Annotated in this window: 106 protein-coding genes (1 of these 106 only partly in view); 53 read left to right on the top strand and 53 right to left on the bottom strand. The window is 72.2% G+C overall.

Going from position 1 to position 115,343, the window contains the following annotated elements; genetic code table 11:
• The 4 genes in view from ISP_RS14175 to ISP_RS14160 are tightly spaced (at most 20 nt apart) and all read right to left on the bottom strand, a layout consistent with a single transcriptional unit that may run on beyond the window.
• On the bottom strand, positions 1-176 hold the 5' end (the start) of the coding sequence (locus ISP_RS14175) for a S9 family peptidase (RefSeq protein ID WP_013224556.1). 1,924 nt of this gene lie to the left of the window's left edge; 176 of the gene's 2,100 nt are visible here — the first part of the coding sequence; the start codon lies at positions 174-176; the stop codon falls past the left edge of the window.
• A gap of 20 nt (positions 177-196) precedes the next feature.
• On the bottom strand, positions 197-1,048 hold the full coding sequence (locus ISP_RS14170; RefSeq protein ID WP_013224555.1) for a PPK2 family polyphosphate kinase: 852 nt from the start codon (positions 1,046-1,048) through the stop codon (positions 197-199).
• 17 nt (positions 1,049-1,065) lie between these two features.
• Positions 1,066-1,533, bottom strand: coding sequence for an SRPBCC family protein (locus ISP_RS14165; protein ID WP_013224554.1), 468 nt, complete (start codon positions 1,531-1,533; stop codon positions 1,066-1,068).
• Positions 1,530-1,850 (bottom strand): ArsR/SmtB family transcription factor, encoded by a 321-nt coding sequence (locus ISP_RS14160; RefSeq protein WP_013224553.1) that lies wholly within the window; start codon positions 1,848-1,850, stop codon positions 1,530-1,532. Before ISP_RS14160 ends, ISP_RS14165 begins: the two co-directional genes overlap by 4 nt.
• 144 nt (positions 1,851-1,994) lie before the next feature.
• Between ISP_RS14160 and rocD the strand changes: the two genes are divergently transcribed.
• From rocD to ISP_RS14145, 3 genes are all read left to right on the top strand, one after another.
• Positions 1,995-3,227, top strand: coding sequence for an ornithine--oxo-acid transaminase (gene rocD / locus ISP_RS14155; protein WP_013224552.1), 1,233 nt, complete (start codon positions 1,995-1,997; stop codon positions 3,225-3,227).
• Positions 3,228-3,433: 206 nt separating this feature from the next.
• Positions 3,434-4,792, top strand: a complete 1,359-nt coding sequence (locus ISP_RS14150) for a DUF2252 domain-containing protein (protein WP_013224551.1) — start codon at positions 3,434-3,436, stop codon at positions 4,790-4,792.
• A gap of 84 nt (positions 4,793-4,876) precedes the next feature.
• Entirely contained in the window at positions 4,877-6,175 is a 1,299-nt protein-coding gene (locus tag ISP_RS14145) for a glycoside hydrolase 5 family protein (protein ID WP_013224550.1), read from the top strand.
• Here ISP_RS14145 and ISP_RS14140 read toward each other — a convergent pair.
• Entirely contained in the window at positions 6,162-7,046 is an 885-nt protein-coding gene (locus ISP_RS14140; RefSeq protein WP_013224549.1) for an NAD(P)/FAD-dependent oxidoreductase, read from the bottom strand. The two genes, ISP_RS14145 and ISP_RS14140, sit on opposite strands and share 14 nt — an antisense overlap.
• Before the next feature lie 78 nt (positions 7,047-7,124).
• On the opposite strand from ISP_RS14140, the gene ISP_RS14135 reads away from it, so the two are divergent.
• Positions 7,125-7,676, top strand: coding sequence for a phosphatase PAP2 family protein (locus ISP_RS14135; protein ID WP_013224548.1), 552 nt, complete (start codon positions 7,125-7,127; stop codon positions 7,674-7,676).
• Here ISP_RS14135 and zapE read toward each other — a convergent pair.
• Complete coding sequence (gene zapE / locus ISP_RS14130; RefSeq protein WP_013224547.1) at positions 7,630-8,649, bottom strand: cell division protein ZapE; 1,020 nt, start codon at positions 8,647-8,649, stop codon at positions 7,630-7,632. The two genes, ISP_RS14135 and zapE, sit on opposite strands and share 47 nt — an antisense overlap.
• A 139-nt stretch (positions 8,650-8,788) precedes the next feature.
• Here zapE and ISP_RS14125 point away from each other — a divergent pair, with 139 nt between their 5' ends.
• The 10 genes from ISP_RS14125 (at position 8,789) to ISP_RS14080 (ending at position 15,507) form a co-directional block, all read left to right on the top strand.
• On the top strand, positions 8,789-9,529 hold the full coding sequence (locus ISP_RS14125; protein WP_013224546.1) for a pyrimidine reductase family protein: 741 nt from the start codon (positions 8,789-8,791) through the stop codon (positions 9,527-9,529).
• Positions 9,526-10,080: an RNA polymerase sigma factor gene (locus ISP_RS14120; protein WP_013224545.1), complete on the top strand. Its 555-nt coding sequence runs from the start codon at positions 9,526-9,528 to the stop codon at positions 10,078-10,080. The genes ISP_RS14125 and ISP_RS14120 overlap by 4 nt, the downstream gene beginning before the upstream one ends.
• Positions 10,080-10,493, top strand: a complete 414-nt coding sequence (locus ISP_RS14115) for a hypothetical protein (RefSeq protein WP_013224544.1) — start codon at positions 10,080-10,082, stop codon at positions 10,491-10,493. Before ISP_RS14120 ends, ISP_RS14115 begins: the two co-directional genes overlap by 1 nt.
• An 87-nt stretch (positions 10,494-10,580) precedes the next feature.
• Complete coding sequence (locus ISP_RS14110; RefSeq protein WP_013224543.1) at positions 10,581-11,018, top strand: Asp23/Gls24 family envelope stress response protein; 438 nt, start codon at positions 10,581-10,583, stop codon at positions 11,016-11,018.
• Positions 11,019-11,131: 113 nt separating this feature from the next.
• The gene (locus ISP_RS14105; protein WP_013224542.1) at positions 11,132-11,308 is read left to right on the top strand and encodes a hypothetical protein; all 177 of its coding nucleotides are present in this window, start codon (positions 11,132-11,134) and stop codon (positions 11,306-11,308) included.
• Positions 11,305-11,649, top strand: a complete 345-nt coding sequence (locus ISP_RS14100; protein ID WP_013224541.1) for an Asp23/Gls24 family envelope stress response protein — start codon at positions 11,305-11,307, stop codon at positions 11,647-11,649. Before ISP_RS14105 ends, ISP_RS14100 begins: the two co-directional genes overlap by 4 nt.
• Before the next feature lie 2 nt (positions 11,650-11,651).
• The gene (locus tag ISP_RS14095) at positions 11,652-12,188 is read left to right on the top strand and encodes a DUF6286 domain-containing protein (RefSeq protein WP_013224540.1); all 537 of its coding nucleotides are present in this window, start codon (positions 11,652-11,654) and stop codon (positions 12,186-12,188) included.
• Positions 12,185-12,784, top strand: a complete 600-nt coding sequence (locus tag ISP_RS14090) for a hypothetical protein (RefSeq protein WP_013224539.1) — start codon at positions 12,185-12,187, stop codon at positions 12,782-12,784. The genes ISP_RS14095 and ISP_RS14090 overlap by 4 nt, the downstream gene beginning before the upstream one ends.
• A gap of 26 nt (positions 12,785-12,810) precedes the next feature.
• Positions 12,811-13,890, top strand: a complete 1,080-nt coding sequence (locus tag ISP_RS14085; protein ID WP_013224538.1) for an ATP-dependent DNA ligase — start codon at positions 12,811-12,813, stop codon at positions 13,888-13,890.
• 69 nt (positions 13,891-13,959) lie between these two features.
• On the top strand, positions 13,960-15,507 hold the full coding sequence (locus tag ISP_RS14080; RefSeq protein ID WP_013224537.1) for an alpha/beta hydrolase: 1,548 nt from the start codon (positions 13,960-13,962) through the stop codon (positions 15,505-15,507).
• Positions 15,508-15,651: 144 nt separating this feature from the next.
• On the opposite strand, the gene ISP_RS14075 is transcribed toward ISP_RS14080, so the two are convergent.
• From ISP_RS14075 to ISP_RS14060, 4 genes are all read right to left on the bottom strand, one after another.
• Complete coding sequence (locus ISP_RS14075) at positions 15,652-16,794, bottom strand: RNA polymerase sigma factor (RefSeq protein ID WP_013224536.1); 1,143 nt, start codon at positions 16,792-16,794, stop codon at positions 15,652-15,654.
• A 3-nt stretch (positions 16,795-16,797) separates the two neighbouring features.
• A complete protein-coding gene (locus ISP_RS14070; RefSeq protein WP_013224535.1) occupies positions 16,798-17,235 on the bottom strand; it encodes a VOC family protein in 438 nt (145 codons plus the stop codon).
• Between the two features lie 11 nt (positions 17,236-17,246).
• On the bottom strand, positions 17,247-17,657 hold the full coding sequence (locus ISP_RS14065; RefSeq protein ID WP_013224534.1) for a YciI family protein: 411 nt from the start codon (positions 17,655-17,657) through the stop codon (positions 17,247-17,249).
• A gap of 130 nt (positions 17,658-17,787) precedes the next feature.
• Positions 17,788-18,030, bottom strand: a complete 243-nt coding sequence (locus tag ISP_RS14060; protein WP_013224533.1) for a DUF2630 family protein — start codon at positions 18,028-18,030, stop codon at positions 17,788-17,790.
• 84 nt (positions 18,031-18,114) lie between these two features.
• On the opposite strand from ISP_RS14060, the gene trxA reads away from it, so the two are divergent.
• On the top strand, positions 18,115-18,486 hold the full coding sequence (gene trxA, locus ISP_RS14055) for a thioredoxin (RefSeq protein WP_013224532.1): 372 nt from the start codon (positions 18,115-18,117) through the stop codon (positions 18,484-18,486).
• A gap of 48 nt (positions 18,487-18,534) precedes the next feature.
• Here trxA and ISP_RS14050 read toward each other — a convergent pair whose 3' ends face one another.
• Both ISP_RS14050 and pruA read right to left on the bottom strand, forming a co-directional pair.
• Positions 18,535-19,464 carry a proline dehydrogenase family protein gene (locus ISP_RS14050; RefSeq protein ID WP_013224531.1) on the bottom strand — a complete coding sequence of 310 codons (930 nt, stop codon included), beginning with the start codon at positions 19,462-19,464 and terminating at the stop codon, positions 18,535-18,537.
• A 13-nt stretch (positions 19,465-19,477) separates the two neighbouring features.
• Positions 19,478-21,106, bottom strand: coding sequence for an L-glutamate gamma-semialdehyde dehydrogenase (gene pruA / locus ISP_RS14045; RefSeq protein WP_013224530.1), 1,629 nt, complete (start codon positions 21,104-21,106; stop codon positions 19,478-19,480).
• Positions 21,107-21,223: 117 nt separating this feature from the next.
• Between pruA and ISP_RS14040 the strand changes: the two genes are divergently transcribed.
• Positions 21,224-22,777 (top strand): PucR family transcriptional regulator, encoded by a 1,554-nt coding sequence (locus tag ISP_RS14040; protein WP_013224529.1) that lies wholly within the window; start codon positions 21,224-21,226, stop codon positions 22,775-22,777.
• Between the two features lie 19 nt (positions 22,778-22,796).
• The gene (locus ISP_RS14035; protein ID WP_014466853.1) at positions 22,797-23,453 is read left to right on the top strand and encodes a maleylpyruvate isomerase N-terminal domain-containing protein; all 657 of its coding nucleotides are present in this window, start codon (positions 22,797-22,799) and stop codon (positions 23,451-23,453) included.
• 30 nt (positions 23,454-23,483) lie between these two features.
• On the opposite strand, the gene ISP_RS14030 is transcribed toward ISP_RS14035, so the two are convergent.
• From ISP_RS14030 to ISP_RS14015, 4 genes are all read right to left on the bottom strand, one after another.
• Positions 23,484-23,702 (bottom strand): S1 RNA-binding domain-containing protein, encoded by a 219-nt coding sequence (locus ISP_RS14030; protein WP_013224527.1) that lies wholly within the window; start codon positions 23,700-23,702, stop codon positions 23,484-23,486.
• A gap of 195 nt (positions 23,703-23,897) precedes the next feature.
• Positions 23,898-24,896, bottom strand: coding sequence for an LLM class flavin-dependent oxidoreductase (locus ISP_RS14025; protein WP_013224526.1), 999 nt, complete (start codon positions 24,894-24,896; stop codon positions 23,898-23,900).
• A 36-nt stretch (positions 24,897-24,932) separates the two neighbouring features.
• Positions 24,933-25,325 (bottom strand): DUF6221 family protein, encoded by a 393-nt coding sequence (locus ISP_RS14020; RefSeq protein ID WP_013224525.1) that lies wholly within the window; start codon positions 25,323-25,325, stop codon positions 24,933-24,935.
• A gap of 252 nt (positions 25,326-25,577) precedes the next feature.
• Positions 25,578-26,594 carry a DNA polymerase domain-containing protein gene (locus ISP_RS14015; protein ID WP_013224524.1) on the bottom strand — a complete coding sequence of 339 codons (1,017 nt, stop codon included), beginning with the start codon at positions 26,592-26,594 and terminating at the stop codon, positions 25,578-25,580.
• Positions 26,595-26,713: 119 nt separating this feature from the next.
• Between ISP_RS14015 and ISP_RS14010 the strand changes: the two genes are divergently transcribed.
• The 8 genes from ISP_RS14010 to ISP_RS13975 all read left to right on the top strand — a co-directional run bounded on the left by ISP_RS14010 (position 26,714) and on the right by ISP_RS13975 (position 33,083).
• On the top strand, positions 26,714-27,376 hold the full coding sequence (locus ISP_RS14010; RefSeq protein WP_013224523.1) for a TVP38/TMEM64 family protein: 663 nt from the start codon (positions 26,714-26,716) through the stop codon (positions 27,374-27,376).
• A gap of 119 nt (positions 27,377-27,495) precedes the next feature.
• Positions 27,496-29,166: a serine/threonine-protein kinase gene (locus ISP_RS14005; RefSeq protein WP_265049916.1), complete on the top strand. Its 1,671-nt coding sequence runs from the start codon at positions 27,496-27,498 to the stop codon at positions 29,164-29,166.
• Positions 29,167-29,219: 53 nt separating this feature from the next.
• Entirely contained in the window at positions 29,220-29,525 is a 306-nt protein-coding gene (locus ISP_RS14000; protein WP_034284340.1) for a hypothetical protein, read from the top strand.
• A gap of 19 nt (positions 29,526-29,544) precedes the next feature.
• Positions 29,545-29,982: a peptide-methionine (R)-S-oxide reductase MsrB gene (gene msrB, locus ISP_RS13995; RefSeq protein ID WP_013224520.1), complete on the top strand. Its 438-nt coding sequence runs from the start codon at positions 29,545-29,547 to the stop codon at positions 29,980-29,982.
• A 74-nt stretch (positions 29,983-30,056) separates the two neighbouring features.
• Positions 30,057-30,971 (top strand): TIGR04222 domain-containing membrane protein, encoded by a 915-nt coding sequence (locus ISP_RS13990; protein WP_013224519.1) that lies wholly within the window; start codon positions 30,057-30,059, stop codon positions 30,969-30,971.
• 66 nt (positions 30,972-31,037) lie between these two features.
• A complete protein-coding gene (locus tag ISP_RS13985; RefSeq protein ID WP_013224518.1) occupies positions 31,038-31,955 on the top strand; it encodes a TIGR04222 domain-containing membrane protein in 918 nt (305 codons plus the stop codon).
• A complete protein-coding gene (locus ISP_RS13980; RefSeq protein WP_013224517.1) occupies positions 31,948-32,748 on the top strand; it encodes an MbnB/TglH/ChrH family RiPP precursor modification enzyme in 801 nt (266 codons plus the stop codon). The genes ISP_RS13985 and ISP_RS13980 overlap by 8 nt, the downstream gene beginning before the upstream one ends.
• On the top strand, positions 32,745-33,083 hold the full coding sequence (locus tag ISP_RS13975) for a hypothetical protein (protein WP_013224516.1): 339 nt from the start codon (positions 32,745-32,747) through the stop codon (positions 33,081-33,083). Before ISP_RS13980 ends, ISP_RS13975 begins: the two co-directional genes overlap by 4 nt.
• 143 nt (positions 33,084-33,226) lie before the next feature.
• Here the strand turns inward: ISP_RS13975 and ISP_RS13970 are convergent, their stop codons facing one another.
• The 4 genes from ISP_RS13970 to hemE are packed head-to-tail and all read right to left on the bottom strand — an operon-like array spanning position 33,227 to position 37,781.
• Positions 33,227-34,564 (bottom strand): CoA transferase, encoded by a 1,338-nt coding sequence (locus tag ISP_RS13970; protein ID WP_013224515.1) that lies wholly within the window; start codon positions 34,562-34,564, stop codon positions 33,227-33,229.
• Positions 34,564-35,256 (bottom strand): hydrogen peroxide-dependent heme synthase, encoded by a 693-nt coding sequence (hemQ, locus tag ISP_RS13965; protein ID WP_013224514.1) that lies wholly within the window; start codon positions 35,254-35,256, stop codon positions 34,564-34,566. Before hemQ ends, ISP_RS13970 begins: the two co-directional genes overlap by 1 nt.
• A 57-nt stretch (positions 35,257-35,313) precedes the next feature.
• Entirely contained in the window at positions 35,314-36,714 is a 1,401-nt protein-coding gene (gene hemG / locus ISP_RS13960; protein WP_013224513.1) for a protoporphyrinogen oxidase, read from the bottom strand.
• The gene (gene hemE, locus ISP_RS13955; protein WP_013224512.1) at positions 36,711-37,781 is read right to left on the bottom strand and encodes a uroporphyrinogen decarboxylase; all 1,071 of its coding nucleotides are present in this window, start codon (positions 37,779-37,781) and stop codon (positions 36,711-36,713) included. The genes hemG and hemE overlap by 4 nt, the downstream gene beginning before the upstream one ends.
• Positions 37,782-37,869: 88 nt before the next feature.
• On the opposite strand from hemE, the gene ISP_RS13950 reads away from it, so the two are divergent.
• The 3 genes from ISP_RS13950 (at position 37,870) to ISP_RS13940 (ending at position 41,193) form a co-directional block, all read left to right on the top strand.
• Positions 37,870-38,433, top strand: coding sequence for a DUF3000 domain-containing protein (locus ISP_RS13950; protein ID WP_034284339.1), 564 nt, complete (start codon positions 37,870-37,872; stop codon positions 38,431-38,433).
• A 721-nt stretch (positions 38,434-39,154) separates the two neighbouring features.
• Positions 39,155-39,871: a response regulator gene (locus ISP_RS13945; protein WP_033261886.1), complete on the top strand. Its 717-nt coding sequence runs from the start codon at positions 39,155-39,157 to the stop codon at positions 39,869-39,871.
• Between the two features lie 98 nt (positions 39,872-39,969).
• Entirely contained in the window at positions 39,970-41,193 is a 1,224-nt protein-coding gene (locus ISP_RS13940; protein WP_013224510.1) for a ribonuclease D, read from the top strand.
• A 25-nt stretch (positions 41,194-41,218) separates the two neighbouring features.
• Here the strand turns inward: ISP_RS13940 and ISP_RS13935 are convergent, their stop codons facing one another.
• Entirely contained in the window at positions 41,219-41,884 is a 666-nt protein-coding gene (locus tag ISP_RS13935) for a TetR/AcrR family transcriptional regulator (protein WP_013224509.1), read from the bottom strand.
• Positions 41,885-42,060: 176 nt separating this feature from the next.
• On the opposite strand from ISP_RS13935, the gene ISP_RS13930 reads away from it, so the two are divergent.
• The 9 genes from ISP_RS13930 to ISP_RS13890 all read left to right on the top strand — a co-directional run bounded on the left by ISP_RS13930 (position 42,061) and on the right by ISP_RS13890 (position 55,150).
• On the top strand, positions 42,061-43,530 hold the full coding sequence (locus tag ISP_RS13930; protein WP_013224508.1) for an amino acid permease: 1,470 nt from the start codon (positions 42,061-42,063) through the stop codon (positions 43,528-43,530).
• A gap of 12 nt (positions 43,531-43,542) precedes the next feature.
• Positions 43,543-44,376 (top strand): urea amidolyase associated protein UAAP1, encoded by an 834-nt coding sequence (locus ISP_RS13925; protein WP_013224507.1) that lies wholly within the window; start codon positions 43,543-43,545, stop codon positions 44,374-44,376.
• Positions 44,373-45,008, top strand: a complete 636-nt coding sequence (locus ISP_RS13920; RefSeq protein WP_013224506.1) for an urea amidolyase associated protein UAAP2 — start codon at positions 44,373-44,375, stop codon at positions 45,006-45,008. Before ISP_RS13925 ends, ISP_RS13920 begins: the two co-directional genes overlap by 4 nt.
• Positions 45,005-48,553, top strand: a complete 3,549-nt coding sequence (gene uca / locus ISP_RS13915; protein ID WP_013224505.1) for an urea carboxylase — start codon at positions 45,005-45,007, stop codon at positions 48,551-48,553. The genes ISP_RS13920 and uca overlap by 4 nt, the downstream gene beginning before the upstream one ends.
• Positions 48,550-50,151: an allophanate hydrolase gene (locus ISP_RS13910; RefSeq protein ID WP_013224504.1), complete on the top strand. Its 1,602-nt coding sequence runs from the start codon at positions 48,550-48,552 to the stop codon at positions 50,149-50,151. Before uca ends, ISP_RS13910 begins: the two co-directional genes overlap by 4 nt.
• Before the next feature lie 31 nt (positions 50,152-50,182).
• Entirely contained in the window at positions 50,183-50,974 is a 792-nt protein-coding gene (locus tag ISP_RS13905) for a hypothetical protein (RefSeq protein ID WP_013224503.1), read from the top strand.
• A gap of 59 nt (positions 50,975-51,033) precedes the next feature.
• Entirely contained in the window at positions 51,034-51,663 is a 630-nt protein-coding gene (locus ISP_RS13900; RefSeq protein WP_013224502.1) for a DUF998 domain-containing protein, read from the top strand.
• 185 nt (positions 51,664-51,848) lie between these two features.
• A complete protein-coding gene (locus ISP_RS13895) occupies positions 51,849-53,039 on the top strand; it encodes a thiolase family protein (RefSeq protein ID WP_013224501.1) in 1,191 nt (396 codons plus the stop codon).
• Positions 53,039-55,150 carry a 3-hydroxyacyl-CoA dehydrogenase NAD-binding domain-containing protein gene (locus ISP_RS13890; RefSeq protein ID WP_013224500.1) on the top strand — a complete coding sequence of 704 codons (2,112 nt, stop codon included), beginning with the start codon at positions 53,039-53,041 and terminating at the stop codon, positions 55,148-55,150. The genes ISP_RS13895 and ISP_RS13890 overlap by 1 nt, the downstream gene beginning before the upstream one ends.
• On the opposite strand, the gene ISP_RS13885 is transcribed toward ISP_RS13890, so the two are convergent.
• Positions 55,147-55,575 (bottom strand): hypothetical protein, encoded by a 429-nt coding sequence (locus ISP_RS13885; RefSeq protein ID WP_230468777.1) that lies wholly within the window; start codon positions 55,573-55,575, stop codon positions 55,147-55,149. The two genes, ISP_RS13890 and ISP_RS13885, sit on opposite strands and share 4 nt — an antisense overlap.
• A 70-nt stretch (positions 55,576-55,645) precedes the next feature.
• Between ISP_RS13885 and ISP_RS13880 the strand changes: the two genes are divergently transcribed.
• Both ISP_RS13880 and ISP_RS13875 read left to right on the top strand, forming a co-directional pair.
• A complete protein-coding gene (locus ISP_RS13880; protein WP_013224498.1) occupies positions 55,646-57,181 on the top strand; it encodes a twin-arginine translocation signal domain-containing protein in 1,536 nt (511 codons plus the stop codon).
• Positions 57,175-58,275, top strand: coding sequence for an alpha/beta hydrolase (locus ISP_RS13875; protein WP_013224497.1), 1,101 nt, complete (start codon positions 57,175-57,177; stop codon positions 58,273-58,275). Before ISP_RS13880 ends, ISP_RS13875 begins: the two co-directional genes overlap by 7 nt.
• Before the next feature lie 118 nt (positions 58,276-58,393).
• Here the strand turns inward: ISP_RS13875 and ISP_RS13870 are convergent, their stop codons facing one another.
• Genes ISP_RS13870 through ISP_RS13860 form a run of 3 tightly spaced genes read right to left on the bottom strand, consistent with a single transcriptional unit; the run spans position 58,394 to position 61,697 of the window.
• A complete protein-coding gene (locus ISP_RS13870) occupies positions 58,394-59,518 on the bottom strand; it encodes a sensor histidine kinase (RefSeq protein WP_013224496.1) in 1,125 nt (374 codons plus the stop codon).
• Positions 59,515-60,192, bottom strand: a complete 678-nt coding sequence (locus ISP_RS13865; protein WP_034284338.1) for a response regulator transcription factor — start codon at positions 60,190-60,192, stop codon at positions 59,515-59,517. The genes ISP_RS13870 and ISP_RS13865 overlap by 4 nt, the downstream gene beginning before the upstream one ends.
• A gap of 35 nt (positions 60,193-60,227) precedes the next feature.
• Positions 60,228-61,697 (bottom strand): PucR family transcriptional regulator, encoded by a 1,470-nt coding sequence (locus ISP_RS13860; RefSeq protein ID WP_265049904.1) that lies wholly within the window; start codon positions 61,695-61,697, stop codon positions 60,228-60,230.
• A gap of 131 nt (positions 61,698-61,828) precedes the next feature.
• Here ISP_RS13860 and ISP_RS13855 point away from each other — a divergent pair, with 131 nt between their 5' ends.
• From ISP_RS13855 to ISP_RS13840, 4 genes are read left to right on the top strand one after another with little or no spacing between them, the layout of a single operon-like run.
• Positions 61,829-63,274: a sodium:solute symporter family protein gene (locus tag ISP_RS13855; protein WP_013224493.1), complete on the top strand. Its 1,446-nt coding sequence runs from the start codon at positions 61,829-61,831 to the stop codon at positions 63,272-63,274.
• Positions 63,267-64,211, top strand: coding sequence for an agmatinase (speB, locus tag ISP_RS13850; RefSeq protein ID WP_013224492.1), 945 nt, complete (start codon positions 63,267-63,269; stop codon positions 64,209-64,211). Before ISP_RS13855 ends, speB begins: the two co-directional genes overlap by 8 nt.
• A complete protein-coding gene (locus ISP_RS13845; protein ID WP_013224491.1) occupies positions 64,208-65,851 on the top strand; it encodes a thiamine pyrophosphate-binding protein in 1,644 nt (547 codons plus the stop codon). The genes speB and ISP_RS13845 overlap by 4 nt, the downstream gene beginning before the upstream one ends.
• On the top strand, positions 65,848-67,206 hold the full coding sequence (locus ISP_RS13840) for a gamma-aminobutyraldehyde dehydrogenase (RefSeq protein ID WP_013224490.1): 1,359 nt from the start codon (positions 65,848-65,850) through the stop codon (positions 67,204-67,206). Before ISP_RS13845 ends, ISP_RS13840 begins: the two co-directional genes overlap by 4 nt.
• A 239-nt stretch (positions 67,207-67,445) precedes the next feature.
• On the opposite strand, the gene ISP_RS13835 is transcribed toward ISP_RS13840, so the two are convergent.
• The 3 genes from ISP_RS13835 to dxs form a co-directional block, all read right to left on the bottom strand.
• The gene (locus ISP_RS13835) at positions 67,446-67,751 is read right to left on the bottom strand and encodes a hypothetical protein (RefSeq protein WP_014466848.1); all 306 of its coding nucleotides are present in this window, start codon (positions 67,749-67,751) and stop codon (positions 67,446-67,448) included.
• A gap of 121 nt (positions 67,752-67,872) precedes the next feature.
• Positions 67,873-68,883 (bottom strand): LacI family DNA-binding transcriptional regulator, encoded by a 1,011-nt coding sequence (locus ISP_RS13830; RefSeq protein ID WP_014466847.1) that lies wholly within the window; start codon positions 68,881-68,883, stop codon positions 67,873-67,875.
• A gap of 115 nt (positions 68,884-68,998) precedes the next feature.
• Positions 68,999-70,912 carry a 1-deoxy-D-xylulose-5-phosphate synthase gene (dxs, locus tag ISP_RS13825; protein ID WP_013224488.1) on the bottom strand — a complete coding sequence of 638 codons (1,914 nt, stop codon included), beginning with the start codon at positions 70,910-70,912 and terminating at the stop codon, positions 68,999-69,001.
• Between the two features lie 175 nt (positions 70,913-71,087).
• Here dxs and ISP_RS13820 point away from each other — a divergent pair, with 175 nt between their 5' ends.
• Complete coding sequence (locus ISP_RS13820; RefSeq protein WP_013224487.1) at positions 71,088-72,557, top strand: aldehyde dehydrogenase family protein; 1,470 nt, start codon at positions 71,088-71,090, stop codon at positions 72,555-72,557.
• Positions 72,558-72,984: 427 nt separating this feature from the next.
• Here the strand turns inward: ISP_RS13820 and ISP_RS13815 are convergent, their stop codons facing one another.
• The 3 genes from ISP_RS13815 to ISP_RS13805 are packed head-to-tail and all read right to left on the bottom strand — an operon-like array spanning position 72,985 to position 76,798.
• Entirely contained in the window at positions 72,985-73,548 is a 564-nt protein-coding gene (locus ISP_RS13815) for a TIGR03086 family metal-binding protein (RefSeq protein ID WP_013224486.1), read from the bottom strand.
• A 32-nt stretch (positions 73,549-73,580) separates the two neighbouring features.
• Entirely contained in the window at positions 73,581-74,768 is a 1,188-nt protein-coding gene (locus ISP_RS13810) for a class I SAM-dependent RNA methyltransferase (RefSeq protein WP_013224485.1), read from the bottom strand.
• Positions 74,765-76,798, bottom strand: coding sequence for an APC family permease (locus tag ISP_RS13805; RefSeq protein ID WP_176742167.1), 2,034 nt, complete (start codon positions 76,796-76,798; stop codon positions 74,765-74,767). The genes ISP_RS13810 and ISP_RS13805 overlap by 4 nt, the downstream gene beginning before the upstream one ends.
• A 92-nt stretch (positions 76,799-76,890) precedes the next feature.
• On the opposite strand from ISP_RS13805, the gene ISP_RS13800 reads away from it, so the two are divergent.
• Together ISP_RS13800 and ISP_RS13795 are read left to right on the top strand one after the other, a co-directional pair.
• Positions 76,891-77,556, top strand: coding sequence for a potassium channel family protein (locus ISP_RS13800; protein ID WP_013224483.1), 666 nt, complete (start codon positions 76,891-76,893; stop codon positions 77,554-77,556).
• Positions 77,553-78,209: a potassium channel family protein gene (locus ISP_RS13795; RefSeq protein WP_003067924.1), complete on the top strand. Its 657-nt coding sequence runs from the start codon at positions 77,553-77,555 to the stop codon at positions 78,207-78,209. Before ISP_RS13800 ends, ISP_RS13795 begins: the two co-directional genes overlap by 4 nt.
• Positions 78,210-78,388: 179 nt before the next feature.
• On the opposite strand, the gene ISP_RS13790 is transcribed toward ISP_RS13795, so the two are convergent.
• Complete coding sequence (locus tag ISP_RS13790; RefSeq protein ID WP_013224482.1) at positions 78,389-79,111, bottom strand: DUF3159 domain-containing protein; 723 nt, start codon at positions 79,109-79,111, stop codon at positions 78,389-78,391.
• Between the two features lie 9 nt (positions 79,112-79,120).
• On the bottom strand, positions 79,121-79,501 hold the full coding sequence (locus tag ISP_RS13785) for an OB-fold nucleic acid binding domain-containing protein (protein WP_013224481.1): 381 nt from the start codon (positions 79,499-79,501) through the stop codon (positions 79,121-79,123).
• Positions 79,502-79,636: 135 nt separating this feature from the next.
• Here ISP_RS13785 and ISP_RS13780 point away from each other — a divergent pair, with 135 nt between their 5' ends.
• The gene (locus ISP_RS13780; RefSeq protein ID WP_013224480.1) at positions 79,637-80,320 is read left to right on the top strand and encodes an alpha/beta fold hydrolase; all 684 of its coding nucleotides are present in this window, start codon (positions 79,637-79,639) and stop codon (positions 80,318-80,320) included.
• Positions 80,321-80,364: 44 nt separating this feature from the next.
• Here the strand turns inward: ISP_RS13780 and ISP_RS13775 are convergent, their stop codons facing one another.
• Together ISP_RS13775 and dut are read right to left on the bottom strand one after the other, a co-directional pair.
• Positions 80,365-81,030 carry a DUF3710 domain-containing protein gene (locus ISP_RS13775; RefSeq protein ID WP_013224479.1) on the bottom strand — a complete coding sequence of 222 codons (666 nt, stop codon included), beginning with the start codon at positions 81,028-81,030 and terminating at the stop codon, positions 80,365-80,367.
• Positions 81,030-81,533 (bottom strand): dUTP diphosphatase, encoded by a 504-nt coding sequence (gene dut, locus ISP_RS13770; RefSeq protein ID WP_013224478.1) that lies wholly within the window; start codon positions 81,531-81,533, stop codon positions 81,030-81,032. The genes ISP_RS13775 and dut overlap by 1 nt, the downstream gene beginning before the upstream one ends.
• Positions 81,534-81,557: 24 nt before the next feature.
• Between dut and ISP_RS13765 the strand changes: the two genes are divergently transcribed.
• The gene (locus tag ISP_RS13765) at positions 81,558-82,040 is read left to right on the top strand and encodes a DUF3093 domain-containing protein (protein WP_013224477.1); all 483 of its coding nucleotides are present in this window, start codon (positions 81,558-81,560) and stop codon (positions 82,038-82,040) included.
• 151 nt (positions 82,041-82,191) lie between these two features.
• On the opposite strand, the gene ISP_RS13760 is transcribed toward ISP_RS13765, so the two are convergent.
• On the bottom strand, positions 82,192-82,500 hold the full coding sequence (locus ISP_RS13760) for a DUF4193 domain-containing protein (protein WP_013224476.1): 309 nt from the start codon (positions 82,498-82,500) through the stop codon (positions 82,192-82,194).
• A 515-nt stretch (positions 82,501-83,015) separates the two neighbouring features.
• Here ISP_RS13760 and cei point away from each other — a divergent pair.
• Complete coding sequence (gene cei / locus ISP_RS13755; RefSeq protein ID WP_013224475.1) at positions 83,016-83,699, top strand: envelope integrity protein Cei; 684 nt, start codon at positions 83,016-83,018, stop codon at positions 83,697-83,699.
• A 280-nt stretch (positions 83,700-83,979) separates the two neighbouring features.
• Here the strand turns inward: cei and ISP_RS13750 are convergent, their stop codons facing one another.
• Positions 83,980-84,798 carry an inositol monophosphatase family protein gene (locus tag ISP_RS13750; protein ID WP_013224474.1) on the bottom strand — a complete coding sequence of 273 codons (819 nt, stop codon included), beginning with the start codon at positions 84,796-84,798 and terminating at the stop codon, positions 83,980-83,982.
• Positions 84,799-84,862: 64 nt separating this feature from the next.
• Between ISP_RS13750 and ppgK the strand changes: the two genes are divergently transcribed.
• Together ppgK and ISP_RS13740 are read left to right on the top strand one after the other, a co-directional pair.
• On the top strand, positions 84,863-85,630 hold the full coding sequence (gene ppgK / locus ISP_RS13745; protein WP_013224473.1) for a polyphosphate--glucose phosphotransferase: 768 nt from the start codon (positions 84,863-84,865) through the stop codon (positions 85,628-85,630).
• 172 nt (positions 85,631-85,802) lie between these two features.
• On the top strand, positions 85,803-87,206 hold the full coding sequence (locus ISP_RS13740; protein ID WP_013224472.1) for an RNA polymerase sigma factor: 1,404 nt from the start codon (positions 85,803-85,805) through the stop codon (positions 87,204-87,206).
• Positions 87,207-87,282: 76 nt separating this feature from the next.
• Here ISP_RS13740 and ISP_RS13735 read toward each other — a convergent pair whose 3' ends face one another.
• The 10 genes from ISP_RS13735 to malQ form a co-directional block, all read right to left on the bottom strand.
• On the bottom strand, positions 87,283-87,675 hold the full coding sequence (locus ISP_RS13735; RefSeq protein ID WP_013224471.1) for a hypothetical protein: 393 nt from the start codon (positions 87,673-87,675) through the stop codon (positions 87,283-87,285).
• A 177-nt stretch (positions 87,676-87,852) separates the two neighbouring features.
• The gene (gene glgB, locus ISP_RS13730) at positions 87,853-90,060 is read right to left on the bottom strand and encodes a 1,4-alpha-glucan branching protein GlgB (RefSeq protein WP_013224470.1); all 2,208 of its coding nucleotides are present in this window, start codon (positions 90,058-90,060) and stop codon (positions 87,853-87,855) included.
• Entirely contained in the window at positions 90,057-91,436 is a 1,380-nt protein-coding gene (locus tag ISP_RS13725) for a maltokinase N-terminal cap-like domain-containing protein (RefSeq protein WP_013224469.1), read from the bottom strand. Before ISP_RS13725 ends, glgB begins: the two co-directional genes overlap by 4 nt.
• Before the next feature lie 5 nt (positions 91,437-91,441).
• A complete protein-coding gene (gene treS, locus ISP_RS13720; RefSeq protein ID WP_013224468.1) occupies positions 91,442-93,250 on the bottom strand; it encodes a maltose alpha-D-glucosyltransferase in 1,809 nt (602 codons plus the stop codon).
• Positions 93,251-93,288: 38 nt separating this feature from the next.
• Positions 93,289-95,271, bottom strand: coding sequence for a maltotransferase domain-containing protein (locus tag ISP_RS13715; protein ID WP_013224467.1), 1,983 nt, complete (start codon positions 95,269-95,271; stop codon positions 93,289-93,291).
• 361 nt (positions 95,272-95,632) lie between these two features.
• Entirely contained in the window at positions 95,633-97,780 is a 2,148-nt protein-coding gene (glgX, locus tag ISP_RS13710) for a glycogen debranching protein GlgX (protein ID WP_013224466.1), read from the bottom strand.
• Between the two features lie 71 nt (positions 97,781-97,851).
• Complete coding sequence (gene treZ / locus ISP_RS13705; RefSeq protein ID WP_013224465.1) at positions 97,852-99,564, bottom strand: malto-oligosyltrehalose trehalohydrolase; 1,713 nt, start codon at positions 99,562-99,564, stop codon at positions 97,852-97,854.
• Positions 99,561-101,837, bottom strand: coding sequence for a malto-oligosyltrehalose synthase (gene treY, locus ISP_RS13700; RefSeq protein ID WP_013224464.1), 2,277 nt, complete (start codon positions 101,835-101,837; stop codon positions 99,561-99,563). Before treY ends, treZ begins: the two co-directional genes overlap by 4 nt.
• Entirely contained in the window at positions 101,834-103,960 is a 2,127-nt protein-coding gene (gene glgX, locus ISP_RS13695) for a glycogen debranching protein GlgX (RefSeq protein WP_013224463.1), read from the bottom strand. The genes treY and glgX (ISP_RS13695) overlap by 4 nt, the downstream gene beginning before the upstream one ends.
• Positions 103,961-104,035: 75 nt before the next feature.
• Complete coding sequence (gene malQ / locus ISP_RS13690) at positions 104,036-105,991, bottom strand: 4-alpha-glucanotransferase (protein ID WP_013224462.1); 1,956 nt, start codon at positions 105,989-105,991, stop codon at positions 104,036-104,038.
• A 171-nt stretch (positions 105,992-106,162) separates the two neighbouring features.
• Here malQ and ISP_RS13685 point away from each other — a divergent pair, with 171 nt between their 5' ends.
• A complete protein-coding gene (locus ISP_RS13685; RefSeq protein WP_013224461.1) occupies positions 106,163-107,602 on the top strand; it encodes an amino acid permease in 1,440 nt (479 codons plus the stop codon).
• Here ISP_RS13685 and ISP_RS13680 read toward each other — a convergent pair.
• The 3 genes from ISP_RS13680 to ISP_RS13670 form a co-directional block, all read right to left on the bottom strand.
• Positions 107,580-108,362, bottom strand: a complete 783-nt coding sequence (locus ISP_RS13680; protein WP_013224460.1) for a DUF6885 family protein — start codon at positions 108,360-108,362, stop codon at positions 107,580-107,582. The two genes, ISP_RS13685 and ISP_RS13680, sit on opposite strands and share 23 nt — an antisense overlap.
• Before the next feature lie 8 nt (positions 108,363-108,370).
• A complete protein-coding gene (locus tag ISP_RS13675) occupies positions 108,371-109,729 on the bottom strand; it encodes a type I glutamate--ammonia ligase (RefSeq protein WP_014466845.1) in 1,359 nt (452 codons plus the stop codon).
• 561 nt (positions 109,730-110,290) lie between these two features.
• Positions 110,291-111,118, bottom strand: a complete 828-nt coding sequence (locus ISP_RS13670; RefSeq protein ID WP_434088699.1) for an EamA family transporter — start codon at positions 111,116-111,118, stop codon at positions 110,291-110,293.
• 318 nt (positions 111,119-111,436) lie between these two features.
• On the opposite strand from ISP_RS13670, the gene ISP_RS13665 reads away from it, so the two are divergent.
• Positions 111,437-111,616, top strand: coding sequence for a DUF7455 domain-containing protein (locus ISP_RS13665; RefSeq protein ID WP_013224457.1), 180 nt, complete (start codon positions 111,437-111,439; stop codon positions 111,614-111,616).
• A gap of 155 nt (positions 111,617-111,771) precedes the next feature.
• On the opposite strand, the gene ISP_RS13660 is transcribed toward ISP_RS13665, so the two are convergent.
• The 3 genes from ISP_RS13660 to ISP_RS13650 are packed head-to-tail and all read right to left on the bottom strand — an operon-like array spanning position 111,772 to position 115,222.
• Positions 111,772-112,953, bottom strand: a complete 1,182-nt coding sequence (locus ISP_RS13660) for an ROK family transcriptional regulator (protein ID WP_013224456.1) — start codon at positions 112,951-112,953, stop codon at positions 111,772-111,774.
• 11 nt (positions 112,954-112,964) lie between these two features.
• Positions 112,965-114,428 carry a sugar ABC transporter permease gene (locus ISP_RS13655; protein WP_013224455.1) on the bottom strand — a complete coding sequence of 488 codons (1,464 nt, stop codon included), beginning with the start codon at positions 114,426-114,428 and terminating at the stop codon, positions 112,965-112,967.
• A gap of 20 nt (positions 114,429-114,448) precedes the next feature.
• Positions 114,449-115,222 carry an ATP-binding cassette domain-containing protein gene (locus tag ISP_RS13650; protein WP_013224454.1) on the bottom strand — a complete coding sequence of 258 codons (774 nt, stop codon included), beginning with the start codon at positions 115,220-115,222 and terminating at the stop codon, positions 114,449-114,451.
• Positions 115,223-115,343: the final 121 nt, after the last annotated feature.

Genomic DNA, 115,343 nt, shown 5'->3' with positions numbered 1-115,343 from the left:
CCGGTCGCCAGGTCGGCCGACCAGAGGCTGTGCCGGGGGTCGGTGCCCGACTCCGCGCGCAGGAACAGCACGCGGGAGCCGTCCGGGGCGACCCGGAACTCCTTCGGCGCGCCGAGGGTGAAGCGCTGGGTCCGGGCCTGCTTGCGGAGGAACGGGAGGTCGTCGACATCGGTCACGCCCGCACTCTTTCAGACGATCACGCGGATACGCCAACGCCCTTCAGCTTCGCCAGCTCGGCGTCGACGTCGTAGTCCGGCTCGGGGAACCGCGGCTTCAGGCCGGCCAGCGTCTCGATGAGCAGTTCGGCGACGGCCCAGTTCCGGTACCACTTGTGGTCGGCGGGCACCGCGTACCAGGGCGCCCGATCGGTGGACGTCTTCTCGAAGATGTCGGCGTAGGCGTCCTGGTAGGCCGGCCAGTGCGAACGCGCCTCGAGGTCGCCGGGGTTGTACTTCCAGCGCTTCTCGGGCGTGACGAGCCGGGCCTTGAGCCGCTTGAGCTGCTCTTCCGGCGAGATGTGCAGGAACACCTTCACGACGGTGGTCCCGGCGTCGGCCAGTTCCTGCTCGAACGCGTTGATCTCGGCGTAGCGGCGCTGCCGTTCGTCCGCGGTGAGCAGGCCGGACACGCGCGGGACCAGGATGTCCTCGTAGTGCGAGCGGTCGAAGACGCCGAGCTGCCCGGCCGCGGGCAGCTGCTTGCGGATCCGCCACAGGTATTCGTGGCGCCGCTCGGCCGCGGTCGGCTTCTTGAACGCCGCGTACCGGACACCCATCGGGTTCACCAGGCCGAGCACGTGCGAGACCGTGCCGCCCTTGCCGGAGGTGTCCATGCCCTGCAGCACGAGCAGCACCCGGCGGGTGCCCCCGCCGACGCCCTCGGCGAAGAGCGCCTCCTGCAGCGCCGACAGCCGCTCCCCCGCGCTCTCGAGCCCATCGAGGGCCTTGGCTTTCTTGCCGGGCCCGACCGGGGCCGAACCCGGGTCCGGCAGCTCGTCACCGACGCGCAGCGCGTTCCGGACCCGGCTTCCGTCATCGTTCTTGGCCATCCGCCGAAACTACTCGTTCAGGCGGCGGCTTTCTCGGCGAAGAGTTTCAGCAGGGCACCGTGCCCGCCCTCACCGGAGACGCCTTCGCGGACCTTCGGACCGGTCTCGCCGTGTCGTTCGAAGTTCCGGTGCTCCAGCTCGACGCGGGTGCTGCGCGGCCCCTCCTCGATGAATCTGACCTCGATCTCGCTGGCGTTCGCCGGGTCCGGGTCGATCCGCCAATCGCCGTCGATCCGCCAGGACAGGACCACCCGGGCAGGGGGCTCCCAGACGAGCACCTCGCCCCACTCGCACTCGGCGCCGTCGACCGTGCGCTCGTACCAGCGCCCGCCTTCCTTCGGCTCGAGGACGGCCTCGGCGAGCTCGCCGGCCCCGATGTGGTGCTGCCGCGGCCACCAGCTGTCGAACGCTGCGGTGTAGGTCTTGAACGCGTGCTCGCGCGAACACGCGACGGTGATGCTCTTGCGGATCGGTTCCAAAGTCATGACTGCTCCTCTTCGGTTTGTTCCGCCAGCTCGGCGAAGGCCTTCAGCGCGTCCGACCACATCCCGTCGAGGTAGGCGCGCAGGGCGGCGATCCCGGCCGGTTCCAGCCGATAGAGCCGCTTGGTGCCGACCGCCCGGTCGGTGACCAGGCCGGCCTCTTTGAGCACCTTGAGGTGCTGGGAGACGGCCGGCCGACTGATCGGCAGGTCCGCGGCCAGCTCGCCGACGGCGCGCGGCCCGTCACGCAGCGCTTCGAAGATGGCGCGGCGCGAAGGGTCGGCGAGGGCGGCCAGCTGATCGCTTCCGTAAGTCGCCACGAACGGTAAGTTACGACTTACCAAGCAGGCCGTCAATCGGCACGCACTGTTTCGGGGGTGTAACGTGCATATTGCGCAACGAACACCGGGTGAAAGCAACGATTCCCGGCTGAAGTCTGCGTGTTCTGCCTCTAACCTGAACACATGACGACGTTCGCCGGCCGGGAGACCGCCGCCCCCTCTGCCGCGAGCTTCATCGAGCTCGACGAGCGGTGGAGCACGCACAACTACCACCCGCTGCCCGTCGTGATCGCCGAAGCCGCCGGCGCCTCGGTGACCGACGTCGAGGGCAAGTCCTACCTCGACTTCCTCTCCGGGTACTCGGCCCTGAACTTCGGCCACCGCCACCCCGACCTGGTCGCCGCCGCCGTCGAGCAGCTCGGGCGCGTCACGCTGACGTCGCGGGCGTTCCACCACGACCAGCTGGGGTTGTTCTGCCGCGAGCTGGCCGAGCTGACCGGCACCGAGCTGGTGCTGCCGATGAACTCCGGCGCCGAAGCCGTCGAGTCCGCGGTCAAGATCGCCCGCAAGTGGGCGCACCGGGTCAAGGGCGTGCCGGACGGCACCGCCGAGATCATCGTCGCCGATTCGAACTTCCACGGCCGGACCACCACGATCGTGTCGTTCTCCACCGACGAGACCGCCCGCGCCGACTTCGGCCCGTTCACCCCGGGCTTCGTCACGGTGAAGTACGGCGACGCGGCCGCGCTGCGCGACGCGATCACCCCCCGCACCGCCGCGGTGCTGCTGGAGCCGGTGCAGGGCGAGGCCGGTGTCATCGTGCCGCCGGAGGGCTACTTCGCCGACGTCCGCGCCGCCTGTGACGAGCACGGCGTGCTGCTGATCGCCGACGAGATCCAGTCCGGGCTGGCGCGCACGGGCACCGTGCTGGCGCTGGACCACGAGGGCGTCCGCGCGGACGTCTACACCCTCGGCAAGGCCCTCGGCGGCGGCATCCTGCCGGTGTCCGCGGTGGCCGGGCGCCGGGACGTCCTCGGCGTGCTGAAGCCGGGCGAGCACGGCTCGACCTTCGGCGGCAACCCGCTGGCCTGCGCGGTCGGGCGCGCGGTCGTCAAGCTGCTGAACACCGGCGAGTTCCAGCAGCGCGCCGCCGAACTGGGCGCCCACCTGCACGACCGGCTGAACGCGCTGATCGGGCACGGGCTCTCGGAGGTCCGCGGCCGCGGGCTGTGGGCCGGTATCGACATCGCCCCGGGCGGTCCTTCGGGCCGGGCGGCGTCGGAAGCGCTGATCGCGCGGGGCGTGCTGTGCAAGGAGACGCACGAGCGCACGCTGCGCGTCGCCCCGCCGCTGGTGATCACCCGCGAGGAGCTGGACCGCGGCATCGACGCGATCGCCGAGGTCATCCGCCCCTGAAACCACCCGGACGCCGCCGGGTGAGCCTCCCGCCCCGGCGGCGTCCGGGAGCACAACGTCCGGCACCCGATCGAGCAGCCGACCCGGCTCGGCCGATCGGCCACCCCTCGGCCCCGCCGAGGAGCGCCCACCTCGCCGGACTGACCGTCGCCCCCCGTCGGCGCGCGTCCGGGAGCACAACGTCCCTTTCGGACGTTGTGCCCGGTATGGGATCAGGGGACTGGGCAGAACGGCCGCTGGTCGGCACCGACAGCGTGACGCCGGCCGAGCTGTACGAACAGGGGAAGCGGCTCCGCGCAAAGACGCCGGCCGCGGCGCACGACCACCCGGCGGCCGCCGACGACCGGCCGTCGCCGCGCGAGTACTTCGAAGCCACCAACGCCGGGCGGCTGCCGGAACTCGTGGAGCTGCGGCGGGAGCGGATGCTGGCCTCGCCGTTCACGTTCTTCCGCGGCGCGGCCGGGCTGATGGGCGCCGACCTCGCCGGCACGCCGTCGTCCGGGGTCGGCGCGCAGCTCTGCGGCGACGCGCACGCGGCGAACTTCGGGCTCTACGGCACGCCCGAGGGCAAGATCGTGATGGACATCAACGACTTCGACGAGACCGTGCCGGGCCCGTGGGAGTGGGACCTCAAGCGGCTCGCCGCCGGCCTCGTGCTCGCCGGCCGCGAAGGCGGCATCCGCGAATCGGGCTGCCGCCAGGCCGCCGAAGACGCCGTGAAATCCTACCGCCGGACGATCCGCGCACTGGCCGAGCTGCCGTTCTTGCGAAGCTGGAACGCGCTGCCGGACTCGTCGGTGCTGTCGAAGGCGCGCGCCGACGAGCTGATCGACGACTTCGCCGACGCGGCCGAGAAGGCCCGCAAGAACGATCACGCGAGGGTGGCGGCGCGGTGGACCGAGCGCGTCGACGACCACGAGACCGGCCTGGCCCGCCACCGGTTCGTCGCGGACCCGCCGGTGCTGACCCACGTCGACGAGCGGACGGCCGAGGCCGTCGCGGCCGGCCTCGCGTCCTATGTGGACACCCTGCGGGAATCCCGGCGCACGCTCATCGCGCGCTACCGGCTCGCCGACGTCGCCTTCCGGGTGGTCGGCACGGGCAGCGTCGGGCTGCGCAGCTACGTCGCCCTATTGCACGGCAACGACGACGAAGACCTGGTGCTGCAGGTGAAACAGGCCCAGCGGCCCGCACTGGCGCCGTACCTGGACCTGCCGGAGGCGGCGCACGAAGGCCGCCGGATCGTCGACGGCGCCCGGCTGGTGCAGGCCGAGACCGACATCCTCCTCGGCTGGACCACGATCGACGGCCTCCCGTACATCGTCCGGCAGTTCCGCAACCTCAAGGGCGACATCGACCCGGCGGCGCTGGAGAAGGACCACCTCGACGACTACGGCCGGCTGGCCGGAGCGCTGCTCGCCCGCGCCCACACGCGATCGCTGCACCCCAAGCTGCTTTCGGGCTACTTCGCCGACGACTCGGAGCTCGACGAGGCGATGGGCGCGTACGCCGTGCGGTACGCCGACCGGACGGAGGCCGACCACGCCGCCTTCTCGGGGACCTGACCGGACAGGTTGCCGGTCAAGCCTGGAGAACGAATTCCCCGCCGTGCTAGATGTTCGTGAACGGGTGACGGCGAGGGAGGCGGCGTGACGGATCTCAAGCGGCGGTCGGTGCTCACCGGAGCGGTCGCGACGGCGCTGGCCGCCACGGCGGCGCCCGCGTTCGCCTCTCCCCGGCGCCGCGCGTTCCGGCTGGGCGTCAACTACACGCCGCCGACCCGCTGGTTCCACCTGTGGGAGGACTGGCGCGAGGCCGACCTCCGCCGCGACCTCGGCGACATCGCCGCGCTCGGGCTCGACCACATCCGGATCATGCTGCTGTGGCCGGCCTTCCAGCCGGAACCGCACCTGGTGAGCGGCGAACAGCTCGACCGCCTGCACCGGCTCCTCGACCTGGCGGGCGCGGCCGGGCTGGACGTCGAGGTCACCGTGTTCAACGGCCACATCTCGGCCCGCTACTGGACACCGAACTGGCTGCAGACGACGCCGAAGCCGGTCAACTGGTTCACCGACCCCGCGGCCCTCGACGCGCAGCGCGCGCTGCTGACGGCCCTCGCCGAGCGAATCGGCCGGCACCCGCGGTTCCTGGGCTTCGACCTGTCGAACGAGCCGTACTACTACTGGGACTCCTACGCCGGGCTTCCGGTGACACCGCAGCAGGCCGACGCCTGGGCTCGCACGCTGTGCGCGACCGCCGAGGAGGTTGCGCCCGGCAAGGCGCACACGGTCGGCTGCGACCGGGCACCGTGGGACAACGGCCGCTACTTCACCCGCACCGGGCTGGCGGACGCGGGCAACGTGGTGGCCATCCACCCGTGGACGTCGTTCTTCGGCACGCTGAAGACGGACCCGCTGGCCGCGTTCGCCACGCACAACGCGGAGCGCCTGATCCAGGTGGCCCAGGCGTACGCGACGGACCCAGCGCGCCAGGTCTGGATCCAGGAGGACGGCGCGGCCCCCTCGATCCACTTCAGCGACGCAACCCGCCCGCAGTACGGCGAGTGGCTGTCCCGGTCGATCCGCAACGCCGCCTCCTGCGCCCGCACACTGGGCTTCACCTGGTGGTGCTCGCACGACGTGAACCCGGCCCTGGTCCCGAACCTGAACCCGCTGGAGTACGACCTGGGGCTGTACACGAACGACCGCCGCCTGAAGCCCGCGGGCCAGGCGCTGAAGAACCTGGCGGCGGAGTTCGACCGGACCCCGCCGGCCCCCGAGCCGCGCACGACGGCGATCGTGGTGCCGGACGCGGATCCGACCCGCGGCAACGACCGGTTCTTCAAGCTGGCTTCGGAAGGCAAGCGGGTGGCGTTCGTGGTGCAGAGCCGCGCTTCGGACGCGGCCCACCTCCGCGCCCGCGGCATCACCGAGCTCATCCAGCCGTGACCAGCTCGGCGACGTCCGCCGCACAACCCCAGGCCAGGGTGATCCCCGCTCCCCCGTGGCCGTAGCAGTGCACGACGTCGCCGTCGCGCTCCAGCCGCACCTCGCGCCGGAACGGGCGCAACCCCACCAGCGACCGCAGCACCTCCGCGCCCGCCAAGCGCGGTTCCAGCTCGCGGCAGCGGCGCAGGATGTCCGCCGTCACGGCCGGGTTCGGGTCGGTGTCGGCGCGGCCCGGCTCCTCCGTTCCGCCGCACACCACGTGGCCTCCGTGTGGGATCACGTACGTGATGCCCGGGCCCGTCCCGTCGACCACGAACTCCGCCAGGCCCGGATCGGTCACGTGCACAACCTGGCCGCCGACCGGGACCATCGAACGGTCGCCCGCCAGCGCACCCGCGCCGAGGCCCGCCGCGTTGACCACGACGTCCGCAGCCAGGCTCGAGAGTGCCGTCAGGGTCCGGTACTCCACCCGCACGCCCAGCCCGGCCACCCGCTCGCGCAGCCACTCCAGGTACACCGGCGTGTCGACCACCGCCGTCGTGAATTCGACGCGGTCGCCGTCGCGGACCGCGGCCTCCACCGCCGGGAGCCACTGCGGGTCCGGCGTGCCCGCCGGCAGCAGGACCCGGCCGCGGCGGAACCGCACGCCCGGGGCGTCCTGCCCGCGGAACACCGCGAGGCTCGCCGCGGTCCACCGCACGATCCGCTCGTCCGAACCACGGCCCGGCGGGTACACCACCCCGCCCGCGACGGCCGACGTCGACTCCGCCGGCGGGGCCGCCGCCACGACCGTGACGTCGTGCCCCGCCTCCGCCAGCCGGTACGCACTGCTCAGCCCGACGATCCCGGCCCCGGCGACTGTCACCCGCATCCCCGCATCGTGACGCACCCGCGGCCACCGGCGGGTCCCGGGGGCCCGGCTACCCTCGCGCGGGTGAGGACGATCCGGGTGCCGGCCGCCGTGTGCGGCCTGCTCGCACTGCTGCTGGGCCTGCCGTTCGCCGGCGGGACGGCCCCCGGCGCGGTCGACGACGCCGCCGCGCGGGCCGTCGCGCACCTGAGCCCCGGCGTGCTGCGGGCGCTGGTGTTCCCGACCGAGCCGTACGTCGTGCTCGCGCTGGGCCTGCTCGCGGTCGTCCTGTGCCTGCGCGCGGGACGGCGGCGGGAGGCCGCGCTCGCGCTCGCCGTGCCGGTGCTGGCCATCCTGCTGACGACCTTGGTGCTGAAACCCCTGTACGACCGGTGGAAGAACGACACCCTGGTCTACCCGAGCGGCCACACGGTGAGCCTGGTGGCGGTGCTGACGGTGCTCGTCGTGGTCACCCGCCGGGCCGTCGTGGCCGTGCTGTCCGCGGTGACGCTGCTCGCCGCCGCGGCGGGGCTCGTCGGCATGGGCTACCACTACCTCACCGACGTCGCCGGCGGCACGCTCTTCGCCGTCGCGGTGGTGCTGTTCAGCTGGCCGGCACGGCGTCCCGAGCCAGCGCCGTCAACCGGCTGACCGCGCGCAGGTACTTCTTGCGGTAGCCGCCGTTCACCATCTCCTCGGTGAACAGCGACCGCAGCGGCTCGCCCGACACGACCAGCGGGATGGCCCGGTCGTAGAGCCGGTCGGCGAAGGCGACCAGCCGCAGCGCCACGTTCTGGTCCGGCGCCGGGTGGACGTCGCGCAGGTGCACGCGGGTGACGTCGTCGAGCAGCCGCCCGTAGCGGGAGGGGTGCAGCGAAGCCAGGTGCTCGCACAGCGCGTCGAAGTCGTCCACAGTGGACCCGTCGTGCGCGGCGGCCGACGACTCCAGCTCCTCCGGCGAGACCGGCGGCGGCGCGTCCGGCAGGCCGCGGTGCCGGTAGTCCGGCCCGTCGACGCGCACCACGCCGAAGCGGGCCGACAGCGTCTGGATCTCCCGCAGGAAGTCTTCGGCGGCGAACCGGCCTTCGCCGAGCTTCTCCGGCAGGGTGTTCGACGTCGCCGCGACGAACACCCCGGCGTCCATCAGCTCCTGCAGCAGCCGGGTGACCAGCGTGGTGTCGCCCGGGTCGTCCAGCTCGAACTCGTCGATGGCCAGGATCCGGTGCTCCGACAACCGCCGCACGGCCTCGGCGAAGCCCAGCGCGCCGACGAGGTGGGTCAGCTCGACGAACGTGCCGTACGCCTTGGGCGACGGCGCGGCGTGCCACGTCGAGGCGAGCAGGTGGGTCTTGCCGACGCCGAACCCGCCGTCGAGGTAGAGCCCCATCGGCCCGGCCGGCTCCGGAGACCCGCCGAAGAGCCTGAACCGCTTCTTCTCACGGCGCACCCCCACCTTCGCGGCGAACGCCGAGCAGGCCTCGACCGCGGCGGCCTGGCTGGGCTCGTCGGGATCGGGCAGGTAGGTGTCGAACCGCACGGCGTCGAAGCGCGGCGGCGGCACCAGCGCGCCGATCAGCTCGTCGGCGGACAGCTCGGGACGGCGGCCGGTCAGGTGCGCGGGCATGACCAAGGAGCCTATGGCCTGCCAACGAAACCACACGCGGGGGTCCGGGGGCTTGCCACCGGCGGGGGCCTGGGGGCTCGGCCCCAGAAGACGCAGTCCCCGGTAGAGACGTGTTTCACGGCCGTGCTGGGATGATCGGGTGCAGCGTGTGTGGCCCGATCGGACGGGCGAACTGACCGGTTCGGACCTGGAGGAGAGCTACGCCTACCCGGCCGGCCTGTCGAGACCCTGGGTGCAGGTCAACTTCGTCGCGTCCGCGGACGGCGCCGTCGAGATCGACACCACCTCGGCGCGACTCTCGCACGCTGCCGACCGCAAGGTCTTCCTGCTCGGCCGCGACCTCGCCGACGTCATCCTGGTCGGCGCCGGGACCGCCCGCGCCGAGAACTACCGCGGGGTCGTCGCGGGCCCGAAACGCCTGGAGCGCAGACGCCGTCTCGGGTTCACCGGCGTCCCGCCGATCGCCGTCGTCACGCGCACCGCGGACCTCGACCCGGCTTCCCGGCTGTTCACCGAAACCGCCGTCCCCCCGATCGTGGTCACCACGGACACCGCCGACACGCGCGCCCTCGAAGCCGCCGGGGCCGAGGTCCTGCGGGCGGGCACCGAAGACGTCGACCTCCCCCGCGCCCTCGACCTGCTGGCCGCCCGCGGCCTGCGCCGGGTCGACTGCGAAGGCGGGCCCGGTCTGTTCGCCCGGCTCGTCGCCGCCGATCTCGTCGACCAGCTGTGCCTGACCGTCGCGCCGCTGCTGGTGGCCGGGACCGCGGGCCGGATCGCCGCGGGGGCCGCGCCCGCCGCGGCGCGCCGGCTCGCGCTGGCGTCGATCCTGGTCGAGGACGGCTTCACGTTCCTGCGCTACCGCCGGGACGCCGGGTGATCGACGACGCCGAACTGCTCGCCCGGGCCGCGGGCGGCGACCACACCGCGTTCGGCGCGCTGGTGCGGGAACACACGCCCCGGATGTACCGGGTCGCGCTGCGGATCACCGGCAGCGCGGCCGAGGCCGAGGACGTCGTGCAGGAGGCGTGGCTGGCCGCGTGGCGGTCACTGGCCGGGTTCCGGCAGGAGTCGGCGGTGTCGACCTGGCTCTACCGCGTCGTCACCAACAGCGCGCTCGCCGTGCTGCGCCGCCGCCGTCCGACGGTCTCGCTCGACGACCCCGATCCGCAGTCCACTGTGGACAGCGCACTGTTCGCCGCGGCGGTGCCCGGCCCCGAAGGCCGCGTCGTGCGCGCCGAAGAGGTGGACGCGGTGCTGCGGGCGGTCGGCAGGCTCGAGGTGTCCCAGCGCGTCCCGCTCGTGCTGCGCGAACTGGAGGGGCTGAGCTACGAAGAGGTCGCCGACGTGCTCGACGTGAACGTCGGCGCCTTGCGTTCCCGGCTGCACCGGGCCAGGGTGGCGCTGCTCGCCGAGTTGAGGGAGCGGTGATGACCGAAGCCGAGGACCCCGAGTCCGACCCCCGCTGGGACGCCGTGCGCGCCGCGGCCCGGCGCCGGGTGCCGACCCCGCCCGGCCTGGTCGAACGGGTGCTGCGAGCCGTCGCCCGCGGCCGGCGGACGGCGGTGGAGGTCCCCGGCGAGAGCGGCCGGCTGCGGGTCACCGAGGGCGTCGTCGACCGGCTGGCCCGGACGATCGCCGCCGACCGGGCCCCGTTCGGCGTGCGGATCTCGGCCGTCGCCGTCGAGGACGGCGTCGTGCAGGTGCTGGTGTCGGTCCGGTTCGGCCTCATCGCCGGCGCGGCCGCCGAAGCGCTCCGGCGGGAGATCAGCGCCGGGCTGTCCCGGCAGCTGGGGGTCGCCTCGGTGGTGAACGTGCACGTCGTGGACGTCCACCCGGGGTGAGATTAACCCGATCGGGGGACCTTGCGTGAGGGTTTCGCGCCGCCGGGCATCGTAAGGGCGAGAACCCGCCGAGAGGAGCCCGTACGCATGCACCCGGAACGGACCGAAAGCCCTGGCACGGTCACCCCGCTCAACGAAGAGGGCACCGCCGGCCGCACCACGATCTCGTCGCTGGTGGTGCAGAAGATCGCCGGCCTGGCCGCCCGCGAAATCGCCGGCGTGCACACGCTGGGCGGCGGCGGGGTGTCCCGCGCGATCGGCGCGCTGCGGGAGCGGATCCCCGGCTCCGGCACGGTCACCACGACCGGCGTGTCGGTGGAGGTCGGCGAGAAGCAGACCGCGATCGACCTCGACGTGGTCGTCGAGTACGGCGCGCGCATCACCGACGTCGCCCGCGCGGTGCGGCGCAACGTGATCACCGCGGTCGAGCAGATCACCGGCCTCGAGGTGATCGAGGTGAACATCGCGGTCAACGACATCTTCCTGCCGGGCGAGGAAGAACCCGAATCTACGCGGGTGGAATGACCACGCGACGCGGGTTCGCCCCCGCTGCGGCGCCATGAATGACTCATTCATGACGTCCGACGCCAGGAATGAGTCATTCACTGCGTCCCAGCCACCCCGTCCAAGGAGGACATGTGAACGCAACGCAGACCGGGCTCCTGGCCGGGCTGATCCTCGGCCTCGCCGCGACCCAGGGGTTCACCGCGTTCCTGGTGACCCTGGCCGTCGGGATCATCGGCCTCGTCGCCGGCCGGGTCCTCGACGGCGAACTCGACCTCGGCGAGCTGTTCGGCAAGGGCCGCGACAAGTGAGCCCCGCGCTGCCGCGGGGGCTCGCCGAACCGGCCGAGCGCGGCACCCTCACCATCGGGCACGCCGTGGTCCGCAAGGTCGCCCAGCACGCGGCCGGCCAGGTGCTGGGCACGGCGCGGGACGGCAAGAAGGGGCCGAAGGCGAAGGTCGGCGGCCACGACAACGACGTCGACCTCGCGCTCGACCTGGCCCTGCGCTACCCGGCGGCGGTCCGCGCGGTGGTCGGCGACGTGCGCGAGAAGGTCACCGAAGAGGTCGAGCTGCTCACCGGCTACCGCGTGCGGACCCTGGCCGTGACGGTGTCCGCGCTGCTGCCGGACGTCGCGCCGAGGGTGCGGTAGCCGTGCGCCCGTTCGTCCGCATCCTCGCCACCCTGCTCGGCCTGGCCTTCGCCGCGGCCGGCGCGCTGCTGGTCCTGGAAGTCGGCTGGCACTGGTGGCGCCCGGGCTCGGCGCCGCTGCTGGTGCCCTGGCCGCGCTGGCAGGCCGGGCTGGCGTCGCTGGGCTGGGACGCCTACGCGGTGCGCGTCGGGGCCGGTGTGCTGGCCGCCGCGGGCCTGGTCCTGGTGGGGTGCGCGCTCGCCGCCGGCAACCGCGCGGTGCGGTTGACGGACCCGGCCGACGACGTGAGCGTCTCGACGTCACCGCGTTCGCTGGCCCGGCTGGTCGGGGTGACCGTGCGCGCGCAGGACAACGTCGCGGGCGCGTCGGTCACCGCGAGCGCCCGCCGCATCCGCGTCCGCGCGAAGAGCACCCTGGAGACCGAAGGCGAGCTGCGGCCGCGCCTGCTCGCCACGGTGTCGGCGCTGCTGGACGAGCTCCCCCTGGTGCGGCGGCCGAAGGTGACCGTCGTCGTCGACTCGCCGAAGGACCGCCGATGAGCAAGACGATCGCCGCGAAGGCACTGTCCCGGTCGTACACCGGCGAACGCACGCTGACCTTCCTGGTCGGGCTGCCGGCGTTCGCGGGCGGGACGCTGGCCCTGGTGGTCGGCCTCGGCGGGCTCGGCGAGTTCCGCGGCCGCCGCCCGCTGCTGGACCCGATCGCCGTGACCTGGCTCGGCAGCCACGCGACGCCGGCGCGCATCGCCGCGATCGCGCTCGGGGTGCTCCTGTTCGTGCTCGGGCTGCGGTGGGCCCTGCGCTCGCTGCGCCCGGAACCTCGGCCCGACCTGGACCTCGACCGCACCGAAGGCGCGGAGCTGGTGGTCACGGCGGCCGCGATCGCCGGCGCGGTCCAGGCCGACGCGGAGCAGCTCGACGGCGTCAGCCGGGCCCGCGTCCGCGCGGTCGGCTCGCGCACTTCCCCGGCGTTGCGCGTCACTCTGTGGCTGCGCGGAGGCACGGACCTCAAGCGGGTGTGGTCGGACCTCGACACGCGCGTGCTGACCCGCGCCCGCGAATCACTCGGCCTGGCGTCGCTGCCCACCGCGGTCCGCATGGAACTCGACACGAGCCCGGCCGAACGCGTGCGCTGAGCCGGGGTTTTCCGCAGAATGCGGGCATGCCCCTACCGCTGCAGCCGCCGCTGAAGCCGATGCTCGCCAAGCCCGCCAAGGCCATCCCCGAATCCGGTGGCCTGCTGTTCGAACCGAAGTGGGACGGCTTCCGCTGCATCGTCTTCCGCGACGGCGACGAGCTGTACCTGCAGTCGCGCGCGGAAAAGCCGCTCAACCGGTACTTCCCGGAGGCCGTCGCGCGGCTGCTGGACACCCTGCCGCCGCGGGTCGTGCTCGACGGCGAGCTCGTCGTCGCGCGCGACGGACGGCTGAACTTCGACGCCCTCACCGAGCGCATCCACCCCGCCGAAAGCCGGATCACGCTGCTGTCCGCCGAGCAGCCCGCCGAGTTCGTCGCCTTCGACGTCCTGGCCCTGGGGGACGACCTGCTGCTCGACGAACCGACGTCCGTCCGCCGCGAACGCCTCACCGAACTGGCCGGCGACCGGTTCCCGCTCACCCCGGCGACCACCGATCCCGCCACCGCGCGCCACTGGTTCGAGCTGTTCGAAGGCGCCGGCCTCGACGGCGTCATCGGCAAGCCGCTCGACGAGCCCTACACCCCCGGCAAGCGCGTGATGCTCAAGTACAAGCACCTGCGCACCGCCGACTGCGTGCTCGCCGGCCTGCGCTGGCACGTCGACGGCGGCCCGGGCGAACTCGTCGGCTCCTTCCTGCTCGGCCTGTACGACGAAAAGGGCGTGCTGCACCACGTCGGCACCGTCGGGGCGTTCCCCAAGGACCGCCGCCGCGAACTCGCCGAAGAGCTGGCGCCGCTGATCACCGACGGCGAGGACCACCCGTGGGGCGGCCGGGCCACCGGTGAGGCCCAGCGCATCCCCGGCGGCATCACCCGCTGGCGCGCCACCGAGCACGAATGGGTACCGCTGCGGCCCGAGCGCGTCGTCGAGGTCGCCTACGAGAACACCGAAGGCGGCATGCCGTCGCGGTTCCGGCACAACGCGCGGTTCAAGCGCTGGCGGCCCGACCGCGAACCCGCGTCGTGCGACTACAGCCAGCTCGAGGAGCCGGCCCGCTACGACCTCGACGCCGTCTTCCGCGGCCAGGTGGTGCGGACCCGCTAACCCGCGTCCCACACCGGCCGTGCGAAGCTCGGGCCCTGCCCGTGATCGATGAGACGTGAGGACACGCCCGTGCGCCGCCGCCGTACCCGTCTCCTGGCCGCGCTGCTCGCCCTGACCGCCGCCGCGGGCTGCGCCGCGGGGCCGTCGGTGCGCCCGGCGCTGGTCGAGAACGACGGGAAGACGACCGGCAGCACGCCGGCCCGGACGCCCGGGGTCCCCTTGCCGCCGCTGGGCGAGCCGCAGTCGCCGACGCTGAAGTGGGCCGACTGCGACGACGACGCCCGCCAGCGCATCGGCACCCCCGGCGTCCCGGACGGCCTGCACTTCACCTGCGCCCGCGTCACCGCGCCGCTCGACGCCCCCGGCGAGCCGCGGCGCTCGCTGGTGCGGCTGCTGGCGCTGAAGGTCGGTAGCGGGCCGGTGCCGCTGGTCGTGGTCAACGACGTCGACGGCGACCCGGGCACCGTGTACGCCGCGCGGCTGGCCGCGACGCTGCCGCCGGCGTTCCTCGAGAAGTTCTCGCTGATCGGCCTGGACCGGCGCGGCACCGGGCTCTCCGGCGCCGCCCAGTGCGTCCCCGCCGACACCCGGCACGACCTCGTCGACGCGGACCCGGCGCAGGGCGGCCTGGGCGAGGTGCTGGACGCGGCCCGCAAGGCGGGCCAGCAGTGCGCCATCGAGCTGGACGACTCCCAGACCGCGCTGGACAGCTGGCGCGGCGCGGGCGACCTCGACGAGCTGCGCAAGCAACTCGGCATGGAGCGGCTCGACGCGCTCGGCCACGGTGACGGCTCGAAGGTGCTGGCCGAGTACGCGGTGCGCTTCCCCGGCCAGGTCGGGCGCATGGTCCTCGACGGCGTGCCGGACCCGGGCGCCGACACGGCCGCGGTCCTCGACGCGGTCGCCGCCGGCGCGCAGTCCACATTGGACGCCTTCGCCGCGGACTGCGCGTCGCGGCACTGCGCCCTCGGCGACCCCAAGGCCGCGCTTTCCGCGCTCACCGACCAGCTGCGGCGCACCCCGCCGTCGACCGACGAGGGCGTCGTGTTCGGCCCGGGTGTCGCGATGTACGCCGTCTACACGGGACTTTCGCAGCGCTCGCGGTGGCCGGAGCTGGCCGACGCGATCACCGCGGCGCGCTCCGGGGACATCGGCGCCCTCTCGGCGTTCGCCGCGCCGGTGCTGCACGACACGCGCGCCCAGCCGTCGCGGATCGACGCCACGATCGCGACCCGCTGCAACGACAGCCAGACCCGGCTCTCGGCCGACCAGCTCGACCAGGTCGTGGCCGGGATGCGCGGCAAGTACCCGCAGTTCGGCGCGGTCATCGCCCAGCAGCTGGCCTGGTGCGGCCCGTGGCCGGTGCGCACCGAGCCGCTGCCGCCGCCGGGCGCGCCCGGCGTCCCGCCGATCCTGGTCGCGGCCACCGCGACGGACCCGGTCACGCCGCAGGTCGGCAGCACCCGCGCGGCCGACCAGATGCCGTCCGCGGTGACCATCACCTGGCAGGGCGCGGGCCACGGCGCCCTCGGCGCCTCCCCCTGCGTCACCGACGCGGCCCGCGCCTTCCTGATCGACGGCAAGATCCCGGCCGACGGCACCCTCTGCCCCGCCTGACCCCGTGCTTGAAGGGTCATCTCACGTGATTGAGGAGTCATCTCACGTGATTGGGGGGTCGACACGGGCCCTGACCCCGTGTCGACCCTTCAATCACGCGTGTCGACTCCTCGATCACGCGTGTCGACCCTTCGCGCACGCCGGTTACCGGGCGGTGTTGAGGCGGGCGGCCTGGCGGGTGAGGTGGTCGGCTTCGGGGAGGCTCGACGCCTTGCGGGCCGCCTCGGCGTAGAGCTTCGCCGCCGTCGACAGGTCGCCGTCGCGCTCGTGGAGGTAGGCCGACACCGCGGTGTAGCGCGGCACCGTGTCGTCCAGTTCCGCGAGCGCAGCCAGCCCGGCCCGCGGGCCGTCCGCCTCGCCGACGGCGACCGCGCGGTTGAGCCGCACGATCGGGCTGCCCGTCAGGCGGACGAGCTCGTCGTACCACTCGACGATCTGCACCCAGTCGGTCTCCGCGGTGTCCTGGGCGTCGGCGTGCAGGGCCGCGATGGCGGCCTGGGCCTGGAACTCGCCCAGCCGGTCGCGGGACAGGGCCCGCTGCAGGATGGCCACGCCCTCGGCGATCAGCGCGGTGTCCCACCGGGTCCGGTCCTGCTCGGCGAGCGGGATCAGCCGCCCGGACGCCGTCGTCCGGGAGGCGCGCCGGGCGTGGTGCAGCAGCATCAGCACGAGCAGCCCGGCCACCTCGGGGTGGTCGATGGCCGCCGCGAGCTGCCGGGTCAGCCGGATGGCCTCGGCGGCGAGGTCGACGTCCCCGGAGTAGCCCTCGTTGAAGACCAGGTACAGCACGCGCAGCACGGTCGCGACGTCGCCGGGCTGGTCGAACCGCACCCCCGACACGGTCCGCTTGGCGCGGCTGATCCGCTGCGCCATGGTCGCCTCGGGCACCAGGTACGCCTGCGCGATCTGCCGGGTGGTCAGCCCGCCGACGGCCCGCAGCGTGAGCGCCACCGCGGACGACGGCGTCAGCGACGGGTGCGCGCACAGGAAGTACAGCTGGAGCGTGTCGTCCACGGCCGCCGCCGTCCCGGGCCCCACCTCGGCTTCGACGACGTCCTCGCGCTTGCGGCGGGCGGCGTCCGCCCGGGTCGCGTCGAGGAACTTGCGCCACGCCACGGTGACCAGCCAGCCCTTCGGGTTGGCCGGGACGCCGTCGGACGCCCAGACGCGCAGCGCCTCGACCAGCGCTTCCTGGACCGCGTCCTCGGCCGCCGCGAAATCGGCTCCGCGGCGGACGAGGGCACCCAGGACACCCGGGGTGAGGCTCCGGACCAGTGCTTCGTCCACGGCTCAGCCGATCCGCTCGGCCAGCTCGACGATGATCCCCTCCGGACCGCGGACGTAGCAGAGCTTGAAGCTCTCCTCGTACTGCACCAGCTCGCCGACGAGCTCGGCGCCGTGCGGCTGCAGGCGCGCCAGGACGTCTTCGATGTCCGCCACTTCGAACAGGACGTGCCGCAGGCCGGGCGCGTTCGACGGCGCCTCCGGGTCCCCGCCCGGCCCCGCCGGCCTCCGGTAGCGGATCAGCTCCAGCTTCCCGTGGCCGTCCGGCGTCCGCATCATCGCCATGTCGGACCGGACGCCGTCCAGCCCGACGATCCGGTCGACCGCGCGGCCCTCGACCGTCATCTCCCCCTCCACCTCGAGCCCGAGCTCGACGAAGAACGCCTTCGCCGCCTCGAGGTCCCCGACGACGATGCCGACGTGCTCCAGCCGTGGCAGGACCATGGTGTTCCCCGTCATTCCGTGATGGTCGGCGGCGCGGTCAGGAACGGGCGCAGCTCGAGCCACTCCTGGATCGGCTGCCCGCCCGGGCCGGGCGCGGCCGACAGCTCCCCGGCCAGCTCGAGGGCGCGTTCGTAGCTGTCGACGTCGATCACCGTCCAGCCGGCGATGAGGTCCTTGGTCTCGGCGAAGGGGCCGTCGGTGACCGGCGGCCGTCCCTCGCCGTCGTAGCGGACGAACGTCCCCTCCGGGGCGAGCGCCTGGTGTTCGACGAATTCGCCGGTGGCGACGAGCTTGTCCCCGAAGTCCTGCATGTACTGGATGTGCGCCGCGACCTCGTCCGGCGTCCACTGGTCGATGGTCGTGTCGCAGTTCGCCGGGGCCGGCGCGCCGCGGTAGTGCTTCAGCAGCAGGTACTTCGCCATCGTGGTGCTCCCTCGGTGTGTGACGGCCCATTCTGGCCGCTTCCACCCCGGGGACGAAGCCGGTTCCGGCATTTCGACATCGCCGGAGAAGATTTTTCGCGGCCGCCCCGCCCGGGGCGGCCGCTCGCGCCTACTGGCGGTAGGACTCCACCTCGGAGACCGGCCGGGCCGCGGCCTCGTCCGGGTTCTCGTGGAACTCCGTTTTCGCGCGCCGCTGCCGGAGCAGGTCCCAGCACTGGTCGAGCTGCTGCTCGACCGCGGTGAGGCGGTCCTTGTCGCCGCCGCTCAGCCCGACGCCGACCGAGCGCGACCGGAGCTCGTGCTCCTCCGCGATCAGCTCGTCGATCCGGCCCAGGATTTCGCCGTCGGCCATCGTGTTCCTCCTCGTACGGTTGCTCGGGTGAGACGCTACCCCGGCCCCGGGAATTCCCGCCGCGCCCGGATCGTTGACCAGGGCATGAGCACCGTTGAGCTGACTGCCGAGAACTTCGACCAGACGGTAAACGACAACGAGTTCGTCCTGATCGACTTCTGGGCGAGCTGGTGCGGGCCGTGCCGCCAGTTCGCGCCGGTCTACGAAAAGGCCTCCGAGAAGCACGAGGACATCGTGTTCGCGAGCGTCGACACCGAAGCGCAGCAGCAGCTCGCCGCCGCGTTCGACGTCCGCTCGATCCCGACACTGGCCATCATCCGGGACAAGACGCTGATCTACGCCCAGCCCGGCGCGCTCCCCGAGCCCGCCCTCGAGGACCTGATCAAGCAGGCCCGCGAGGTCGACATGGCCGAGGTCAAGCGCAAGGCCGCCGAAGCCGAGGCCGAACAGGCCTGACCACCACCACATGACGAAGGCCGCCCCGCGGGGCGGCCTTCGTCATGTTCAGGAGCGCGTCGCGAGGCCGCGGAGGAAGAACCCCAGGTTCGCCGGGCGCTCGGCCAGCCGCCGCATGAAGTAGCCGTACCACTCGTCGCCGTAGGGCACGTAGACGCGCATGCGCGCACCCGAAGCCGCGATCCGCGCCTGCTCCTCCGGCCGGATGCCGTAGAGCATCTGGAACTCGTGGTCGTCGTCCGTGCGGCCGTGCTCCTCGGCCAGCGCGGCGGCGATCTCGATCATCCGCGGGTCGTGCGAAGCCACCATCGGGTAGCCCTCGCCCGCCATCAGGACGCGCAGGCAGCGGACGTAGGACTTGTCCACTTCGGACTTCTCCGGGAACGCCACGGACTCCGGCTCGGCGTAGGCGCCCTTGCACAGCCGCACGCGCGAGCCGGGCCCGGCCAGCTCCCGGCAGTCCTGCTCGGTGCGGCGCAGGTAGGCCTGCAGCACCGCGCCCACCCACGGGTACTCCCCGCGCAGCTCGCGCAGGATGCCGAGGGTGGAGTCCGTGGTGGTGTGGTCCTCCATGTCGAGCGTCACGGTGGCGCCGACCGCCTCGGCCGCCGCGCAGATCTTCCGCGCGTTCTCCAAGGCGACGTCCTCGCCGTCCGACGGCAGGAACTGCCCGACCGCCGAGAGCTTCACCGACACGTCCGCACCCTCGGCCAGGCCTTCCGCGGCCAGCGCGGTCAGCACGGCTTCGTAGGCCGCCACGGTCGCCGCCGCCTGCGTGGCGTCGGTGGTGTCCTCGCCCAGGTGGTCGAGGGTGATCCGGCGGCCGTCCGCGGCCAGTTCCCGGGCCACGCGGACGGCGTCGGCAGTCTCGGACCCGGCCACGAACCGGCGCACCACGGATCGCGTGGCGGGCACGGCTTCGACGAGCCGCCGGATGCCCTTCGACCGGGCGGCGGCGAGCAGCGGGGCACGCAACATGACGGTCTCCCTCTCAGCCCTGGTGCGGGTAGCGGACACTGGTCGGCGGCACGAAGGTCTCCTTGATCGAGCGGGGGCTCGTCCAGCGGAGCAGGTTGAAGACCGAACCGGCCTTGTCGTTGGTGCCCGAGGCCCGCGCCCCGCCGAACGGCTGCTGGCCGACGACGGCGCCGGTCGGCTTGTCGTTGACGTAGAAGTTGCCCGCGGAGAACTTCAGCGCCTCGGAGGCCTTCGCGACGGCGGTGCGGTCGTTGGCGATCACCGCGCCGGTCAGCGCATACGCGGCGGAGGAGTCGATCAGCTTCAGGACGTCGTCGAACCCGCCGTCTTCGTAGACGAACACCGACAGGATCGGCCCGAAGTACTCGGTCGAGAAGATCTCGTGCTTCGGGTTGTCCGAGACGAGGATCGTCGGCTGCACGAAGTACCCGACGCTGTCGTCGGCGGTACCGCCGGTGAGGACCTCGACGGAGGCGTCGCCGCGCACCCGGTCGAACAGGTCGGCGTGCTTCGTGAACGCGCGCCGGTCGATGACCGCGCCGCCGAAGTGCGAGAGGTCGGTGACGTCGCCGTAGGACAGCGCCTCGGTCTCGGCGACCAGGCCGTCCTTCAGCTCGTTCCAGACGCTGCGCGGGATGTACGCGCGCGAAGCGGCGGAGCACTTCTGCCCCTGGTACTCGAAGGCGCCGCGGACCAGCGCGGTGCGCAGGACGTCGACGTCGGCGGACGGGTGCGCGAGCACGAAGTCCTTGCCGCCGGTCTCGCCGACCAGCCGCGGGTAGCCGCGGTAGCCCGCGATGTTCGCGCCGACCGTGCCCCACAGGTGCTGGAAGGTCGCGGTCGAGCCGGTGAAGTGGATGCCGGCCAGGTCGCGGTGGGTCAGCGCGACCTCGGAGACGGCCTTGCCGTCGCCGGGCAGCAGGTTGATCACGCCCGGCGGCAGGCCCGCCTCTTCCAGCAGCCGCATGGTCAGGTGGGCGGCGAACGACTGCGTCGGCGACGGCTTCCACAGCACGGTGTTGCCCATCAGCGCGGGCGCGGTGGGCAGGTTGCCGGCGATCGCGGTGAAGTTGAACGGCGTGATCGCATAGACGAAGCCCTCCAGGGGCCGGTGCTCCATCCGGTTCCACACGCCCGGCGAGCTGATCGGCTGCTCGGCGAGGATGCGGCGGCCGAACTCGACGTTGAAGCGCCAGAAGTCGGCGAGCTCGCAGGCGGCGTCGATCTCGGCCTGGGTCGCGGTCTTGGACTGGCCGAGCATGGTGGCGGCGTTGAGCGTGGCGCGCCACTTGCCGGTGAGCAGGTCGGCGGCGCGCAGCAGGATCGCGGCGCGGTCGTCGTAGGACAGCGCGCGCCACTCGGGCGCGGCCTTCGCGGCCGCCGCGATGGCGTCGGTGGTGTCCTGCTGCGTCGCGCTGTGGATGGTGCCCAGCACGTGCTTGTGGTGGTGCGGCTGGACGACGTCGATCTTCTCGCCGCCGCCGGGGCGCTGCTCGCCGCCGATGGTGACGGTCAGGTCGACCGGTTCCGCCTGGCCCAGCCGCTTCAGCGCACCCTCGAGCTCGGCGCGCTCGGCGCTGCCCGGCGCGTAGGTCAGCACCGGCTCGTTCTTCGGGGCGGGGGTCTGGGTCACGGCGTCCACGGCGGCTCCTCTGCTTTCTGTCCAAGTGCCCCGAACGGTAACTCCGGACACGCGCCCCAGGCTTGTTCGATCGGCTAAAATCGCCCGTATGATCTTGGCCGATCGAATAAGACTGCTGTGACGTCACTGCGCCACGTCCTCGCGACGCTCGGCGAGCCGCTCGTCGAGGTCGTCGTGGCGCCGCACGGCCTCGGCGTCGACGTCACGGACGTCGTGATCCTCGACCCCGAAGACCCGTTGGAGGCGTCCCCCGGCGACCTGGTGCTGGTGATCGGCGCCCGCGGCCGGGCGGCGGCCCCGGCCATCCGCGCGGCCGGGCGCGGCGGTGCGGCCGCGGTGGCGGTCAAGGGCGCGACCGGGGCCGACGTCGCCGCCGACGCGGGCGTCGCGCTGCTCACGGTCGGTGCGGAGGCGCGCTGGGAGCAGGTCGAATCGCTGGCCCGCGGCGTCGTCGAGGCCGCCCGCGCGGGCGGGGAAGCAGCCGGCGGCGAAGTGCTCGGCGACCTGTTCGCCCTGGCCCAGACGGTTGCGACGCTCACCGGCGGCCTGGTCAGCATCGAGGACACGGCGAACCGGGTGCTGGCGTATTCGCGGGCGGGCGACGAGGTCGACGAGCTGCGGCGGCTGTCGATCCTCGGCCGCGAAGGCCCGGAGCGCTACCTCGCGATGCTCCGCGAATGGGGCGTCTACCAGCGGCTGCGGGCCGGGGAAGGAATCGTTCGGATCGACGAACGGCCCGAGCTGGGCATCCGCCGCCGCATCGCGGCGGGCATCCACGCGGGCAAGCAGCCGCTCGGCACGATCTGGGTCCAGGAGGGCGCCCAGCCGCTCACCGAAAGCGCCGAGACGGCGCTGCTCGGGGCGAGCCGCACCCTGGCGCCGCAGCTGATCCGGGCCCGCACGCTGCCGAGCCCGGAACTGCGGCTGCGCGAAGACCTCCTGGCGAGCCTGCTGGAAGGACGGCTGGACGCGGAGTCCGTCGCCGACGACATCGGCGCCGATCCGGCCCGGCCGGCGCAGGTCCTGGCGTTTTCGCTGGAGCGTTCGGACAACCGGCAGCTGCGCCGAGCCGAACTCGTGCACCTGATCGCCGTCCACACGGCGGCCTACCGGCGCAGCGCGCTGGTGAGCGTGATCGGCGGCCGCGTCTACGCGCTGCTGCCGGACCTGCCCGAGCACTCCGACGCGGCAGTGCTGGCGCTGGCCCGCGAAATCGCCGCCACGGCCCGCCGGCACCTGGACGTCCCGGTGCGGGCGGCCCTCGGCGGCGTCGTACCCCGCCTGTCGGAGGCGGCGGCGTCCCGCGGCGACGCCGACCGCGTCCTGGCGGCGATGACGCGCGGGCACTGGGCCGCCGACGTCGCCTCGCTGGCCGACGTCCGCGCCGAAGTGCTGCTGTCGGAGGTGCTGGCCTTCCTGGGTGCGCAGCCGCGCATCCGCGACCCGCGGCTGACGACCCTGGCGGAGCACGACACCGAGCACGGCGGCATCCTCGTGCCGGCGGTCCTGGCCTGGCTGAACGCGTTCGGCGACGTCCGCGCGGCGGCGCGGGTGCTGAACATCCACCCGAACACGGTCCGCTACCGGGTCCGCCGCGCGGCCGAGGTGTCCGGCGTCGACTTCGACGACCCGGCGCAGCGCTTGCTCACCCAGCTGCAGCTGCGGCTGTGACCCTGCTAGCTTCGCGCCCGTGGATCTCTTTTCGCGCACGTGGGCGGCGTTGCGTCTTGCGGTCGCTTCCCTTCCCGACGCGGAGTTCGCGAAGCCGTCGGGCTGCCGCGGCTGGCTGGTCCGGGACCTGGTCTGCCACCTGGTGATCGACGCGCAGGACGTGCTGATCACGCTGGCCACCCCGGCTTCCTCGACCCTGACGCACGACGCGATCACGTACTGGGCGGTCTCCGGCACGTTGCCGTCGGGCGACGACCCGCTGTCGGCCCTGATCGTCCGCCTGGCGGCGGCGTACGAGGACCCGGCGCTGTTGAAGTTCCACCTGGACGACGTGGGCTCGGCGGCGGGCCGCGCGGCGGACCTGGCGGACCCGGGAGAGCGGGTGTCGACGCAGGACATGGTCCTGACGGTGGGCGACTACCTGTCGGCGTACGTGCTGGAGTGGACGTTGCACCACCTGGACCTGGTGGCCCACGTGCCGTCGGCGGCCGGCCCGCCCGCCGAGGGCCTGGCGCGCACGCGGGTGATGCTGGAGAAGATCGCCGGGGCGGAGTTCCCGCCGTCGTTCCCGGACGAGGACGTCCTGCTGGTGGCGACGGGCCGCCGCGCGCCCACGGACGCCGAGCGTGAAGCACTGGGCGACCTGACCGCGCGGCTGCCGCTGGTGCTCGGGTGAGGCAGGGCGCCCTGCCTCACCCGGCTCACCTCACGCCTTCACCAGGCTGAATCGGCGCCGTTCCACGTCGATGGCTTCGATGCGGACGGGCAGCCGTGTCCCGGCTTCCGGTGCCGCGTCGGTCACCAGCAAGCCGTGGATGCCGTCCGCGACCTCGACGAACGCGCCGAACGGCAGCACACGGGCCACGACGCCGTCGAGGACGCTGCCCTCGGCGTGGGCCTCGAAGAACTCCTGCCATGGGGTCATGCGATTTCACCTCCTTCCCGCGCACGTCCCGATCAGGGAGATCCGCGCGAGGAGGCGGCGGCCCGCGGGGCCGCCCGGAGGTCACGGCACAGCCGGGTGCCCCGTCTGCTCACGGCTCGAGGCCGACCCGGCAGTCACCGGGGAATCATAGCACCGGAATACGGCACCGAAATTCCTTGACCTGATATCCGAATATCAGGAAATGGGCTCACGCTTCCCCGTCAGTTCGGCCAACGCGGCAAAGGAATCGAGCCGCGCGGATTGGTCGTAGGCGGCGGTCGTGGCGAGGATTTCGTCGGCGCCGGTGACCGCCACCAACCGCCCCAGCCGGTCCGCCACTTCGGCGGGCGTGCCCGAAATCTGACCGTCCAAAGTCTCCTCGAGCCGCCGGCGCTCGCGGTCGCTCATCGGCGCCGCGAGGATGTCGGCGGGCGGGTCCAGGGGCGGGAAGACGCCGTGGGAGCGCGAATACACCGTCGCCCAGGCTTCCGAGACGAGCAGCCGGCGCGCGTCCGCCGCGGAGTCCGCCACCGCGATCGCCGCCGACACCACCACGTACGGCTCGCGCGCCCACCCGGACGGCCGGAACCCGTTCCGGTAGCGCGTCACGGCTTCGGCCAGGGCTCGTTCGCCGCGCACCGGGGCGATCACCAGCGGCAGCCCGAGCTCCGCGGCGAGGTCCGCGCCCGAGCCGGTGGCCAGCAGGAACGGCGGCACGCGCAGCCCCTCGGCCGGGTAGGCGTGCACGCCAGGGTATGCGTATCCCCCGGTGAAGAAGCCGAGCAGTTCCCGGACCTGGGCGCCGAAGTCGTCGGCGTCCTCTTTGCCGTGCCCCAGCGCCGATCGGACGCCGCCGGTGAAGCCGACGGACCGGCCGAGACCCATGTCGATCCGCCCCGGGTGAAGCGCTTCCAGGACGCCGAACTGCTCCGCCACGACCAGCGGCCGGTGGTTCGGCAGCATCACGCCACCGGTGCCGACACGGATGCGGCTCGTCGCGCTTGCGACGGCGGCGGCCAGCACGGTCGGCGCGGACCCGGCGACGCCCGGCACGCCGTGGTGCTCGGACACCCAGAACCGGTGGTAGCCCAGCCGTTCGACGCGGGCGGCGAAGGCGACGGTGTCCCGCAGCGCCTGCGCGGGCCCGCGGTCCCGCCGCACGGGCGAGCGATCGAGCACGGAGAACAGCGTCACTTCCGGTGCAACGCCGTGCGCGTGACGGGATTCCCGTCAGGGCCGCCAGCGCTCGCTGTACTCCGGGTGGTCGGCGTAGGGCAGGGCCAGCAGGCGCAGCGTGAGGCACCAGTTGGAGCCGGCCTCGTCGGCTGGCACGTGGCAGGTTTCACACCAGTATTCGCTGCCGTAGAGCGGAAACCCGGGGACCTTCTCCGACACCGTCGTGCGATGGGCGAGCAGGATCCGCCGGGTCGCCTCGATCTCGTTGATCATCTGGTTGACCACGTCGAGCTCGAGGTCGGTGAGCCCGCGGATCTTCTGCTCCACGGCGACCTTCGTCTCGCCGCGGTTCATCACCTCGCCGGCCTTCGCCTTGTTGACGGCCTGCATGATCAACGCCTGCCGCGCGCCCACGCGCGCCGCGAGGAAAGCGATCAGGTCGTCCACGAACGGCCTCCTTCCTCGGACCCCCCCCCGATGGCCCGGGGGAGTCGTCGATCCGGGACCGCACGTTACGCCGTCGGAGACCAAGATCGTGACATGGAGATCGGCCGTGCAACATTTGTGACCCGAAAGGCGACAGCGGGCGTTTGCGTGATCACTCGCCGCATCACCCGCTGGGACATTCGGCGCAGAATGACAACCATTTCCGCCGATGCTGTGGTTCCGGTTACACCGGCACTGCCGCAGGCCGTGAGGTCACTCGGGACGCGCCTTGCTCGGCTGGACCCGCTTCGGCTCCCCCGGCATCTTCGGGTAGTCCGGCGGATACGGCAGTTCCCCCAGCCCGTGGTCCCGCTCATCCCGCTCGTACCACTCCAGCGCCGTCTCCAGGCCGAACGGCGAGGCGTCCATCGGCGCGTGCAGGTCTCCGTGCTTCTCCAGGAACGCCGGGATCGTCAGGACGTCGAAGTCGTCCGCGTCCACCTCGCCCAGCAGGTCCCACGTCAGCGGCGTCGACACCGTGGCGCGCGGGGTGCCGCGGACCGACCAGGACGAAGCCACCGTCCGGTCGCGGGCCGCCTGGTTGTAGTCGAGGAACACGCGGCCCTCCCGCTCCTCCTTCCACCAGTTGATCGTCGCCTTCTCCGGGATGCGCCGGGCGACCTCGCGGCCCAGCGCGATCACCGCGTGCCGGACCGCGATGAAGTCCCACTCCGGGCGGATGCGGACCAGCACGTGCACCCCGCGGCCGCCGGAGGTCTTCGGGTAGCCGGTCAGCCCCGCGTCCGCCAGGACCTCGCGGACCACCATCGCCACCTCGACCGCGTCCGCGAAGCCCGCCCGGTCCGGCGGATCGACGTCGATCCGGAGCTCGTCGGGGTGGTCGGTGTCCGGGCGGCGGACCGGCCACGGGTGGAAGTCGAACGTGCCCAGGTTGGCCGCCCACGCGAACACCGCCGGCTCGGTCGGGCACACCTCGGCCGCCTTGCGGCCGGACGGGAACGTGATCCCGGCGGTCGAAACCCACTCGGGCGCGCCCTTCGGCACGCGCTTGGCGTAGAACCACTCGCCTTCGACGCCGTCGACGTAGCGCTTCAGCGTCGTCGGACGCTCGCCGATCGCGCGCAGCAGCGGCGCGCCGACCGTGATGTAGTGCTCGACGACCTGCCGCTTCGTGATGCCGCGCTGGGGGAAGTACACCTTGTCGGGGCTCGTGACGCGGACCGTGCGCCCGTCCACCTCGTACTCGACCGGGTCACCGTTCTTGGGCATGCGGCCACGCTAGCGGCACCCGCATGCAGTGAATGACTCATTCACTGCATGCGACGCCAGGAATGAGTCATTCACTGCGCCCGGGCCGCCCGCCGCACCCCGGCCGGTAGGCTCGAACGGTGTCCGGCCGCACCAAACTGATCGTCGCGCTCGCCGTGCTCGCCGCCTTCGCGGCGGCCGCGGTGCTGCTGCCGATCCCCGGCCCGGCCGACCTGCAGGCCTGGGCCGCGGCCACCGGCCCCGCCACCCCGCTCGTGCTGCTCGTCGCGTACTCGCTGCTCACCGTGGCGCCCGTCCCGCGGACGGTGTTCAACCTCGCCGCCGGCCTGCTCGTCGGCACCGCGGCCGGGATCGCGATCGGCCTGGTCGCCACCACCATCGCGGCCGGCCTCTCCTTCGGACTGGCCCGCCTGCTCGGCCGCGACCTGGTCACCCGGCACCTGCACCGGTCCGCGGTCAAAACGGTCAACGACCGCCTTTCCGGCGGCGGCGTCCTCGCCATCACGTCACTGCGGCTGATCCCGGTGGTGCCGTTCGCGCCCTTCAGCTACCTCTGCGGGGTGTCCTCTGTGCGGCTCGTCCCGTACCTGGCCGGTACGCTGCTCGGGAGCGTGCCCGGCACGGTCGCCGTGGTCGTCCTCGGCGACGCCCTGACCGGCGACACGCCGCCCGCGCTGCTCGCCTGTTACGGCTTGTTCGCGCTGGCCGGAGCAATCGGGCTGGTCAAGGTGTTCAAGAAGCGGGCACCGGCCGAACCGCAGCCCGCCGGACCGGCTGGCTGACGCGAACTCCCGCGCGGCCGACCGCTACACTCGATCGGGTGCGCGAAGCGGTACCGCGCTGAGCAGGGCCACCACCACCGGGAATTTCGTCAGGAGCAGTCGCCATCGACACCGGTCAGCTGATCGCGGGGCACTACCGCCTCGTCGAACACATTGGTAGCGGTGCCATGGGTGTCGTGTGGCGCGCGACCGACGTGCGCCTCGAACGCACCGTCGCGATCAAGCAGATCCTCCCGCAGCCGGGTGTCTCCGAGACCGAACGCGACAACATGCGCCAGCGCGCGATGCGCGAGGCGAAGAACGCGGCCCGGTTCCAGCACCCGAACGCCATCGTGGTGTTCGACATCGCCGAGCACAACGGCGACCCCTGCCTGGTGATGGAGTACCTGAACGGGCCCAGCCTCTCCACGATCCTCTCCGAAGAGGGCACCCTCCCGCTCGGGCGGGTCGCCCGGATCGGCGAGCAGGTCGCGTCCGCGCTGGTGGCGGCCCACCGGGCCGGGATCGTGCACCGCGACGTCAAGCCGGGCAACATCCTCATCGACGAGACCGGCACCGCGAAGATCACCGACTTCGGCATCTCCCGCGCGGCCGGCGACATGACGCTGACCGCGACCGGCCTGATCGGCGGCACGCCCGCGTACCTGGCGCCCGAACTGGCCCGCGGCGCCGACCCGGTGCCCAGCTCCGACGTCTTCGCCCTCGGCGCGACCCTCTACCAGGCGATCGAGGGCACCACGCCGTACGGCAACACGACCAACCAGCTCGCGCTGCTCTACGCGGCGGCGAACGGCCAGATCAACCCGCCGGTGCAGGCGGGCGGAGCCACCGCGCTGCTGATGAGCCTGCTGCGCAGCGAGCCGGGCGAGCGGCCGAGCATGGCCGAGGCCCGCGAGCGGCTGGCCGCGCTGGCCCGCACCGAGCCCGGCGGCATGACGGCGTCCCCGCCGCTGCTCTCCGGCGGCGCGGGCCGCAAGCCCGCCACACCCGGGTCCGCGGACGACGAGCGGCCGCCGTGGCAGCGGACCGCCAACAAGGCACCGTCGTCCCCGCCGGTCGGCACGCCCGCGCCCGCGAACCAGGCCGCGAGCAAGGCACCGTCGAACCCGCCGCGCCCGACCGCGGCGTTCATGCCGATGCGGTCCCCGGCCGCCCCGCCGAACACCCCGCCCAGACCGATGCCCGCGGCCGCGCCGTCGGCCAGGGCCCCCCAGTACTCGTCGGGCACCGCGAAGCCGGACAACAAGCGCAAGTACGCGGTGTTCGCCGGCGCCGGCGCGGCCGTCGTCGTGGTCGCGGTGATCGTGTTCCTGGTCCTGAATTCCGGCAACGGCGGTTCGGGCGGCAACCAGACCGCCCAATCGCCGGGCAACCAGCCGACGACGGGCCACAGCACGCCCAAGACCCCGACGCCGAGCACCTCGGCGGTGCCCGCCGACCTGGGCAAGACCAAGTCCGAAGGCAAGATCACCGCGATCGGGACCACCGGCCAGCAGCTGGTCAACTTCTTCAACAGCCCGGCCGAAAACTGGAACATGCTGACCCCGGCCGCCCAGGCGGTCTACGGCGACCAACAGCAGTTCCAGCAGTACTGGGCGGACAACAAGAAGAACGTGGGCGCGTTCAACACCGCGCGCACGGACGAGGGTGTCGCCGAAGACGGCTCCGTGCAGATGTACCTCAACATCCTGAACGGACGGCACAAGTTCCGGATGGTGATCGTCGGCGGGCAGACGCTCATCGACGCGAACACCAAGCTCGACGCCATCACGGCCAGCCCAGGCTACTGAGACGTAACGCGCGTCCGGTGGGCTGACGGGTCCGGATGGCCTACCGTGGTGGCATGGCCGAAGACGGAGCTTCACTGCCGGGCCAGAATCCTCGCTTCCACGAGGACCTGGTCGGCCTGGACCCGTACGACCCGGAGGCGCGCGCGTTCGCCGAGCACCTCGACCGCATCGAACGCTGCGGCCCGAACTACACCATCGAGGCCGCCCTCGACGGCGTCGCCGACTTCGCCGACTCCAGCAACCGCCTCGGCGGGCTGCGCTACTGGGTGTCGGCCCTGATCGTGGTTCTCATCGTGCTCGGCGTGATCGTGGCCGCATGGGACATCGTGGTGCACGCCCTCGCCTGGCTCGCGGCGTAACGTGGATCGGGTGAAAGGTATGAAACCCGTTGTCGGCGCGACCCCTCGCGTCGTGAAGTCCGAGCAGGAATGGCGAGCCCAGCTCAGCCCCGACGAGTTCGCCGTGCTCCGCCAGGCGGGGACCGAACGGCCGTTCACCGGTGAGTACACCGACACCAAGGCCACCGGCGTCTACGAGTGCCGCGCGTGCGGTGCCGAGCTGTTCCGCAGCGACACGAAGTTCGAGAGCCACTGCGGCTGGCCGTCGTTCTACGACCCGGCCGACTCCGACGCCGTGCTGCTGCGCGAGGACCGCGCCATGGGCATGAAGCGGATCGAAGTGCTCTGCGGCTCCTGCCACAGCCACCTCGGGCACGTCTTCGAGGGCGAGGGCTACCCGACCCCGACCGACCAGCGCTACTGCATCAACTCGATCTCGCTGAAACTGGTCCCCGGGTCGGAAAACCCGCCGGCCTAAATCCTCCTTAAGCGAGCAACCCGCCGCCCTTCCTCGGACGTAGTCTCCGCACACGGACGAGGGAGGGCGGACTCATGACCGACACCTGGGGTATTCCCGGACCGGTGTTCGCGGGGCTCTACCTGGGGGTGCTGCTCCTGGTGGCGCTGGTCGCGGTGGTGCACGCCGCGCTGCCGGCGCGGGGGCGCACCGGCGGGGCACCGGCGCGGGCCGAAGAACTGGCGCTGCTGACCGGCGGGCGGGAGCGCGTCGGCGAACTGGTCGTCGCGCGGCTGCTGGAGCAGCAGCTGATCCGGCTGGACGGCACCGGGCGCCTGAACCGCGTCCGGGGTTCGGCATCCGACGACCTGGGCCGGGCCGCGCTCTTGCGGATCGGCAAGACCGGCAGCTCCGTCGACCGGGTGCGCGCCGAGGTGGCGCGGCACCCGTCCGTGGCGGACCTGGAGGCCGGGCTGATCGCCCGCGGCCTGCTCACCGACGGCCGGAAGCTGCGCCGGGCCCGGCTGCTCACCGCCGTGGCGTACTGGGCGCTGTTCGTCCTCGGCGTCGTCCGGCTGATCGCGGGCTCCTCGACCGGGCACCCCGTCGGCTTCCTGCTGGGCCTGCTCGCCCTCAACACCGTCGCGGCCGTGGTGGCCACGGTCCGCGCGGCGAAAAAGCCCGAGGTGAAGGCCACCTCCGCCGGCCGGGCGGCCGCGGCAGAGGCACGCCGCGCCGGGACGCTCGTCGCGGGTCCGTCCGGGGCCGTCGCCGCGGACGGCTTCGGCGGGCACCCGGAGAAGGACGTCCGGCTGGCCGTCAGCCGCGCCACCCAGCAGTCGACGGCGCAGGCCGCCCGGCGTCCGCGCGCCTGCTGGGCGAGCGGGGGCGGCGGCGCGGCCGTCGGCTACTACGGCGGCAGCTCCTGCGGTGGTGGCAGCAGCTCGTGCGGCGGGGGCGGCGGCTGCGGTGGTGGCGGCGGCGGCGGAGGCGGGGGCTGCGGTGGTTGAAACGCCGACGCGAGGGCGTGCGTCTCACAGCTACGGTAACCGCGACACACTGAGGGGAGACGGGCGATGACCGACCCGTGGGGCATCTCCGGACCGGATTTCGTGGTCCTCTACATCGCATTGCTCGGCGCGGTCCTGCTGGTCAGGGTCGTGGTGTCCGGGATCGTGAGCAGCCGGGCGATGCGGGCGGACGCCGTCACGCCCGGCCCGCCGCCGACCGTCTACCAGCTGGCCTTCCTCGCCGGCGGCCCCGACCGGGCCGTCGACGCGGCCATCGCGGCCCTGGTCGAGCGCGGGCAGCTGCGCGTCAACAGCTACAAGCAGGTCAGCCAGGCCGGGACGCGGCCGGCCGAACCGCTGGAGCAGGCCGTCTTCGACGCGGCGCAGCTGAAGACGACGGCGACGCTGCGGGCGTACGGCCGCCAGTCGGCGGCGATGCGGGCCTTGGAGGAGGGCCTCGACCGACGCGGGCTGCTGGCGTCGGCGGCCGCCAAGCGGCAGGCCCGGACGTTCGGCCTGCTCCTCCAGCTGGCGGTGCTGGCGTTCGGCGTGGCGCGGCTGGTCACCGGCATCTCCCTCGGCCGCCCGGTCGGGATCCTGGTGTTCCTGGTCGTCATCGCGGCGGTGCTGGCGATCGTGGCGGCGGTCCGCCGGGCGAAGACGGGCGCCCGGCAGCCGTCGGCCGCGGGACACCGCCTGCTCGGGCAGGCCCGGGCCGCGGCGAGCGGACCGGTGCCGGCCGGCATGCTGGCCGGCGGCATCCTGCTCGGCGGGGCGGCCGCCGCGGTCGCGCTGGGAGGCTGGGCGATGTACCCGGACGAGGAGCTGAGCGCGGCGCTGGCCCCGCCGGTGACGTCGTTCGGCGGCGGTGGCTCGTCCGGCGGGTCGTCCTGCAGCAGCGGGTCGTCGTGCTCGAGCTCGTCGTGCAGCAGCGGGTCGTCGTGCGGTGGCGGCGGCTGCGGCGGAGGGGGCTGCGGTGGGTGAGCTGGGCATCGGGATCGGCTGGCGGCATGAGCTCGACCTGTCCATCGCGCGGCTGCCGGGCGTGGACTGGGTCGAGGTCGTCGCCGAGAACCTGCACGCCGACCACCTGCCGGAGACGCTCGTGGCGCTGCGCAAGCGGGGCCTGCCGGTGCTGCCGCACGCCGTCTCGCTGTCCCTCGGCGGGGCCGAGCCCCTGGACACCGGCCGCGTCCAGCACCTCGCGGAGGTCGCGCGGGCGCTGGACGCGCCGCTGGTCAGCGACCACGTGTGCTTCGTGCGCGCGGGTGGCCTCGACTCGGGGCACCTGATGCCGCTCCCCCGCACGCGCGAGGCACTGGACGTGCTGGTGGCGAACGTCCGGCTGGCCCAGTCCATCGTGGACGTACCGCTGGCGCTGGAGAACATCGCCGCGGTGCTCGACTGGCCGGACGCCGAGCTGACCGAGGAGCAGTTCCTCACCGAGCTGACCGACCGGACGGGCTGCCGGCTGATCATCGACGTGGCGAACCTGTACGCCAACGCCCGCAACATCGGCACGGACCCGGAGGCGTTCCTGGACGGCATCCCCTGGGAGCGGCTGGCGTACGTGCACATGGCGGGCGGCATCGAGCGCGACGGCGTCTACCACGACACGCACGCACACCCGGTGCTGCCGGAGGTGCTGGCGCTGTTGACGGAGCTCCGCCGCCGGGCGGACCCGCCGGGAGTGCTGCTGGAGCGCGACGACGGCTACCCGACCGACGCCGAGCTGGCGGCGGAGCTGGCGGCCCTGCGGGCGGCGGTGACGGGATGAGCCGCGCGGAATTGGCCCGGCGGCAGGCGGAGCTGCTGCACGCCTTGCTGGCCGACGGCCCGGCGCCGGCGGGTTTCGACCCGGCCCGGCTGAAGGTGGAGGCTCAGGTGCTGCGCCGGAAGCACGGGCGGGTGCTGGCGTACCAGCGGCCCGAGCTGGCGGAGGCGCTGGGTGAGCGGTACGGGCCGCTGTTCGCGCAGTTCACCGCGGGCAGGCCGAAGAAGGCGGCCGAGCGCTCGGGGGCGTACGCCGACGAGTTCGTGACGTGGCTGATCGAGGGCGGCCACTTGCCGAAGCCCAGGCGGCGGCTGGCGGACCGACTGCGGCGCCGCTGATCCACAAGCTCGCGGGGGTGTGGACAACTGGGGCTTGACCAGGGTTTTTGTCGGCCTGCGCCGGTAGACTGGAACCGGGGCGGGCCCCCTAGGGTGGGCGGGTTCTGTTTCCGGGCGGGTTCTGTTTCCGGGCGGGTTCCGCCTTAGGGCGTCCAGGTCGGTTTGTCGACTCCCGGCTCCCGCGTCCCGAACTCCCAGTACGGCTGCGCGCCCGGCAACCCGCCGGCCATCCGCACCCGCGTCAGCCGCCCGTAGGCGCTGTCCGCTTCCTCCAGCAAATCGCCGTGATCGACGTCCGCCGCGGCGGGGTCCTTGCGGCCCAGGGAATCCAGCCACCGGCCGGTTCCCGCCAGGGACAGCCGCGCGCGCCACGTGCCACCGTCCACCACCTGGCGATGCAACGCCGTCATCACCGCCGCCGCCGTGAGCCAGCCCGTTCCGTGGTCCAGCGCCTGGACCGGCAACGGTGCCGGCGGATCGCCCCACGCCAAGCCGTTCGACATCTGGACCAGGCTGTCGAACCCGCGCCGCCGCGCCCAGGGGCCTTGCCAGCCGTACGCGCTCAGGTCCGCGATCACCAAGCCCGGCCGCAGTTCGGCCAGCTCCGCGGGCCCGAACCCGATGCGCTCGAGAGCTCCCGGCCGGAAGGACTGGACCAGCACGTCCGCCCGGCTGATCAGCTTCTTCAGCCGCGCACGGCCGCCCTCGGTGTCCAGCGCGACGAACGTCGAACGCTTGCCCTGGCCGGTGTCGCGCACCAGCGCCTCGACGCGCGGCAGGTGCGCGGCCCCGACGTGCAGGACGTCGGCGCCGTGCGCGGCCAGGATGCGGCCGGCGACCGGCCCGGCGAGCACGTGCGTCAGCTCCAGGACGCGGATCCCGCCCAGCGGCCGGTCCGAGTAGAACAGTGTCCGTTTCGGGGCCGGGCCCAGTGGCGTCAGCGAAACCAGCGGCAGCGAAGCCACCGCCTCGCCCTGCGGGTGCGCGGCCCAGTCCTCGGGCGACCGCAGCTCGGCCGCCGCTCCCCCGGCCGACACGACGGCGTGCTCCACCTCGCGCGCCGGACGTCCGGCGACCGCCTTTTCGACGGCTTCGCGGGTCGCGGGCACGCCGAGGCCCCAGCACACCGCCGCTTCGTGCCGCGGGTAGTTGCAGTGCAGGCGGACCCAGCCGTCGGCCGTGCGGTAGTCGCCCGACAGCGGGGCCCAGGCGGACTCCGCGCCGACGCCGTCCACGCGCAGCAGCCGCTCGCTCTGGAACGCCGCCGCCGCGTGCCGCGTGTCCGCCGTGACCACGCCGGGCTCGATGTCCCGCTGCCGCAGCATTTCGGCGGCCGCCAGCGTCGCCGCGGCGACGGAAGCCGTGGCCGCCGCCGCCACCCGGTACGGACCCGGCAGCACGTCCTCGGTGCCGGTCAGCTCGAAGGCTTCCGGTGAAGCTCCGGTAAGGGCGTTCCAGACGCCCTCGACGACGTCGCGCACTACGGGAGAGCCGCGACGAGCTCGGCGGGCGGCACGCGGGTGCCGGTGTAGAACGGGATCTCCTCGCGCACGTGCAGCCGCGCCTCGGTGCCGCGCAGGTGCCGCATGAGGTCGACGATCCGGTGCAGCTCGTCGGCCTCGAAGGCGAGGATCCACTCGTAGTCGCCCAGTGCGAACGACGCGACGGTGTTCGCGCGCACGTCCGGGTAGTCGCGGGCTTCCTTGCCGTGGTCGGCGAGCATCTTGCGGCGGTCGGCGTCCGGCAGCAGGTACCACTCGTAGGACCGCACGAACGGGTAGACGCAGATGAACTTGCGCGCCTCCTCGCCGGCCAGGAACGCCGGGATGTGGCTCTTGTTGAACTCGGCGGGCCGGTGCAGCGCGGTCTGGCTCCAGACCGGCGTCGACGCGCGGCCCAGCGGCGTCCGGCGGAATCCGGCGTAGGCGGCCTGGACCTGCTCGATTTCCTCGGCGTGCCACCAGATCATGAAGTCGGCGTCGGCACGCAGCGCGGAGAGGTCGTACACACCGCGGACGACGACGCCCTTGGCCTCGAGCCCGTCCAGGTACTCGGCGGTCTCGCGGCCGGCGGTCCCGCGGTCCTCACCCAGCCTGCCCGGTTCGATCCGGAAGACCGACCAGGTGGTGTAGCGGATGGTGTCGTTGAGCTCGTTGTAGTTGACCCGCGCCATGTGTCCATCCTGTCACCGCGGCGCCCCGGCCGCCGCCACGGGTCCGGGTGACCGCACTCACGCCGTCAGGTGCGCCGCGATCCGCTGGGCCGCGGCTTCCGCCGTCGCGACACAGGCCGGCAGCCCGACCCCGTGCAGGGTCGCCCCGGCGATCGCCAGGCCCGGCACCTCCGCGACGGCCTTCTCGATCCGCTCGACCCGCTCGAGGTGCCCGGTGCCGTACTGCGGCAGCCCGCCGCCCCACCGCGTCACCAGCGTCTCGACCGGCGCCGCCGTCACCCCCGTCAGCCGGGCGAGGTCGTCGCGGACCACGCGGACCAGCTCGACGTCGTCGAACTGCAGCGCGCCCGGCTCGCCGAACCGGCCGACCGAGCCGCGGACCAGGACCGGGCCGGTGCCGTAGTGGGCCCACTTCCGCGACGAGAACGTGAACGCCTTCGACGCGTACGGCACGCCCGAAGCGTCCCGCTCGCCCTGGCCGATCAGGATCCCCGACGCCTCGGGCAGCGCGGTGCCGGGCGGCAGTGCCAGCGCGACCACCGCCATCGACGCCAGTTCGACCTCGCCGAAGGCCGCCGAAGCCGCCGGGACGAGGTCGGTGAGCAGGCGGCGGGCCGACGGCGCGGGCACCGCGAGCACGACCGCGTCCGCTTCGGCGAGGTTGTCCGCCGGCGCGTGCGCGGTCGGTGCCGCGCCGATGCACAGCCGCCAGCCGTCGCCGTGCCGTTCGATCTCGCACACCGGCAGGCCGGTCCGCAGCTGCGCGCCCGACGCCGTGGTGAGCCGGTCGATCACCGTGCCGAGGCCGCCAGGGACGGTGCCGAACACCGGCGCCGTCGACGGGTTCGCCGGCAGCTGGGCGGCGGCCGCCGCGGTCAGCGAGCCCGCGCCCGCCGCCAGCGCGGAGGCGAGGCCGGGCATGGTCGCGCGCAGGCCGAGGCCGTCCGCCCCGCCCGCGTAGACGCCGCCGAGCAGCGGGTCGACCAGCCGGTCCACCAGTTCGTCGCCGAACCGCTCGCGCAGCAGCGGCCCCAGCGGCACGTCCCCGCCCGGCAGCCGCAGCTCCGGCAGCAACGGCTCGGCCTCGACCGCCTGCCGGCCGGTTTCGGAAAGCACCCCGGCCACCGACTCCGCCGACGCCGGCACGCCCATGACCGTGCCGGGCGGCAGCCCGGTGACGGCGCCGCCCGCGTGGATCTTCGCCCGCGCCTTCGTCGGGTGGACGACGTCGAGCCCGAGCTCGCGGGCCAGCGCGAGCATTTCGGGACGGCGGACGAGGAACGCCTCGGCGCCGACGTCGTAGGGCACCCCGGCGAGTTCGGCGGTGCGCAGCTTCCCGCCCGGCGCCGTCGTCTTCTCGTACACCGTGATCTCGGCTTCGGGGCCGAGCAGCTGCCGGAGCCGGTACGCCGCGGTCAGCCCGGAAACGCCGCCCCCGACGACCGCGACGCGCTTCACAGCTCGTGCACCAGCCCGACCACGCGGGTCAGCACGTCGGGATCGACGCCCGGCAGCACGCCGTGGCCCAGGTTGAAGATGTGGCCTTCGGCCGCCTTGCCCTCTTCGACGATCCGGCGGACCTCGGCCGCCAGCACCGGCCAGGAAGCGTGCAGCAGCGCCGGGTCGAGGTTGCCCTGGACGACCGCTCGCCCACCCAGGCGCCGCACGGCTTCGTCGAGCGGGATCCGCCAGTCGACGCCGACGACGTCGGCGCCCGCGTCGCGCATCGCGGCCAGAAGCTCGCCGGTGCCGACCCCGAAGTGGATCCGCGGCACGCCGTACTCCGCGACGCCCGCGAGTACCTTGGCCGAGTGCGGCAGGACGAACTCGCGGTAGTCCCGCTCGGACAGCGCGCCGGCCCAGGAGTCGAACAGCTGGACCGCGTCGACGCCGGCGTCGAGCTGGGCGCGCAGGAAGGTCAGGGCGAGGTCGGCCAGCCGCCCGGCCAGCTCGTGCCACACCTCGGGCGAGGTGTGCATCAGGGCCTTGGTGTGCTCGTGGTTGCGGCTCGGGCCGCCCTCGATGAGGTAGCTGGCCAGCGTGAACGGCGCGCCGGCGAACCCGATCAGCGGGGTCCCGCCGAGCCGCGCGACGAGCAGCCGGACGCCGTCGGCGACCTTCGAGACCTGTTCGGGCTCGAGCTCCGGCAGCGCCTTCACGGCGGCGAGGTCGCGCACCGGCGTCGCGACCACCGGGCCGGTGCCGGGCACGATGTCGATGTCGACCCCGGCCGCCTTCAGCGGCACCACGATGTCGCTGAAGAGGATCGCCGCGTCGACGCCGTGGCGGCGGACCGGCTGCAGCGTGATCTCGGCGAGCATTTCCGGGTCGAAACAGGCGTCGAGCATCGGCACGCCCTCGCGCAGCGCGCGGTACTCGGGCAGCGAGCGGCCGGCTTGGCGCATGAACCAGACGGGCGTGCGGGCCGGGCGTTCACCGCGCGCGGCGGCCAGGAACGGGGCTTCGGGCAGCTCGCGGCGACCGGACGGGGCGGCGTGGCGCGGCAGGGGCGTGGTCTGAGACATCGCGGTCAATCGTGCCACGAGCCCGGGCGGCCCGTTCTCTCGGCGCGCCTGCGCCCGCAACAGGGCGTGCCCGCCCTAAAGTCGGTGCGTGACCGCGATGACGCCAGTGCCCGAACTCTTCCGCGAAGCAGTCGCGGCGCTGCAGTCCGTCCGGCCCCGCCCGGAGGTGCTGCTGGAGCCGATGCGCGCACCGCAGCGGCTCGCGCCGTGGTCGTACGCGGTCAGCTGCGAAGTGTCCGGGCCCGCCGACGTGCTGGCCTCGGGACGGCTGGTCCTGCTGCACGACCCGGACGGCCAGGACGGCTGGGACGGCGTGCTGCGCCTCGTCCTGTACGTGCGCGCGGAGCTGGACCGGGAGCTGGCCACGGACCCGTTCCTGCCGGCGGTCGGCTGGTCGTGGCTGACCGACGCGCTGGAAGTGTCCGGGGCGAGCTGGAAGGCACTCGGCGGCACGGTGACGGAGACGTCGTCGGCCCGCTTCGGCGACCTCTCCGGCCCGGCCCGCACCGACGACCTGGAAGTGCGGGCGTCGTGGACGCCGGCGGACGCGGACCTGCTGCCCCACGGGCAGGCCTTCTGCCAGGTGATGGCGAGCGTCGTGGGCCTGCCCCCGGTCGGGGTGACCCTCTTCGGGCAGCGCCAGGGCTCCTGACCCGGCGTCCGGGCGATCTTCGGCAACGAATCGGCAACGGCCGGTCGCCGCGGGCCGCCGCGGCACCGCGCCTTGTACGGATGTGAGCAAAATTCACGTCCGATGAACGCTGTTCACCCGGCCCCGGACCGCTGAGTTGCCGCCTCGCGGCCCGGGCACCCCGGATGACCATCCGGGCACCCCCGGGGCCGCCGCCAGCCCTGAGGCTGTTTCACGTCTCCTCGTTCGTGACTCCCCGCGGTCACGCACCGCAACAAGATCAAACCGCGGACCCGGGGGTCACCAGCACCCCGCAACAGACACGGACAGTCACAGTTTTGGACGTCGGCGGGCGGCGCAGGGGTCTCTCGGGGGAGTTGATCAAGCCCCGGCCGGGGCCGCATTCCGGACACCTCGGGCGCCCATCCGGACCCCCGTCACTAGGCGCACCGGCAGCTGCACGCCTCATCTGCACGGCCATTTGGCCGCCGGTAACTCCTTAGCATCGTGCTCACTGGGCTATCCGTTAGCAACCGGCCGTGTACTAGCCCGATCGTGTTACTACGAACCCACTGAGTGACTGTTCGTTTGAGATAGATACCCATTCGATCCCCCCGCAACGGCCTCAGGACGGCTACAGTGCCTTCGACGACACCACTTTCGGTCTAAAGCTGGCGCGGCTGAACGGCCGAAGGTCCCGGTGCCGGTCGGGGGGCACGACCGACTCCAGGGAGGTAGTGACGTGGCTACCGTCGGCATTTCTCAGGCCGTCCGATCCACGCCAGCCGGCGCGTTGCCGGCGAGCATGGTTCCGCACCCGCGGGAAGAGCTTTTTTCGGTACTGGTGGTCGATGACCACCCGCTGTTGAGGGAGGCAATCGCAGCAAGACTCGCACAGATGGGTGCGGGAACCGTCCACGAAGCCGCCACGGTGGCCGAGGCGAGGGCGCGAGCACAGGCCACCGGGCCTTGTGACCTGGCGATCCTCGATCTCGGACTGCCGGACGGCAGCGGCATCGAGCTGGTTACGGAACTCCGTAGCCACGGCTGGCCGCGCGTGGTCGTACTCGCATCCTCGGACGACCCGTACGCGGTCCGCTCGGCCTTCCAGGCCGGGGCCCAGGCGTACCTGCTGAAGTCCGCGTCACCGGTCGTCGTGACCGATGGCGTGCGGCGCGTGCTCGAAGGCGGCGTCTACGCCGACCCGAGCGTGGCTCCGGTGCTGGCCACCGGGACCCGCGTCGCGGGCACCGACAACACCCCGCGCGAGCTGTCCGCTCGTGAGGTGGAGGTGCTCCAGCTGGTCGCCGACGGACAGTCCAACAAGGAGATCGGCGAGGAGCTTTCGCTCTCCGCCCTCACCGTCAAGTCCCACCTCTCCCGGATCGGGCGCAAGCTCGGCACGGGCGACCGGGCACAGATGGTGGCACTGGCCATGCGAGCCGGCGTCATCCGCTGACGAAAGCACACCACCCTGCGGGGCGGGCGGACCAGGCGCGGTACGCCCGTCCCGTAGGGTCGTCAACCATGGGAAGCACTGAGGCCGAGGACACCGGGATGGAGATCGAGTCCACGGGCGGCCCTGTGCTGCTACGCGAACCCGCCGAGGGCACACCCCCGGTGATCACCGACGCCGCCGAGCTGGCCGAAGCCTGCGCCAAGCTCGCCGCGGGCACCGGTGCGGTCGCCGTCGACACCGAACGCGCGTCCGGCTACCGGTACTTCCCCAAGGCCTACCTCGTGCAGCTGCGCCGCGAAGGCGCCGGCACGGTGCTGATCGACCCGATCGCGCTGGACGGCGAACTGGCCCCGCTGCGCGAAGTCCTGAATTCCCTGGAGTGGGTGCTGCACGCCGCCTCCCAGGACCTCCCCTGCCTCGCCGAGCTGGGCCTGCACCCGGCGGCGCTGTTCGACACCGAGCTGGCCGGCCGGCTGGCGGGCTACGAACGCGTCGCGCTGGGAACGCTCGTCGAGCTGCTGCTGGGGTACACCCTCGAGAAGGGCCACAGCGCGGCCGACTGGTCGAAGCGGCCGCTGCCGGTCGACTGGCTGAACTACGCCGCCCTCGACGTCGAGCTGCTCATCCAGCTGCGGGAAAAGCTGGAAGCGGAGCTGGGCGCCCAAGGCAAGCTGGAGTGGGCGCGGCAGGAGTTCGAGTTCGTGCGGACGGCCCCGCCGCCGCCCCCGCGGGCCGAGCCGTGGCGCCGGACGTCCGGCGTGCACAAGATCCGCAGCCCGCGCGGTCTCGCGGCGGTCCGCGAACTGTGGCAGGCGCGCGACGAGCTGGCCCGCAAACGCGACCGCGCACCGAGCCGGATCCTGCCGGACAGCGCGATCGTCAACGCTGTCACGGCCGACCCCAAGACGGTCGAAGAGCTGCAGGCGCTGCCGGTGTTCAGCGGCCGCGTCCAGCGCAAGTACACGGCGAGCTGGCTGCGCCACCTGCAGGCGGCCAAGGCGCTCCCCGCTTCCGAGCTGCCGTCACCGTCCCAACCGACGGACGGCCCGCCCCCGGTGAACCGCTGGGCGGACAAGGACCCGGACGCGGCGGCCCGCTTGTCGGCGGCCCGCGCGGCCTTGACGGCCATCGCGGAGGACCGCCGGCTCCCGGTGGAGAACCTGCTGCTGCCGGACCTGGTCCGCCGCACGTGCTGGCGCCCGCCGGCCGAAACGGACGAGGACTCGGTGGCGGAAGTCCTGCGCGCGAGCGGCGCCCGGCCGTGGCAGGTCGAGCTGACGGCGGCGGTGCTGAGCAAGGCGTTGCAGACCACCGCTTCCTGACCCACGACTCTCGAGCGGGTCCTCGTCAGTCGGCGAGCGCCGCCAGCAGCCGGTGCCCCTGCGCGCGCAGCTCGTCCGACGGCTCCCCCGAGCCCGCCAACCGGACCACCCCGTCCGCCCCTTCGCGCACGTGGGCCTCGACGTCCAGCGCCGGGTCGTCGCGGCGGATCACCGCGATGCTCTCCACCAGCCCGAACACCAGATCCGTCCGGATTGCGACGGCCGAAGGTGCCACGCCCGAAGCCGCCACCAGGCGGCCGTACGCCGCCTTCAGTTCCGCTCGCTCGATGCGGAAGCGGGCCAGGCTGGGCGAACCGACCTCGGGCAGCAGGTACAACGCGCCCAGGTTGTGCCGGGCTCCGCCCAGCAGGCCGATGTCCGCGTACGCCAGTGCCCACAACCGGACCGCCGCCGGGGCCTCGCCCGCGACGAGCCGGGCCGCCAGGGCCAGTGACGGGCGGACCGTCTCGGCCAGCAACGCGGCGAGGATGTCTTCCTTCGCCGGGAAGTGGTAGTAGAGCGACGCCTGGCGCAAGCCCGCGCGTTCGGCGATCGCTCTGGTCGTCGTGGCCGCGTACCCGGCTCCGGTGAACAGCTCGCCCGCCGCCTCGAGCACCGCCTGGCGCGCGTCCGGACGGTTCGCCGCCGCTCCGCTCGCCCTCGGCCTGCCGACTCCCGACCCGTTGCCCACGGACGTGATCTTGCCAGGTCCGCGGCCGCGACACGCGCACGGAGGCACGGTTACGCCCGGATGTCGTCATTGACGCCGTGTCGGTCCGGGCGTTAACGGGTCCCTAACACGGCGGAGATCATCGCGTCGCGGCGAAGACTTAATTTCTGTCAAGCGATCGAAACAAGGAGATCCGCATGACCCCACCCGACGAACTCGCCGCCTTCGGTTACCGCCAGGAGCTTCGCCGGTCGCTGGGCGGGTTTTCCGCCTTCGCCGCCGGCTTCTCCTTCGTCTCCATCCTCACCACCGTCTTCCAGCTCTTCGGCTTCGGCTACACCTTCGGCGGCCCGCTCTTCTTCTGGACGTGGCCGGTCGTCCTGGCGGGCCAATTGCTCGTCGCGCTGGTGTTCGCCGAGCTCGCCGCGCGCTACCCGCTCGCGGGATCGGTGTACCAGTGGGCGAAACAGCTGACGAAAGGCTTCCTCGGCTGGCTGGCCGGCTGGATGATGCTGCTCGGCTGCATCGTCGCCCTCGCGGCCGCCGCGATCGCGCTGCAGGTCGTGCTGCCGTCGGTGTGGGACGGGTTCCAGTTCATCGGCGGCGATCCGTCGGTGACGTCGCCGTCCGGCGCGGCCAACGCCGTGCTGCTCGGCACCGTGCTGCTCGTCTTCACCACCGCGGTCAACACCGGCGGTGTCCGGCTGATGGCGCGGATCAACGACGTCGGCGTCGCGGCCGAACTCCTCGGCGTCCTCGTCCTCATCGCCGGGCTGGCGCTGTTCGCCGTCCGCGGTCCGCAGGTGGTGCTGCACGACGCACCCGGCACCAGCGCCGGGATCGGCGGTGTGCTCGCTTCGGCGCTCATGGCGGCGTACGTCCTCTACGGCTTCGACACCGCCGCGTCGGTCGCCGAGGAGACGAAGGACGCGCGCAAGGCGGCTCCGCGGGCGGTGCTGCGCGCCGTGCTCGTCTCCGGGATCGGCGGCCTCGCGGTGGTCGTCACCGCGCTGATGGCCGCGCCGAGCCTCACCGACGGGCAGCTCGCCGGGCACGGCCTGCCGTACGTGATCACCGCCGTCTTCGGCGACACCCTCGGCCGGATCTTCCTCGCCGACGTCGCGATCGCCGTCGTCGTCTGCACCCTGACCATCCAGACCGGCACGGTCCGGCTGATCTACGCGATGGCCCGCGACGGCGCGCTCCCCGGGTCCGCCCGCCTCGCCGGGGTCAGCCCGCGCACCGGGACGCCGGTCGCGCCCGCGCTGCTGTCCGGCGCGCTGGCCATCGGGCTGCTGCTGCTCAACGTCGGCAACCCGACGCTGTTCAGCACGATCACCGGGACGTCGGTGGTGGTCGTCTACCTGGCCTACCTCCTGGTCACCGCGCCGCTGCTGCTGAAACGGCTGCGCGGGCAATTCCCCGCGGAGCCCGGCAAGTTCTCCCTCGGGCGATGGGGCGTTCCGCTGAACGGGGCAGCGGTCCTGTACGGAATCGCCATGATCGTCAACATCGGCTGGCCGCGTGCGGAGATCTACGATCTCGGCGCTTCGGGCTCCCCCTGGATGCTCTTGTTCCCGATAGAGTTCGTCGGCGGCGCACTGGTGATCGGCTGGCTCTGCTGGCTGCGGCTGCGCCCCGCTCCCGCCCTCGAACCCGCGACCTGAGAGAGGACGACCATGAGCACCACCGCGACGACCTACGGAGCGCGCGACCACGCCCGCGCCCAGGCCGGCACCGTGGTCGACACGATGCCGTCGATCCCGGCGAGCACCTGGGCCGACCCGCCGGCCGGCGTCGCCCCCGAGGCGCTGACCTGGGCCGAAACCGTGGCCGGCGGCGGGTACACGCACAAGGTGCTGGCCCGGGGCACGCGGCTGCGGCTGACCGACGTCGACGGCGACGCCTGCGCGCACCTGCTGCTGTTCAACGCCGAAGGGCCGTGGGAGCGGCTGAACGTCGCCGACACGGTCAAGGTGCAGTGGAACGCCTACCTCGGCGAGTCGGTGGCACTGCTGTCGGACCAGGCGCGGGTGCTGGCCACGATCGTCGCGGATTCCGGCGGACGGCACGACGCCCTGTGCGGGACGTCCACTGTGGACGGCAACACCGAGCGCTACGGCGACGGTTCCCCGCAGGGCCCCTCCCCCGCCGGCCTGCCGCTGTTCACCCTGGCGGCGGCCAAGAACGGCCTCGAGCCGCGCGACCTGCCGCCGAGCCTGTCGTTCTTCCAGGGCGTGCGGGTCCAGCCGGACGGCGGGCTGGAGTTCACCGGCTCCGCGGGCGCCGGCCGGTCCGTCGACCTGCGGATCGAGATCCCGTCGATCGTGCTGCTCGCCAACGTCGCCCACCCGGTTGACCCGCGGCCGGACTACACGGTGTCAAAGCTCGAAGTCCTCGCCTGGCACGACCGGCCGACCACTCCGGACAGTCCGGAGTGGACACACACGCCGGAAGCGCAGCGCGCCTTCGAGAACACCGCCGACTACCTCACCGCACGGGGGATCGCATGAGCACGGCGTACGAGTCCCAGCTGGAAGTCAGCTTCGACGTTCCCGCGCGGGCGCCGTTCTCGACGGTGCTGCAGCAGGGCCAGGAGCTGGCCATCATGGACCTGGGCGGCAACCAGGCCGTCGACTTCCTCTGCTACGACGCGAACGACACCTCGAAGCGCTACAGCGCGGCCGCGACGATCGCCGCGCAGCGCAACATCTTCCTCACCACCGGCAGCGTGCTGCGCACCCAGGAGGGCGCGCCGCTGCTGACCGTCGTCGCCGACACCTGCGGCCGCCACGACACGCTCGGCGGCGCGTGCAGCAAGGAGTCCAACAGCCTCCGCTACGGCCAGCACACCCGCCACCAGCACGCCTGCGTCGAAAACTTCCTCATCGAGGGCGCGAAGTGGGGCCTGGGCAAGCGCGACCTGGTCAGCAACGTCAACTGGTACATGAACGTGCCGGTCGAGGCGGACGGCACGCTCGGCATCGTCGACGGCATCTCCGCGCCGGGCCTGGAAGTCCGGCTGCGCGCCGAGACCGACGTGCTGGTACTCGTGTCGAACTGCCCGCAGATCAACAACCCCTGCAACGGGTTCGACCCGACGCCGGTGCGGATGATCGTCATCTCCCCCGGAGGCGGCGAGTGAGGCTGCTCGTCGCCAACCGCGGCGAGATCGCGGTCCGGATCCTGCGCAGCGCCAAGGAACTGGGTCTCGAAACGGTCGCGGTGCATTCCGACGCCGATCGCCTCGCCCCGCACGTGCGGCTCGCCGACCGGGCCGTCCGGCTCGGCCCGGCGCCCGCGGCGGAAAGCTACCTGCGGGCCGGCGCGATCATCGCCGTGGCGCTGGACACCAGCTGCGACGCGATCCACCCCGGGTACGGCTTCCTCTCGGAGGACGCCGCGTTCGCACGCGCCTGCGAAGACGCCGGGATCGCGTTCGCCGGGCCGGCCCCGGAGCACCTGGAGGTGTTCGGCAGCAAGCACACCGCGCGCGAGGCGGCGATCGCGGCGGGCGTGCCGCTGCTGGCCGGCACCGGCCTGCTGTCCGATGTGGACGATGCGCTGGCCCGCGCCGAGGACATCGGCTACCCGGTGATGCTCAAGGCGACCGGCGGCGGGGGCGGGATCGGGATGCGCGCCTGCGCATCGCCGGACGAGCTGCGCGCCGCCTGGGACACCGTGCGCAGCGTCGCGGCCAAGAGCTTCGCCAGCTCCGGCGTGTTCCTCGAACGCCTGGTGACCCGCGCGCGGCACGTCGAGGTCCAGGTGTTCGGCGACGGCTTCGGCGAGGTGCTGGCCCTGGGCACGCGCGACTGCTCGCTGCAGCGGCGCAACCAGAAGGTCGTCGAGGAGTGCCCGGCACCGGACCTGCCCGAGGACGTCCGGAAGCACCTGGTGGAGTCCGCGGTCGCGCTGTGCTCGTCGGTGCGGTACCGCTCCGCGGGCACCGTCGAATACGTTTACGACCCCGAACGCGGCGAGGCGGCGTTCCTCGAGGTCAACACGCGGCTGCAGGTCGAGCACCCGGTCACCGAGGCGGTCTACGGCGTCGACCTGGTCGCCTGGATGCTGCGGCTCGCCCAGGGCGACCGCGCGATGTTCCGGGCGGTCCCGGTCGCCCGCGGGCACGCCGTCGAAGCGCGCGTGTACGCCGAGGACCCGGGCGCCGGGCACCGGCCGAGCGCGGGTCTCGTCACCCGGGTCACGCTGCCCGCGGACACCCGCGTCGACACCTGGGTCGAGCCGGGCACCACCGTCACCACGCACTACGACCCGTTGCTGGCCAAGGTGATCTGCACCGGCGCCGACCGCGCCGAGGCGCTGGCGAACCTGCGGGAAGCGCTCGCCGCGACCCGGTTCGACGGGGTGCAGACCAACCTGGGCCAGCTGCGGGCGGCGGCCACCGACCCGGCCTTCGGCGCCGCGGCGCACGACACGTCCACTTTGGACAGCGTCGGAGACGCGGAGCCGCGGATCGACGTGGTCCGCGGCGGGACCATGACGACCGTGCAGGACTGGCCGGGCCGCACCGGGTTCTGGCACGTCGGGGTGCCGCCGAGCGGCCCGATGGACGACCTCTCGCTGCGGCTGGGCAACCTGGCGCTGGGCAACCCCGAAGGCGCGCCCGGCCTGGAGTGCACTGTGGACGGGGTGGCGCTGCGGTTTTCCCGTGCCACCGAAGTCTGCGTCACCGGGGCGCCGACGACGGTCCTCGTCGACGGCACCGAGGTTTCCCTGTGGACACCGGTCGAAGTCCCCGCGGGAGCGACGCTCGACGTCCGGTCCTGCACGGCCGGGCTGCGCAGCTACCTCCTGGTGCGCGGCGGCGTCGACGTGCCGGAGTTCCTCGGCAGCGCGGCGACGTTCACGCTGGGGAAGTTCGGCGGCCACGGCGGCCGCGCGCTGGCCGCCGGGGACGTCCTGCGCCCCGGTCCGGCCCCCGCGGACCCGGTCGTGGGCCCGGTGCCGACCGCCGACCGGCCGGAGTTCGCTTCCCACTGGACGATCGGCGCGCTCGAAGGACCGCACGCGGCCCCGGAGTTCTTCACCCCGGACGACGTCGACACGTTCTACGCCACGGACTGGCAGGTGCACTTCAACTCGGCGCGCACCGGCGTCCGGCTCGTCGGGCCGCGGCCGAAGTGGGCACGGCCGGACGGCGGCGAGGCGGGCCTGCACCCGTCGAACATCCACGACACGCCGTACGCGATCGGTGCCGTCGACTACACCGGCGACCTGCCGATCCTGCTCGGCCCGGACGGGCCCAGCCTGGGCGGGTTCGTCTGCCCGGCGACGGTCGCCACCGGCGAGCGGTGGAAGCTCGGGCAGCTGCGGCCGGGCGACACCGTGCGGTTCGTGCCGATCGGCACCGACCACGCGGCGGCGCTGCGGACGCGGCCGGCGTCGGCGGTCGAGCCGAGCCGCCCCGCGCGCGACGACGGCGGTGTCCTCGCGCGACTGTCCTCTTCGGACTGTACGGAATCTTCGGGCGAGCCGTCGGTCACCTACCGCCGCAGCGGCGACGACAACCTGCTCGTCGAGTACGGCGAGATGAAGCTCGACCTGGCGCTGCGGATGCGGGTGCACGCGCTGGCCGAGCGCCTGGCGGCCGAAGGCGTACCGGGGATCGTGGACCTCACGCCGGGCATCCGGTCGCTGCAGGTGCACGTCGACCCGGACGCGCTGCCGGTCGGCAAGGCGCTCGGGCTGGTGCGCGAACTGGAGCGGGACCTCCCGCCGACGCACGACCTGGTGGTGCCGAGCCGCAGCGTCCGGTTGCCGCTGTCGTGGGACGACCCCGCCACGCGCGAGGCGATCGAGCGGTACATGACCGGCGTGCGCGACGACGCGCCGTGGTGCCCGTGGAACATCGAGTTCATCCGGCGCGTCAACGGGCTGTCCAGTGTGGACGAGGTGTACCGGACGGTGTTCGACGCGGAGTACCTCGTGCTCGGCCTCGGCGACGTCTACCTCGGCGCGCCGGTGGCGACGCCGCTGGACCCGCGCCACCGCCTGGTCACGACGAAGTACAACCCGGCGCGGACGTGGACGGCGGAGAACTCCGTCGGCATCGGCGGCGCCTACCTGTGCATCTACGGCATGGAGGGCCCGGGCGGCTACCAGTTCGTCGGGCGGACCGTCCAGGTGTGGAACAGCTGGCGCGGCGGGGACCGGCCGTGGAACCTGCGGTTCTTCGACCGGATCTCCTGGTACCCGGTGTCGGCCGAAGAGCTGCTGGACCTGCGGGCGCAGAGCGCGTCCGGCACGCTGGACCTCGACACCACCGAGGGCTCCTTCGCCCTGGCGGACTACCAGAAGTTCCTCGCGGAGAACGCCGAGAGCATCGCGGGCTTCCGGGCCACGCAGGCGGCGGCGTTCGAAGCGGAACGGCAGGCGTGGGCCGCGGCGGGCGAGTTCGACCCGAAACCGGAGCCGGTCACCCGGCCGCCGGCGCGGGTCGAGGCGCCGCCGGGCGGGCACGTCGTGGAGGCGCCGTTCGCGGCGACGGTGTGGCGGGTCGACGTCACCGCGGGCGAGCGCGTCGAGGACGCGCAGTCCCTGGTGACGCTGGAAGCGATGAAGACGGAGGCGCGGATCCCGGCGCCGGCGAGCGGTGAGGTGGTCGAAGTGCTCGTGTCCCCCGGCGATCAGGTGGCGCCCGGAACACCGCTGGTGGTGCTGGCATGAGCCTCGTGGAGCGGGTGCGGGCGGCCTACCGGCGGATCGAGCAGGTGGACCGGCCGGAGATCTGGATCGACCTGCGGCCGGAAGCCGACGTCCTGGCCGAGGCGGCCGCGCCGGCGGACCGCGGACTGCCGCTCTACGGCAAGCTCGTCGCGGTCAAGGGCAACATCGACGTCGCCGGACTGCCGACGACGGCGGGCTGCCCGGACTACGCGTACAAGCCGGAGGCCGACGCGCCGGTCGTCGCGCGGCTGCGGGCGGCCGGGGCGCTGGTGCTCGGCACGACCAACCTGGACCAGTTCGCGACCGGGCTGGTCGGGACGCGCAGCCCGTACGGCGCGGTCCGCAACGCCGTGGACGCGGAGTACGTGTCCGGTGGATCGAGCTCGGGGTCGGCGGTGGCGGTCGCCCTCGGCATCGTGGATCTGGCGCTCGGCACCGACACCGCGGGTTCGGGGCGGGTGCCGGCGGCGTTCAACGGGATCGTCGGGCTCAAGCCGACGCCGGGGCTGCTGCCGACCGAGGGCGTCGTCCCGGCGTGCGCGAGCATCGACTGCGTGTCGCTGTTCGCGCGGACGGTGGAGGAAGCGACGTTCGCGCTGACCTGCCTGGCCGAGCCCGCACAGGCCCACCCGGGACGGTTCCGCCTCGGCGTCCCCTCGCCGGACCAGCTGGGCCCCTTGGCTCCCGGCTGGGCCGAGGCGTTCGACGCGGCGGTGTCGGACTACGCCGCGGCAGGTGCCGAAGTGACCACTGTGGACATCTCGGCGTTCCTGGAGGCGGCGCGGCTGTTGTACGGCGGCGCGTTCGTCGCCGAGCGGTACACCGCGGTCGGCGAGTTCATCGACGCCCACCCGGACGCCGTCGACCCGGTCGTGCGCTCGATCATCGGCCCGGCCCGCGACATCCCGGCGCACCGGCTGTTCGCCGACCAGGCGACACTGGCGGGTCTGCGCGCCGAGGCACTGGCCACGCTGGCCGGCGTCGACGCACTGCTGGTCCCGACGACGACTGAGCACCCGACGATCGCCGAAGTCGCCGCGGACCCGGTCGCGGTCAACGCCCGCTTGGGCCGGTTCACCAACTCGACCAACCTGTTCGGGCTGTCGGCCCTCTCCGTCCCGGCGGGCACGGTGGCCGGGCGCCCGTTCGGCGTGATGTTCCTGGGCGCCCCGCACGACGACCTGAAGCTGGCGGCCCTGGCGGGCCTGCGGCGTGCGTGGGTCCCGATCGTGGTGGTCGGCGCACACTTGCGCGGCCAGCCGCTGAACCACGAGCTGACCTCTCGCGGCGGCCGGTTCGTATCAGCGGTTTCGACGGCGGCTTCGTACCGCTTGTACGCGCTGGACACGGTGCCGCCGAAGCCGGGCCTGGTGCGGGTCGCGTCCGGCGGGGTGCCGGTGGCCGCGGAGGTCTGGGAGCTGCCGGTGGCGGGGTTCGGCGAGTTCGTCGCCGGAATCCCGGCCCCCCTGGCGATCGGCAAGCTGGAATTGGCGGACGGCAGGTCGGTGTCCGGCTTCCTCTGCGAGCCGGAGGCGACGGAGGGAGCGGAGGACATCTCGGCGAAGGGCGGTTGGCTGGCGCACCTCGGCGTCGGGTAAACGGGTTGCGCCGCCGGTCGACACTGGAGGAGTGAAAGTTCTTCCGTGCGGCCATCTCGCGCCGGCCGCCGGGGCGCGTGTCTGCACCCACCTCACCACCGACAACGGACCAGCCTGCTTCCGCGTGCTCACCGGGATCAAGACCGACTTCGACCTGCTGTGCCAGGAGTGCGCCGACACGGCGGCACCGGAGCTGCTCGACGCGTGCGTCGGCTGCTTCGACCGCGCCGAGGAGCTGGCTCACCTCGGCTGGCGCGGCTCGCCCGAAGTCCTGCTGCGGGACCGCGAACTCACCGGGGCCTGGACGACGCGCTCCTGCCCGGTGCGCCCGCTGAACGACCGGTGCCTGGCGCCGGCGCCGGGCGGCTGGCTCGCGCTCACCGAAGCGGGTTTCGCCCGGATCGACGACGAGGACCAGTGGCTCCTCGGGCCGGTCGTGCTGCCCGAGGAGCGTGACGTCGAGCGGAACGACGGGCCGGAGCGGCCTCGCGGCCCCGTGCTGCACGTCTCGCGAGACGGGCGGTTCGCGGCGATCGTCTCGGACTACGGGCAGTTGGGCACCGACTCGCCGCTCCTCGACGGCATCGAGCTGCGCGAAGCCGCGACCGGGCGCCTGACCGGATCCTTCGCCGGGCCTTCCGGACGGATGTGGGCCCACGACGGCCTGCTCTACGTCGTCGCCGAAGCCCGGCTCGAAGTCTGGGACCCCGCCGAAGGCGCCCGGATCGGGCTCCTCGGAGGCTTCGCGCCGATCGCCCACCGCGACGGCGTCTTCGCCGAGCTGCGTAACGATCAGCTGAGAACTTGGACAACTCCGTGGTAACAAGCCTCACCCGTGGGCACCTGACCGCCGATTCTCCTTTGTGAACCCCCGGAGGCGGCATGACCACGGCGACCAGATCCCCGCAGAACACGCTCGTCCACTCGTACCTGTTCCTCCGGCGCGCGATCGGGCTCATCGGCCTGGCCTTGCCGGTCGTCCTCGTCCTCGGCAAGCAGCTCGTCCAGGGCGGCGACCTCATCGGCTCGCTGAGCGGCTACTACTACACCGACCTGCGCGACGTCCTCGTCGGCGCCATGTGCGCGGTCGGGGTGTTCCTCCTCGCCTACTACGGCCACGACTACGTCGACAACGTCGCCAGCACGGTCGCCGGGCTGGGTGCGATCGGGCTGGCGCTCTTCCCCACCACCCCCGACCACGACGTGACGGCGTGGGACCGCACCTCCGGCGTGCTGCACTGGGTCTTCGCGGCCGTGTTCTTCCTCTCCCTCGCCTACTTCTGCCTCCGCCTGTTCCCCCACGACGGCGAGCAGCCGCCCGGCACCGGCGTCGTCTACCGCGTCTGCGGGGTGGTGATCCTCGCCTGCCTGGTGCTGGTCGCCCTGGCCAAGTACCTCGACCTCGTGCCTTCGCTGCACCCGGCGCTGTGGCTGGAGAGCATCGCGGTGGAGGCGTTCGGCGTCGCTTGGCTCGTGAAGGGACAGACGATGGAGCCCAAGAGTGTGCCGTAGCCCACTCGGCCGGGCCACACCACTGGTTACCGACCGGTAACAAGGGCTATCGTGCGGCTGTGACAACCGGGGCTCCGCCCCGGGCCGGGGGCTCCGCCACCCGGACCCCCGACCGAACAAGCTGTCTACTTCATGGAGCATTCGTGGCCGCATCAGCAACGCCGCTCGCGCCGACCGCGCGAGGCGTGCGCAATGTCGCCTTCGTCGAGGGGGTCCGCACCCCCTTCGGCAAGGCCGGCGACAAGGGCATGTACGCCGGAACCCGGGCCGACGACCTGGTCGTCAACGCCATCCGCGAGCTGCTGCGGCGGCACCCCGAACTGCCGCCCGAGCGCGTCGACGAGGTGGCCATCGCCGCCACCACCCAGATCGGCGACCAGGGCCTGACCATCGGCCGCACCGCCGCGCTGCTGGCCGGGCTGCCGAAGTCGGTGCCCGGCTTCGCCATCGACCGGATGTGCGCCGGCGCCATGACGGCCGTCACCACCGCCGCGTCCGGCATCGGCTTCGGCGCCTACGACATCGCCATCGCCGGTGGCGTCGAGCACATGGGCCGGCACCCGATGGGCGAGGGCGTCGACCCGAACCCGCGGATCATCGCCGACAAGCTCGTCGACCCCACCGCGCTGGTCATGGGCCAGACCGCCGAGAACCTGCACGACCGCTTCCCCGCGATCACCAAGCAGCGCACCGACGCCTACGCCGCGCGCAGCCAGGAGCGCTACGCCGAGGCCGTCAAGACCGGCAAGATCGGCCCCGAGCTGGTCCCGGTCGCCACCCGCTCGAAGGAACTCGGCTGGGGTCTCGCGACCGAGGACGAGCCGCCCCGCCCGGGCACCACGGTCGAGCAGCTCGCCGGGCTGAAGACGCCGTTCCGCCCGTTCGGCCGCATCACCGCGGGCAACGCCGCGGGCCTCAACGACGGCGCGACCGCGTCGATCCTCGCCGACGAGGAAACCGCCCACGAGCTGGGCCTGCCGGTCGCCATGCGGCTGGTCGGCTACTCGTTCGCCGGCGTCGAGCCGGAGGTGATGGGTATCGGCCCGGTGCCCGCCACCGAGAAGCTGTTCAAGCGCACCGGCCTGACCATCGACGACATCGGCCTGTTCGAGATCAACGAGGCCTTCGCCGTGCAGGTGCTGGCCTTCCTCGACCACTTCGGCATCGACGACGAAGACCCGCGCGTCAACCAGTGGGGCGGCGCGATCGCCTGCGGCCACCCGCTGGCCTCGTCCGGCGTCCGGCTCATGACGCAGCTGGCCCGCCAGTTCGCCGAGCGCCCCGACGTGCGCTACGGCATGACGACGATGTGTATCGGTATCGGCATGGGCGGCACCGTGATCTGGGAGAACCCGGCGTTCGAGGGGGCCAAGTAATGACGTTCACCGCTGAAGCAGCGAAGGCCGCCTTCCCCGACGAGGTCGTCACCGAGGCGAAGACCCGGCTGGTCAAGGTGCCCGGGCTCGAGAAGCCCGTCGCGCTGATCACGCTCGACAACGGCCACGACCACACCCGGCCGAACACCTTCGGCCCACAGGGGCTCGTTTCCTTGAACGCCGCGCTGGACAAGGCGTTCGAGGCCGAGCCGGCCGCGATCGCCGTCACCGGCAAGCCGTTCATCTTCGCCGTCGGCGCCGACCTGTCCGGCGTCGAATCGGTGAGCGACCCCGAGCTGGCGCGCGAAATCGCCCAGACCGGGCACGACGTGTTCCGCCGCCTCACCGAGTCGAAGATCCCGACGTTCGGGTTCGTCAACGGCGCGGTCATGGGTGGCGGCCTGGAGCTGGCGCTCTCGTGCCACTACCGGACGCTGTCGGAGAACACCGCCGCGATCGCGTTCCCCGAGGTCTTCCTCGGCCTGTTCCCGGGCTGGGGCGGCACGCAGCTGCTGCCGAACCTGATCGGCGCCGACGCGGCCGTCACGGTGATCATCGAGAACGCCTTGGCGCAGAACAAGATGCTCAACGTCAAGCAGACGGCCGAGCTCGGCATCGTCGATGCCGTCTTCGGCTCGGCCGACTACCTCGAGCAGTCGCTGCTGTGGCTGGCTCGCGTGGTCAACGGCGAAATCACCCCGGAGCGCCGCGAGATCGACCGCGGCTCCGGCTGGGACGCCGCGATCGCCCGCGCCAAGTCCCTTGTGGACGGCCGCACGCACGGCGCTTCGCCGGGTGCGACCAAGGCCGTCGAGCTGCTGGAGCTGGCCCGCGCAAACGATCTGGACCGTGGCTACGCGGCCGAGACCGACGGCCTCGCCGAGCTGCTCATGTCCGACGTCCTGCGCGCCGGGCTGTACTCGTTCAACCTGGTCAACAAGCGCGCCAAGCGCCCGGCCGGCGCGCCGGACAAGTCCCTGGCGCGCAAGGTGAACAAGGTCGGCATCGTCGGCGCCGGCCTGATGGCCAGCCAGCTCGCGCTGCTGTTCGTGCGGCGGCTCAAGGTGCCGGTCGTGCTGACCGACGTCGACCAGGAGCGCGTCGACAAGGGTGTCGGCTACGTCCACGCCGAGATCGACAAGCTGCTGGGCAAGAAGCGGCTCTCCCCGGACGGCGCCAACCGGCTCAAGGCCCTGGTGACCGGCTCGCTCGACAAGGCCGCGTTCGCCGACGCCGACTTCGTCATCGAGGCCGTCTTCGAGGAGCTGGGCGTCAAGCAGCAGGTGTTCGCCGAGCTGGAGCAGCACCTCAAGCCCGAGGCGATTCTGGCGACGAACACCTCGTCGCTGTCGATCACCGCGATGGCCTCGAAGCTGCAGCACCCCGAACGGGTCGTCGGCTTCCACTTCTTCAACCCGGTGGCCGTGCTGCCGCTGCTGGAGATCGTCCGCGGCGAGCGGACCGACGACGCTTCGCTCGCGACGGCGTTCTCGGTCGGCAAGCAGCTGAAGAAGTCCAGCGTGCTGGTGAAGGACGCCTCGGCGTTCGTCGTCAACCGGCTGCTGCTGCGCTTCCTCGGCGAGGTGCTGGTCACCGTCGACGAGGGCACGCCGTTCGAGGTGGCCGACAAGGCCCTGGAACCGCTCGGCCTGCCGATGACGCCGCTGACGCTGATGCAGCTCGTCGGCCCGGCCATCGCGCTGCACGTCGGCGAGACGCTGCACGAGTCCTTCCCGGACCGGTTCACCGTGTCCGAGAACCTCGCCAAGTTCGTCAAGGCGGGCAAGAAGGGCGTCTGGATCTGGGACGCCCAGGGCAACGCCTCGGTCGACCCGGAGGTCGCCGAGCTGTGGACGCAGGGCGACCGGCCGTCCACCTCGGAGCAGGTGCGCGAGCGGGCGCTGTCGGCCATCGCCGAGGAGATCCGGATCATGCTCGACGAGGGCGTGGTCGCCGAGGCGCAGGACATCGACCTGTGCCTGATCCTCGGCGCGGGCTGGCCGTTCTGGAACGGCGGCATCACGCCGTACCTGGACCGCTCCGGCGTGTCCGAGCGCGTGAACGGCAAGCCGTTCCTCGCCCCGGGCGTGGCTTCGGTCCCGGCTCGCTAGTACTCGCCTTCTCGAGGGCACTTCGGCGGCGGCGCAGTGAGCTTCAGCTGCGCCGCCGTCGCGTCCGAATCGATCACCGTCACCCGCTCGGCCTTCCGGTAGCGGGCGTGCAGCTCCTGCGCCCACGCCTTCAGGTCGGTGCCCGGGACGGCGAGCAGGGAGACCGACGGCGGGTCGACGAACACCCGCCGGACCTTCGGGTCGCCGCGCAAGGACGGCACCGCGGCCCGCATGTCCTCTTCGGACGAATAGGTCACCACGACCGCCGCGCACAGCGTGTGCCCGGCCAGCGGAGCCGGGTTCGGGTCCACCGGCAGCTCGGGCGGCCGGACGAGCGCGGCGATGAAGAACGCGAGCCCGGCGCCGGCGGCCAGGGCCAGCGCACTCACCGGCACCAGGACGCGGGTCAGGGGCTTCTGCTCCACACCGAAGATCACAGCACACGTTGGCCGCCGGGACACCGCCCGTTCACCCCGGCGGCTTAGCGTCCGCGCGGTGACCACCGACAGACGCCGGTTCCTCAAGGGCGCCGGGCTCGCGGCCGCCGCCGCGGGCGTGCCCCTCCCGGCCCCCGCCTTCGCCGATTCCGACCTGAGCCGGGTGTGCGGCCGCTACCAGTGGCTGGTGGGCGACCACCACACGCACAGCCAGTACTCGTACGACGCGATGTACCGGATCGACCAGATCGCCGCCGGCGGGCGGGCGCACGGCGCGGACTGGATCGTCTTCACCGACCACGGCCACGCCGAGCACGAGAAGGCCTCGGTCGAACCCACCGAAGCCGACTTCCTCGCCGCCCGGCGGAAGTACCCGGACCTGCTGCTGTGGCACGGCATGGAGTGGAACGTCCCGGGCGCCGAGCACGCGACCGTGTTCTTCCAGGCCGGTTCGGGGCAGGCGGCCAAGCTGCGCGAGTTCGAGCGGAACTTCGATTGGCGGCTGACGAACTCGGAGGCGTCGAGCCCGGCGAACGAGGCCCTCGCGCTCCGGGCGTTGCGCTGGCTCGCCGCGGAAGAGCAGGCGCGGCGGATCCACGCCCCGGTCGTGCTGATCAACCACCCGCTGCGCAACGGCCGCGTCGCCCCGCACGAGCTGCGTGCCTACCGCGACGCCGCACCGGGCATCGTCATCGGCATGGAAGGGGCGCCGGGCGCGCAGGCGGACGGCTTCCCCAAGCCGCTCGGCAACGGCGGCGCGCGCGGCGGCTACGCCAACAGCCCCGGCCCGAACTCCTGGCCCGGCTTCCCGGCCGAGGCGTACCGGACGCACGGCGGCTGGGACTGGGCGACGGCGAAGGTCGGCGGGCTCTGGGACTCAATGCTGGCCGAGGGCAAGCCGTGGTGGATCACCACGAACTCCGACTCGCACTACAACCGCGGCGACACGCTGGTCCGGCCGGACGTGCCGGGTGACTGGTACGACACGCACGGGAAGTTCCCCGACCCCCTCGACACCGGCACGCCGCAGCTGCTCGCGCCGTACGCGGACTTCTACCCCGGCGAGTTCAGCCGCACGTACGTCGGCGTCACGCGGCGAAGCCTCGAAGGCGTCCTGGACGGCCTGCGGGCCGGACGGATCTGGCTGTCGCACGGCGGTCTCGCGCAGGACCTGCAGGTCGGCGCGTACGGCGGTGGTGCGTCGGCGACGCTCGGCGGCCGGCTGCGGGTGCGGCGGGGGTCGGACGTCACGGTCGTGGTTTCGGCGCGGCTCGCGTCGCGGCCGAACGGCGGCGGCTCGGTGCCGCGGCTGGCGCGCCTGGACGTCGTCGCGGGCCCGGTCACCGGCCCGGCCGCCGACCGCGACACGATGACGGCGCCGGGCACGCGGGTCGTGGAATCGTTCGAGCCGCGCTGGGCGCCGGGGCGGCAGGTCGGCTACCGGCACACCTTCCGGAACGTCCGGGAACCGTTCTACCTGCGGGTGCGCGGGTCGAACGGCGACGGCGAGCCGACGCCGGACGTCGTCGGGCAGGCGAACCCGTTCGAGGACTTGTGGTTGTACGCGAACCCGATTTTCGTGGACCTGTGCTGAATGGACTGTCCCGGCGGCTGCTCGTGCGGTCGATCATGGCCGGCTTGCGCTTCCTGCTCCGGCTGCCGTCGCCCGTACTGCGCGTGATCGCGGGGCGGCCGGTGGTGGTGGACAGCCGTCAGCCGGTCCCCACCGCCCGGGTGCTCATGCGGGTGGCGCGCTTCGCGCCGTTCGACGCGCCGCACCACAACGGCAGCCTTTCGCGGGCCCGGACCGAGCTGAACCTGGCGGGCGCGCTCGCCGGCGCCGGGATCTGCCCGGGCGTGCGGACCAGCGACGCTTCGTGGCCCGGGCCGGGCGGGCCGCTGCCGCTGCGGCTGTACGAACCGGCCGGCGTCCCGGCGCCGGGCCCGGCGATCGTGTACTTCCACGGCGGCGGGTTCGTCCTCGGCAGCCTCGACACGCACGAGGGCGCGTGCCGGCTGCTCGCCGAGGAAGCCGGGGTGCGGGTGGTGTCGATCGGCTACCGGCTCGCGCCGGAACACCCGTTCCCCGCGGCGGCGTCGGACGCGGTCGCGGCGTTCGCCCACGTGGTTTCGCACGCGGCGGAGTTCGGCGTGGACCCGGCCCGGCTGGCGGTGGGCGGCGACAGCAGCGGCGGCAACCTCGCGGCGGTGGTCGCCCACGCGGCGGCCCGCGGCGAGCTGTCCCGGCCGGCGTTCAGCCTCCTGCTCACCCCGGCGACGGACGCGCTCGGCGAGTCGGCGTCACACCGCCAGTTCGGCTCGGGCTTCCGCCTCGACCGGGACGAATGGGCCTGGTACCGCGCGCAGTACCTCCGCGACCCGGCCCTGTACCGGGACCCGCGAGCCTCGGTCCTCTACGACGAAAGCCTCGACGGCCTGCCCCCGACCTTCGTGGCCACCTGCGGCTTCGACCTCCTCCGCGACGAAGGCGAGGCCTACGCGGCCCGGCTCGCCGCCGCCGGAGTCCCCTTGGTCCACCGACGCCACGAAGGCCAGCTCCACGGCTTCGCCAACCGAGTCGGCGTGGACCCGGACGCCCGCGCAGCCATGCTCCACGCCGCCGGAGTCCTCCGCGCCGGCCTGGCCCTCAGCCTGGACCGTGATCAGGAAGACGACACGCGTGATTGAAGGGTCGACACGCGTGATTGAGGGGACGACACGGCGAATCGAGCGAGCCGCGGAGTGTCGACCTTCCAATCACGGGAGATGACTCTCCCACCACGCGTGCTGACCCGTCGATCACGGGTCAGTGGGCCGGGAGGTGGACCGTCACGCCGAGGCCGCCGCCCACGATCGGCTCGGCCGTCACCGTTCCGCCGTGCGCCGCCACCGCGGCCCGGACGATCGAGAGGCCCAGACCGGCGCCGTGGCGGGCCGTGCGGGCCACCCCGGCCCGGCGGAACGGCTCGAACAGCTCCGGCACCGCCGCCGGGTCGACCAGGCCGCCCGAGGAACGGACCCGCAGCATCGACCACCGCGGCCCCGGCTGCGTCACGACCTCCAGCCAGCCACCCTCGACGTTGTGGCGGACCGCGTTTTCCAGCAGGTTGCCCGCGATCCGCTCCAGCAGTGCCGGGTCACCGAAGGCCGACGCCGGCGGCGTCGTGAACGACGTCCGGATCCCGCGCTCCCCGGCTTCGCGCTGCACGGCACGCCATGCCCGGTCGACGAGCACTGCGAGGTCCACCGGCTCGTGCACACCGAGCCCGGCGCCGTCGGTGCGGGCCAGCAGGAGCAGCGAGTTGACCAGCTGGCCGGCGCGCTCGGTCGCGTCGCGGACCACCCCGCCCATCCGGCGCAGCTCGGCTTCGTCGGCGTCGTCGTCGGCCAGGGTGACGTCGAGTTCCGTGCGGATCACCGACAACGGCGTCCGCAGCTCGTGACTCGCGTTGGCGACGAAGTGGCGTTGCGCGTCGAACGCGGCCTGGAGCCGGTCGAGCATGTCGTCGAACGTGCTCGCCAGCTCGGCCAGCTCGTCGCGGGAGCGGATTTCGCCGATCCGCTCCCCCATCGACTCGACCGACAGCCGCCGCGCGGTGCCGGTGATTTCGCGCAGCGGCAGCAGCACGCGGGAGGTGAACGTCCACGCGAGGATCGCCGCGGCCGCGACGACCAGCAGGAACGCCAGCGACCCGAACAGCAGCATCCGGTCGCGGGCGTGCACGCGCAGGTGCTCGGCGAGCGTCGAGGCGTCGACCTCGACGCCGTCGACCACCACCGTGCTGCCCGGCGGCATCTGCGGGACGGCGTCGAGCGAGTCCCGCACCAGCGTCCAGGCCAGCCAGAGCAGCAGCAGGCTGACGGCGGCGACCAGCACGGTCGCCAGCAGGGTGATCCGGGCGCGAAGGGTGCGGGTGCCCGGCAGGTTCACGCGCGCGAAGCGCCGGGCTCCGGCACCCGGTACCCGGAGCCGACGACGGTCTCGATGATCCCCGGCTCGCCGAGCTTCTTGCGCAGCGTCATCACGGTGACCCGGACGGTCGTGGTGAACGGGTCGGCGTTCTCGTCCCACACGCGTTCGAGCAGCTCCTCGCTGCTGACGACCGACCCGGCGGCCTGCAGCAGGACCTCGAGGACGCCGAACTCCTTGCGGGTCAGCTCGACCGGCCCGCTCGCCCGCCGCACGGTCCGCTTGGCCGGGTCCAGTTCGACGTCCCCGGCGGTGAGCAGCGGCGGCGCGGCCGGCGTGGCCCGCCGGCCCAGCGCCCGCACCCGCGCGACCAGCTCGGGGAAGGCGAACGGCTTGGCGAGGTAGTCGTCGGCGCCGAGCGAAAGCCCCTCGACGCGGTCGGACACCGAACTGCTCGCGGTGAGCATCAGCACCCGGGTCAGCTCCCCGGACGCGACGATCTCCCGGCACAGCTCGTCACCGGACATCCCCGGCAGGTCCCGGTCCAGCAGCACGACGTCGTACCGCGTGACAGCGGCCTTCTCGTGCCCGTCGTCCCCGGTGAGCGCGACGTCCACCGCCATGCCCTCGCGGCGCAGGCCACGGGCGATCGCGTCGGCCAGGGGCTCTTCGTCCTCGACTACCAAAACTCGCACCAGCCCACAATCCCATATTTTCCTGAGAGTGCCCTTTAAGGACCGGGCGTCGCCCAGCGCAGCGCGAACCACAGCCGCATCCGCACCTCCGGATCCGCCAGATCCACCCCCAGCGCCTTCTCCACCTGGGCGATCCGGTGCCGGACGCTGTTGCGGTGGACGCCCAGCTCCGCCGCCGTCGGTTCCCAGCCGCCGTGGTGGGCCAGCCACGTCCGCAACGTCGGCACCAGGGACCGGTCCCCCGCGCGATCCAGCGCCACCAACGGCTCCAGCGCCTTCGCAGCGAACCCCCGGGAAGCGTCCGGGTCCAGGAGCGCGTCGAAGTCCAGCGGCTCGCTCCCGGCCACGATCGGCCGGCCGAGGGCGAGTGCCCGCGAGAGCAGCAGCTCCACCTCGGCCCCAGCCGAAGCCGCCCGGGCAGCGGGCCCCGGCGATCCCACCGCCGCAAGCCAGCCGTGTTCGCGCAGGTCCTCCAGCACCGGCCGCGACACCGCCCCGGCGACGGCCACGAAGGACGGCCCGGGCCGCACCGAGACCAACGGCGTGTCCAGCCGGGCCCGCAACCAGTCCGGGCGCTGGGCCACTTCGTCCGGGCCACGCCGGTACGCCGCCCCGGCGACCAGCCGGACGACCTCCGACCCCAGCAGCGAGCGGGCCACTTCCCCGGGAGACGTGCGGCCGAGCAGCAGGCCGGTGGCCGCCGCGCCCAGCTCGGCCGCGTCCGAGCCCGCGCGGCCGACGAGACCGAGCAGGGCCGCGCCGACGGCGAGGATCGCCCGCTCGGCGCCGTCGAGCCGCCGGGGCCGGCCGACGACCACCAGGTGCGAGGCCGTGGCCTGGGGGTACACCGGCTGGACGACGGCGAACCCGCCGTCGAGCTCGGTGGTCGCGCTCCGGATCCCGCTGCCCGCCCGCACGGTCGCCATCAGCTCCCGCACCGGGCGCGGCAGCGGCGAAGGCGCGTCGTGCGCCGAGGCCAGCACGTCCCCGGCGCCGACCAGGGCGACCCAGGACCGCAGCACCGCCGCCAGCGCCGACGTCAGCTCGCCGAGGCCGCCACCGGCGGCGCGCGTCAGCGTCTCGCGTGCCGCGGTGATCCGCCGCTGCTCCCGCTGCCCCGCCTCGGTCAGCGCGACCGAGACCGCCCGGTTGACCGCCAGGAACGGCGTGCGCGCGGGCACCACCAGCAGCGGCAGCCCGCGCCGCGCGCACGCCCGGCGCAGGGGCTCCGGCAGGGTCTCGTGCACCGTCGGGGTGAGGCCGAACCCCAGCGCCGTCACGCCGGCGTCGCGCAGGCCGCGCACGTACCGGTCGAGCTGCTCCGGCAGGTTGACGCCCGCGGTGAGGATCAGCTCGCCGCCCAGCAGGTAGGGGGCGGGGTCCTGCAGCTCGCTCACGTGGGCCCAGTGCACCGGCGCGTCCAGCGCGCCCGGCCGCAGCGTCTCGGGGACGACGTCGAGCGCGAGCTCCCGGTTGCCGAGCACGTCCCGTAACGGGACATTCACCTCCGTGGGCAAAGAATCCGCGATCGTGGCCATTTCGTCCCTAACAAAGTCGACTTGGGGACGAATCATCCCATGCCGAGGAGGTGGCGGGCGAACCTACGGTGACCCGAAACCGACGTGAGGAGGACACCGTGACCGGCGACTACGCGGTGATCGCGCTGTACATCGCGGGCATGCTCGGGGTCGGCTGGTACGGCCTCCGGCTCGCGAAGACGAAGTCCGACTACCTGGTGGCCGGGCGGCGGCTGGGCTGGTTCATGTACTCCGGCACGATGTCGGCCGTCGTCCTCGGCGGCGCGTCCACGGTCGGCGGCGTGAAGCTCGGCTACACCTACGGCATCTCCGGCATGTGGCTGGTGGTCAGCATCGGCGTCGGCATCCTGGTGCTGCACGCGCTGTTCGCGCGGCGGCTGGTGCGGCTGCGGGTCTACACCGTCGGCGAGATGCTCGACCTGCGCTACGGCGGCCGCACCAGCGCGGTGTCCGGCATCGTGATGTGGGGCTACACCCTGATGCTCACGGTCACCTCGACGCTGGCCTTCGCGACCATCTTCAAGGTGCTGTTCGCCCTGCCGAACTGGGCCGGGATCGCCATCGGCGGCTCGATCGTGGTGCTCTACTCGGTGCTCGGCGGCATGTGGTCGATCACGCTCACCGACATCGCCCAGTTCGTCATCAAGACCATCGGCATCCTGGCCATCCTGCTGCCGGTCGCGATCAGCTCGGCCGGCGGGTTCGACGGCATGAGCGAAAAGCTCGACGCGAGCTTCTTCAGCTTCACCTCGATCGGCACCGACACGATCATCACGTACTTCGTGATCTACACCTTCGGCCTGCTGATCGGCCAGGACATCTGGCAGCGCGTGTTCACCGCCCGCACGCCCGCGATCGCGACGTCCGGCGGCATCACCTCCGGCGTCTACTGCCTGGTCTACGGCCTCGCGGGCGCCCTGATCGGCACCGCCGCGCACGCGCTCTACCCGGACATCGCCAGCGCGCAGGACGCCTTCGCGACGATCGTCGAGCGGCTGCTGCCCACCGGCGTCCGCGGCCTGGTCCTGGCCGCCGCGCTCTCGGCGATGATGTCGACGGCGAGCGGCGCGCTGATCGCCTGCTCCACCACGACGACGTCGGACCTGCTCACCAAGCTGGGCCTCAAGAAGGGCGGCGAGGTCAGCCGCAACCGGCTCGCCACGCTCGTGCTCGGCCTGCTGGCCATCGGCATCGCGATGATCGTCGACGACGTCGTCAACGCCCTCACCATCGCCTACGACATCCTGGTCGGCGGCCTGCTCGTCGCAATCGTCGGCGCGCTGTTCTGGAAGCGCGGCACCCGGCAGGGCGCGTACGCGTCGATGGTCGCCGGCACGGTGTCCGTGATCGCCTTCATGATCATCGACGGCGTCGACGCCAACACCCCGATCTACTGGGGCCTCGGCGCGAGCCTGGTCGTCTACCTGGCGGTCAGCTTCGCGACGCCCCGCACGGACGCCTCGATCCTTTCCGTCTGGACCCGCCGTCTCGACGGCGAAGACACCCACCCCTCGATTCGGGAACAGGAGCCCACCAGTGCCTAACACCGGCCCCCTCGACTCGTCGCGCATCCCCCGGTTCGCCGGCTTCGCGACCTTCGCGCGGCTGCCGCGGATCGACCAGGTCGAGCGCGCCGACGTCGCCGTCGTCGGGGTGCCCTTCGACTCCGGCGTGTCCTACCGGCCCGGCGCGCGGTTCGGCCCGGCGGCCGTCCGCGAGGCGAGCCGGCTGCTGCGGCCGTACCACCCGGAGCTGGACGTCTCGCCGTTCGCCGAAAAGCAGGTCGTCGACGCAGGCGACATCGCGGTCAACCCGTTCAACATCGGCGAAGCGATCGAGACGCTGCAGCAGGAAGCCGAGGCGCTACAGGCGGACGGGACGCGGCTGGTGACCGTCGGCGGCGACCACACCATCGCGCTGCCGCTGCTGCGCGCCGCGGCCAAGAAGCACGGACCCGTTGCCCTGCTGCACTTCGACGCCCACCTGGACACGTGGGACACCTACTTCGGCGAGCCGTACACGCACGGCACGCCGTTCCGGCGGGCGTCGGAGGAAGGCATCCTCGACACGAGCGCGCTGTCGCACGTCGGCACGCGCGGGCCGCTGTACGGCAAGCGGGACCTCGAAGAGGACCGCCGGCTCGGCTTCGGCATCGTCACCTCCGGCGACGTCCTGCGCCGCGGCGTCGCCGAGACCGTCGACGCGCTGCGGCAGCGCATCGGCGACCGGCCGCTGTACGTCTCGGTCGACATCGACGTGCTCGACCCGGCCCACGCCCCCGGCACCGGGACGCCCGAGGCGGGCGGGATGACCAGCCGCGAGCTGCTGGAGATCCTGCGCGGGCTGCGCGACCTCAACCTGGTCGGCGCGGACGTCGTCGAGCTGGCCCCGGCCTACGACCACGCCGAGATCACCGCCATCGCGGCCTCCCACATCGCCTACGACCTGGTGAGCCTGCTGACCTTGGGGAAGGGCGAATGACGCGGATCGGCGGCGACGTCGTCGTCGAAACCCTGCGGGCGCTGGGCGCCGACACGGTGTTCGGCCTGCCCGGCCAGCACGCGCTGGGCCTGTTCGAGGCACTGCGGCGGGCCGGCGACCTGCGGGTGATCAGCGGGCGGGTGGAGAACAACCTCGCCTTCGCCGCCGACGGTTTCGCCCGCGCGCGGCTCGCCGCGAACCCGGACGGCCCGGTGCCGGTGACGCCGCTGGTGGTCTCGACCGGCCCGGGCGCGCTCCTGACGCTGGCTTCGCTGCAGGAGTCCCGCGCCGCCTCGGTGCCGGTGCTCGGGATCTCCAGCCAGGTCCCGGTCGCCGGGCTGGGCGGCGGCCGGCACGGCTACCTGCACGAACTGCCCGATCAGCAGGCGAGCTTCCGGGACGTGGTGAAGTCCGTGCACGTCGTGCGCCGCGCGAGCCAGCTTCCGACGGCCCTGCGGGAGGCGTGGACGTCGGCCGCGACCGCGCCCTACGGCCCGGTGTGGGTCGAGATCCCCCAGGACGTGCTGCTCGGCCCGGCCGGGGTCCCGCCGATCACGTCGGTGTCGGCCTCTCCTTTTCCGCTGGAACCCCTTCCGGAGCTGGTCACCGCCGCGGCGGACCTGCTGGGCGCGGCGTCGAATCCGGTGATCCTCGCCGGGGGTGGAGCGCTGCGGTCCGGGGCACACGCCGAGCTGACGGCCCTCGCGGAAGCGCTGCGCGCACCGGTGATCTCGACGTTCGGCGGCAAGGGCGTCTTCGGCTGGGACCACGAGCTGTCCGGGCGGTCGTGGCTGGAGGACTGGCACACCACGGAGTTCCTCGCTTCCGCCGACGTGCTCCTCGTACTCGGCTCCGGGCTCGGCGAGCTGTCCAGCAACTACCGCGAGTTCGCCCCGCGCGGCCGGGTGATCCAGGTCGAGGCCGACCTCGGCAAGCTGGAGTCGAACTACGCCGGGCTCGGCATCCACGCCGACGTGCGGCTCACGCTGCAGGCGCTGCTGGAGTGGGTGCCGATGCGGGCGTCCGACGGCCGGGCCGAGAAGGCGGTTTCTTCGCTGGTGTCCGCGGTGGAGTCCCGGTTGGACGGTCAGGACCTGGCCGCCGAACGGAAGCTGATCGACGACATCCGCACGGCGCTGCCCGAGGGCACGCAGACGTTCTGGGACATGACGATCGCCGCGTACTGGGCCTGGTCGGCGTGGAACCCCGAGGGCGCGCCGATCCACACGGCGCAGGGCGCGGGCGGGCTGGGTTACGGCTTGCCGGGCGCGCTCGGCGGCGCGGCCGCCGGCGGCACCACGTTGGCGGTGTCCGGGGACGGCGGCGCGATGTACGGCGTCGCCGAGCTGGCCACCGTGGTGCAGCACGGCCTCGACGTCACCTGGCTGATCATCGACGACGGCGGCTACGGCATCTTGCGCGAGTACCTCACCGACACGTTCGGCCACACCACGGCCACGGAGCTGACCCGGCCGGACTTCGTCGCTTTGGCCACCTCCTTCGGCGTTCCCGCTCGATTGTCTTCGTTGGACACGGTGGGCGCGGACCTGGCCGGCGCGCTGCGGACACCGGGCCCGTCTGTCGTCGTCCTGCCGGCCGTGCTGAAACTGTTCGCGCCGACCCACCTGGAGCAGGCATGACCCGCACGCTCGACCTGACCGACCCGGCGACCGGCGAGGTGTTCGGCACCAGCCCCATCGCCGAGCAGTCCGAAGTGGACATGGCGCTCGAATCGGCCGCGCAAGCGTTTGCGATCTGGCGGCGCAGCACCCCGGCGCAGCGGCAGCTGGCCCTGCTGAAGATCGCCGACACGCTGGAAGCCCGGGCGTCCGAGTTCGCCGACCTCGAAGTCCGGGAGACCGGCAAGATCCGGTCCGTGGTCCTCGACGAGGAGATCCCGGAGTGCGTGAGCGCCCTGCGGTTCTTCGCCGGAGCCGCCCGGCACCTGGAGGGCACCGCGGCCGGCGAGTACACGCCCGGGCACACGTCGGTGATCCGCCGCGAGCCGGTGGGCGTCTGCGCGCAGATCGCGCCGTGGAACTACCCGCTGATGATGGCGGTCTGGAAGATCGCACCGGCCCTGGCGGCGGGCAACACGGTGGTGCTCAAGCCGGCCGAGACCACCCCGTCGACGGCCGTGCTGCTGGCCCGCATCGCGGCGGAGTTCCTGCCGCCGGGGGCGTTCACGGTCCTGACGGGCGACCGCGACACCGGCCGAGCACTGGTCCGGCACCCGGCGACGGACCTGGTCTCGATCACCGGCTCGACCCGGGCAGGCATCGACGTCGCCACGGTGGCGGCCGCCGACCTCAAGCGCACCCACCTGGAACTGGGCGGCAACGCACCACTGCTGGTCTTCCCGGACGCCGACCTCGCCGAGGCAGTGGAGGGCATAGTGGGCGCGGCGTTCTACAACGCGGGCCAGGACTGCACAGCGGGCAGCCGGGTGCTGGTACACGAGTCGATCCACGACGACTTCGTCGCTTCGCTGGCGAAGGCCGCATCGGCCCAGACACCGGGCGTCGACTACGGGCCGTTGAACAGTGCGGCGCAGTTCTCACGCGTCGAGGACCTCATCGCAAGGCTGCCATCACACGCGCGCATCGAGACCGGCGGCACCCGGTACAGCTCTCGCGGGTTCTACTTCTCCCCCACGGTGATTTCGGGAGTGCGGCAGGACGACGAGATCGTCCAGGAGGAGATCTTCGGCCCGGTCATCACGGTCCAGTCCTTTTCGGACGAAGCCGCGGCGGTCGCACTGGCCAACGACGTCCCCTACGGACTGGCATCCTCGGTGTGGACGAAGGACTTAGCCGTCGCCGCACGGGTGACAGCGGAGCTGAACTTCGGCTGCGTGTGGGTCAACACGCACGGACCGTTGGTAGCGGAGATGCCCCACGGAGGCTTCGCCCACTCAGGCCACGGCAAGGACCTCTCGACGTACGCATTCACCGAGTACACCCGAGTCAAGCACGTGATGACAAGGTTCGCCTGATCGCCCGCGTGCCTTGTTTCGGCGCCGTTGATGGGCGTGCCCGTCGAGAACTAACCGCAAAGCCGGGTAGTTAGCTGTGGCAGCGTGCTGTCAAGCTGCCCGATTGGTCCGATTTCCAGGTGCTCGCCCCATGCCGTGAATGGCCCATTCAGGGACTAAGAAGCCGTGAATGGGCCATTCACGGCCGGCCGTTGACCGCTTGCGCGGCAGAGGAAAACCTTAAGTACCCGGCCTTGGAACTAGGTCTCCACAGAGTCGCCGCGCTCACGATCCGAGACATGACGACGTTGCCGAGGCACATCGACCGGCGGAGTCGCCGAGACCGCGGTGACGATGCACAAGATCTTCTCGGTCCACCTGATGAATCCCGAGACCAGATCCGTCATGGGCTTTCGCATCGACGGAACGAAATGTCCCACGACGAGGGCGGGAATCGCGCAGATTACCACCACGAGCATCGGCAGGAACGCCAACAAGACCGCCACCGAGCGCGCGAGCTGACCCCATGCTTCCGCATGTCTCAACGGCACCAAGGGAAACGGCATGGGAGCCTCCGCCGGACAAACCGGGCCACTCGGTCAAGGGAACGGCACGTGGACCGCCGGCCCGGCGGCGTCCACGCCACGTTGTCCATCGGCAATCGCAGCAGTCATCCGTCCGTGCGGTTCACGGACTGCTCCGGCACCCACACGATTCCCTCAGCACGAGCTTGGTCGAGAAGGTCTTCGGCAGCGCGTCAGCCCCGCTGTTCCGGATGCGGCGTTCGAGGTGCCGAAATGCGCAGTCGGCCAACTGTTCCATGGGCTGCTGAACAGTGCTCAGAGAAGGAACGCTGAAGCGGCCGCGCTCGATCCCGTCGAATCCCAGCACGGCGAGATCGTCCGGCACGCGCAGGCCCCGTTCGGCAGCCGCGCGCAGCACGCCCATCGCCTGCTCATCGCTGGTGGCGAAGATCGCGTCGGGACGTGCTTCTCTCGCGAGGATTTCCATGCCGGCACGGTAGCCGTCATCAAGACGGAAGGTGCCGTACTCGAGCGGTAACGTCGCCGGATCGATGCCCTGATCGACCAGCCCACGGCGCCAGCCCGCCACACGGGCGATCGTGGTCCGGGCGCTCTCCGGCCCGGCGACACAGGCGATCCGCGTGTTGCCGTGCCCCAGCAGGTGACCCGTCGCCAGATAGGCGGCCTGCTCGTTGTCCACCGTAATTTCCACCGCGTGTTCGTCGTCGAGACTTCGATCGAGGATCACGAACGGAACGGGGGCACGGTCGAGCTCCGCTTCCAGAACTGTCGAACCCGGCACCGGAATGACGATGAGCCCATCGACTTGGCGATCGAGCAGCGTGCGGACGTACCGCCCTTCCCGCTCCGGGTCCTCCATCGCGTTGCCGAGCAGGGTTGTGTAGCCGAAGTCGAAAGCGACGCTCTCGATGGCGCGGGTCAGGTACCCGAAGAACTCGTTCGACGAGTCCGGAGTGACCACCCCGATGGACATCGTGCGGTTCGTTCTGAGCGAGCGCGCCACGGAGTTCGCACGGTAGCCCAATTCGCTGATAGCGGCCTGGACCCGCTCCCGTGTCGCCGGCGCGACGTTGCGCGGGCCGTTGTTGACGACGTAGCTGACTACGGCTTCGGAGGTGCCGGCCCTCAGTGCGACATCACGACGAGTAACCATTTCGATCACCCTTTGGAATCGACACGTGTCGTCTACACGCGTTGATTACGCTACGCCGCAAGCTGATCGACATCTAGTGACTTGAGGTCACCACTCGGTCACAGGCTCACTGCACTCAGCTGCGGTCGGCGTTCTTCTTCACCGGCTCTTCCGAAGTGCCCAGCCGGCCCGAGGCCCACTCGGTAACCCGCCGAGCCACATCCTGAGCAGTCAGCCCGATCCGCCCCAGCACCTCATCCCGGCTCCCCAAATCATGGAAAGCCTGAGGCACAGCCAAATCCCGCAGAGGAACATCACACTCGGCATCCCGGAACATCGCGGCCAAAGCCGACCCGAACCCCCCATGCCGCCCACTGTCTTCCACAGTCACCACAAGCTTGTGCTGCGAAGCCAACGCAACCAACTCTGCAGGAACCGGAAGCACCCACCGAGGATCCACCACGGTCACCCCGATCCCCTGATCAGCAAGCCGATCCGCAGCAGCGAGACCCAGCGTTGCAAAGGCCCCGACCGTCACGAGCAACACGTCGGCACCTTCACCAGGACGACGCAGCACATCGACCGTGCCGATCCGCTCCACAGCCGCCACATCCGTGCCGACCTTCCCCTTGGAGAACCGCAGCGCAGTCGGCCCGTCGGCAACAGCAACCGCCTCGCGCAGCTCCTCCCGCAGCGTCCCCGGATCACGCGGCGCCGCCACCCGCATCCCCGGCACCATGCCGAGCAGCGAGAGGTCCCACATGCCGTGGTGGCTCGGCCCGTCCGGCCCGGTGATCCCGGCCCGGTCCAGCACCAGCGTCACCGGCAGCCGGTGCAGAGCGACGTCCATCAGCACCTGGTCGAACGCCCGGTTCAGGAACGTCGAGTAGATCGCGACGACCGGGTGCAACCCGCCCATGGCCAGCCCCGCCGCCGAGGTGACGGCGTGCTGCTCGGCGATACCGACGTCGTACCAGCGGTCCGGGAACGCCTCGGCGAACTTGTCCAGCCCGGTGGAACGCAGCATCGCCGCAGTGATCGCGACGACGTCCTCACGCTCGGCGCCGATCGCCGCCAGCTCGGAGCCGAACACGCCGGTCCAGCTCGGGCCCTTCACCGGCGGCAGGCCGGTCTCCGGGTCGATCGGGTCGGTCTGGTGCATCTGGTCGTGCTCGTTGTTGACCGCCGGCGCGTAGCCGTGGCCCTTCTCGGTGACCACGTGCACGATCACGGCGCCGCCGAAGGTGCGCGCGCTGTGCAGCGCCTTCTCCAGCGCCACCTGGTCGTGGCCGTCGACCGGGCCGAGGTACTTCAGGCCCAGGTCGGAGAACATCGCCTGCGGGCTCAGCGCGTCCTTCAGGCCGGCCTTCGCGGCGTGCAGCGCGGCGTAGATCGGCCTGCCGACGACCGGGGTGTGCTTGAGGATCTCGCGGCCGCCGTCGAGGAGCCGCTCGTAGCCGGGCTGCAGGCGCAGCGCCGCGAGGTGGTCGGCCAGGCCGCCGATCGTCGGCGAGTAGGAGCGGCCGTTGTCGTTGATCACGATGACGACCGGGCGGTCCTTGTGCGCGGCGATGTTGTTGAGCGCCTCCCAGCACATGCCGCCGGTGAGCGCGCCGTCGCCGACGACGGCGATCGCGTGCCGCCCGCCGCCGGCCAGCTCGAACGCCTTCGCCAGGCCGTCCACGTAGGACAGACCGGACGACGCGTGGCTGCTCTCCACCCAGTCGTGCTCACTCTCCGCGCGCGACGGGTAACCGGTGACCCCGCCGGTCTGGCGCAGCAGGTCGAACCCGGCCGCGCGGCCGGTGACGAGCTTGTGGACGTACGCCTGGTGACCGACGTCCCACACGAGCGCGTCGCGCGGCGAGTCGAACACGCGGTGCAATGCCAGGGTCAGCTCGACGACGCCGAGGTTCGGCCCCAGGTGGCCGCCCGCCCGGCGCACCTTGTCGACGAGGAAGTCCCGGATCTCGGCGGCCAGTTCGCCGAGGTCCTCGACACTCATGCGCTTCAGGTCCGCCGGCCCGCTCAGGGACTCCAGCATCGTCACTCGTCTCCACCTCACTCGCTCGGTTCCGGCCAGTCTACGGAGACCCGCCAGGGCGGGACCGCAGGCCGCGTCCGGCGTCACAACCGGAGCGCAACCGCCGGTCAGCACCCAGGGTGAACCTCGTCTCCCGGCGTCGCTGTGGCGGTCACGCGGCGTGGCCACGAGAATGGGCCGCATGGCGGATTTCTTCATCGGAGGCGAATGGGTCGATGCGGTGGACGGCGGCCGGCGGGAAATCCGCTGCCCGGCCGACGGCTCCCTGGTCGCGACGGTCGCCGAGGGCACCGCCAAGGACACCGAGGCCGCCATCGCGGCGGCGCGCCGGGCCTTCGACACCGGCCCCTGGCCCGGCACCCCCGCCCACCTGCGCGGGGACCTGCTGCTGCGGGCGGCGGACCTGCTGGACCGCGACGCGGAGGCGTTCGCCCGCGCCGAGTCGCTCGACACCGGCAAGCGCCTGGTCGAGAGCCGGTACGACATGGCCGACATCGCCGCCTGCCTGCGCTACTTCGGCAAGCTCGCGGCGCAGGACGCCGGGCGCGTCGTCGACACCGGCAGCCCGGACGCGATCAGCCGGATCGTGCACGAGCCGGTCGGCGTCTGCGGGCTGATCACGCCCTGGAACTACCCGCTGCTGCAGACCGTGTGGAAGATCGCGCCGGCGCTGGCCGCGGGCAACACGTTCGTGCTCAAGCCGAGCGAGCTGACCCCGCACACCGCGATCCTGTTCCTGAAGCTGCTCACCGAGGCGGGCCTGCCGCCGGGCGTGGGGAACCTGGTGCTGGGCGCGGGCGCCGAGGCCGGCGCGCCCCTGGCGTCCCATCCGGACGTCGACCTCGTGTCGTTCACCGGCGGGCTGGCGACCGGTCGCGGCATTGCCGCCGCGGCCGCCGGGACGGTCAAGAAAGTGGCCCTGGAGCTGGGCGGCAAGAACCCGAACGTGGTGTTCGCCGACGCCGACTTCGAGACCGCGGTCGACTACGCGCTGACGGCGGTGTTCCTCCACTCCGGCCAGGTGTGTTCGGCGGGCGCGCGGCTGATCGTGCAGCGGGAGTGGCACGACGAGTTCGTCGGCGAGCTGGTGCGCCGGGCCGAGCGGATCCGCCTGGGCGGCCCGTTCGACTCGCATGCGGAAACCGGCCCGCTGATCTCGGCGGCCCACCGGGAGAAGGTCGAGGCGTACGTGGCGGCGGCGCTGGCCGAGGGCGCGGTGCTGCGCACGGGCGGCCGCCGTCCGGACGACCCGGCGCTGGCCGACGGCTTCTACTACCTGCCGACCATCCTCGATCAGGTGAAACAGGGTTCGTCGGCGGTGGTCGACGAGTCGTTCGGGCCGGTACTGACGGTCGAGACGTTCACCGACGAGGACGACGCGGTCCGCATCGCCAACGACACCCACTACGGCCTGGCGGGAGCGGTGTTCACGAACGACGCTTCGCGGGCGCAGCGGGTGGCGGCGCGGCTGCGCCACGGGACGGTGTGGATCAACGACTTCCACCCGTACCTGCCCCAGGCCGAGTGGGGCGGCTACAAGCAGTCCGGCTTCGGCCGCGAGCTGGGCCCGACGGGGCTGGCCGAGTACACCGAGGTCAAGCACATCTACCAGAACCTCCGGCCGGCACCGCAGCGCTGGTTCTCGGGCTGAGCGCCCGGTCCGCGCCTCATGCTGCCTCCACCGCGAGGCAGGGAGGCCGGAGTGGACCAGAGACGTTGCCGGGAGTAACACGCCTCCAGCCGGCGGCGAAGGTGGTCCCGGGGCCTGGTGCCGCTGGCGTCGGGAGTGGCGATGACGGCAACCGGCCTCGCGGCGGCGTTCGCGGTGCGCCGGGCAGGCTGAGGCCCCTGCAGCGCTCTGCTCGCGACCAGCCGCCTCGGCTGGGTGGCGATTCGGGGCGCGCCGGGCATGCCGAGGCCACCGGGAGCGCTCTGCTCGCGGCCGGTGGCCTCGGCCGGGTGGCGGGGCCGGGTGGGGTTCGGGGCGCGCCGGGCAGGCCGACCCGGGGCAGCCCGGGCACATGCGGCACCCGCAACGTGCCGAGCAAGCCGAGGTTCCCGCCGCGACCGGCTCCGCCCTACCCGTTCACCGCCTTCCGGCCCAGGAACGCCGCCAGCTCATCAGCCGCCGTGGCGTCCCGGGGCGGTGGGAGCTCCGGCCCGAACGGGCCGCCCGGCTGCCGCGGCGTCGCGGCGAACCGGGACCGCCACTGCTCCAGCGCCCGGGCCGCCAGCTCGGGCGCCAGGTCCGTCGGCCGTCCGGTCGCGTCCGCGATGTCCCAGCCGTGGGCGAGGTACTCATTCACCCGCATGTGCACCAAGAACACCCCCGGCACCTCACCGAGCGGCGTCGTCACCTGCCGGGAAAACAGCCCCGGCGCGGCCAGCACCGCACGGGCCGCCGTCACCGATGCGGCGAACGCCTCGACCGGCGCCGAACCGAGGTAGTCACCGTCCGGGGCCGGTGGGCCCGTGCCCGCCCAGAAGGCCACCTTCGCGTTGCCGTGCGCCAGGTGATTGATCACCGCGCGCACGTCCCAGTCCGCGCACGCCGTCGGGAGCGCCCACTGGTCGGCGCGGACCGCGGACACCAGCGCACGCACCGTCGAAGCCGCCAGGTCGAACTCGTCGAGAGGAGTCATGCACCGAGTGTGCCGATCACCACCGACAAAACTCAGGACAGCAGCGCCACGCACTCCACGTGGTGGGTCATCGGGAACGCGTCGAACGCCCGCAGGTCCGTCAGCGAATACCCGTGGGCCGCGAAGGTCGCCACATCGCGCGCCAGCGCCGCCGGGTCGCAGGCCACGTACACGATCCGGTCCGGGGCGCCCGCCACGATCGACTCCACGACCGCCTTGCCCGCGCCCTTGCGCGGCGGGTCCAGGACCACGACGTCGACCGGCTTGGCCGCCGACTCCAGCACGTGCTCGACGCGCCCGGCGTGCCACGAAACCTGGGGCAGGTCCGCGAGGTTGCGCTCGCCGTCGGCGACCGCGCGCCTGCCGGACTCGATCGCCAGCACCCGGCCCGACGTCCCGACCTGGGTCGCCAGCACCGACGCGAACAGCCCGACCCCGGCGTAGAGGTCCCAGGCCGAGCCGCCCACCGGCGCCTCGGCCCACTCCGCCACGACCGCGGCCAGCGTCGACGCCGCCGCCGGGTGGACCTGCCAGAAACCGTGCGCGTCGAGGCGCCAGTCGCGGCCCGCCGCGTGCTGGACCGCGACCCCGCCGGCCAGCTGCCGCGCCCGGACCTTCCCGCGCACCGTCGACAGCTCGCGGACGTGGACCCCACCGTCACCGTCCTGGGTGACTTCCAGCTCGCTACCTGGCCGCCAGCGCCGCGCCAGGACGTCGTCGAGCTCGCCCGGGACGGCGATCGGGCAATCGTCCAGGGCCACCACCCGGTGGCTGTGGTGGGCGCGCAGCCCGGCGCGGCCGTCGTGCCCGGCGACCAGCCGGACGCGGCTGCGCCAGTCCAGGGGCCCGCCGTCGAGCGCCTCGACGACGACGTCACGTTCGATACCCGCCAGCCGCTGCAGCTGTTCGGCCACCACCGCCGCCTTCAGCGCCCGCTGGTGGTCCGGGTCGGCGTGCTGCCAGTCGCAGCCGCCGCAGCCGCCCGGCACGGCCAGCGGGCACGGCGGCGTGACCCGGTGCGGGGACGGGCTGAGCACCTCGACGGCGTCCCCGCGGCAGAACGAGCCGCCGTTGTCCTCGGTGACCTCGACGCGGACCTGCTCGCCCGGCAGCGCGTGCCGGACGAACACGACCCGCCCTTCCGCGCGGGCGACGCAGTGGCCGCCGTGCGCCACCGCGCCGACCTCGACCTCGAGGACGCGGCCCAGCCAGCTGGTCATTCGGCCGGCTCCTTGGGCTTCGGGGTCGCGATCGGCTGCCCGTTGGGCGAGAACCCGCGGCGGACGTCGCCCGCGGCCGGGCGCTCGTTGCGGACCCGCGCGGCCGCCTTCGCCGACGACTCCAGCTGCCACGGGACGCTCGCCACGATCACGCCGGACTGGAACAGCAGCCGGCCCTTGAGCCGCAGCGCGCTCTGGTTGTGCAGCACCTGTTCCCACCAGTGCCCGACCACGTACTCGGGGATGAACACGGTGACCACGTTGCGCGGGTTGTCCCCGCGCACTCGTTTCACGTAGTCGAGAACGGGCTTTGTGATCTCGCGGTAGGGCGATTCGACGACCTTCAGCGGCACCTTGAAGTTGTGCGCGTCCCACTCGGCGGTCAGCCGGCGGGTGTCCGCATCGTCCACATTGACCGTCACGGCTTCGAGGACGTCCGGGCGCATCGCCTTGGCGTAGGCCAGCGCGCGCAGCGTCGGACGGTGCAATTTGGACACCAGGACGATGGCGTGGTTGCGCGACGGCAGCACGGTCGGGGTGTCGCCGAGGTCCTTCAGCTCGTCGGCGACGCGGTCGTAGTGCCGCCGGATCGCGGTCATCAGCACGAAGATCGCCACCATCGCCGCGATCGCGATCCACGCGCCGAGCAGGAACTTGGTGATGAGCACGATCACCAGCACGATGCCGGTCATCGTCAGGCCGACCGCGTTGACCGTCTGCGAGCGCCGCATCCGCCGCCGCTTCGCGGGGTCGGTTTCCTTCGCCAGCAACCGGTTCCAGTGCCGGATCATGCCGGCCTGGCTCACCGTGAACGACACGAACACGCCCACGATGTAGAGCTGGATGAGCCGGGTGACCTCGGCGTCGAACGCGATGATCAGCACGAGCGCGAAGGCCGACAGGAACAGGATCCCGTTGGAGAACGCCAGCCGGTCGCCGCGGGTGTGCAGCTGCCGCGGCAGGTAGCGGTCCTGCGCCAGGATCGAGCCCAGCACCGGGAAGCCGTTGAACGCGGTGTTCGCGGCCAGCAGCAGGATGATGCCGGTGGAGAAGGAGATGTAGTAGAACGCCGGCGGGAAGTCGGCGAACACCGCGTGCGCGATCTGCGCGACGATCGTCTTCTGCTCGTAGCCGGCGGGCGCGCCGGCGAGCTGGCGCGCCGGGTCCTCGGCGAACTTGACGTCGGTGATCGAGGCCAGCGTGATGATGCCGACCAGCATGGTGACCGCGAGCAGGCCCATCATCAGCAGCGTGGTGGCCGCGTTCTTCGACTTGGGCTTCTGGAACGCCGGGACGCCGTTGCTGATCGCCTCGACCCCGGTCAGCGCCGCCGCACCGGAGGAAAACGCCCGCAGCACCAGGAACGCGTACGCGACGCCGGCGAAAGTGCCTTCGGCGTTCAGCGTGAACCCGGCGCTCTCCGCCTTCATCTCGGTGCCGGTGGCCGCCTGCACCAGGCCCCACGCGACCATGACCAAGATGCCCAGGATGAAGCCGTATGTCGGGATCGCGAAGGCCTTCCCCGACTCGCGGATGCCGCGCAGGTTCAGCGACGTCAGCACCACCACGATGACGATCGAGGCGAGCACCTTGTGCTGGGCCACCCACGGCACGGCCGAGCCGATGTTGGCGACACCGGACGAAGTGGACACCGCGACCGTCAGGACGTAGTCGACCAGCAGGGCACTGGCGACGGTGAGCCCGAACTTGCCGCCCAGGTTCGTGTTGGCGACCTCGTAGTCACCGCCCCCGCTCGGGTAGGCGTGCACGTTCTGCCGGTAGGAGGCGACGACGACCAGCATGACCAGGGCGACCATGATGCCGATCCACGGCGCCAGCGCGTACGCGGACAGCCCGGCGACGCTGAGGGTCAGGAAGATCTCTTCCGGGGCGTAGGCGACGCTCGAGAGCGCGTCCGACGCGAAGATCGGCAGCGCGATGCGCTTGGGCAGGAGCGTGTGAGCGAGCCTGTCACTGCGGAACGGACGTCCGAGGACCAGGCGTTTCAGCACGGTCGGGAACTTCGACACCACGAAAGCCTAACCGTAGGGGGCACGGTAGGTTCGGCCCTGGCATGTCGGGGGTACGACGGACGGGTAAACCGCCAAGGAGGAGGCAGGGCGTGCACGTGGTGATCATGGGATGCGGCCGGGTCGGCGCGTCCCTGGCCGCTGCGCTGGAGCGGCTCGGCCACGAGGTGGCCGTCATCGACAAGAACCAGCAGGCGTTCCGCCGGCTCGGCAGCGACTTCCACGGCCAGCAGGTCGTCGGCGTCGGCTTCGACCGCCGGGTGCAGATCGAAGCCGGCATCGAGCGGGCCGGCGCGTTCGCGGCGGTGTCCAGCGGCGACAACTCGAACATCATCTCGGCTCGAGTCGCGCGCGAGAACTTCGGCGTCGAGCACGTCGTCGCGCGCATCTACGACCACAAGCGCGCGGCCGTGTACGAGCGGCTGGGCATCCCGACGGTCGCGACCGTGCCGTGGACGACCGACCGGTTCCTGCGCAGCCTGCTGCCGGACGGTGTCGCGTCGGCGTGGCGGGACCCGTCGGGCAACGTCGCGCTGCTGCAGCTGCCGCTGCACGAGGGCTGGGTCGGGCACTCGGTGAAGTCGCTGCAGGAGGCGACCGGCGCGCGGGTGGCGTTCATCATGCGCTTCGGCACCGGCGTGCTGCCCGACACCAAGACGGTGCTGCAGGCCGACGACGTCGTGTGGGTGGCCGCGCGGTCCGGCACCGTCACCGACGTGACCAGTGTGGCCCAGCGCGAACCGGAGGACGAGGCATGAGGGTCGCGATTGCCGGCGCCGGGGCGGTCGGCCGCTCCATCGCCGCCGAGCTGATCGACGGCAGGCACCAGGTGATGCTGATCGAGCGCGAGGCCGACCAGTTCGAGCCGCACGCGGTCGAGCAGGCCGACTGGGTGCTGGGCGACGCCTGCGAGGTGTCGATCCTGGAGGAGTCCGGGATCGAGCAGTGCGACGTCGTCATCGCCGCGACCGGCGACGACAAGGCGAACCTGGTGGTGTCCCTGCTGGCCAAGACGGAGTTCGCGGTGCGGCGCGTGGTGGCCCGGGTGAACAACCCGGCCAACGAGTGGCTGTTCACCGACGCCTGGGGCGTCGACGTCGCGGTCTCGACCCCCCGCATGCTGGCGGCGATGGTCGAGGAGGCGGTGAGCGTCGGCGACCTGGTGCGGCTGATGACGTTCCGGCAGAGCAACGCGAACCTGGTCGAGCTGACGCTGCCGGCGGAGACACCGCTGGCCGGGAAGCCGGTGAGCGAGCTGACGCTGCCGCGCGACGCGGCTCTGGTGACGATCCTCCGGGGCGACCGGGTGATCGTGCCGCAGCCGGAAGACCCGCTGGAGCCGGGCGACGAGCTGCTGTTCGTGGCGACCGCGGACGTCGAGCCGGAGATCCGGACGGCGCTCGGGTACTGAATCCCACGAAGGGGGCCCGGGCGAGCTTGCCCGGGCCCTTTCGTGTCCGGCTGGTGCCGTGAATGACTCATTCGGGACCTCCGACGCCGTGAATGAGTCATTCACGGCGCACGGCGACCGAAACTGTCGGTGCCTGCCGGTAGAGTGGAAACCGGGGGGCGCCCCCACGCGCGGGTTGCTCAGGCTTCGGGCGCCTGGGCGTACTTCTCGCGCAGCCGGGCTTCGACCTGCGCGTCCGTCTCCGGCGCGGGCTCCTCCTCGGCCATCGCCTTCAGGCGCTTGTCCGACCGGCGGACCGCCCAGACGACCACCAGCAGGCCCAGCGCGTAGAGCGGGTAGCCCATCGCGATCTTCGCGAAGGCCAGCCAGCCGGTGTAGTCCTCCTGGTAGAGCCACCGCTGCACCACGAACCGGGCGGCGAAGATGAGCGCCATCGCCAGCGTGGCGACGTCGTAGCCGTAGCGGGACGGCTTGTCCTTGCGCCACGCCTGGCCGGTGCCGTTGAGCATGTTCCAGACCACGCCCGCGATCGGCCAGCGCACCACCACCGACAGCACGAAGATGCCGCAGTAGACCAAGCTCGCGTAGATCCCGAAGAGGAAGAACCCCTTCGCCGACCCCGTGCGGTAGGCGATGAACGCCGCGATCGCGACGCCGAAGAAGCCCGAGATCGCCGGCTGCAGGGGCTCCTTGCGGACCAGCCGCAGCACCGTGATGGCCACGGCGCTGCCGATCGAGGTCCAGATGGCCGCGGTCAAGCCGAAGAACGAGTTCGCCAGCACGAAGACGATCACCGGCACCGACGAGTAGATCAGGCCGGACACGCCGCCCATCTGCTCAAGCAGGGTCGGCTGCGGCTCGTCCTCGTCGGTCTTCTTCTCGCTCGGGGCGGGTTCAGTCACGATGGGTGATCAACTCACTGGGCTCTGGAGCTCGTAATAGGGGTTGTACAGCACCTTCTGGCCGTCACGCTCGGCCATCCGACCACGCACCTTGATCGTCCGGCCAGGCTCGATGCCCGGGATCCGGCGGCGGCCGAGCCAGATTAGCGTCACGCCCTGTGTTCCGTCGAACAGCTCGGCCTCCAGCGTGGCGGCCTCGTTGGTCGGGCAGAGCTCGACGCTGCGGAGCCGCCCCATCACGGTGACCTCTTCGCCGGAACGGCAGTCACAGGCCCGCTGCGCCCCTTCGGCGCCGGACCTCATCGACATCTCGTCGGCGTCGAGTTCCTCGACGTCGCTGGTCAGCTTGCGTACCAACCGGCTGAAGTAGCCGCCGTCTTTGGCGGACATAGGTGCTCCTGTGCTCCGGGGCCGGTGACAAATTGCTTGCGGCCCGTGCGATTCCAGCGTACTGCGGTCCCCGCCAGGGAAACGCCTTTGCGCAAAGATCGCAACGTGACGTCCGCAATCAGAGTTCCCGCCGCGGTGCTGCTGCCCGGTACCGGTTCGGACGAGGTGTTCGTCCGAACCGTCTTCGAGCGGCCCCTGCGCGCCCTGGGTGTCCCGCTCATCGCGCCACCCCCGCCCCCGGGCGCGGCGCTCGCCGAGGGCTACCTGGCCATCCTGGACGCGCTGGCGGACGAACACGGCGAACTGCTCGTAGGCGGCATTTCGTTCGGCGCGCACCTCGCCGCGGAGTGGGCCGTGCGCAATCCGGGGCGTTGCGGGGGCCTGCTGGCCGCCCTCCCGGCCTGGAACGGCGTCCCGGGCCCGGCACCCGCATCGCTGGCCGCGACGCTGACGGCCGATCTGGTGGCCGGTTCCGGCGTCGGCGCGGCACTGGCGCAGACCGACGGCAGCCCGGGCTGGCTGCGGGGGGAGCTGGACCGGGCGTGGCGGCGGCACGGCGACGGCCTGGCGGACAGCCTGCGCGTCGCGGCGGGCCGGGCCGCGCCGACCTCGGCCGAACTGGCGGCGCTGGCCGTCCCGGCCGGGATCGGCACCTGCACCGACGACCCGATCCACCCGACGAAAGTCGCAGCGGAGTGGGCGGGCGCACTCCCCCGCGCGGCCCTGGGCGAGACGACGCTCACGGCGCTGGGCGCGGACCGCGAGTCACTCGGCCGGGCGACCGTCCTCGCGTTCCTGAGGGCCCTGACACACCCGTGACGGCCACCTCGAGGGTCGCGAGGTGGCCGTCACGGGTGAAAGCGTCAGCCTTGCTGCTGCTGGGCCGCGATGTGCTCGGCGACCGCTTCGGGCAGCGTGATCGTCAGCGGGGTCCGGACCGGCATGGGCGCGTCGCCGCGGTCGACGATGGTCCGCCGGACGATCTCGCGCAGCACCTCGACGGCCCCGGCGGCCTCCGACTGCGGCCCGGCGATGACGCCGCGCAGCATCCAGCGGGGCCGGTCGACGCCGACGAAGCGCAGGGCGACGTCGCCGATGATGGCCGAAATCTCCAGGCCCCAGACGCCGCGGCCGATGGTGACCTTGGCGCCGTCGGCCCGCAGCTGGTCGGCCAGCTCGGAGCTGACCTCCCGCCACAGCCCGCCGGAGCGCGGCGCGGCGTACGCGCTGACCGTGATCTGGCCCTGCTCGGTGACGACGTGCACGGCGCGCACACCGCCGGCCTCCGGGTCCATCTCGACCTGGACCTGGGAACCGTCGGGCACCGGCACCTTCACCGAGCCGAGGTCGATCCGCGGGATGCCGTCGTCGTCGAAGTCGGTCACGTCGAACGGGCCGTCGGAGACGTCCGACAGCTCCGGGCCGTCCTCGTCGTGCTCCTCGTCCTCGAAAGTGTCGTCGGCCTCGGGCGCGGCGTGCCGTCCGGCGGACCCGCCCTCGGTCCGTCGCTTGCGTCCGAAAATCCCCACTACTTCTCCGTTCCTTCCCCCGTGGCGGCGCTCGCGGCGAGCGCCGGTGCTCCCAGTGTGGCGTGTCCACCCGTCGAGCCGTAGCCTCCGTCGCCCCGCTCGGTCGCGTCGAGCTCGGCCACCTCGACGAACTCCGCGTGCTCGACCCGCTGCACGACCAGCTGGGCGATGCGGTCGCCGCGCGTCAGCTTCACCGAGTGCACCGGGTCGTGGTTGATCAGGCAGACCTTGATCTCGCCGCGGTAGCCCGCGTCGATCGTGCCCGGGGTGTTCACCACCGAGAGGCCGACCCGGGCCGCCAGGCCGGACCGCGGGTGGACGAACCCCGCGTACCCGGGCGGGAGCGCGATCGCGACGCCGGTGCCGACGACCCCGCGTTCGCCGGGCTCGAGGACGATATCCGAGGTGGTGACGAGATCGGCGCCCGCGTCGCCCGGCCGGGCGTAGGCGGGCAGCGGGACATCCGGGTCGATCCGGGAGAGGAGTACCTGAACGCTGGACACGGGCGGCGAGATTACTCTCTACCCGTGGGTGAATCAGCGAAGACGGCCGCGAACGCGGCGGTGCGGCACTCCGAACGGCTGTACGTCCCGTGGTGGGGCTGGCCGCTGCCGGTGCTGGGGGCGGTCCTGCTCGCCGCCGAGATCGACCTCGGGTACCCCGGGATCCGGGCGTGGCTGCCGTACGTGATCGCCTTGCCGGTGGTCGTGGCGCTGCTGCTGTCGCTGGGCCGGTCGAAGGTCCGGATCACCGGCGGTGACGAGCCGGAGCTGTGGGTCGGCGACGCGCACCTGCCGCTGCGCTACGCCGGCGAGGTGGAGATCTTCGACAAGGAAGCCAAGCGCAAGGCACTGGGCCGCGACGGCGACCCGGCCGCCTACGTGCTGCACCGCGGCTGGGTCGGCCCGGTCGTCAAGGTCCGGCTGACGGACGCGAACGACCCGACGCCGTACTGGCTGTTCAGCACCCGGCACCCGGAACGGGTCGCCGAGCTGCTCAAAGGCGCCTGAACCCAGATATGGAAGGGGGCCGGCCTGCCGGCCGGCCCCCTTGTCCCCAGCGCGCTTCGAGCCTCGCCCTCACTCCTTGCCGAGCAGTGCCCTCGAGGCTCTCCGTCGCGTCTGTTCGTCCCCTGAAGCCCTGTCCGAGATCCCCGTGCCCTCAGGCGCAGTCGCGGCAGATCAGGCGTCCGCCGTTGTCCTCGGCCAGCCGGCTGCGGTGGTGCACCAGGAAGCACACGGAGCAGGTGAACTCGTCCGCCTGCTTCGGCACCACCTTCACGGTCATGTCCTCACCGGAAAGCCCGGAGAGGTCGGCACCCGGCAGCTCGAAGTTCTCGGCGGTCGCGTCCTCGTCGACGTCGACGACGCCGGACTGGTTCTCGTTCCGCCGGGCCTTGAGCTCCTCCAACGAGTCTTCGGCCAGCTCGTCGGCTTCGCTGCGGCGCGGAGCGTCGTAGTCGGTAGCCATGTGTCCCTCACCCCTGCGATCAGCTTGTGTAGTCGTTTTCCCGGACCCCCGGATGCGCCCGTGAGTCCGCCGTGCCGCTGGTCAACGTTCCAGGGCCCTCGTTTGTGCCCGACGGCCGAAGTGACCGAGGTCTCTTCTTTTTGCGCCTCTTCCTGCGGCCGGAGCCCGGGAAGGGTAGCTCACCGCTGTCCGGGTTCTGCAACGAGTCAGACATTGCCGGGGAATCGTCACCCGACAGGGGGAACCCGCAGGTAAGACGCGTTGTCGTCCGTTCGGGTTGCCCGGGGGTGGAGAACTTCACGCGGGGCCCGTGTCCGCTTGCCCCGCCCGGCCCCGCCGTGGTGCGATCGCTGCACGGGGATCGGTCCGGCTGGGGCCCGGTACCGCAGGCAGAACCACGGGAACCCACCGGGTGACCCGGGACCGTGTGCGTCGGTCGCAGCGCCTAGGCTGACCGGCCTCGGCGGTGCCCGGTTCGGCACGGCCGGTTTCGGTGTTCGGGAAGGGACGGGCAGGTGGCGTCGGGGAACGGCATCGGGGACCGTGGGACGCGGCCGTATCGCAAGCACAAGCCGCTGCCGGCGCTGATCGTCATCGGCGTGCTCGCCGTGGGCGCGATCGTCGTCTGGGTGCACGCCGCCATCGGCAAGGGCGACGTCGACGAGGCCGTCAAGTGCGACCCGCCGGCGAGCCCGCCGCCGGGCGTGACGTTCAGCAGCGTGTCCCACAACGCGCTCGACGACCGCGCCCCCATCCCGCCGGACAAGGTCGCCTACCGGGTCCTCAACGCCTCGGGCAGCCGCGGCCAGGGCGGCATCACCACGACGGCGCTGCGCGAGCTCGGCTTCACCGGCGCCGCCGATCCGGCCAACGACCCGGCGTACGAGAACCGCGAGGCCAAGTGCCGCGGCCAGATCCGCTTCGGCGAAAACGGCGCCACCGCGGCCCGGACGCTCAGCCTCGTGGTGCCGTGCGCCGAGCTGGTCCAGGACAACCGCAAGGACGCGAGCGTCGACGTGGTCACCGGCACGCTGTTCGGCGACCTCCGGCCCCGCGCCGAAGCCCGGCAGATCATCACCCAGCTCGCCGACTGGTCGAAGGCCCACCAGGGCGGCGGCGGCAACGAGCAGTCCGCGGGCGCGCAGGCCCCGGTCGTCGACCAGACGCTGCTGGCCGCGGCCCGCGACGTCGCCTGCTGACCCGGCCCCGTAGGTCGCTGGATTCCGGCTGAGCCCCCCGGTGAACCCTGCCGGGCCGCGCTGAACGCGGCTCGCCCCCACTGGCCCCGGCCGGGCTGAACCCCACCGAGCCGCACCGAATCACTCGGCCGCGGGGGCGCCCCCCGTTTTCCACGCTACCGGAGGGCACCGACATTTTCGGCCGGACGCAGGTCCCCGCCGCCCAACGCCCCACACCCTCGGGAACGCGAGCCGGCTGTCCCGGTACGCGAACCGGCCGTCCCGGTCGGCGAGACCCGGCTCAGACCTCCGCCGCGCCGCAGTCCGCCAGCACCTTCCGCAGCGGGTCCGCGATCGACGGGGCCGCCGCGTACGTCGCGTCCGCGCCCAGCTCCGGTGCCGCGCCCGGGAGGGACACCTGCGCGCCCGCCTCGGCCGCGATCAGCGCCCCCGCCGCCCAGTCCCAGCGGTTGAGGCCGTGCTCGACGTACGCGTCCAGCCAGCCCGCCGCCACCGCGCAGAGGTCGAGCGACGCGGCGCCGTTGCGGCGGATGTCCCGCACCCGGCCCAGCAGCTCCGCCGCGAACCGCGACTGCCGCCTCCGCCGCTCGGGCGAGTACGCGAAACCGGTTCCGACCAGCGTCACCTCCAGGCGGTCCGGCGCCGACACCGCCAGCCGCCGTCCGTCCAGGAACGCGCCCTGACCGCGGGCCGCCGACCAGACGCGGCCGCTCGCCGGCTCGACCACCGCGCCGGCCACCGACACGCCGCCGACCTGCGCGGCGACCGACACCCCGAACCACGGCAGCCCGTAGAGGAAGTTGACCGTCCCGTCGATCGGGTCGACCACCCACGTCACGCCGTCGCCCGCCGCGCCGCCGCCTTCCTCGCCCAGCACCGGCTCCCCCGGCCGCAGCTCGGCCAGCCGCGCGCGCACCAGGCGTTCGGATTCGTGGTCGACCGCGGTCACCACGTCGGTGGCCCCGGACTTGGTGCCCACGGCCACCGAACGGCCGGCCGCCATACCTTCCCAGGCCTCGCGGACCAGGGCGGCGGCTTCCGTCGCGACCTGCACCGCGACGCTTTTCAGCAACGACTCGTCAACTCCCACGTCCGACATGTCACCACATCCGGTTAAAGTCTCCGAAGCAGGCTTCTGAATCGTGCGAGAAGGGACCACGTCCGTGGTGGAGGCGACCCGCCGAGGTTTCGGCATCGACATCGGCGGCAGCGGGATCAAGGGCGCCTTGGTCGACCTGGACTCCGGCCAGCTCATCGGCGACCGCATCCGGATCGAGACGCCGAAACCGTCCACGCCGTCGGCGGTGGCGGACGTCGTGCACGACGTCGTCACGCAGGCGGGCTGGGACGGCCCGGTCGGCGTGACCCTGCCGGCGGTCGTCAAGAAGGGCGTCGCGCACACCGCGGCCAACATCGACAAGCAGTGGATCGGCACCGACGCCGACGCGCTGTTCGCCAAGCGGCTCGGCCGGAGCGTCGACCAGGTCGCGATGCTGAACGACGCCGACGCGGCGGGCATGGCGGAGATCCGCTTCGGCGACCCGGTCGCGCGCACGGGCGTGACGGCGCTGCTCACCTTCGGCACCGGCATCGGCAGCGCGGTGTTCCAGGACGGCAAGCTCGTCCCCAACACCGAATTCGGCCACCTCGAGATCGACGGCCACGACGCCGAGAAGCGCGCGGCCGCTTCGGTGAAGGACAACGAGGGGCTCTCCTACCCCGAATGGGCCAAGCGCGTGCACCGTTACCTGACCGTGCTGGAGAACCTGATCTGGCCCGACCTGTTCATCGTCGGCGGCGGCGTCAGCAAGAAGGCCGAGAAATGGGTGCCGCTGCTGGACATCCGCACTCCGGTGCTGGTGGCGAGCCTGCAGAACAACGCCGGGATCGTCGGCGCCGCGGCCGCCGCGGCGGAGGGCATCCAGCACTGATTCGGCTCTGAGGGTGATCGCTTCGCACCGCATGCGCGTACCGTCGTTACAATGGAACACGGCCCACGGCTGCGGAGGTCAAAACCGCAGGCCGAGGCGTGATCCCCGAATGTGAGGCAGCAATGGCCCCAGGCCGTTGCTCGTCGTGATCGACCGCTGCGAAAGGGCGTAAGTGGCAGCCGCAAGAACCGCAACCCGAGGCGGGACGAAGACAGCGACCGCAGCCGGCGAGCCGGCCGAAGAGGCAGCCACCGGGACGGCGAAGCCGGCGGCCCGCAAGACCACCACCACCGCCAAGAAGGCCCCGGCCAAAAAGGCTCCGGCCAAGAAGGCCGTGACCAAGGGCGCCAAGACCGAAGACGGCGAGCCGGACGGTCCCGCGGACCTCGAGGACGACGAACTGGGCACGCCCGACCTGTCGGACCTGGAAGAGGTCGAGGTCGACGTCGTCGAGGAGACGGTCGCCGAGGAGCCGGACGCCGACACGGCCGAAGACGACGATGACGACGAGGAGTCGGACGAGGAGACTCCGGCGCAGCGGCGTCGCGGCGCGGCGGCCGACAAGGCCGCGGCCAAGAGCGACAACCCGGACTTCGTCTGGGACGAGGAGGAGTCCGAGGCGCTGCGTCAAGCGCGCAAGGACGCCGAGCTCACCGCCTCCGCCGACTCCGTGCGTGCCTACCTCAAGCAGATCGGCAAGGTCGCGCTGCTGAACGCGGAGGAGGAGGTGGAGCTGGCCAAGCGGATCGAGGCCGGGCTCTACGCCGCCGAGCGCGTGCGCACCGCCGAGGAGGAGGGCGAGAAGCTCGTCACCCAGATGCGCCGCGATCTCAAGTGGATCGTGCGTGACGGCGAGCGCGCCAAGAACCACCTGCTCGAGGCGAACCTCCGGCTGGTGGTGTCGCTGGCCAAGCGCTACACCGGCCGCGGCATGGCGTTCCTGGACCTGATCCAGGAGGGCAACCTCGGCCTGATCCGCGCGGTGGAGAAGTTCGACTACACCAAGGGCTACAAGTTCTCGACGTACGCCACGTGGTGGATCCGCCAGGCGATCACCCGCGCGATGGCCGACCAGGCGCGCACCATCCGCATCCCGGTGCACATGGTCGAGGTCATCAACAAGCTGGGCCGCATCCAGCGCGAACTGCTCCAGGACCTCGGCCGCGAGCCGACCCCGGAAGAGCTCGCGAAGGAGATGGACATCTCCCCGGAGAAGGTCCTGGAGATCCAGCAGTACGCGCGTGAGCCGATCTCGCTCGACCAGACGATCGGCGACGAGGGCGACAGCCAGCTCGGTGACTTCATCGAGGACTCCGAAGCGGTCGTCGCGGTCGACGCGGTGTCGTTCACGCTGCTGCAGGACCAGCTCCAGTCGGTGCTGCAGACGCTGTCCGAGCGCGAGGCGGGCGTGGTCCGGCTGCGCTTCGGCCTCACGGACGGCCAGCCGCGCACGCTCGACGAGATCGGCCAGGTGTACGGGGTGACCCGGGAGCGCATCCGGCAGATCGAGTCGAAGACGATGTCGAAGCTGCGCCACCCGTCGCGGTCCCAGGTCCTGCGGGACTACCTGGACTGAGTTTCCTTACGGGACAACGGAAACCCCGCCACCGGCTCCGGTGGCGGGGTTTTCCCGTGGTGGCTCGAGGGCGGGCTCAGGGCACGGCCAGCCCGCGCTCCCGCAGCGACTGCTCGACGCGCAGGCGTTCGATCTCGCGGTCCATCCCCTCGGGCAGCTCCCCGAGGCGGTGCGGAACACCGACCTGGCGGCAGGCCACGGTCAGGAGTTCGTCGTACGCCTGCCGGGTGCCGATCCGGCGCGCGGCCGGCGTCCCGGACGGGTAGTCCACGAGCAGCCGGTGCACCCGCCGCAGGTCCGCGGCGACGCGTTCGATCGGCGGGCTTTCCGGCTGCGGCCGCGCCCGCTTCTCCCGGAGCCGGCCGACCACCTTGGGGACGCGCAGCGCGCACCAGAACAGCACCGTGGGAGCGAGGCAGACCACGGCGAAGAGGATCAGGTTCGCAAGGACGCCACCCGTGCCGTCCATCCCCCGATGGTAAGCCCGCCACGCCCTCCCCGCGGAGCCCTTTTCACGTGATCGAGAGGTCAGCACCCGTGATTGGAGGGTCGACTCGCGTGATTGAAGGGTCGACACGATGCCGTTGCCGTGTCGTCCCCTCGATCACGCGTGTCGACCTCCGGATCACGTGTGTCGACCCTCGGGTCACGCCAAGTCGGGGTTCGGTGGGGTTTCTTCGACCAGCCAGAGGACGCCGGCCGGGGGGAGCTGGAGGACTGCGGAGGCCGGTTGGCCGTGCCACGGCTCCTCCGTGGCCTCCACCGCGCCCAGGTTGCCGACGCCGGACCCGCCGTACGCCTCCGCGTCGGTGTTGACGACCTCGCGCCAGCGGCCCGCCGCGGGCAGGCCCACCCGGTAGTCGTGGTGCGGGACGCCCGCGAAGTTGGCCACGCAGGCCAGCCGCGAGCCGTCGGTGCCGATGCGGAGGAAGCTCAGCACGTTGCCGCTCGAGTCGTTCGCGTCGATCCAGCGGAAGCCGTCCGGCGAGGTGTCCTGGCTGTACAACGCCGGCGACGACCGGTACACCGCGTTCAGCGACCGCAGCAGCTCCCAGACGCCGAGGTGCAGCGGCTCGTCCATCAGGTGCCAGTCGAGCGACTTCGACTCCGACCACTCCCCCGGCTGACCGAACTCGCCGCCCATGAACAGCAGCTGCTTGCCCGGGTGCGCCCACATGAACGCCAGCAGCGACCGCAGCCCGGCCGCCTTGTTCCAGGCGTCGCCCGGCATCCGGCCCCACAGGGAGCCCTTGCCGTGCACCACTTCGTCGTGCGACAGCGGCAGCACGAAGTTCTCGCTCCACGCGTACACGAGCGAAAACGTCATCTCGTTGTGGTGGTACGCCCGGTGGATCGGCTCGTGCGAGAGGTACCGGAGCGTGTCGTGCATCCAGCCCATGTTCCACTTGAAGCCGAACCCGAGCCCGCCGAGGTGGGTCGGGCGCGTGACGCCCGGCCAAGCCGTCGACTCCTCGGCCACCATCACGATGCCCGGGTGTCGCTTGTAGACGGTCGCGTTCAGCTCCTGCAGGAACCGCACGGCGTCGAGGTTTTCCCGCCCGCCGTACTGGTTGGGCAGCCACTCCCCTTCGTTGCGGGAGTAGTCGAGGTAGAGCATCGACGCCACCGCGTCGACGCGCAGGCCGTCGAGGTGGAACTCCTCGATCCAGTACAGCGCGTTGGCGACCAGGAAGTTGCGGACCTCGTTGCGGCCGAAGTCGAACACGAGCGTGCCCCAGTCGGGCTGCTCGCCGCGGCGCGGGTCCGCGTGCTCGTAGAGCGCGGTGCCGTCGAACTTCGCCAGCGCCCAGCTGTCCTTCGGGAAATGCGCGGGCACCCAGTCCACCAGCACGCCGATCCCCCGCTGGTGCAGGCGGTCGACGAAGTAGCGGAAGTCGTCCGGCGAACCGAAGCGGGACGTCGGCGCGTAGTACGACGTCACCTGGTAGCCCCACGAGCCGCCGAACGGGTGCTCCGACACCGGCAGCAGCTCCACGTGCGTGAACCCGGTTTCGACGAGGTAGTCGCCCAGCTGGTCGGCCAGTTCCCGGTAGTCCAGGCCGGGCCGCCACGAACCGAGGTGCACCTCGTAGATGCTCATCGGCGCCGCGGCCCACTGCGTGGCTTCGCGCTGAGCGACCCACTCGTCGTCTTCCCACAGGTGCGCCGAGGTGGTGACGACCGAGGCCGTCGCCGGCGGCTGCTCCGTGCCGAACGCCATCGGGTCGGCCTTTTCGTGCCAGTTGCCGTCGGCGCCGAGGATCCGGAACTTGTAGCAGGTGCCCACGCCGACGCCCGGCACGAACAGCTCCCAGACCCCGGACGAACCGAGCGAGCGCATCGGGTGCCCGCGCCCGTCCCAGCCGTTGAAGTCGCCGATCACGCGGATGCCGCGGGCGTTGGGCGCCCAAACCGCGAACGACGTGCCCTCGACGACGCCGTTCGGCGTCTCGTACGAGCGGACGTGCGCGCCGAGCACTTCCCAGAGCCGCTCGTGCCGGCCCTCGCCGATCAGGTGCAGGTCCAGCTCGCCCACCGTGGGCAGCCAGCGGTACGGGTCGTCGGAGGTGGCGGTGTGCCCGTCGTACTCGACTTCCAGCCGGTAGTCGCCGGGGTGCTCGGGTACGGCGACGGCGAACAGCGCGTCGATCACCGGCTCCATCGGGTACCGGTTCGAGCCCGCGCACAGCGTGACGGCTTTCGCGCCGGGCAGCAGCGCCCGGGCCGCGAAGCCCTTGCCGACGGCGTGCACGCCCAGCACCGAGTGCGGGTCGTGGTGGGAACCGGCGAGCAGCCGGTCGATGTCCGCGGCCGGCGGGGCCGCGGCCGGGAGGCCTTCGGGAGCCGCGTTCACGGTTTCGTCCCTCCGCTAGTGATCCGGGCGATCGAGGCGAGCGGCACACCCAGCCAGTCCGGCCGGTTCGCGTGCTCGTAGCCCACCTCGTAGACCGCCTTGTCCAGTTCGAATGCGCGCAGCAGCTCGCCCTGCTCCCGCGGGTCGGCCGCGATCGCGGCGTAGCCCTCGCAGAACGCCGCCCGGTTGCGCTCCGACCACTCGTGGGCGCGCTCGGCCAGTGCCGGCTCGTCCGGCTGGCCGACCAGCATCTGCTGGGCCGCGTAGTCGAACGACCTCAGCATGCCCGCGACGTCGCGCAACGGCGACCGGAGCGCGTGGCGTTCCTCGACCGGAGCCGCGGGCTCGCCCTCGAAGTCGATCAGCAGCCAGCCGCCGACGGTCCGCAGCACCTGGCCGAGGTGCAGGTCGCCGTGGATGTACTGCATGGTCACCGAGCCGGTGGGCAGGGTGCGCAGCTTCTCGAACGCCGCCCGCAGCTTCGGGGCGTGCTCGGCCAGCTCCGGCACCCGCGCGGCGATCGTGTCGAGCCGGTCGAGCATCGCCTTGGCCGAGCGTTCCAGCTCGTCGGCGTCGACCGGCTCGGTGCCGAGGGCCTGGGCCAGGTCCGCGTGCACCTCGGCGACGGCGCGGCCGAGCCGCTCCGCCTCGCCCGCGAAGTCGCCGCCGACCTCGCCGGCGTGCAGTTCCGGCGCGGCCATCAGGTCGCGGACGCTGGTGGTGGCCATCGCCCAGCCGTCGACCGCGTCCGAGACGAACTGCTGGAGCATGCCGACCGTGGTCGGCTCGCCGTCCAGGTCGCCGGTGATCGACCCCAGCGGCTGCGCGATGTGCTTGCTGCCCACCCCCTGCAGCGCGCGGTGCAGCAGCAGGTCCTTGTTCTTGCCCGGTGTCAGCTTCCGGAACAGCTTGAGGATGTACTGCCCGCCGTAGACCAGGGACGTGTTGCTCTGCTCCGACGTGATCGGCCGGGCGCGCAGGCCGGTCTCCAGCTCCACGCCCGGCTCGTGTTCGAAGACCATCGAACCGACCCGCTCCTCGCGGGCCATCAGGTCCAGCAGCACGCCGGTGACGTCCAGGTCGCCGGACGCCTCGTAGGCGTTGAGGTCCCCGACGGCGCCGATCCAGCTCGTCGAGGCGATCTCCGGCGGGTGCGTCCGCCGGCCCACCAGCAGCTGGTAGGGCTCGCGCCGGTCGTCCTGGGCTACCTCGATCACGACGTGCAGCAGCTGCGGATCGCCGGAGACCAGCTCGGTCACGCCGAGCGTCCGGACGCCGGTCACCGGCCGGTCCTTGCCGGCGAACCACCGCTGTTCCGGCAGCCAGCGCTTCAGGTCACCGGTCAGGTCGTCGACCAGCTCGCGCGGGTCGGACAAGGGACTCACCTCGCTTCGCCTTCGTCTCCCGGGCTCGTCAGCTGGAACCAGTAGAAGCCGTGCCCGGGCAGCGTCAGCAGGTACGACAGGTCCCCGATGCTGGGGAACCGCACGCCGCCGGTGAGCTCCACCGGCGTGCACCCGCGGTGCGCGGACAGATCCAGCTCCACCGGCTGCGGGAACCGGGAGAGGTTGTTCACGCAGAGCACGACGTCTTCGCCGCCGTCCGGGCGCCGCCACTGGCGCTTGTAGGCCAGCACGCTCGGGTTGGAGCCGCCGAGGTCGACGAACTCGCCCTCGGCGAACGCGTGGTGCTGCTTGCGCACCTCGATCATCCGGCGGGTCCAGTTGAGCAGCGAAGACGCGTTGTTCGACTGCGCCTCGACGTTCAGGCCCTGGTAGCCGTACACCGGGTCCATGATCACCGGCAGGTAGATGCGGCCCGGGTCGCAGGAGGAGAACCCGGCGTTGCGGTCCGGGGTCCACTGCATGGGGGTTCGCACCGCGTCGCGATCGCCGAGCCAGATGTTGTCTCCCATGCCGATCTCGTCACCGTAGTACAGAACGGGCGAACCGGGGAGGGACAGCAGCATCGCCGTGAACAGCTCCTGCTGGTTCCGGTCGTTGTCCAGCAGCGGGGCCAGCCGGCGGCGGATGCCGATGTTGGCCTTCATGCGCGGGTCCTTGGCGTACTCCGCGTACATGTAGTCGCGCTCTTCGTCGGTGACCATCTCGAGGGTCAGCTCGTCGTGGTTGCGCAGGAAGATGCCCCACTGGGCCCCGCTGGGGATGGTCGGGGTCTGGGTGAGGATCTCCGAGATCGGGAACCGGGACTCACGCCGCACCGCCATGAAGATCCGGGGCATCAGCGGGAAGTGGAACGCCATGTGGCACTCGTCGCCGCCGACCGCCGGGTCGCCGAAGTACTCGACGACGTCCGAGGGCCACTGGTTCGCCTCGGCCAGCAGGATCCGGCCCGGGTACTCGTCGTCGACGACCTTGCGGCAGCGCTTGAGGAACTCGTGCGTGCGCGGCAGGTTCTCGCAGTTGGTGCCCTCCTGCTCGAACAGGTACGGCACGGCGTCCAGGCGGAACCCGTCGATGCCCAGGTCCAGCCAGAACCGCAGGGTGTCGATCATCGCGTTCTGGACGTCGACGTTCTCGAAGTTCAGGTCGGGCTGGTGGGAGAAGAACCGGTGCCAGTAGAACTGGCCGCGCACCGGATCGTAGGTCCAGTTCGACGTCTCGGTGTCGACGAAGATGATCCGGGCGTCGGCGTAGCGCGAGTCGTCGTCGCTCCACACGTAGTAGTCGCCGTACGGGCCGTCGGGGTCGCTGCGGGACTGCTGGAACCACGGGTGCGCGTCCGAGGTGTGGTTGAGCACCAGGTCGGTGATCACCCGGATGCCCCGCCGGTGGGCCTCGTTGAGCAGGAAGACGAAGTCCTCGACGCTGCCGAACTCCGGCAGCACCGCGCGGAAGTCACTGATGTCGTACCCGCCGTCGCGCAGCGGCGAGGCGTAGAACGGCGGCAGCCACAGGCAGTCGATGCCCAGCCAGGCCAGGTAGTCGAGCCGGCCGGCCAGGCCGCGCAGATCGCCGGTGCCGTCGCCGTTGGAGTCGGCGAACGCGCGCACCAGCACTTCGTAGAACACCGCGCCCTTGAACCACTCCGGGTTGCTCGGCGCCTGCTGCGCCGACCGGAAGTCCCCGGCCTGCGGTTCGACCAGCATGCCGTCGGCGGTCATCGCCTCACCGGTGTGCGGCACACCGTCCAGCCCCAACGCCGCGTCGGGCCGGGCTTCTTCCGCCATGTGTTCCACCTCGTCCCTCGAGTCCCTGTCCTTCCACCTCAGCCGGCCAGCCGGCGTCTCACCGACACCACGTGCGCGACCGCCCGCCAGGGTTCGAGCCGGACGTAGTTCGCCGGACCCCAGTCCCAGGTGTCCCCGGTGACCTCGTCGTGGGCGATGAGCCGTTCGTGCGCTTCGAACCCGAGCGCGGCGGTGTCGAGCCAGAGCGTGCCCTCTTGGGTCCCGTACGGGTCGAGGGTGACGACCGTGACCACGGTGTCGCCGGTGGCCGGGTCCTGTTTGGAGTAGGCCAGCAGCGCGTCGTTGTCGATGTGGTGGAAGTGCAGGGTGCGCATCTGCTGCAGCGCCGGGTGCGCGCGCCGGACGGCGTTCAGCTTCGCCAGCCACGGCTCCAGCGAACGCCCTTCTTCGAGCGCGCGCTCGAAGTCGCGCGGGCGCAGCTGGTACTTCTCGGAGTCGAGGTACTCCTCGCTGCCTTCGCGGACCGGGACGTGCTCGAACAGCTCGTAGCCGGAGTAGACGCCCCACGTCGGCGAGATCGTCGCCGCCAGCGCCGCCCGCAGCGCGAACATGCCGGGGCCGCCGCGCTGCAGCGACTCGTGGAGGATGTCCGGGGTGTTGACGAACAGGTTCGGCCGGCCCTCGTTCCAGTGTTCGCGCAGGTCGATGGCGAAGTCGATCAGCTCCTGCTTGCCGGTGCGCCAGGTGAAGTAGGTGTAGCTCTGGGTGAAGCCGAGCCGGGCCAGGCCCCACAGGCGCGCCGGGCGGGTGAACGCCTCGGCGAGGAACAGCACGTCCGGGTGGGCGTCCTTGACCGACTGGATCAGCCAGGCCCAGAAGTCCGGCGGCTTGGTGTGCGGGTTGTCGACCCGGAAGATCTTCACCCCGTGGTCGATCCAGACGGTGATGACCCGCAGCATCTCTTCGTAGACGGCCTTGGGGTCGTTGTCGAAGTTGATCGGGTAGATGTCCTGGTACTTCTTCGGCGGGTTCTCCGCGTACGCGATCGAGCCGTCCGGGCGGGTGGTGAAGAACTCCGGGTTCTTCAAGACCCACGGGTGGTCGGGCGCGGCCTGCAGCGCGAAGTCGAGCGCCACCTCCATGCCGAGCTCGCCGGCCCGCGCCACGAAGGCGTCGAAGTCGTCGAAGGTGCCGAGGTCGGGGTGGATGGCGTCGTGGCCGCCCTCGTCGGCGCCGATCGCCCACGGCGATCCGACGTCTTCCGGCTTGGCGTCGAGCGTGTTGTTGGGTCCCTTGCGATTCACTCGCCCGATCGGGTGAATCGGCGGAAGGTAGACGACGTCGAAGCCCATCTTCGCGACGCGGTCGAGCGCCTTCTCGGCGGTGGCGAAGGTGCCGTGCACCGCCTTGCCCTCGGCGTCGAGCCCGCCGGTCGAGCGGGGGAACAGCTCGTACCAGGAGCCGTACGCGGCGCGGCGGCGGTCCACCCACACCTTGTGCGGCTTGCCCTTGGTGATCAGCTCCCGCACCGGGAACTCGTGCATGACCTGGCGGACCTCGGGCGAGAGCGCGGGCCCGATGCGCTCGGCGAGGCTGCGCTCTTCGTCGCGCAGGGCCTTCACCGCGCCGATCAGCAGCGCCTTGTCGCCCCGGCGGTCCGGGCGGCGGGAGACGCGCTCGATCAGCCGGGCGCCGTTCTCGATGTCGTTCGCGAGGTCCTCGGGCCCCTGCCCGGCCGCGACCTTCACCTCGACGTTGTGCTCCCACGTCGCCCAGGGATCGCCCCAGGCGTCGACCCGGAACGTCCAGAGGCCGGTGGTGTCCGGGGCGATCACCGCGGCGAACTCGTCGGGGTGGTCGGGACCGCGCGGCACCATCCGCGTCTGGCGCGTGAGCCGGTCTTCCGGCCCGCGCCACGCGACGGTGGCCGCGACGGCGTCGTGACCCTCGCGCCAGACGGTCGCGAAGACCGGGATGTGTTCCCCCACAACGGCTTTGGCCGGATACCGGCCACAGGCCACACTGGGGGAGACGTCGTCGATGCCGAGCCGGCCGGTCATGGGCAACGCCCTTCGATATGTCGGTTGGACGCAGACGGCGACAGTCTGCCTGACTCGATCAAGCGCCCACGAGGCAGGGTTCTCTATCCCTGTACCCAAAACGGATCAACTGAAACGCTTTCGGCGCAACGAGTTCCGGCCACGTGTCCGGCAGGTTACGGCCGGACGCACCCCGGGCACCGCGACGACACGCGAACCCGAACGGCCGAAACCCGTACCCCAACGGACGACTCGCGTACCTGCACGGACGACACGCGTACGCCGATGGACGACACGACGCCGGGCTCGCCGCTCGCCGTGTCGTCCACCCAGGTACGCGTGTCGTCCGGCTGGGTACGCGTGTCGTCCGGCTGGGTACGGGTCAGTAGGGCTCGGGGTGGGGTTCGGCGGCCAGGCGGGGGGCGCGGAGCAGGAGCAGGGAGCGGGACTGGAGGGTCAGCCGGCTCTTGGCTTCGAGGGGGCCCGGGTTGGCCGGGCTGCCGTCGGCGGTGCTCGTGTCGAGGGTCGGCTTGAACGTCTCGCCGTACTCGCGGCCGGGCAGGACGACCTCGCCCGGCGCGTCGCCCGCGTGCAGCCACAGCAGCCACGAGTGGTCGGGCACCAGCGCGCCCTCGCGGTTGCGCGCCTGGCTGTTCGAGCCGTCGATCCACATGCCGAGCGTGTGGCGGTCCTCGAACCAGTCGCTCTCGCCGAACTCCTCGCCGTCCGGGCGGAACCAGACCAGGTCCGGCTTGCCGGTCGGCGTCGTCCGGCCTTCGAAGAACTCCGGCTGCCGCAGCGCCGGGCTGTTCGCGCGCAGCCGCACCACCCGGCGGGCGAACGCGAGCATGGCCTCGGCCTCGGGGGCGTCCGGGGTCCAGTCGAACCACGACGTCTCGTCGTCGAGGCAGTACGCGTTGTTGTTGCCGCCCTGGGTCCGCCAGAACTCGTCACCGGCCGTCAGCATCGGGGTGCCGGTGGACAGCAGCAGCGTGGCGAACATGTTGCGCGCCTGCCGGGTCCGCAGGTCCCGGATCGCCGGGTCGGCCGTGTCGCCCTCGGCGCCGTGGTTCCACGAGCGGTTGTCGTTGGTGCCGTCGCGGTTTTCTTCGCCGTTGGGTTCGTTGTGCTTTTCGTTGTAGGACACCAGGTCCCGCAGCGTGAAGCCGTCGTGCGCGGTGACGAAGTTGATCGACTGCCACGGCCGCCGCAGGTTGTGGTCGTAGAGGTCCGACGAACCGGACAGCCGGTAGGCGAGGTCGCGGACGCCGGTCGCGCCGCGCCAGAAGTCGCGGATCGTGTCGCGGTAGCGGCCGTTCCACTCGGCCCACTGGGCGCCGAAGCCGCCGACGCGGTAGCCCTCGCCGGTCGCGTCCCACGGCTCGGCGATCAGCTTGCAGCGCGAGAGCACCGGATCGGTGGTGATCGCGGTGAGCAGCGTCGACGCCGGGTCGAACGCGCCACCGCGCGGCCGCCCGAGCGTGCTGGCGAGGTCGAACCGGAAGCCGTCGACGCCCATCTCCTGCGTCCAGTACCGCAGCGAGTCGGTCACCAGCCGGACCACGGTCGGCGACCCGGCTTCGAGGGTGTTGCCGCAGCCGGTGATGTCGGCCATGTGGCCACGCTCGGTGTGCAGGTAGTACACCGGCGCGTTCAGCCCGCGGAAGCTCAGCGTCGGCCCGTCCGGGCCGCCCTCGCAGGTGTGGTTGAACACGACGTCGAGGATCACTTCGATGCCGGCCGCGTGCAGGGCGGCCACCATCAGCCGGAACTCCTCGACCTCGTGGCCCGGTTCGCTGGCGTAGGCGGCGTGCGGGGCGAAGAAGCCGAGCGGCGAGTAGCCCCAGTAGTTGTGCCGCCCGGCGCGGACCAGCGACGGCTCGTCGAGGAACGAGTGCACCGGCAGCAGCTCCACCGACGTGACGCCGAGGCGGGTCAGGTACTCGATCGCGACCGGGTGGGCCAGGCCGAGGTAGGTCCCGCGCAGCGCCTCCGGGATGAACGGGTGCTGCTGCGTGAACCCCTTGACGTGCAGCTCGTAGACCACCGCCTCTTCGAACGGGACCTCCGGGTTCGTCCCGGTGTCCGGGCCGCCCGGCGAGCTGACCACCGACAGCGGCACGCTGCCCAGGGAATCCACAGTGGACATCGGCCCGCGCTCCGGGTCGCCGGTGAAGCCCTGGGCCGCGCCCAGGTCGGTGAGCCCGCCGGTGATCTGCCGGGCGTACGGGTCGACCAGCAGCTTGTGCGGGTTGCACCGCAGGCCGCGGGCCGGGTCGTACGGGCCGTGGATCCGGTAGCCGTACCGCTGCCCCGGCGTCACCCCGGGCACCAGGCCGTGCCAGACGCCGAAGGTGCGCTCGGTCAGCGCGATCCGGCGTTCCGACCCGTCGGCGTCGATCAGGCACAGCTCGACGGCGTCCGCGACGGCGGACGTGATCGCGAACCGCACCCCGCCGGCCTCGGGGTGGGCTCCGAGCGGGAAGGGGCGGCCGGCGAGGACGTGGTCGGCGGAGGGTCGTGTGGCCATTCCTGAATCGTCCCAGATCGGAGGTGGCCCGCGCGCGCCAATACCGGACAGTTACCGGGAGGTAACAGACGTCAGGCCGTCGTTTCGGCGATCACGAAGCTGTCCGGAGGCAGGTGCGCGGCCCCACCGTCCACCGTGGCTTCTCCCCACGTGAGCAGCGACACCGTCGCCCCGAGCGGCAGCGTCACCGGGCCGGGACCGAAGTTGACGGCCAGCCGCAGCCCGCCGCGGTGCAGCACGAGCCAGGACCCGTCCGGCGCGGAGTCGACGCGCAGGTCGGCGACCCACGGGTCGGCCAGCTCGGGCCGCTCCCGGCGCAGCCGGATCAACGCGCGGTAGAGGTCCAGCACCTCCCGGTGACCGGGCCGCTCGACCTCCTCCCAATCGAGCCGCGAGCGTTCGACGGTGGCCGGGTCCATCGGGTCCGGCACGTCCGATTCGCCCCAGCCGTGCCGGGAGAACTCGCGACGGCGGCCCGTGCGGACGGCTTCGGCCAGCTCCGGGTCCGGGAAGGAGGCGAAGAACTGCCACGGCGTGCTCGCCGCCCACTCCTCCCCCATGAACACCATCGGCGTGTACGGCGAGCAGAACAGGATCGCCGCGCCGCAGGCCAGCCGGCCCGGCGCGACCGTCGCCGCCAGCCGGTCGCCGGTCGCGCGGTTGCCGATCTGGTCGTGGTTCTGCAGGTAGCCGAGGAAGCGGTGGCCGGGCACGGTCCGCGTGTCGACCGGGCGGCCGTGGGTCCGCTCCCGGAAGGACGACCAGGTGCCGGCGTGGAAGAACACCTCGCGCAGCACCCGCTCGAGGGCGTCCGGCGCGGCGAAGTCCGTGTAGTACCCGCTCGTCTCGCCGGTCAGCTTGACGTGCAGGACGTGGTGGAGGTCGTCCGACCACTGGGCGTGCAGGCCGTAGCCGCCGCGCTCACGGGGCGTCACGAGCCGCGGGTCGTTGAGGTCGGACTCGGCGATCAGGGTCAGTGGCCGGTTCAGCGCCGCCGACAGCGCGTCGACCTCGGTGGCGAGCTGTTCGAGCAGGTGGACCGCTCGCCGGTCGAGCAGCGCGTGCACGGCGTCCAGGCGCAGCGCGTCGATGTGGAAGTCGCGCAGCCAGCTCAGCGCGTTGTCGATCACGTACCGGCGGACCTCGTCGGAGCCGGGGCCGTCGAGGTTGAGGCCGGGGCCCCAGTCGTTCTGGCCGGCGAAGTACGGCCCGAACTTGTCGAGGTAGGCGCCGGAGGGCCCGAGGTGGTTGTAGACGACGTCGAGCACGACGGCCAGGCCGCGCGCGTGGGCCGCGTCGACGAACCGCTTGAGCCCGTCCGGCCCGCCGTAGGGCTGGTGGACCGCGCCCCAGAGGACGCCGTCGTAGCCCCAGCCCGCGGTGCCGTCGAAGGCGTTGACCGGCAGCAGCTCGACGTGCGTGATGCCGAGGTCGACGAGGTGGTCGAGCCGGTCGATGGCCGCGTCGAAGGTGCCGCCCTCGGTGAAGGTGCCGACGTGCAGTTCGTAGAGCACGGCGCCGGGCAGCTGCCGCCCGGTCCAGGCGTCGTCGGTCCAGGCGAACTCGCCGTGGTCGTAGACGCGCGACTCCGCGTGGACGCCGTGCGGCTGCCACCGCGACCGGGGGTCGGGCAGCGGCTTTTCGTCGTCGAGCAGGAAGGCGTAGTTGATGCCCTCGGCCTCGGCGTGCCACCAGCCGCCGTCGGCCGCGGTCATCTCGTGCACGCCGGCGTCGACGCTCACCCGGACCCGGCGGGCCGCCGGGGCCCACACGCTGAACCTCATACGTCTCCTCGCACCAGCAACGCGACGGGGTACCGCTCGAACAGGGTGGCCAGGTCGCCGGTGACCTCCCGGCCGGTCAGGACGTCGGTCCAGACGCCGGCGGGCAGCGGGAGGACCGTGTCGCGCCAGCCGCCGCCGGCTTCGAGGCCGACGGGCAGCCGGGTCACCGCCACGGCGAGGTCGGCGCTGCGGGTGTAGGCCAGGCAATGGGCCGCGGCGGCCCCTTCGGCCCGCAGCGGCCGGTACCCGCGGAACAGCGCCGGGTGCTCACGGCGCAGCCGCAGCGCCTTGTGCACGACCAGCAGCTTGGCCGCGCCGGAAGCGTCGATCTCCGGCAGCTCGCCGTCGGCGATCCGGGCCAGCAGCTCGCGGCGCGCGGCGTAGTCGACCGGGCGGCGGTTGTCCGGGTCCACCAGCGAGAAGTCCCACAGCTCGGTGCCCTGGTAGACGTCCGGGACGCCGGGCGCGGTCAGCTGGACGAGCTTCTGGCCGAGCGAGTTCGCGTAACCGGGGCCCTCGATGCGGTTGACGAACGCCTCGACGTCGGCGGCCAGCTCCGCGTCGTTCACGACGTCTTCGGGCCACGCGGCGACGTCGGCCTCGAAGGCCTCGTCGTGGTCGGTCCAGCTGGTCCGGAGCTTGGCTTCCTTGGCCGCCTTGTCCAGGTAGTCCCGCAGCCGCGGCGGCTCGATCGGCCAGGTCGACACCAGCGTCTGCCAGGCCAGCAGGTTGAGCGAGGGTTCGTCGATCCCCCGCCGGGCGGTCCACCGCCGGACGGCCTGGGCGAACTCGCCGGGGACTTCGGCCAGCACCGCCATCCGGGCGCGGGTGTCCTCGGAGCGCTTGGTGTCGTGCGTGGTCAGCGTCGTCATCGCGGCCGGGTGGCCGGCCTCCCGCTCGGCGGCCAGCCGGTGGAACTCCCCGACGCCGAGACCGAACCGGTCCGGGTTGCCGCCGACCTCGTTGAGCGCGGCGAAGCGGGTGTAGCGGTAGAAGGTGGTGTCCTCGGTGCCCTTCGCCACGACCATGCCGGACGTCTGCTGGATCCGGGTGGCCAGCTCGCTTCCGGGATTCCTGCGGACGTAGGCGTCGAGGATGATCAGCGCGTCGGCGAGGTCGGGCCGGGCCCGCCGCGCTCCGTCGATCGCGGCCGCCCAGTTCGCCCCGCCCTCGGGGAGGTAGGAGCGGTAGACCGGGAAGGCGACCATCGTCTCGGCGACCGCCTGCCGCGCGGCTTCGGGATCGATGTCGGGCAGCAGCGCCGCGATCCGCCGGACCTCGGCGACCAGGATGCGGTCGGTGACCAGGCGCCGGGCCTCGGCCTCGACGCGGTGGTAGCCGGTCTTCACACCCAGTTCGTTCGCCAGCGCGGTGAAGCCGGGCTCGCCCGCCGGGTCGATGAAGACGCCGGCGATCTCGCGCAGGGCGTCGTAGCCGGTGGTGCCGTCGACCGGCCAGCTCTGCGGCAGCGGTTCGCCCGGGTGCAGGATCTTCTCGGCCACGATCCACGCGTCCGGCGCGTTCTCCCGCAGCCGCCGGAAGTAGCCGCCCGGGTCGGCGAGGCCGTCCGGGTGGTCGACGCGCAGGCCGGTGACGTCGCCGTCGGCGACCCAGCGCAGCACCTCGCCGTGCGTCTCGGCGAACACCTTGGGGTCTTCGACGCGGACCGCGGCCAGGGTCGTGATGTCGAAGAAGCGGCGGTAGGTCAGCTCGGCGTTGCCGCGGCGCCAGCCGACCAGGCGGTAGTGCTGGCGCTCGTGGATCTCTTGCGGCGTCCCGGTTCCGGTGCCGGGGGCGATCGGGAACCGGTGGTCGTAGTAGACCAGTTCGTCGCCTTCGACCGACAGCTCACCGACGGCGTCATCGTCACCGAGGACCGGCAGCAGGATCGGGCCGCGGTCCCAGTCGACGTCGAAGAAGGATGCGTACTCCGAGTCGCGGCCGTGCTCGAGCACGTCCCACCACCAGCGGTTCGCCTTCGGCACCTCGACCGACATGTGGTTCGGCACGATGTCGACCACCAGGCCCAGTCCGAGCTCCTTCAGCAGCGCGGCGAGCTCCTGGCGCGCCCCCTCGCCGCCGAGCGCGGGCCGCGCCCGCGTCGGGTCGACGACGTCGTAGCCGTGTGTCGAGCCCGGCGCGGCGTCCAGCACCGGCGACGCGTACAGCGCGCCGATGCCGAGGTCGCGCAGGTAGCCGGCGATGCCGGCCGCGTCGGCGAAGGTGAACTCCGGGCGCAGCTGCACCCGGTAGGTCGACTCCGGCACCGTCATTCGGCTTCCGTCTCCGTCCGTTGCAGCACGATCAGGGACCGGGCGGGGAGGGTGAGCCGGCCGCCGCCTTCGATCGGCTTCGCGTCGGCGGGCTCCACCTCCCCGGTCGCGGTGTCGACCACGACGGTCCAGCTTTCCCCGTAGCCGTTGCCCGGGAGCGTGGCGTCGATGTCTTCGTAGTGGGCGTTGAAGGCGAGCAGGAACGAGTCGTCCTCGACCGTCATCCCGCGCTGGTCGAGGTCGGGGATCGCCTTGCCGTTGAGGAAGACGACGACCGCCTTGCCGAAGCCGTCGTCCCAGTTCTGCTCGGTCATCTCCTCGCCGGCCGGGGTGAACCAGGCGATGTCGCCGAGCTTTTCGCCCTTGCCGACCGGGCCGCCCTGGAAGAAGCGGCGGCGGCGGAAGACCGGGTGCCGGTGCCGGAACGCGCCCAGCCCGCCGGTGAACTTGACCAGGTCCGCGTTCTCCTTGGCCAGTTCCCAGTCCATCCAGGACAGTTCCGAGTCCTGGCAGTAGACGTTGTTGTTGCCCTGCTGGGTGCGGCCGAACTCGTCGCCGTGCAGGATCATCGGCACGCCTTGGGACAGCAGCAGCGTGGCCAGCATGTTCCGCTGCTGCCGGACGCGCAGGGCGAGGACCTGGGGATCGTCGGTCTCGCCCTCGACCCCGCAGTTCCACGACCGGTTGTCGTCGGCGCCGTCGCGGCCGTCCTCGCCGTTGGCCTCGTTGTGCTTTTCGTTGTAGGACACCAGGTCCCGCAGCGTGAAGCCGTCGTGCGCGGTGACGAAGTTGATCGACGCGAACGGGCGGCGGCCGTCGTCCTGGTAGAGGTCCGACGAGCCGGTGATGCGCGAGGCGAACTCCCCCAGCGTCGAGGGCTCGCCGCGCCAGAAGTCCCGGACGGTGTCGCGGAACTGCCCGTTCCACTCCGTCCACAGCGGCGGGAAGTTGCCGACCTGGTAGCCACCGGGGCCGACGTCCCACGGCTCGGCGATCAGCTTCACCTGGCTGACGATCGGGTCCTGCTGGACGAGGTCGAAGAACGTGGACAGCCGGTCGACGTCGTAGAACTCACGCGCCAGCGCCGAGGCGAGGTCGAACCGGAAGCCGTCGACGTGCATCTCGGTCACCCAGTACCGCAGCGAGTCCATGATCAGCTGCAGCGTGTGCGGGTTGCGCACGTTCAGCGAGTTCCCGGTGCCGGTGTAGTCCATGTAGTACTCGGGCTCCCCCTCGACCAGCCGGTAGTAGGCCTCGTTGTCGATGCCGCGCATCGACAGGGTCGGCCCGAGGTGGTTGCCCTCGGCGGTGTGGTTGTAAACCACGTCGAGGATCACTTCGATGCCGGCCTCGTGGAGGGCTTTGACCATGCCCTTGAACTCCTGGACCTGGCCGCCCTCGCCGGGCATGGCCGAGTAGGAGTCGTGCGGCGCGAAGTACCCGATCGTGTTGTAGCCCCAGTAGTTCGTCAGTCCCTTCCCGTCGAGGCCGTGGTCGGTGACGAACTGGTGCACCGGCAGCAGTTCGACGGCGGTCACGCCGAGTTTCTGCAGGTGCTCGACGACGGCGGGGTGCGCGAGCCCGGCGTACGTGCCCCGCAGCGCTTCGGGCACGAACGGGTGATGCACGGTCATGCCCTTGACGTGGGCCTCGTAGATGACCGTCTCGTTGTACGGCCGCTTCGGCTGCCGGTCGTTGCCCCAGTCGAAGAACGGGTTCGCGACCAGCGAATACGGCACGTGGCCGGCGCTGTCGTCGTCGTTGCGCTCGTCCGGGTTGTCGAACTGGTAGCCGAACAGCGACTCATCCCACTTCACGCCGTGCGAGACGGCCTTCGCGTACGGGTCGATGAGCAGCTTGTTCGGGTTGCAGCGCAGGCCGCGCTTCGGGTCGTAGGGGCCGTGCACGCGGAACCCGTAGCGCTGGCCGGGTCCGACGTTGAGCAGGTAGCCGTGGTGGACGAAGCCGTCGACCTCTTCGAGCGCATACCGCGTCTCCTTGCCCTCGGCGTCGAACAGGCACAGTTCGACGCGCTCGGCCACCTCGGAGAACAGGGCGAAGTTCGTCCCGACTCCGTCGTAGGTGGCGCCGAGCGGGTAGGGCGTTCCGGGCCAGGGCCGCACTGGGTTTCTCCTCGAGCTTGGGTCGTGCCGGTGGCGTCCGCGTATCACCGGGGGTCGCGCGCGGCGGTGTGGTCGTTACCGGGGCAGCGGCCGGGCCGCCGCCAGCGGTGCGACCGCTGCGCGGACCCCCTGCGCGGTGAAGAAGCCGTCCACGCTGACGGGCAGGCGAATCCGCCAGTTAGGGTACTGGTCGACGGTTCCGGGCAGATTCGGCTGCCGCACCTGGCCCGCGACGTCGGCCGGCGAGGTCAGCACGAGCCGCGAAGCGGCCTTCGCGAGCAGGGTGTGCAGCGCGACGACCGGGTCGTCGCCGGGGATCCCTTCCCGGGCAACGAGTTCCAGCAGCGCCTTGCGCTCGCCGGCGGCCGCTTCTTCCTCGGCTTCGACCCCGCGGTCCAGCAGTCCCAGCTCGGCCCGGACCCGGACGTGCTCGCTCTTCAGCCAGCCCGACACCGTCGGCAGGTCGTGCGTGGAGATGCTGGCCATGGCGTCCGGGTCCCAGCTCTCCGGCGGTGTGAACGGCTGGCCGGGCGCGTCCCAGTCGCGCTCGAACCACAGCACGGCCGAGCTGAGCATCCCCCGTTCGTGCATGGTGTCGGTGACGACCTCCTCGACGGTCCCGAGGTCCTCCCCCACCACGATGGCCCCGGCGCGGTGCGCTTCGAGCGCGAGCACGCCGACCATCGCTTCGGCGTCGTAATGGACGTACGTGCCGCGGTGCGCGGGCTCGCCCGGCGGGATCCACCAGAGCCGCCACAGGCCGGCGATGTGGTCGACGCGGATGCCGTCGGCGAAGCGCAGGACGCCCCGGATGACGTCCCGGAACGGCGCGTACCCGGCCTCGGCCAGCTTGTCCGGCCGCCACGGCGGCAGGTTCCAGTCCTGGCCCTGCTGGTTGAAGGCGTCGGGTGGGGCGCCGACCCGCACGTCGGCGGCGAAGACGTCCCGCACGGCCCACGTGTCGGCCCCGCCGGGGTGCACCCCCACCGGCAGGTCGTGCACGATCCCGGCGGTCATCCCGGCCCCGCGCGCAGCCGTCCGCGCCGCTTCCAGCTGAACCCGGCAGAGGTGCTGGAGCCACGCGTGGAAGGCGACGCGGTCTTCGAGCTCTTCGCGCGCCTTTGCGGTGGCCGCTCCGGCCGGGTCGTGCAGGTCCTCCGGCCAGTCCCGCCAGTCGGCGCCGTGCTGCTCGGCCAGGGCGCAGAAGAGGGCGAAAGCGCGCAGGTCGCCGTCTTCGGGCACCTCTTCGACGCGGTGCGGCCACAGCAGCTCGAGCGCGGCCCGCTTGGCGGTCCAGACGGCGTCGTAGTCGATCAGCTCGCCTTCGCGCTCCGGGGCCAGGGACTCGACGGCCGCCCGGGTCGCCTCGTCGGCCTGTTCGAACGTCTCGGTGGCCGTGACGCGCAGGTAGACCGGGTTGGCGAACCGCCGGCTTGCCGGCGAGTACGGCGATCGTTCGATCGGGTGCGCGGGGCTGATCGCCTGCACCGGGTTCACCAGCAGGACGCCGGCATCCAGTTCCGCGGCCGACCGGGCGGCGAAGGTGGCGAGGTCGGCGTAGTCGCCGATGCCCCAGGACCCGGCCGAGTGCAGGGCGTAGAGCTGCAGCATCCACCCCCAGGCGGGCGGGACTCGCGGCAGCTTCGCCGGCACCACGGCCAGCACGACGTCCTGGTCGGCGGTGACGACCCGGTGCCAGCCGAGCGGCAGGTCCGCGGGCAGGTGACCGTCGGCGCGCCGCCGCGTCCCGTCCTCGAGGACGACTTCGGCGTCGACGCCCAGCGCCTTGCCGGTGCCCTCCCGCACGACGATGGTCGGCGGCAGCGCGGCCGGCGCCTCCCGCGCGGCGCTCAGAGCGGCGGCGATGGCCTGGTCGCCGGTCGCATCGACGCCGAACTGGCCGAGGACGGCGACGACGACGTCGTCGTCCACGTCGACCCAGACCCGATCGGCGTTCTGGTACCGGGTGGCGACCCCGTGGAGGTCGGCGAGCTCGTGCAGGGCGCTGCGGGCGGGGATCTCTTCGGGCACGGGACCAGCATTCCGGTGCCCGGCCGTTCCCGCCATCTGCGCGAGCCACGTCACGCCGGCGCCGGCGGAGCGCGGAGTCCGGTTGCCGCTCGCGGGTGCCTCCGGCGCCGATCTGCGGGAGGGTCCGTGACCTTCTAACTTCTCCTCATGGGTGAGCGGCGAACACTGAACGTGGACGAGGTCCTCGAACGCCAGGACTCCGGCGAGCTCAAACGGCGGCTGCGCGGGCGCGACCTGGTCGGGTTCGGCGTCGGGATCATCATCGGCACCGGCATCTTCACCTTGGCGGGCGTCGAGGCGAAGACCCACGCGGGGCCCGCCGTGACGCTGTCGTTCGTGCTCGGCGCGGTCGTCGCCGGGCTCGCGGCGCTGTGCTACGCCGAGCTGGCCTCCAGCGTCCCGACGGCGGGAAGCGCTTACACCTACGCGTTCGCCACCCTCGGCGAGGTGTTCGCCTGGATCATCGGCTGGGACCTGCTGCTGGAGTTCGCGCTCGGCGCCGCCGTGGTGTCGCGGGGCTGGTCGGGGTACCTGGCGAACCTGCTCGGGCTGTCGCCGGAGTGGTTCGGCGAAGACGCGAAGGTCAACGTCGGCGCGGTGCTCGTCATCGCCGTGCTGACCGTCGTCGCCGTGCTGGGCATCAAGGAGTCGGCCTGGCTGACCAACCTGCTGGTGTGCGTCAAGGTCGCGGTGTGCGTGCTGGTGCTCGCGGTCGGCCTGTTCTTCGTCAAGGGCGCGAACCTGACGCCGTTCATCCCGGCGGCGAAGGCACCCGAAGCCGGCACGACGGTGCTGGAACAACCGGCGGTCCAGGCGGCGCTGGGGCTGGAGCAGTCGGTGTACGGCATCGCCGGGATGATCACCGCGGCCGCCGTGGTCTTCTTCGCCTACACCGGTTTCGAGGCGCTCGCGAACCTCGGCGAGGAGACGCTGAACCCGCGCAAGGACCTGCGCGTCGGCATCCTCGGCGCGCTGGGCGTGTGCGCGCTGCTCTACATCGGCGTCTCGATCGTGCTGACCGGCATGATCCCGTTCACCGACATCGACACGGGCGCGCCGCTGGCCGACGCGTTCGACCGGGTCGGCCAGCACTGGGTGGGCGCGCTGATCTCGCTCGGCGCGGTGACCGGGCTGACGTCGGTGATGATGGTCGAGCTGGTCACGATCGGGCGGATCGGGTTCGCCATGGGCCGCGACGGCCTGCTGCCGAAGGCGCTCGGCACCGCGCACCCGCGCTGGGGCACCCCGCACCGGATGACCATCGGGGGCGCCGTCCTGATCGCGGTGCTGGCCGCGTTCATCCCGATTTCGGAGCTGGCCGACATGGTGAGCATCGGCGCGCTGTCGGCGATGATCATCGTGGCCGTGGCGGTCCCGGTGCTGCGCCGCCGCCGTCCCGACCTCGACCGGCCGTTCCGGGTGCCGTTCTCCCCGGCGATCCCGGTCGTGGCCGCGCTGGCCTGCTTGTACCTGATGCTCAACCTGAACGTGCTGACGTGGATCCGGTTCGCCGTGTGGCTGGGGATCGGCCTGGTGATCTACTTCGCCTACGGCCGCCGCCACTCCCGCTTCGCGCCCGGGACGCCGGTCAGTCCCAAAAGGACGGACTGAGCCCGGCGGTGCGAGCCGCCGCGCGCACCACGCCGGCCTGGCCGGCGTCGACGACCACGAGCACACCGAGGCCGGCCAGCGCCGCCGTCACCCATTCGACCGGCTGGTCGTGACGGCCGTGGTCGCCGAGGGCCGGATAAGTGTCCACAATAGACAGCAGGGTGCCCTCGGCGCCGATGCGGATGCCCGCCAGGAGCACGAAGTGGCCACCGGGCGGGCGCCAGCGGGACGTCCACAGTGGCGGGACGCCGGTGTCGAGGTAGTCGAGCAGGGCGCGGTGCGGGGTGTCGTGGGCGCCGAGCTCGGCGCCGTCGATCCGGGCTAGCACCGCTACGCGCGGGACGTCCCACAGCCCGACGAGCAGGTCGAACAGGGTCTCGGTGGTCCACTCCCCCGTCACCGGCACGGCCACGAGGGCGCCCCGCGACAGCGACCCGACGGCCGCCGCGAGCCGGGAAACCCGCGTGCCGGCCGCGGCCGGGTCGTCGACGACCGGCAGCGGGAGGCGGAAGTCGTGGCGGCCCGGCTCGCCCGGCGGCCGCACGGCCGGACCCCGGACCGTGCCCGCGGCCGCCGCGACGGCATCCTGGTCCGGCACGTCGAGCCCGGCCGCCCGCAGCGCGGCGAGCCCGCAGAACGCCGCGGCCAGGCCGTCCTTCTGGGGCAGTTCCGCCTGGGCCACCGCGGCCAGCCGGGCGCCGCCCGGCAGCCACCGCACCCCGGACAGGTCGAGCTGCCCGCCGTCGATCCCCGAAGTCATCGGTCCCCTCAGTAGCGCCAAAGGTGAGCGGCGACGATCTCGTCGGCCGTGCGTTCGGCCGCCCAAGCCGCGTCGGAGGCCCGGACGGCGCGGAAGGCGCCCAGCAGCTCGGCACCGAGCACACCGGCGATCCGCGGCGACGCCACGAGCGCGGCGTCCTGTTCGGCGGGGTTCGCCGGCAGCCGGTCCACCCCGCGGGCCTCCCGGTCTTCGTCCGGCCAGCCACCCGGGTCTTCGCCGATCGGCTCGGGCAGCGCGGGCGCGTCCTCGATGCCGGCCATCCCGGCGGCGAGCACCGCGGCCAGCGCGAGGTACGGGTTGGCCGAGGCGTCGGACGTCTTGAGCTCGACGTTCGCGTGGCCCTCGCCCAGCAGGGCCGAGCCGGGGACGTACCGCAGCGGCGCCTCCCGGTTCTCGACACCCCAGAACGCGTACGCGCCCGCGAAGTAGCCGGGCCGCAGCCGCAGCGTCGAAGGCACGCTCGGCGCGGTGATCGCGGTCAGGGCCGGCAGGTCGCGCAGCAGCCCGGCGAGGTAGCCGGCGCCTTCCCCGGCCGGTCGCCCGGTTTGGCCGGTTTCGAGAAGATTGCGGCCTTGGCGGCGGACGGAGGTGTGCAGGTGCCACCCGTTGCCGGCGGCGCCGAGGCCGATCAGCGGCGCGAAGCTGACGGCGAGACCGTGCACCCGCGCGGCGGCGTGGATGGTCTGCCGGGCGAGCAGCTGGTCGTCGGCGGCGGAGACGGGATCGGTGGCGGCCAGCGACAGTTCGAGCTGGGCGACGCCGTACTCGGCGTGGAGCTGGCCGATCCGCAGGCCGTTGGCCGCGAAGTCGTGCAGGAGGGCCGCGACGAAGCCGTCGAGCCCGACGAGGGCGTGCGGGCTGTAGGCGGGCCCGGGGTGCCCGGGAGCGGCCAGGACGTCGGCGCTGCCGGCGGGGGCGACGGCGAACTCCAGCTCGTAGCCGGCCCGGAATTCGAGCCCGCGCCGTCCGGCCTCGGCCACCTGCGCTTCGAGGACGGCGCGCTGGCAGTAGGGCCAGGGATCGCCGTCCCGGGTGAGCTGCCGCACGGGCGCCCAGGCGAGCGCGGGCTGCCCGGCGAGCCGCCGCAGCCGTTCGACGACGGGCACGAGCCGGATGTCCCCGGACGGCGTGCCGAGGTCTTCGTGCTGGTAGGTGATGGAGTCATGGGTGTCGAAGACGGCGAAGAGCGAGGTCGCCCCGACACCGCGGGTGGCGGCATCGGCCAGCCCGGCGACGGGGACGATCCGCGAGCGCGGGATGCCGTTGTTGTCCGCCCAGGCAAGGTGAACCCCACAAACTCCGGCCGCGGCGAAGTCCTTCGCCGCGGCCGACGCCGCCTTGGTCATGGCCACCCGCTTCCTGCTGCCCGCGCCCAGTATCCCGGCCAGGTGCGGCGGGGGCCATCACGAACCGATCCTGGAGTGGGGCGAGGGCATCCGAGGGGCCGGCTCGGGGCGGGGACGGCGAGGTCGGGGCCGCCTCGGCCGGGGCGGCCGCCTCCGGGTCGGACGGTGAGGGGGGTCGCCTGGGCAGGAACAGCCGCTTCCTGTGGCTTCTGACCGAGGCTCGGTCAGAACGTGGGAGGAGACCGCCTGGGCAGGAGCGCCCGCCTTCAGCGGCCCGGACCGGGCCCGGCCGGGCACATGGGGAGGTCAGCAGAGCCCCGCAGCAGAGCCCCGCAGCAGAGCCCCGCAGCAGAGCCCCGCAGCAGAGCCCACCCTCCCTGGGGGATCCGCCCCGCTTCAGCCTATCCGCGGCAACCGACGGAAACTGCCGAAAAGCGCTGACCGCGGTCAGGTTGTCCACAACAGGGGGGCGACCTGTGGGCAACTCGCTTCGAGCGCCCGAACCGAGTGCGCCGGGCACACCAAAGCACCCAACTCGAGCACCCGACCCCGAGCCTCGAATCACCCCGGCGGCTCCACCGCCCGCGCCTCCGAACCCTCCCGGCTCCGCAACGCCACCCCGGCCACCACGGCCAGCGTCCCCACCGCCTCCGGCACGCTCGGCACCTGCCCCAGCAGCGCGAACCCCATCACCCCCGCCGTCACCGGCAGAAGGGCCAAGAGCGTGGCGAACCGTGCCTGGCCCACCCGACGCAGCACCACCTGGTCCAGCGCGTACGGCACCACCGTCGACAGCACCCCCACCCCGATCCCCAGCAGCAGCAACCGTGGCGAAGACCACACGGGGCCCGTCCCCAGCGCCAGCGGGGACAACACGACCGTCCCCGCAGCGAAGCCGATCGCCAGGCTGTCGATGCCGTCGCCGCCCACCGCGACCCTCTTGCCCAGCAGGATGTAGCCCGCCCAGGCCAACGCCGCCCCCAGGGCGAACACCACTCCCCAGAAACTCCCGGCGAGGCGGACGTCCGCGATCGCCACCACGCCCGCCGCCACCAGGAGCAGCGCGAACACGTCGCGCAGCGTTCGGGACCCCAGGGCCGCCACCACCACCGGGCCGGCGAACTCCACCGCCACCGCCGTGCCCAGGGGCAGGCGGGCGATGGCCTCGTAGAACAGCACGTTCATGCCCGCCGTCACGATGCCGAACACGATCGCCAGCAGCAGCCGCCTGCCCCGCCGCGCCGCGCGGCCCGGGCGGCGCCAGGCCAGCAGGACCACCGCCGCGCCGAGGCAGCGGAGCCAGGCCACCCCCGCCGGGGTCGCGTGGCCGAAAAGGTCGACCGCGACCGCCGCTCCGGCGTACATCGAAATTCCGCTGAGAACGAACAAGAGCGGGGCGGGCACCGCGGAAAGCCGTCGTGGGGAAGTCACCGTACTCACCAACCCATGGTGCCTGACCACGGAAAACGTAACTCTCCGGGTAATCGTCTCCTGGAATGCGGGACAGCGCTACGGCATCCGGGGTAAATCGACGTGACTCAGGTCCCACCGGCGCGGGAACACTTGCGAGCCGCGAAACGTCTGGAAGAGTGGAAGCACGAACACCGCGGAGCCGGAGGCGATCGCCGTCACCGGCAGCAGTCCCGATGTGGGCGTAGCTGGATCGATGGCACCGGGCGACCGGTGCCGGGACGGAGGGAGACCCCCATGACAACGCCGACGCTCACCCGCCCCGAACTGACCGCTGCCGACCGCTGTGACCGGTGCGGAGCTGCAGCTCAGGTACGCGCCGTCCTCAGCACGGGCGGCGAACTGCTCTTCTGCGGGCACCACGCCCGCGAGCACGAGGCCAAGCTGAAGGAACTGTCCGCCGACATCCAGCGGTAACGACCCCGAAACGCCCGAAGGCGGCCGGTGCGCACAGGCACCGGCCGCCTTCGTTTTTCTGCAACTTGCACTGTGCCGGATCCCCAATCAGCGCGATGAATGTCACGGCCCGGCCGCGAAATGTCGTGATTCCGGACACGAAAGCGGACAGGAAATCAGACAGAATCCAGCACGACTTCGAACGCCACCTCGGCGGCGCCGAGCAGCTTCCCGTCGGCCCCCAGCGCCGAGCTGATGATCCGCGTGCCCCCGACCGCCCGGCTCACCAGGCTGCGCCGGCGCACCTCCGTGCCGACGTACCGCAGCACCGGCTCCGGCAGCACCGTCAGCAGGTCGCCGAGGATCACCAGCTGCGGCCCCAGCAGGTTGACGACGTTGATCAGCCCGAGCGTCAGCCACTCGGCGAACTCCGCGAGCCGCGTCATCGACGCCTCCGGATCGCGGCCCAGCTCGCGCAGCTCGAACAGGATCGCCCCGCGGGCGGTGTCCTCGGCCAGGCCGAGCGCCCGGCACAGCGCCGCCTCACCGACCTCGGTCTCCCAGCAGCCGCTGCTGCCGCAGTAGCAGGGGCGCCCGTCGGGGCGGATCACCATGTGCCCGATCTCGCCGACGTACCCCGAGCCGCCGCGCAACGCCGAGCCTTCGGCGATGACGCCGCCGCCGACCCCGACGTCCGCCGAGATGTACACCACGTCGGACGCCCCGCGGGCGGCCCCGCGCAGGTGCTCGGCGACCGCGCCGAACTCGGCGTCGTTGCCGACCAGGATCGGGATCTGCAGCACCCCGCCGAGCCGCTCCCCGAGGGCGACGTCGGTCCAGCGCAGGTTCGGGGCTTCGTGCACGTGCCCGTCCGCGCGCCGCACGACGCCGGGCACCGACACCCCGGCCGCCACCGGGCTCACGTCGAGGTCGCCGGCCAGGATGGCCGTCGACTCGATGATGTGGGTGATGACCTCGTCCGGCTGGCCCATCCGGCCGCGCAGGTTCCAGCTGTTGCGGCCCAGGATCTGCCCGCCGAGCCCGACGAGGGCGATGGCGACGTGCTCGACCTGCAGGTCGACCGCGAGCACGACCGCCGCGTGGGGCTGGGGCAGGACCAGGAGCGAGGGGCGGCCCGCCCCTCGTCCCGGCCTCGGCACCTTCTCCTCGACGACGCCGGCTTCGGCGAGCCCGTCGACGAGGGTCTTGATCGTGCTCCGGTTGAGCCCCAGCTCGGCGGCCAGGGTCGCCCGGGTGCTCGGCCCGCCGACGTGCAGCAGGCGGAGCAGGGTCGTGCGGTTGTGCCGGCGCACCTCGTCCGGTCGCGCGACGGGTGAGCTGGACACGGACTTGATCATCCCATGCTGGTTCAGCGCGTCGACGCAGCCGCGCGGCGCCGGGACAGCGCGTCGACCGTGGCGGCGAGCAGGAGGACCAGACCGGTGACGATGTTCACCACGGCGGCAGTCTGGTGGAGCAGGCCCAGGCCGTTGATGACCACCGCGATGACGAGGCCGCCGACGACGGCGTCGGCGACCCGTCCCTTGCCGCCGAACAGCGACGTGCCGCCGATGACCGCCGAACCCACCGCGAACAGCAGCGTGTTGAGGCCACCGGACTGCGGGCTGACCGAACCGACCTTCGACGCGGTGACGATGCCGCCGATGGCCGCGACCGCGGAGCCGATGATGAACACACTCGCCCGGATCTTGGGCACGTCGATACCGGCGCGGCGGGCGGCTTCCTTGTTGCCGCCGACCGCGTAGACGTACCGGCCGTACCTGGTCCGGTTGAGCACGTAGGTCCCGGCCACCAGCAGCGCCAGCATGATCGGGATGACGTACGGAACGCCCTCGATCGTGACGACCGCCTTGTTCACCGAGCGGTTGATCGTCAGCAGCCAGGTGCCCAGCGCCGACAGCACGACGAGCGCGCCGACCTTGACCATCACCAGCGCCGTCGGCTGGACGACCAGGCCGCGCTGGAGCCGCCTGAAGTGGCTGATCAGCGTGATCACCGCGAAGCCGCCGGCGGCGATCAGGAAGAAGATCCAGCTGCCCAAGATGTCCAGGTTGCCGTTGGCGATCTTGTTCAGGAGGTCCGAGTTGCTGATGCCGATCGTGCCGCCCTCACCGATGAACTGCAGCAGGACGCCCTGCCACACGATGAACAGCGCCAGCGTCACGACGAAGGACGGCATGCCGATCTTCGACACGAGGAAGCCGGTGATGCTGCCGATCGCGGTGCCGACGCAGATGGCCAGCAGGATCTCGAGCCAGGCGTTGGCGGGCACGCCGATCGCGACGATCAGCAGGCCAAGCAGCGAAAGCGCGGCACCGGCCCAGATCCGCTGGTAGGCCGACAGCAGCATGGCGACGGCGAGGACGCCGATGAACGTGATGAACACGCCGGTCCCGAGGGTGCCCAGCAGGTTCCCGGCGTGCACGTAGTGCAGGGCCATCACGGAAGCGGCGACACCGGAGGCCACACCGGCGGCGAGGTCGATCTCGCCGAGCAGCAGCACGAACACGATGCCCATCGCGATGATGATGACGCCCGCACCCTGCGGGAACACGTTGGCGATGTTGGCCAGCGTGAAGAAGTTGTCCGACAGCGCGCTGAACAGGATGACGAGCACGAGCAGGCCGAACAGCGACGGCAGCGCGCCGAGCTCGCCGGCCCGCAGGCGGGCGAAGTAGTCGCGGATCGCCTCGCCGGTTGACATCGATGTCGTGTCGATCCCGAAGTCGGTGATCGCCGCGGACGGGTTCTGGGTCTGCGCGAGCGCTTCGGCGGGGGTGCCGACCTCGTGCTTGGCAGGGGTTTCAGTCATTTCCGGTTCTTTCTTCCCGCTCACAGGACCACGGCTTCGGGCCGGGCCAGGCCGAGGTCACCGGAGCGACCCGCGGTGATCAGCTCCACGACCTGGCCGTGGGAGACGTCCTTCGTGTGCACCTCGGCGACGAGCCGGCCGAGGTAGAGCACGGCGATGCGGTCGGCGACCTCGAACACGTCGGCCATGTTGTGGCTGATGAGCACGACCCCCAGGCCCTGCTCGGCCAGCCGCCGGACCAGATCCAGCACCTGCCGGGTCTGCGCGACACCGAGGGCGGCGGTCGGCTCGTCGAGCACGACGACCTTGCTGTTCCACAGCACCGATTTCGCGATGGCGACGGTCTGCCGCTGACCACCGGACAGCGAGGAGACCGGCGTGCGGACCGACTTCACGGTCCGCACGGACAGGGAGGCCAGCGTCTCGCGGGCGGCCTTCTCCATGCTGGCTTCGTCGAGCTTCCACGAATTGCCGCGCTCGCGGCCGAGGAACATGTTCTGGACGATGTCGAGGTTGTCGGCGAGCGCGAGGTCCTGGTAAACGACCTCGATGCCGAGGTCCGCGGCGTCGCGCGGGCCGCGGATGTGGGTGTCCTCGCCGTTGAACCGCACGGCCCCCGAGTCGTACGGGTGAATGCCGGCGATGCACTTGACGAGCGTCGACTTGCCGGCGCCGTTGTCGCCGACCAGGGCGGTCACTTCGCCCGCACGCACGTCGAAATCCACGTCGTGGAGGACGTGGACCGGGCCGAAACTCTTGTTCAGGCCCTTGATCTCGAGAATGGGCTCACTCATGGATGGGCTTTCTCCTGGGTGGGGACCGGGCCGGGGCCCGCCCGCGGGGGGCGCGGCCCCGCCCCGCGGGTGAAGGGGGCCAGCCCCCGTCGGGAACCAAACCAACCCCACCCCCGCCCCC

Origin of the sequence: Amycolatopsis mediterranei, from assembly GCF_026017845.1 — a bacterium.
Classification (GTDB): Bacteria; Actinomycetota; Actinomycetes; order Mycobacteriales; family Pseudonocardiaceae; genus Amycolatopsis; species Amycolatopsis mediterranei.
This window is presented reverse-complemented; position numbering and strand designations above follow the sequence as displayed.

Bases quoted from the DNA above. Each gene is read 5' to 3' on its own strand.
- ISP_RS14110 (WP_013224543.1), top strand. From the start codon at position 10,581: ATGCACCCGGAACGGACCGAAAGCCCTGGCACGGTCACCCCGCTCAAC.
- ISP_RS14150 (WP_013224551.1), top strand. From the start codon at position 3,434: ATGGGATCAGGGGACTGGGCAGAACGGCCGCTGGTCGGCACCGACAGC.
- ISP_RS13820 (WP_013224487.1), top strand. From the start codon at position 71,088: ATGGCGGATTTCTTCATCGGAGGCGAATGGGTCGATGCGGTGGACGGC.
- ISP_RS13920 (WP_013224506.1), top strand. From the start codon at position 44,373: ATGAGCACGGCGTACGAGTCCCAGCTGGAAGTCAGCTTCGACGTTCCC.
- ISP_RS14000 (WP_034284340.1), top strand. From the start codon at position 29,220: ATGGCCGAAGACGGAGCTTCACTGCCGGGCCAGAATCCTCGCTTCCAC.
- ISP_RS14165 (WP_013224554.1), bottom strand. From the start codon at position 1,533: ATGACTTTGGAACCGATCCGCAAGAGCATCACCGTCGCGTGTTCGCGC.
- ISP_RS13650 (WP_013224454.1), bottom strand. From the start codon at position 115,222: ATGAGTGAGCCCATTCTCGAGATCAAGGGCCTGAACAAGAGTTTCGGC.
- ISP_RS13830 (WP_014466847.1), bottom strand. From the start codon at position 68,883: ATGGTTACTCGTCGTGATGTCGCACTGAGGGCCGGCACCTCCGAAGCC.
- msrB (WP_013224520.1), top strand. From the start codon at position 29,545: ATGAAACCCGTTGTCGGCGCGACCCCTCGCGTCGTGAAGTCCGAGCAG.
- ISP_RS13810 (WP_013224485.1), bottom strand. From the start codon at position 74,768: ATGACCAGCTGGCTGGGCCGCGTCCTCGAGGTCGAGGTCGGCGCGGTG.
- glgX (WP_013224466.1), bottom strand. From the start codon at position 97,780: ATGGCCACACGACCCTCCGCCGACCACGTCCTCGCCGGCCGCCCCTTC.
- ISP_RS13890 (WP_013224500.1), top strand. From the start codon at position 53,039: ATGACGTTCACCGCTGAAGCAGCGAAGGCCGCCTTCCCCGACGAGGTC.
- ISP_RS13735 (WP_013224471.1), bottom strand. From the start codon at position 87,675: ATGGACGGCACGGGTGGCGTCCTTGCGAACCTGATCCTCTTCGCCGTG.
- ISP_RS13655 (WP_013224455.1), bottom strand. From the start codon at position 114,428: ATGACTGAAACCCCTGCCAAGCACGAGGTCGGCACCCCCGCCGAAGCG.
- ISP_RS13675 (WP_014466845.1), bottom strand. From the start codon at position 109,729: ATGACCAAGGCGGCGTCGGCCGCGGCGAAGGACTTCGCCGCGGCCGGA.
- ISP_RS13900 (WP_013224502.1), top strand. From the start codon at position 51,034: ATGACCACGGCGACCAGATCCCCGCAGAACACGCTCGTCCACTCGTAC.
- ISP_RS14140 (WP_013224549.1), bottom strand. From the start codon at position 7,046: ATGCGGGTGACAGTCGCCGGGGCCGGGATCGTCGGGCTGAGCAGTGCG.
- ISP_RS13750 (WP_013224474.1), bottom strand. From the start codon at position 84,798: ATGTCGGACGTGGGAGTTGACGAGTCGTTGCTGAAAAGCGTCGCGGTG.
- ISP_RS14170 (WP_013224555.1), bottom strand. From the start codon at position 1,048: ATGGCCAAGAACGATGACGGAAGCCGGGTCCGGAACGCGCTGCGCGTC.
- treZ (WP_013224465.1), bottom strand. From the start codon at position 99,564: ATGAGGTTCAGCGTGTGGGCCCCGGCGGCCCGCCGGGTCCGGGTGAGC.
- ISP_RS13925 (WP_013224507.1), top strand. From the start codon at position 43,543: ATGAGCACCACCGCGACGACCTACGGAGCGCGCGACCACGCCCGCGCC.
- ISP_RS14030 (WP_013224527.1), bottom strand. From the start codon at position 23,702: ATGACCCCATGGCAGGAGTTCTTCGAGGCCCACGCCGAGGGCAGCGTC.
- ISP_RS13815 (WP_013224486.1), bottom strand. From the start codon at position 73,548: ATGACTCCTCTCGACGAGTTCGACCTGGCGGCTTCGACGGTGCGTGCG.
- ISP_RS14115 (WP_013224544.1), top strand. From the start codon at position 10,080: ATGACCGAAGCCGAGGACCCCGAGTCCGACCCCCGCTGGGACGCCGTG.
- hemQ (WP_013224514.1), bottom strand. From the start codon at position 35,256: ATGGCGCGGGTCAACTACAACGAGCTCAACGACACCATCCGCTACACC.
- ISP_RS14050 (WP_013224531.1), bottom strand. From the start codon at position 19,464: ATGTTGCGTGCCCCGCTGCTCGCCGCCGCCCGGTCGAAGGGCATCCGG.
- ISP_RS13910 (WP_013224504.1), top strand. From the start codon at position 48,550: ATGAGCCTCGTGGAGCGGGTGCGGGCGGCCTACCGGCGGATCGAGCAG.
- hemE (WP_013224512.1), bottom strand. From the start codon at position 37,781: ATGTCTCAGACCACGCCCCTGCCGCGCCACGCCGCCCCGTCCGGTCGC.
- ISP_RS13930 (WP_013224508.1), top strand. From the start codon at position 42,061: ATGACCCCACCCGACGAACTCGCCGCCTTCGGTTACCGCCAGGAGCTT.
- ISP_RS13680 (WP_013224460.1), bottom strand. From the start codon at position 108,362: ATGACTTCGGGGATCGACGGCGGGCAGCTCGACCTGTCCGGGGTGCGG.
- ISP_RS13715 (WP_013224467.1), bottom strand. From the start codon at position 95,271: ATGACCGGCCGGCTCGGCATCGACGACGTCTCCCCCAGTGTGGCCTGT.
- ISP_RS13785 (WP_013224481.1), bottom strand. From the start codon at position 79,501: ATGTCCGCCAAAGACGGCGGCTACTTCAGCCGGTTGGTACGCAAGCTG.
- trxA (WP_013224532.1), top strand. From the start codon at position 18,115: ATGAGCACCGTTGAGCTGACTGCCGAGAACTTCGACCAGACGGTAAAC.
- ISP_RS14090 (WP_013224539.1), top strand. From the start codon at position 12,185: ATGAGCAAGACGATCGCCGCGAAGGCACTGTCCCGGTCGTACACCGGC.
- rocD (WP_013224552.1), top strand. From the start codon at position 1,995: ATGACGACGTTCGCCGGCCGGGAGACCGCCGCCCCCTCTGCCGCGAGC.
- ISP_RS13660 (WP_013224456.1), bottom strand. From the start codon at position 112,953: ATGATCAAGTCCGTGTCCAGCTCACCCGTCGCGCGACCGGACGAGGTG.
- treS (WP_013224468.1), bottom strand. From the start codon at position 93,250: ATGGCGGAAGAAGCCCGGCCCGACGCGGCGTTGGGGCTGGACGGTGTG.
- ISP_RS13835 (WP_014466848.1), bottom strand. From the start codon at position 67,751: ATGCCGTTTCCCTTGGTGCCGTTGAGACATGCGGAAGCATGGGGTCAG.
- ISP_RS13845 (WP_013224491.1), top strand. From the start codon at position 64,208: ATGACGCGGATCGGCGGCGACGTCGTCGTCGAAACCCTGCGGGCGCTG.
- ISP_RS13840 (WP_013224490.1), top strand. From the start codon at position 65,848: ATGACCCGCACGCTCGACCTGACCGACCCGGCGACCGGCGAGGTGTTC.
- ISP_RS13665 (WP_013224457.1), top strand. From the start codon at position 111,437: ATGACAACGCCGACGCTCACCCGCCCCGAACTGACCGCTGCCGACCGC.
- ISP_RS13940 (WP_013224510.1), top strand. From the start codon at position 39,970: ATGGAGATCGAGTCCACGGGCGGCCCTGTGCTGCTACGCGAACCCGCC.
- ISP_RS13795 (WP_003067924.1), top strand. From the start codon at position 77,553: ATGAGGGTCGCGATTGCCGGCGCCGGGGCGGTCGGCCGCTCCATCGCC.
- ISP_RS14085 (WP_013224538.1), top strand. From the start codon at position 12,811: ATGCCCCTACCGCTGCAGCCGCCGCTGAAGCCGATGCTCGCCAAGCCC.
- ISP_RS14065 (WP_013224534.1), bottom strand. From the start codon at position 17,657: ATGGCGAAGTACCTGCTGCTGAAGCACTACCGCGGCGCGCCGGCCCCG.
- ISP_RS14070 (WP_013224535.1), bottom strand. From the start codon at position 17,235: ATGGTCCTGCCACGGCTGGAGCACGTCGGCATCGTCGTCGGGGACCTC.
- treY (WP_013224464.1), bottom strand. From the start codon at position 101,837: ATGACGGTGCCGGAGTCGACCTACCGGGTGCAGCTGCGCCCGGAGTTC.
- ISP_RS14015 (WP_013224524.1), bottom strand. From the start codon at position 26,594: ATGCCCAAGAACGGTGACCCGGTCGAGTACGAGGTGGACGGGCGCACG.
- ISP_RS14060 (WP_013224533.1), bottom strand. From the start codon at position 18,030: ATGGCCGACGGCGAAATCCTGGGCCGGATCGACGAGCTGATCGCGGAG.
- ISP_RS13985 (WP_013224518.1), top strand. From the start codon at position 31,038: ATGACCGACCCGTGGGGCATCTCCGGACCGGATTTCGTGGTCCTCTAC.
- ISP_RS13990 (WP_013224519.1), top strand. From the start codon at position 30,057: ATGACCGACACCTGGGGTATTCCCGGACCGGTGTTCGCGGGGCTCTAC.
- ISP_RS13975 (WP_013224516.1), top strand. From the start codon at position 32,745: ATGAGCCGCGCGGAATTGGCCCGGCGGCAGGCGGAGCTGCTGCACGCC.
- zapE (WP_013224547.1), bottom strand. From the start codon at position 8,649: ATGCCCGCGCACCTGACCGGCCGCCGTCCCGAGCTGTCCGCCGACGAG.
- ISP_RS13760 (WP_013224476.1), bottom strand. From the start codon at position 82,500: ATGGCTACCGACTACGACGCTCCGCGCCGCAGCGAAGCCGACGAGCTG.